Source organism: Roseateles sp. FW305-36, assembly GCF_058787015.1.
In genome coordinates this window covers 71723-179640 of record NZ_JBYSZK010000008.1, presented here as the reverse complement: position 1 = coordinate 179640, position 107918 = coordinate 71723, and the positions used below count along the sequence as shown (strand labels likewise).

At 68.6% G+C, this 107918-nt stretch carries 112 protein-coding genes and 2 tRNA genes (2 of these 114 running past the window's edge); 60 read left to right on the top strand and 54 right to left on the bottom strand.

The features are described from left to right. Nucleotides 1-871, bottom strand: the 5' portion of a protein-coding gene (locus AC3WOE_RS16590) for a CysB family HTH-type transcriptional regulator (RefSeq protein WP_492691933.1). It extends 95 nt beyond the left edge of the window; the window shows 871 of its 966 coding nt (coding positions 1-871); it begins with the start codon at nucleotides 869-871; its stop codon lies off the left edge, out of view. A 91-nt stretch (nucleotides 872-962) separates the two neighbouring features. On the opposite strand from AC3WOE_RS16590, the gene AC3WOE_RS16585 reads away from it, so the two are divergent. The 4 genes from AC3WOE_RS16585 to AC3WOE_RS16570 all read left to right on the top strand — a co-directional run bounded on the left by AC3WOE_RS16585 (nucleotide 963) and on the right by AC3WOE_RS16570 (nucleotide 6366). Beyond that, a complete protein-coding gene (locus AC3WOE_RS16585) occupies nucleotides 963-2321 on the top strand; it encodes an SWIM zinc finger family protein (RefSeq protein WP_492691931.1) in 1359 nt (452 codons plus the stop codon). Next, complete coding sequence (locus AC3WOE_RS16580; protein WP_492691929.1) at nucleotides 2318-4963, top strand: DUF6493 family protein; 2646 nt, start codon at nucleotides 2318-2320, stop codon at nucleotides 4961-4963. Before AC3WOE_RS16585 ends, AC3WOE_RS16580 begins: the two co-directional genes overlap by 4 nt. Before the next feature lie 17 nt (nucleotides 4964-4980). Continuing rightward, nucleotides 4981-5859, top strand: coding sequence for a dienelactone hydrolase family protein (locus AC3WOE_RS16575; protein WP_492691927.1), 879 nt, complete (start codon nucleotides 4981-4983; stop codon nucleotides 5857-5859). Between the two features lie 69 nt (nucleotides 5860-5928). Continuing rightward, nucleotides 5929-6366: a DUF3806 domain-containing protein gene (locus AC3WOE_RS16570; RefSeq protein ID WP_492691925.1), complete on the top strand. Its 438-nt coding sequence runs from the start codon at nucleotides 5929-5931 to the stop codon at nucleotides 6364-6366. On the opposite strand, the gene AC3WOE_RS16565 is transcribed toward AC3WOE_RS16570, so the two are convergent. The 8 genes from AC3WOE_RS16565 to AC3WOE_RS16530 form a co-directional block, all read right to left on the bottom strand. Further along, nucleotides 6363-6950, bottom strand: coding sequence for an RBBP9/YdeN family alpha/beta hydrolase (locus AC3WOE_RS16565; protein ID WP_492691924.1), 588 nt, complete (start codon nucleotides 6948-6950; stop codon nucleotides 6363-6365). The genes AC3WOE_RS16570 and AC3WOE_RS16565 overlap by 4 nt on opposite strands. A 10-nt stretch (nucleotides 6951-6960) precedes the next feature. Further along, the gene (locus AC3WOE_RS16560) at nucleotides 6961-7179 is read right to left on the bottom strand and encodes a TOBE domain-containing protein (protein ID WP_119045826.1); all 219 of its coding nucleotides are present in this window, start codon (nucleotides 7177-7179) and stop codon (nucleotides 6961-6963) included. A gap of 127 nt (nucleotides 7180-7306) precedes the next feature. Next, nucleotides 7307-7633, bottom strand: coding sequence for a hypothetical protein (locus AC3WOE_RS16555; RefSeq protein WP_492691921.1), 327 nt, complete (start codon nucleotides 7631-7633; stop codon nucleotides 7307-7309). A 176-nt stretch (nucleotides 7634-7809) separates the two neighbouring features. Beyond that, entirely contained in the window at nucleotides 7810-8115 is a 306-nt protein-coding gene (locus AC3WOE_RS16550) for a hypothetical protein (RefSeq protein WP_492691920.1), read from the bottom strand. A 117-nt stretch (nucleotides 8116-8232) separates the two neighbouring features. Beyond that, nucleotides 8233-9294: a sulfate/molybdate ABC transporter ATP-binding protein gene (locus AC3WOE_RS16545; protein WP_492692118.1), complete on the bottom strand. Its 1062-nt coding sequence runs from the start codon at nucleotides 9292-9294 to the stop codon at nucleotides 8233-8235. Beyond that, nucleotides 9294-10175: a sulfate ABC transporter permease subunit CysW gene (cysW, locus tag AC3WOE_RS16540; protein WP_492691919.1), complete on the bottom strand. Its 882-nt coding sequence runs from the start codon at nucleotides 10173-10175 to the stop codon at nucleotides 9294-9296. The genes AC3WOE_RS16545 and cysW overlap by 1 nt, the downstream gene beginning before the upstream one ends. Beyond that, entirely contained in the window at nucleotides 10172-11011 is an 840-nt protein-coding gene (gene cysT / locus AC3WOE_RS16535) for a sulfate ABC transporter permease subunit CysT (protein WP_492691918.1), read from the bottom strand. The genes cysW and cysT overlap by 4 nt, the downstream gene beginning before the upstream one ends. Beyond that, entirely contained in the window at nucleotides 11012-12019 is a 1008-nt protein-coding gene (locus tag AC3WOE_RS16530; RefSeq protein ID WP_492691917.1) for a sulfate ABC transporter substrate-binding protein, read from the bottom strand. It lies immediately after the preceding gene. Between the two features lie 162 nt (nucleotides 12020-12181). On the opposite strand from AC3WOE_RS16530, the gene cynS reads away from it, so the two are divergent. Further along, nucleotides 12182-12625 carry a cyanase gene (gene cynS / locus AC3WOE_RS16525; RefSeq protein WP_492691916.1) on the top strand — a complete coding sequence of 148 codons (444 nt, stop codon included), beginning with the start codon at nucleotides 12182-12184 and terminating at the stop codon, nucleotides 12623-12625. A 9-nt stretch (nucleotides 12626-12634) separates the two neighbouring features. On the opposite strand, the gene AC3WOE_RS16520 is transcribed toward cynS, so the two are convergent. Genes AC3WOE_RS16520 through modB form a run of 5 tightly spaced genes read right to left on the bottom strand, consistent with a single transcriptional unit; the run spans nucleotide 12635 to nucleotide 16059 of the window. Continuing rightward, on the bottom strand, nucleotides 12635-13435 hold the full coding sequence (locus AC3WOE_RS16520; protein ID WP_492691914.1) for a TOBE domain-containing protein: 801 nt from the start codon (nucleotides 13433-13435) through the stop codon (nucleotides 12635-12637). Then, entirely contained in the window at nucleotides 13432-13890 is a 459-nt protein-coding gene (locus AC3WOE_RS16515; RefSeq protein WP_492691912.1) for a hypothetical protein, read from the bottom strand. The genes AC3WOE_RS16520 and AC3WOE_RS16515 overlap by 4 nt, the downstream gene beginning before the upstream one ends. After that, on the bottom strand, nucleotides 13887-14648 hold the full coding sequence (locus AC3WOE_RS16510) for an ABC transporter ATP-binding protein (protein ID WP_492691911.1): 762 nt from the start codon (nucleotides 14646-14648) through the stop codon (nucleotides 13887-13889). The genes AC3WOE_RS16515 and AC3WOE_RS16510 overlap by 4 nt, the downstream gene beginning before the upstream one ends. Then, nucleotides 14645-15379: a molybdate ABC transporter substrate-binding protein gene (modA, locus tag AC3WOE_RS16505; protein WP_492691909.1), complete on the bottom strand. Its 735-nt coding sequence runs from the start codon at nucleotides 15377-15379 to the stop codon at nucleotides 14645-14647. The genes AC3WOE_RS16510 and modA overlap by 4 nt, the downstream gene beginning before the upstream one ends. Then, complete coding sequence (modB, locus tag AC3WOE_RS16500) at nucleotides 15376-16059, bottom strand: molybdate ABC transporter permease subunit (protein WP_492691908.1); 684 nt, start codon at nucleotides 16057-16059, stop codon at nucleotides 15376-15378. Before modB ends, modA begins: the two co-directional genes overlap by 4 nt. Before the next feature lie 83 nt (nucleotides 16060-16142). Between modB and AC3WOE_RS16495 the strand changes: the two genes are divergently transcribed. Then, nucleotides 16143-17066, top strand: coding sequence for a VTT domain-containing protein (locus AC3WOE_RS16495; RefSeq protein WP_492691906.1), 924 nt, complete (start codon nucleotides 16143-16145; stop codon nucleotides 17064-17066). Nucleotides 17067-17152: 86 nt separating this feature from the next. After that, nucleotides 17153-17326, top strand: a complete 174-nt coding sequence (locus AC3WOE_RS16490; protein WP_492691905.1) for a DUF3563 family protein — start codon at nucleotides 17153-17155, stop codon at nucleotides 17324-17326. Nucleotides 17327-17394: 68 nt separating this feature from the next. Here the strand turns inward: AC3WOE_RS16490 and AC3WOE_RS16485 are convergent, their stop codons facing one another. Further along, nucleotides 17395-18030 carry a response regulator gene (locus AC3WOE_RS16485; protein ID WP_492691903.1) on the bottom strand — a complete coding sequence of 212 codons (636 nt, stop codon included), beginning with the start codon at nucleotides 18028-18030 and terminating at the stop codon, nucleotides 17395-17397. Nucleotides 18031-18222: 192 nt separating this feature from the next. Here AC3WOE_RS16485 and AC3WOE_RS16480 point away from each other — a divergent pair, with 192 nt between their 5' ends. From AC3WOE_RS16480 to AC3WOE_RS16465, 4 genes are read left to right on the top strand one after another with little or no spacing between them, the layout of a single operon-like run. Then, on the top strand, nucleotides 18223-18480 hold the full coding sequence (locus AC3WOE_RS16480) for a hypothetical protein (RefSeq protein ID WP_492691902.1): 258 nt from the start codon (nucleotides 18223-18225) through the stop codon (nucleotides 18478-18480). Nucleotides 18481-18491: 11 nt separating this feature from the next. After that, the gene (locus tag AC3WOE_RS16475; protein WP_492691901.1) at nucleotides 18492-18941 is read left to right on the top strand and encodes a BON domain-containing protein; all 450 of its coding nucleotides are present in this window, start codon (nucleotides 18492-18494) and stop codon (nucleotides 18939-18941) included. Next, nucleotides 18934-19470 (top strand): ferritin-like domain-containing protein, encoded by a 537-nt coding sequence (locus AC3WOE_RS16470; RefSeq protein WP_492691900.1) that lies wholly within the window; start codon nucleotides 18934-18936, stop codon nucleotides 19468-19470. Before AC3WOE_RS16475 ends, AC3WOE_RS16470 begins: the two co-directional genes overlap by 8 nt. Before the next feature lie 16 nt (nucleotides 19471-19486). After that, nucleotides 19487-19906 (top strand): response regulator transcription factor, encoded by a 420-nt coding sequence (locus AC3WOE_RS16465; protein WP_492691899.1) that lies wholly within the window; start codon nucleotides 19487-19489, stop codon nucleotides 19904-19906. A gap of 25 nt (nucleotides 19907-19931) precedes the next feature. Here AC3WOE_RS16465 and AC3WOE_RS16460 read toward each other — a convergent pair whose 3' ends face one another. Next, entirely contained in the window at nucleotides 19932-20420 is a 489-nt protein-coding gene (locus tag AC3WOE_RS16460) for a hypothetical protein (RefSeq protein ID WP_492691897.1), read from the bottom strand. Between the two features lie 227 nt (nucleotides 20421-20647). Here AC3WOE_RS16460 and AC3WOE_RS16455 point away from each other — a divergent pair, with 227 nt between their 5' ends. Continuing rightward, on the top strand, nucleotides 20648-21277 hold the full coding sequence (locus tag AC3WOE_RS16455) for a BON domain-containing protein (protein WP_492691896.1): 630 nt from the start codon (nucleotides 20648-20650) through the stop codon (nucleotides 21275-21277). Nucleotides 21278-21358: 81 nt separating this feature from the next. Here the strand turns inward: AC3WOE_RS16455 and AC3WOE_RS16450 are convergent, their stop codons facing one another. The 5 genes from AC3WOE_RS16450 to AC3WOE_RS16430 all read right to left on the bottom strand — a co-directional run bounded on the left by AC3WOE_RS16450 (nucleotide 21359) and on the right by AC3WOE_RS16430 (nucleotide 25848). Beyond that, nucleotides 21359-21907 (bottom strand): hypothetical protein, encoded by a 549-nt coding sequence (locus AC3WOE_RS16450; protein WP_492691894.1) that lies wholly within the window; start codon nucleotides 21905-21907, stop codon nucleotides 21359-21361. A 144-nt stretch (nucleotides 21908-22051) separates the two neighbouring features. Further along, nucleotides 22052-22597 (bottom strand): hypothetical protein, encoded by a 546-nt coding sequence (locus AC3WOE_RS16445; protein WP_492691893.1) that lies wholly within the window; start codon nucleotides 22595-22597, stop codon nucleotides 22052-22054. A 136-nt stretch (nucleotides 22598-22733) separates the two neighbouring features. Continuing rightward, entirely contained in the window at nucleotides 22734-23117 is a 384-nt protein-coding gene (locus AC3WOE_RS16440; RefSeq protein ID WP_492691892.1) for a c-type cytochrome, read from the bottom strand. A 223-nt stretch (nucleotides 23118-23340) separates the two neighbouring features. After that, nucleotides 23341-23814, bottom strand: a complete 474-nt coding sequence (locus tag AC3WOE_RS16435; RefSeq protein WP_492691891.1) for a chemotaxis protein CheW — start codon at nucleotides 23812-23814, stop codon at nucleotides 23341-23343. A 15-nt stretch (nucleotides 23815-23829) separates the two neighbouring features. Beyond that, the gene (locus AC3WOE_RS16430; RefSeq protein WP_492691889.1) at nucleotides 23830-25848 is read right to left on the bottom strand and encodes a methyl-accepting chemotaxis protein; all 2019 of its coding nucleotides are present in this window, start codon (nucleotides 25846-25848) and stop codon (nucleotides 23830-23832) included. A 525-nt stretch (nucleotides 25849-26373) separates the two neighbouring features. Between AC3WOE_RS16430 and AC3WOE_RS16425 the strand changes: the two genes are divergently transcribed. Genes AC3WOE_RS16425 through AC3WOE_RS16410 form a run of 4 tightly spaced genes read left to right on the top strand, consistent with a single transcriptional unit; the run spans nucleotide 26374 to nucleotide 30865 of the window. Further along, a complete protein-coding gene (locus tag AC3WOE_RS16425; protein WP_492692116.1) occupies nucleotides 26374-26748 on the top strand; it encodes a response regulator transcription factor in 375 nt (124 codons plus the stop codon). A gap of 10 nt (nucleotides 26749-26758) precedes the next feature. Beyond that, nucleotides 26759-27517 (top strand): HD-GYP domain-containing protein, encoded by a 759-nt coding sequence (locus AC3WOE_RS16420; RefSeq protein WP_492691887.1) that lies wholly within the window; start codon nucleotides 26759-26761, stop codon nucleotides 27515-27517. A 24-nt stretch (nucleotides 27518-27541) separates the two neighbouring features. Then, complete coding sequence (locus AC3WOE_RS16415) at nucleotides 27542-28333, top strand: substrate-binding periplasmic protein (protein ID WP_492691886.1); 792 nt, start codon at nucleotides 27542-27544, stop codon at nucleotides 28331-28333. A gap of 45 nt (nucleotides 28334-28378) precedes the next feature. After that, the gene (locus tag AC3WOE_RS16410) at nucleotides 28379-30865 is read left to right on the top strand and encodes a sensor histidine kinase (RefSeq protein ID WP_492691885.1); all 2487 of its coding nucleotides are present in this window, start codon (nucleotides 28379-28381) and stop codon (nucleotides 30863-30865) included. A gap of 47 nt (nucleotides 30866-30912) precedes the next feature. Here AC3WOE_RS16410 and AC3WOE_RS16405 read toward each other — a convergent pair whose 3' ends face one another. Next, on the bottom strand, nucleotides 30913-31113 hold the full coding sequence (locus tag AC3WOE_RS16405; RefSeq protein ID WP_492691884.1) for a YgaP family membrane protein: 201 nt from the start codon (nucleotides 31111-31113) through the stop codon (nucleotides 30913-30915). A 252-nt stretch (nucleotides 31114-31365) separates the two neighbouring features. Here AC3WOE_RS16405 and AC3WOE_RS16400 point away from each other — a divergent pair, with 252 nt between their 5' ends. Beyond that, entirely contained in the window at nucleotides 31366-31728 is a 363-nt protein-coding gene (locus tag AC3WOE_RS16400; protein WP_492691882.1) for a hypothetical protein, read from the top strand. Nucleotides 31729-31791: 63 nt separating this feature from the next. Here AC3WOE_RS16400 and AC3WOE_RS16395 read toward each other — a convergent pair whose 3' ends face one another. Next, entirely contained in the window at nucleotides 31792-33105 is a 1314-nt protein-coding gene (locus tag AC3WOE_RS16395; protein ID WP_492691881.1) for an MgtC/SapB family protein, read from the bottom strand. A gap of 153 nt (nucleotides 33106-33258) precedes the next feature. On the opposite strand from AC3WOE_RS16395, the gene AC3WOE_RS16390 reads away from it, so the two are divergent. From AC3WOE_RS16390 to AC3WOE_RS16375, 4 genes are read left to right on the top strand one after another with little or no spacing between them, the layout of a single operon-like run. Beyond that, complete coding sequence (locus tag AC3WOE_RS16390) at nucleotides 33259-33705, top strand: universal stress protein (RefSeq protein ID WP_492691879.1); 447 nt, start codon at nucleotides 33259-33261, stop codon at nucleotides 33703-33705. A 3-nt stretch (nucleotides 33706-33708) separates the two neighbouring features. Beyond that, complete coding sequence (locus AC3WOE_RS16385) at nucleotides 33709-34908, top strand: efflux RND transporter periplasmic adaptor subunit (RefSeq protein ID WP_492691878.1); 1200 nt, start codon at nucleotides 33709-33711, stop codon at nucleotides 34906-34908. Next, entirely contained in the window at nucleotides 34905-36134 is a 1230-nt protein-coding gene (locus AC3WOE_RS16380) for an ABC transporter permease (protein ID WP_492691876.1), read from the top strand. The genes AC3WOE_RS16385 and AC3WOE_RS16380 overlap by 4 nt, the downstream gene beginning before the upstream one ends. A gap of 37 nt (nucleotides 36135-36171) precedes the next feature. Beyond that, on the top strand, nucleotides 36172-36843 hold the full coding sequence (locus AC3WOE_RS16375; RefSeq protein WP_492691875.1) for an ABC transporter ATP-binding protein: 672 nt from the start codon (nucleotides 36172-36174) through the stop codon (nucleotides 36841-36843). A 40-nt stretch (nucleotides 36844-36883) separates the two neighbouring features. Here AC3WOE_RS16375 and AC3WOE_RS16370 read toward each other — a convergent pair whose 3' ends face one another. Next, entirely contained in the window at nucleotides 36884-37858 is a 975-nt protein-coding gene (locus AC3WOE_RS16370) for a diguanylate cyclase domain-containing protein (protein ID WP_492691874.1), read from the bottom strand. A 425-nt stretch (nucleotides 37859-38283) separates the two neighbouring features. Between AC3WOE_RS16370 and AC3WOE_RS16365 the strand changes: the two genes are divergently transcribed. Next, nucleotides 38284-38357: transfer RNA gene (locus AC3WOE_RS16365), tRNA-Val, on the top strand. 348 nt (nucleotides 38358-38705) lie between these two features. Here the strand turns inward: AC3WOE_RS16365 and AC3WOE_RS16360 are convergent. Both AC3WOE_RS16360 and AC3WOE_RS16355 read right to left on the bottom strand, forming a co-directional pair. Then, complete coding sequence (locus AC3WOE_RS16360) at nucleotides 38706-41564, bottom strand: TonB-dependent receptor domain-containing protein (protein ID WP_492691872.1); 2859 nt, start codon at nucleotides 41562-41564, stop codon at nucleotides 38706-38708. A 55-nt stretch (nucleotides 41565-41619) separates the two neighbouring features. After that, a complete protein-coding gene (locus tag AC3WOE_RS16355; RefSeq protein ID WP_492691871.1) occupies nucleotides 41620-42375 on the bottom strand; it encodes a FadR/GntR family transcriptional regulator in 756 nt (251 codons plus the stop codon). A 175-nt stretch (nucleotides 42376-42550) separates the two neighbouring features. Here AC3WOE_RS16355 and AC3WOE_RS16350 point away from each other — a divergent pair, with 175 nt between their 5' ends. Genes AC3WOE_RS16350 through AC3WOE_RS16320 form a run of 7 tightly spaced genes read left to right on the top strand, consistent with a single transcriptional unit; the run spans nucleotide 42551 to nucleotide 49056 of the window. After that, entirely contained in the window at nucleotides 42551-43708 is a 1158-nt protein-coding gene (locus AC3WOE_RS16350; RefSeq protein WP_492691869.1) for a mandelate racemase family protein, read from the top strand. A 32-nt stretch (nucleotides 43709-43740) separates the two neighbouring features. Further along, a complete protein-coding gene (locus tag AC3WOE_RS16345) occupies nucleotides 43741-45348 on the top strand; it encodes an ABC transporter substrate-binding protein (protein WP_492691867.1) in 1608 nt (535 codons plus the stop codon). Further along, nucleotides 45345-46352, top strand: coding sequence for an ABC transporter permease (locus tag AC3WOE_RS16340; protein ID WP_492691865.1), 1008 nt, complete (start codon nucleotides 45345-45347; stop codon nucleotides 46350-46352). The genes AC3WOE_RS16345 and AC3WOE_RS16340 overlap by 4 nt, the downstream gene beginning before the upstream one ends. Continuing rightward, nucleotides 46349-47230: an ABC transporter permease gene (locus tag AC3WOE_RS16335; RefSeq protein WP_492691864.1), complete on the top strand. Its 882-nt coding sequence runs from the start codon at nucleotides 46349-46351 to the stop codon at nucleotides 47228-47230. The genes AC3WOE_RS16340 and AC3WOE_RS16335 overlap by 4 nt, the downstream gene beginning before the upstream one ends. After that, entirely contained in the window at nucleotides 47227-48075 is an 849-nt protein-coding gene (locus AC3WOE_RS16330; RefSeq protein WP_492691863.1) for an ABC transporter ATP-binding protein, read from the top strand. The genes AC3WOE_RS16335 and AC3WOE_RS16330 overlap by 4 nt, the downstream gene beginning before the upstream one ends. Before the next feature lie 5 nt (nucleotides 48076-48080). Then, nucleotides 48081-48818, top strand: a complete 738-nt coding sequence (locus AC3WOE_RS16325; protein WP_492692114.1) for an ABC transporter ATP-binding protein — start codon at nucleotides 48081-48083, stop codon at nucleotides 48816-48818. Further along, complete coding sequence (locus AC3WOE_RS16320; RefSeq protein WP_492691861.1) at nucleotides 48778-49056, top strand: LysR substrate-binding domain-containing protein; 279 nt, start codon at nucleotides 48778-48780, stop codon at nucleotides 49054-49056. Before AC3WOE_RS16325 ends, AC3WOE_RS16320 begins: the two co-directional genes overlap by 41 nt. Before the next feature lie 160 nt (nucleotides 49057-49216). Here AC3WOE_RS16320 and AC3WOE_RS16315 read toward each other — a convergent pair whose 3' ends face one another. Together AC3WOE_RS16315 and AC3WOE_RS16310 are read right to left on the bottom strand one after the other, a co-directional pair. Beyond that, nucleotides 49217-50578, bottom strand: a complete 1362-nt coding sequence (locus AC3WOE_RS16315) for a tyrosine-type recombinase/integrase (RefSeq protein ID WP_492691859.1) — start codon at nucleotides 50576-50578, stop codon at nucleotides 49217-49219. 181 nt (nucleotides 50579-50759) lie between these two features. Continuing rightward, a tRNA-Ala gene (locus AC3WOE_RS16310) sits at nucleotides 50760-50835 on the bottom strand. Nucleotides 50836-50886: 51 nt separating this feature from the next. Between AC3WOE_RS16310 and AC3WOE_RS16305 the strand changes: the two genes are divergently transcribed. From AC3WOE_RS16305 to AC3WOE_RS16285, 5 genes are all read left to right on the top strand, one after another. Beyond that, nucleotides 50887-51777: an alpha/beta hydrolase gene (locus tag AC3WOE_RS16305; protein WP_492691857.1), complete on the top strand. Its 891-nt coding sequence runs from the start codon at nucleotides 50887-50889 to the stop codon at nucleotides 51775-51777. Between the two features lie 78 nt (nucleotides 51778-51855). Next, nucleotides 51856-52275 (top strand): rubrerythrin family protein, encoded by a 420-nt coding sequence (locus AC3WOE_RS16300; protein WP_132569926.1) that lies wholly within the window; start codon nucleotides 51856-51858, stop codon nucleotides 52273-52275. Between the two features lie 85 nt (nucleotides 52276-52360). Next, nucleotides 52361-53710, top strand: a complete 1350-nt coding sequence (locus AC3WOE_RS16295; RefSeq protein WP_492691855.1) for a (Fe-S)-binding protein — start codon at nucleotides 52361-52363, stop codon at nucleotides 53708-53710. Continuing rightward, nucleotides 53707-54285: a DUF3501 family protein gene (locus tag AC3WOE_RS16290; RefSeq protein ID WP_492691853.1), complete on the top strand. Its 579-nt coding sequence runs from the start codon at nucleotides 53707-53709 to the stop codon at nucleotides 54283-54285. The genes AC3WOE_RS16295 and AC3WOE_RS16290 overlap by 4 nt, the downstream gene beginning before the upstream one ends. 55 nt (nucleotides 54286-54340) lie before the next feature. Beyond that, complete coding sequence (locus AC3WOE_RS16285) at nucleotides 54341-55174, top strand: prohibitin family protein (RefSeq protein ID WP_492691851.1); 834 nt, start codon at nucleotides 54341-54343, stop codon at nucleotides 55172-55174. Between the two features lie 13 nt (nucleotides 55175-55187). Here AC3WOE_RS16285 and AC3WOE_RS16280 read toward each other — a convergent pair whose 3' ends face one another. Next, the gene (locus AC3WOE_RS16280; protein ID WP_492691850.1) at nucleotides 55188-56231 is read right to left on the bottom strand and encodes a sensor domain-containing diguanylate cyclase; all 1044 of its coding nucleotides are present in this window, start codon (nucleotides 56229-56231) and stop codon (nucleotides 55188-55190) included. Continuing rightward, complete coding sequence (locus tag AC3WOE_RS16275) at nucleotides 56224-57165, bottom strand: sensor histidine kinase (RefSeq protein ID WP_492691848.1); 942 nt, start codon at nucleotides 57163-57165, stop codon at nucleotides 56224-56226. Before AC3WOE_RS16275 ends, AC3WOE_RS16280 begins: the two co-directional genes overlap by 8 nt. 119 nt (nucleotides 57166-57284) lie before the next feature. Between AC3WOE_RS16275 and AC3WOE_RS16270 the strand changes: the two genes are divergently transcribed. Next, entirely contained in the window at nucleotides 57285-58154 is an 870-nt protein-coding gene (locus tag AC3WOE_RS16270; RefSeq protein ID WP_492691846.1) for an AraC family transcriptional regulator, read from the top strand. Between the two features lie 2 nt (nucleotides 58155-58156). Here the strand turns inward: AC3WOE_RS16270 and AC3WOE_RS16265 are convergent, their stop codons facing one another. The 3 genes from AC3WOE_RS16265 to AC3WOE_RS16255 are packed head-to-tail and all read right to left on the bottom strand — an operon-like array spanning nucleotide 58157 to nucleotide 62409. Beyond that, a complete protein-coding gene (locus AC3WOE_RS16265) occupies nucleotides 58157-60745 on the bottom strand; it encodes a [protein-PII] uridylyltransferase (RefSeq protein WP_492691845.1) in 2589 nt (862 codons plus the stop codon). A gap of 3 nt (nucleotides 60746-60748) precedes the next feature. After that, nucleotides 60749-61570, bottom strand: coding sequence for a type I methionyl aminopeptidase (map, locus tag AC3WOE_RS16260; RefSeq protein ID WP_492691843.1), 822 nt, complete (start codon nucleotides 61568-61570; stop codon nucleotides 60749-60751). Between the two features lie 14 nt (nucleotides 61571-61584). After that, nucleotides 61585-62409 carry an undecaprenyl-diphosphate phosphatase gene (locus tag AC3WOE_RS16255; protein ID WP_492691841.1) on the bottom strand — a complete coding sequence of 275 codons (825 nt, stop codon included), beginning with the start codon at nucleotides 62407-62409 and terminating at the stop codon, nucleotides 61585-61587. Nucleotides 62410-62531: 122 nt separating this feature from the next. Between AC3WOE_RS16255 and AC3WOE_RS16250 the strand changes: the two genes are divergently transcribed. The 3 genes from AC3WOE_RS16250 (at nucleotide 62532) to AC3WOE_RS16240 (ending at nucleotide 65351) form a co-directional block, all read left to right on the top strand. Beyond that, a complete protein-coding gene (locus tag AC3WOE_RS16250; RefSeq protein WP_492691840.1) occupies nucleotides 62532-63167 on the top strand; it encodes a TetR/AcrR family transcriptional regulator in 636 nt (211 codons plus the stop codon). Between the two features lie 47 nt (nucleotides 63168-63214). Continuing rightward, the gene (locus AC3WOE_RS16245) at nucleotides 63215-63868 is read left to right on the top strand and encodes a protein-L-isoaspartate O-methyltransferase family protein (protein WP_492691839.1); all 654 of its coding nucleotides are present in this window, start codon (nucleotides 63215-63217) and stop codon (nucleotides 63866-63868) included. 136 nt (nucleotides 63869-64004) lie between these two features. Next, nucleotides 64005-65351: a TolC family outer membrane protein gene (locus AC3WOE_RS16240; protein WP_492691837.1), complete on the top strand. Its 1347-nt coding sequence runs from the start codon at nucleotides 64005-64007 to the stop codon at nucleotides 65349-65351. Nucleotides 65352-65369: 18 nt separating this feature from the next. On the opposite strand, the gene AC3WOE_RS16235 is transcribed toward AC3WOE_RS16240, so the two are convergent. After that, complete coding sequence (locus tag AC3WOE_RS16235) at nucleotides 65370-65876, bottom strand: Lrp/AsnC family transcriptional regulator (protein ID WP_492691835.1); 507 nt, start codon at nucleotides 65874-65876, stop codon at nucleotides 65370-65372. A gap of 109 nt (nucleotides 65877-65985) precedes the next feature. Here AC3WOE_RS16235 and yedA point away from each other — a divergent pair, with 109 nt between their 5' ends. Next, nucleotides 65986-66885, top strand: coding sequence for a drug/metabolite exporter YedA (gene yedA / locus AC3WOE_RS16230; protein ID WP_492691833.1), 900 nt, complete (start codon nucleotides 65986-65988; stop codon nucleotides 66883-66885). On the opposite strand, the gene AC3WOE_RS16225 is transcribed toward yedA, so the two are convergent. Continuing rightward, a complete protein-coding gene (locus AC3WOE_RS16225) occupies nucleotides 66863-67738 on the bottom strand; it encodes an MBL fold metallo-hydrolase (protein ID WP_492691831.1) in 876 nt (291 codons plus the stop codon). The genes yedA and AC3WOE_RS16225 overlap by 23 nt on opposite strands. A gap of 78 nt (nucleotides 67739-67816) precedes the next feature. Here AC3WOE_RS16225 and AC3WOE_RS16220 point away from each other — a divergent pair, with 78 nt between their 5' ends. The 6 genes from AC3WOE_RS16220 to AC3WOE_RS16195 are packed head-to-tail and all read left to right on the top strand — an operon-like array spanning nucleotide 67817 to nucleotide 71303. Continuing rightward, on the top strand, nucleotides 67817-68131 hold the full coding sequence (locus tag AC3WOE_RS16220) for a metalloregulator ArsR/SmtB family transcription factor (protein ID WP_492691829.1): 315 nt from the start codon (nucleotides 67817-67819) through the stop codon (nucleotides 68129-68131). A 3-nt stretch (nucleotides 68132-68134) separates the two neighbouring features. After that, nucleotides 68135-68569: a YeeE/YedE family protein gene (locus AC3WOE_RS16215; protein ID WP_492691828.1), complete on the top strand. Its 435-nt coding sequence runs from the start codon at nucleotides 68135-68137 to the stop codon at nucleotides 68567-68569. A 9-nt stretch (nucleotides 68570-68578) separates the two neighbouring features. Further along, the gene (locus AC3WOE_RS16210; protein WP_492691826.1) at nucleotides 68579-68998 is read left to right on the top strand and encodes a DUF6691 family protein; all 420 of its coding nucleotides are present in this window, start codon (nucleotides 68579-68581) and stop codon (nucleotides 68996-68998) included. 3 nt (nucleotides 68999-69001) lie between these two features. Further along, entirely contained in the window at nucleotides 69002-69643 is a 642-nt protein-coding gene (locus AC3WOE_RS16205) for a DUF599 domain-containing protein (protein WP_492691824.1), read from the top strand. Nucleotides 69644-69684: 41 nt separating this feature from the next. Next, entirely contained in the window at nucleotides 69685-70464 is a 780-nt protein-coding gene (gene yaaA, locus AC3WOE_RS16200) for a peroxide stress protein YaaA (RefSeq protein WP_492691822.1), read from the top strand. Continuing rightward, entirely contained in the window at nucleotides 70461-71303 is an 843-nt protein-coding gene (locus AC3WOE_RS16195) for a 2OG-Fe(II) oxygenase (protein WP_492691820.1), read from the top strand. The genes yaaA and AC3WOE_RS16195 overlap by 4 nt, the downstream gene beginning before the upstream one ends. Here AC3WOE_RS16195 and AC3WOE_RS16190 read toward each other — a convergent pair. Continuing rightward, the gene (locus tag AC3WOE_RS16190; RefSeq protein ID WP_492691818.1) at nucleotides 71296-72213 is read right to left on the bottom strand and encodes a DUF3667 domain-containing protein; all 918 of its coding nucleotides are present in this window, start codon (nucleotides 72211-72213) and stop codon (nucleotides 71296-71298) included. The genes AC3WOE_RS16195 and AC3WOE_RS16190 overlap by 8 nt on opposite strands. Further along, complete coding sequence (locus tag AC3WOE_RS16185; protein WP_492691817.1) at nucleotides 72210-72764, bottom strand: LuxR C-terminal-related transcriptional regulator; 555 nt, start codon at nucleotides 72762-72764, stop codon at nucleotides 72210-72212. The genes AC3WOE_RS16190 and AC3WOE_RS16185 overlap by 4 nt, the downstream gene beginning before the upstream one ends. Nucleotides 72765-72845: 81 nt before the next feature. Between AC3WOE_RS16185 and AC3WOE_RS16180 the strand changes: the two genes are divergently transcribed. From AC3WOE_RS16180 to AC3WOE_RS16160, 5 genes are all read left to right on the top strand, one after another. Continuing rightward, nucleotides 72846-73553, top strand: a complete 708-nt coding sequence (locus AC3WOE_RS16180) for a CoA transferase subunit A (RefSeq protein WP_492691815.1) — start codon at nucleotides 72846-72848, stop codon at nucleotides 73551-73553. 3 nt (nucleotides 73554-73556) lie between these two features. Next, entirely contained in the window at nucleotides 73557-74195 is a 639-nt protein-coding gene (locus AC3WOE_RS16175; protein ID WP_492691813.1) for a 3-oxoacid CoA-transferase subunit B, read from the top strand. 104 nt (nucleotides 74196-74299) lie between these two features. Continuing rightward, entirely contained in the window at nucleotides 74300-76063 is a 1764-nt protein-coding gene (locus AC3WOE_RS16170; protein ID WP_492691811.1) for a DUF1800 domain-containing protein, read from the top strand. A gap of 11 nt (nucleotides 76064-76074) precedes the next feature. Next, nucleotides 76075-77454: a DUF1501 domain-containing protein gene (locus AC3WOE_RS16165; RefSeq protein WP_492691809.1), complete on the top strand. Its 1380-nt coding sequence runs from the start codon at nucleotides 76075-76077 to the stop codon at nucleotides 77452-77454. A 37-nt stretch (nucleotides 77455-77491) separates the two neighbouring features. Further along, a complete protein-coding gene (locus tag AC3WOE_RS16160) occupies nucleotides 77492-79252 on the top strand; it encodes a gamma-glutamyltransferase family protein (protein ID WP_492691807.1) in 1761 nt (586 codons plus the stop codon). A gap of 2 nt (nucleotides 79253-79254) precedes the next feature. On the opposite strand, the gene AC3WOE_RS16155 is transcribed toward AC3WOE_RS16160, so the two are convergent. Both AC3WOE_RS16155 and AC3WOE_RS16150 read right to left on the bottom strand, forming a co-directional pair. Continuing rightward, nucleotides 79255-79749 (bottom strand): disulfide bond formation protein B, encoded by a 495-nt coding sequence (locus AC3WOE_RS16155; RefSeq protein ID WP_492691805.1) that lies wholly within the window; start codon nucleotides 79747-79749, stop codon nucleotides 79255-79257. After that, a complete protein-coding gene (locus tag AC3WOE_RS16150) occupies nucleotides 79749-80213 on the bottom strand; it encodes a RidA family protein (protein WP_492691802.1) in 465 nt (154 codons plus the stop codon). The genes AC3WOE_RS16155 and AC3WOE_RS16150 overlap by 1 nt, the downstream gene beginning before the upstream one ends. Nucleotides 80214-80293: 80 nt before the next feature. On the opposite strand from AC3WOE_RS16150, the gene AC3WOE_RS16145 reads away from it, so the two are divergent. Both AC3WOE_RS16145 and AC3WOE_RS16140 read left to right on the top strand, forming a co-directional pair. Beyond that, entirely contained in the window at nucleotides 80294-82702 is a 2409-nt protein-coding gene (locus AC3WOE_RS16145) for a DNA internalization-related competence protein ComEC/Rec2 (RefSeq protein WP_492691800.1), read from the top strand. Nucleotides 82703-82754: 52 nt separating this feature from the next. Next, on the top strand, nucleotides 82755-83822 hold the full coding sequence (locus AC3WOE_RS16140; RefSeq protein ID WP_492691799.1) for a cyanophycinase: 1068 nt from the start codon (nucleotides 82755-82757) through the stop codon (nucleotides 83820-83822). Between the two features lie 3 nt (nucleotides 83823-83825). Here the strand turns inward: AC3WOE_RS16140 and AC3WOE_RS16135 are convergent, their stop codons facing one another. From AC3WOE_RS16135 to AC3WOE_RS16105, 7 genes are all read right to left on the bottom strand, one after another. Beyond that, nucleotides 83826-84227: a VOC family protein gene (locus AC3WOE_RS16135; RefSeq protein ID WP_492691797.1), complete on the bottom strand. Its 402-nt coding sequence runs from the start codon at nucleotides 84225-84227 to the stop codon at nucleotides 83826-83828. Between the two features lie 107 nt (nucleotides 84228-84334). Further along, nucleotides 84335-84931 (bottom strand): TetR/AcrR family transcriptional regulator, encoded by a 597-nt coding sequence (locus AC3WOE_RS16130; RefSeq protein WP_492691795.1) that lies wholly within the window; start codon nucleotides 84929-84931, stop codon nucleotides 84335-84337. A 181-nt stretch (nucleotides 84932-85112) separates the two neighbouring features. Further along, nucleotides 85113-86204, bottom strand: coding sequence for a lytic murein transglycosylase B (gene mltB, locus AC3WOE_RS16125; protein WP_492691794.1), 1092 nt, complete (start codon nucleotides 86202-86204; stop codon nucleotides 85113-85115). After that, on the bottom strand, nucleotides 86162-88183 hold the full coding sequence (locus tag AC3WOE_RS16120) for a transglutaminase TgpA family protein (protein WP_492691793.1): 2022 nt from the start codon (nucleotides 88181-88183) through the stop codon (nucleotides 86162-86164). The genes mltB and AC3WOE_RS16120 overlap by 43 nt, the downstream gene beginning before the upstream one ends. Next, nucleotides 88180-89157 carry a DUF58 domain-containing protein gene (locus tag AC3WOE_RS16115; protein WP_492691791.1) on the bottom strand — a complete coding sequence of 326 codons (978 nt, stop codon included), beginning with the start codon at nucleotides 89155-89157 and terminating at the stop codon, nucleotides 88180-88182. The genes AC3WOE_RS16120 and AC3WOE_RS16115 overlap by 4 nt, the downstream gene beginning before the upstream one ends. A 4-nt stretch (nucleotides 89158-89161) precedes the next feature. Continuing rightward, entirely contained in the window at nucleotides 89162-90016 is an 855-nt protein-coding gene (locus AC3WOE_RS16110; RefSeq protein WP_492691789.1) for an ureidoglycolate lyase, read from the bottom strand. Nucleotides 90017-90020: 4 nt separating this feature from the next. Next, a complete protein-coding gene (locus AC3WOE_RS16105; protein ID WP_492691788.1) occupies nucleotides 90021-90956 on the bottom strand; it encodes an AAA family ATPase in 936 nt (311 codons plus the stop codon). Between the two features lie 35 nt (nucleotides 90957-90991). Between AC3WOE_RS16105 and AC3WOE_RS16100 the strand changes: the two genes are divergently transcribed. The 3 genes from AC3WOE_RS16100 (at nucleotide 90992) to AC3WOE_RS16090 (ending at nucleotide 94395) form a co-directional block, all read left to right on the top strand. Continuing rightward, on the top strand, nucleotides 90992-91927 hold the full coding sequence (locus tag AC3WOE_RS16100; RefSeq protein WP_492691787.1) for a histone deacetylase family protein: 936 nt from the start codon (nucleotides 90992-90994) through the stop codon (nucleotides 91925-91927). A gap of 62 nt (nucleotides 91928-91989) precedes the next feature. Further along, the gene (locus tag AC3WOE_RS16095; protein WP_492691786.1) at nucleotides 91990-93273 is read left to right on the top strand and encodes a mechanosensitive ion channel family protein; all 1284 of its coding nucleotides are present in this window, start codon (nucleotides 91990-91992) and stop codon (nucleotides 93271-93273) included. An 87-nt stretch (nucleotides 93274-93360) separates the two neighbouring features. Next, the gene (locus AC3WOE_RS16090) at nucleotides 93361-94395 is read left to right on the top strand and encodes a PEP-CTERM sorting domain-containing protein (protein WP_492691784.1); all 1035 of its coding nucleotides are present in this window, start codon (nucleotides 93361-93363) and stop codon (nucleotides 94393-94395) included. Between the two features lie 9 nt (nucleotides 94396-94404). Here AC3WOE_RS16090 and AC3WOE_RS16085 read toward each other — a convergent pair whose 3' ends face one another. Genes AC3WOE_RS16085 through AC3WOE_RS16065 form a run of 5 tightly spaced genes read right to left on the bottom strand, consistent with a single transcriptional unit; the run spans nucleotide 94405 to nucleotide 98361 of the window. Beyond that, nucleotides 94405-95460, bottom strand: coding sequence for a hypothetical protein (locus AC3WOE_RS16085; RefSeq protein WP_492691782.1), 1056 nt, complete (start codon nucleotides 95458-95460; stop codon nucleotides 94405-94407). Continuing rightward, a complete protein-coding gene (locus AC3WOE_RS16080; protein ID WP_492691780.1) occupies nucleotides 95450-95962 on the bottom strand; it encodes a hypothetical protein in 513 nt (170 codons plus the stop codon). The genes AC3WOE_RS16085 and AC3WOE_RS16080 overlap by 11 nt, the downstream gene beginning before the upstream one ends. A gap of 59 nt (nucleotides 95963-96021) precedes the next feature. Next, nucleotides 96022-97035, bottom strand: a complete 1014-nt coding sequence (gene ahr / locus AC3WOE_RS16075; protein ID WP_492691778.1) for an NADPH-dependent aldehyde reductase Ahr — start codon at nucleotides 97033-97035, stop codon at nucleotides 96022-96024. Between the two features lie 8 nt (nucleotides 97036-97043). Beyond that, the gene (locus AC3WOE_RS16070) at nucleotides 97044-97901 is read right to left on the bottom strand and encodes a CE1 family esterase (protein WP_492691777.1); all 858 of its coding nucleotides are present in this window, start codon (nucleotides 97899-97901) and stop codon (nucleotides 97044-97046) included. Nucleotide 97902: 1 nt separating this feature from the next. Next, nucleotides 97903-98361 carry a GNAT family N-acetyltransferase gene (locus AC3WOE_RS16065; protein ID WP_492691775.1) on the bottom strand — a complete coding sequence of 153 codons (459 nt, stop codon included), beginning with the start codon at nucleotides 98359-98361 and terminating at the stop codon, nucleotides 97903-97905. Between the two features lie 90 nt (nucleotides 98362-98451). Between AC3WOE_RS16065 and AC3WOE_RS16060 the strand changes: the two genes are divergently transcribed. Together AC3WOE_RS16060 and AC3WOE_RS16055 are read left to right on the top strand one after the other, a co-directional pair. Then, nucleotides 98452-99180 carry a hypothetical protein gene (locus AC3WOE_RS16060; protein ID WP_492691774.1) on the top strand — a complete coding sequence of 243 codons (729 nt, stop codon included), beginning with the start codon at nucleotides 98452-98454 and terminating at the stop codon, nucleotides 99178-99180. Nucleotides 99181-99244: 64 nt separating this feature from the next. After that, complete coding sequence (locus AC3WOE_RS16055; RefSeq protein ID WP_492691773.1) at nucleotides 99245-99541, top strand: hypothetical protein; 297 nt, start codon at nucleotides 99245-99247, stop codon at nucleotides 99539-99541. On the opposite strand, the gene AC3WOE_RS16050 is transcribed toward AC3WOE_RS16055, so the two are convergent. Next, complete coding sequence (locus AC3WOE_RS16050) at nucleotides 99542-101080, bottom strand: fumarate hydratase (RefSeq protein ID WP_492691771.1); 1539 nt, start codon at nucleotides 101078-101080, stop codon at nucleotides 99542-99544. 82 nt (nucleotides 101081-101162) lie between these two features. Between AC3WOE_RS16050 and fumC the strand changes: the two genes are divergently transcribed. The 3 genes from fumC (at nucleotide 101163) to AC3WOE_RS16035 (ending at nucleotide 105661) form a co-directional block, all read left to right on the top strand. After that, on the top strand, nucleotides 101163-102548 hold the full coding sequence (gene fumC / locus AC3WOE_RS16045) for a class II fumarate hydratase (protein WP_492691770.1): 1386 nt from the start codon (nucleotides 101163-101165) through the stop codon (nucleotides 102546-102548). A 113-nt stretch (nucleotides 102549-102661) separates the two neighbouring features. Further along, nucleotides 102662-104617, top strand: a complete 1956-nt coding sequence (locus tag AC3WOE_RS16040; protein WP_492691768.1) for a GspE/PulE family protein — start codon at nucleotides 102662-102664, stop codon at nucleotides 104615-104617. A 30-nt stretch (nucleotides 104618-104647) separates the two neighbouring features. Then, nucleotides 104648-105661, top strand: a complete 1014-nt coding sequence (locus tag AC3WOE_RS16035) for a hypothetical protein (RefSeq protein WP_492691767.1) — start codon at nucleotides 104648-104650, stop codon at nucleotides 105659-105661. A 22-nt stretch (nucleotides 105662-105683) separates the two neighbouring features. Here the strand turns inward: AC3WOE_RS16035 and AC3WOE_RS16030 are convergent, their stop codons facing one another. Then, nucleotides 105684-106295 (bottom strand): TIGR00645 family protein, encoded by a 612-nt coding sequence (locus AC3WOE_RS16030; RefSeq protein ID WP_492691766.1) that lies wholly within the window; start codon nucleotides 106293-106295, stop codon nucleotides 105684-105686. A 48-nt stretch (nucleotides 106296-106343) separates the two neighbouring features. Beyond that, nucleotides 106344-107918, bottom strand: the 3' portion of a protein-coding gene (locus AC3WOE_RS16025; RefSeq protein WP_492691765.1) for a protein kinase domain-containing protein. The gene runs 1326 nt beyond the window's last position; 1575 of the gene's 2901 nt are visible here — the last part of the coding sequence; the start codon falls outside the window, past its right edge — the gene reads right to left on this strand; it ends in the stop codon at nucleotides 106344-106346.

Genomic DNA, 107918 nt, shown 5'->3' with positions numbered 1-107918 from the left:
CAAAGGTCTGGATGAACTCGTAGACGTAGTCGCGCAGATAGGCGCTGCGCCGTACCGCGAGGCGCGTCATGTTGTCTGCGAAAAGATGGCGGGCATCGATGGCGTGCAGATGACGGTCGCGCTCCTCGTCAAAGGCGATGGAAGCGACGATGCCCACGCCCAGGCCCAGCTCGACATAGGTCTTGATGACGTCGGCGTCCATGGCGCTCAGCACGATGTGGGGCGAGAGCTGGGCGGCGGCAAAGGCCTCGTCGATGTGGGAGCGGCCGGTGTAGCCGGGCTCGTAGGTGACGATGGGGAACTGGGCCAGGCGCGGCAGGGTCAGCGGTCCGTCCAGCAGCGGATGGCCGGGGGGCACGACGACGGAGTGGGTCCAGCGGTAGCAGGGCAGGGCGACCAGCTCGGGGTACTGGGCCAGCGCTTCGGTGGCGATGCCGACATCCGCTTCACCGTCCAGCAGCAGGCGCGCGATCTGCTGGGGCGAGCCTTGCTGCAGATGCAGGCTGACGTCGGGGTGATGGGCGCGGAAGTCGCGCACCGCGGGCGGCAGGGCGTAGCGTGCCTGGCTGTGCGTGGCCGCGATGCGCAGGCGGCCGCTGCCGGCCTGGGCGAAGTCGTCGGCGGCGCGCTTGAGGTTCTCGGCCTCCAGCAGCAGCCGCTCGATGACGGGCAGCACCTGCTCGCCCGGCTCGGTCAGGCCGGTCAGGCGCTTGCCGACGCGCACGAAGAGCTCGATGCCGAGTTCCTCCTCCAGCTCGCGGATCTGGCGGCTGACGCCGGGCTGGGAGGTGTGCAGGGCCTGGGCGACCTCGGTCAGGTTGAAGCCGCGGCGCTGGGCCTCGCGGACGGAGCGGAGCTGCTGGAAGTTCATGCGCCGCGATTCTGCAAATCCGCGCTCATGCTGTCGCCGACGTTTTTTCAATATCGTTATTCACATCTGCGCTGATGCATCATGCGGCGCGATGAATTCGGTGATCCAGGCCTACCGCTATCCGCATGAATCCTTCCTGTCCACCGAGGCCAGGCCGCGGCTGGCGCTGGCCACGGCCCTGGCGGCCGATGGTGGCGCGGCGCCTCACTTCTTCGCGGGTCGGCTGCTGCAGCCGCGCCGCACGGCCGAACTGCTGACTGCCTTGCACCTCGTCGTCGGGGCGCGCTTCTTCACGCCGGCCAACAGCATTGCCCGCGCCATCGCGCTGGCGGATCCGGTCGTCACCTCCGGCGGCGGCCTGCTGCGCTTCGAGGGTTTCTCCTCATGCTGCAGCACCTATGCGCGCGTGGACCTGCTGCCGGCGGCCTATGACGGCGAGTTGGTGGGCAAGGGTACGACCAACGTCGACTTCAACGCCGGCATGCGCGCGGCCCTGGCCCGCATCCGCGATGACGCCGGCCTGGACCTGTCGGTCGGCGCCGACGCGCTGACGCTGCGCTCGGGCGCCACCGAGGTGGTCGAGCGCAAGGTGGAGCTGCCGCTGCGCTGGCTGCGCGGCATGGTGGAGGTGCAGGCCTGCCAGGCAGCCATGAAGCGCCGTTTCGAGGTGTCGGGGCTGGAAGGGCTGCGCTTCCTGCGCACCCTGCCCAAGGCGTCGACCAGTCGCACCCCGCTGTGGGTGGCGCCGGGCCCGCGCGGCCTGTTCACGTCCACGCGAGCGGGGCCGGGCGCGGTGCGGGTGACCGACGTGCGCCGCCTGGCGGTGCTGAACGGGCTGCTGCCCGCGGCGCGCTCGCTGGCGGTCTATTCCGATGACGGCCACCAGGCCAGCGCCTGGGTGGTGGACCTGGGCAGCGCCCGCTTCACGCTGGCGCTGAGCGCCGAGGTCTGGCGCGGCTTCTCCGGCGAGGGACAGGCCCTGCGCGCGCTGTTGAAGGCCGGGCTGCGCGGTGCACCCGTGCTGGCCGGCGTGAGGGCCGCGCTGAACTGGCAGTCCCGCCTGAACGCTGAGCAACTCGCCGCCGAGCTGTCACTCGCTTCGGCCGAGGTCGACGACGCGCTGCGCGTGCTGGGCGCCAGCGGCCTGGTCGGCTACGACGTCAGCGAGGGCCACTACTTCCACCGCGTGCTGCCGCTGGACCTGTCCGGCATCGAGGACATGCATCCCCGCCTGGCCGACGCCCAGCGTCTGCTGGAGGCAGAGGCCGTCACCGTGCTGAAGCAGCAACCCTTCGAGGCCACGGTGCGCAGTGGCGAGCTGGCGCATCGCGTGCGCGAGGTCGACGGCGAACTGCGCTGCACCTGTCCCTGGTTCGCCGCCCATCAAGGCCAGCGCGGCCCCTGCAAGCATGTGCTGGCCGCCGAAACCCAACGAATCCTTCCTTCATGAGCCGAGCTTCCCTCGAATCCGCCCTGCGAGCCGGCGATGCCGGCGCGACCCTCGACCTGCTGCGTGCCATGCCGGCGGCCGAGCGCGAGCAGCAGCGTGAAGCTGTCATGGCCTGGGCGCAGACGCCGCCCGTGCAGCGTCGGGCCCTGGACACGGCCGTCATCCTGTGCGGCACGGCGCAGGACGTGGCGGCTGCGGGCGTCATCGACATGGCCCTGCTGATCGCGCTGTGCCGCGAATTCAAGCCGCGCAGCGCCGATCGCTCCGGTCTCCTCGAGGCCATGCGGAGCCATCAGACCTGGGCCCGGGCGGTGTGGCCCGTGCTCTACACCGGCATGCTGCAACCCACCGATGAGGAAGGGCATGTGCTGCGCCTGATCGGTCTGCCGCATGCAATCCGCAGTCGCGACAAGCTGGACGAGCTGTTCGCGGCCGATCCCGGCCTGCGGCCCTCGCTGCTGCGCGTCTTCGAAATCGAAGGCACGGCGGAGACCTCGCTCGCCTCCAGCGACAAATACTGCAAGGACCCCAAGCTGGCCTGGGGGCCGCTGCTGCTGTCGCTGGTGGACGAAGGCCTTGCCACCCGCATCCAGTTGCTGGATCTCACCCTCGGTGCGCTGGAGAAGGACTGGCCGCAGTACCGCTCCAGCTGGTTCTCGCGCTTTCACGGCGAGCTGTCGCCCACGACGGCCGAGATGCAGCCGCACCTGCCGCGCTACCTGGCCCTGTGCGCCAGCCGCATCCCGCCCACGGTGACGATGGCACTGGAGGCGCTGAAGGCCCTGGACGAGGCCGAGCCCATCGCGGGCGACGGCTTGCTGGCGGCCCTGGCTCCGGTGATGACGGCGACCGTCAAGGCCCAGGTCGATGCGGCGCTGAAGCTGCTCGACCGCGTGGTGAAGCGCGAGCCCGGCCTGGCCGCGCGGGCCGCGGAAACCATCGTGCCGGCACTGCTGCATGAGGCGTCCACCATTCAGGCCGGCGTGCTCAAGCGCCTCGAGGCCTGGGGGCTCACGCCGCAGGCACGCGAACGATTGGCCGGCTTCGCGAGCACGGTGGCGGCCACCCATCAGCCGCGGTTGCAACAACTGCTCGGCGTGGTGGCGGGCCCGGTGGCCGAGATCGCGGCAGCGGTGCCGGCCGCGGCTCCCGCGCAGCAAGCCCAGCCGCTGGACGAGGACCGCCGCCTGCCGCCCGTCGCCGATGCCCAGGAGCTCGTGGAGTGCATCGCCCATGTCTTCGAACATGCCGATGACGTCGATGCCTTCGAGCGCGCCCTGCTGGGGCTGGCGATGGCCGCGCCGCTGTCGGGCGACGACCGCAAGCGCTTTGCGCCGGTGGCCAAACGTGCGCTCAAGGTGCGCAAGCCTTTGGCACGGGAACTGGCGCGGCTGTTGTGCTTTGCGCTCGATGGCAAGCGGATGCCGCGCCAGGTCGACCCGGAGATCGGCAACACGGCCGCGGTGGCCTTGCTGGCGGAGCGCATCGACGCGTTGATGGCGCTCATCGCCGATGGCAAGGGGCTGGCGCCGCTGTCTTCCCCGACCCACCGCGGCGGGTTCATCGCGCCGCAGGCGCTGGCCGAACGAGTCGCGGCCCACGCTGCGGCGGGCGGGAATTCGGCTGAGATCGAGCAGGTGCAAGCCTTGCTGCGTCTCGCGCCCGGCAGTGCGTCGCCGAACATCGCTTTGGGGCTGCCCGATTCGCCGTTCACGCGCGCCTTCCGCTATGCCTTGGGCGATGCCATCGAGCCTGGCCCCGAGGCGGCGCTGTTCGCCGCCGCCGCGCGCATCCGCCACCCGGGCGCTGACGACGCCGCGCTTGCCCGTCGCCATCCCGACCTGGGACCCGACGGCGCCCTGGTGGCCCGTTACACCTGGGACGTCAGCGCCAGCACCTGGGATGTCGATGGCAAGCCCCACACCCAGCACTACTTCCATGTGCGTTCGGCGCCGGCGCCGCGCGACACGCCGATCACCCACATCGCCGTGTTGCGCCGCAAGCCGATCGGATGGCCGGAGGACTCCTTCACCGACTGGTGGTTCAGCGGCCAGGACGAGGGCCTGATCCGCTACGCCGCGGCGCTGCTGCCATCGGACCTCGAAGCCTGGTGCGCCGAAGGGGCGCAGGCCTTCGGCAGCAACCGGGACTGGTGGTCCGCCGACTGGTACAACCGCGCCTTTCTCGACGTGCTGCTGGACCCGGTCGCGCCGATGACGCCGATGGCGCGCCTGCTGCTGGTGCTGGCGCTGTGCGGCAAGGAGCCCGGCCAGACGGCGACGGCGGTGGACCTGCTGCTTCAGGCGCATCAACAGGGCCGCCTGCCGGTCGACGCCGAACTGCTTTCCCTGGTGCAGGCGCTTTTCTCCACGCCCCTGGTCAAGCCCGCCCGTCTGCACAAGAGCCTGCAGGCGGCCCTGCGTGCCGACCCGAACGTGCACGACCTGGCCTTCGCGCTGCTGTGCGCTGTCGTTCAGGGGCGGCCTGCAGAGCCGCCGCGTGACCTGGGTGTCGTGCTGGAACTGCTGCTCGAGCTCAAGACCCGCCACGGGCTGACGCTGCCGTCCGACATCCGCAGCGCTCTGTCCGACATGAAACTGAGCGGCAACACGCGCAAACTCCAAGCCTCCCTGCTTGCCTGACTTCCAAAGGAGCTCGCATGAACCGTCCCGACATCCCGCCCCTGGCCTGGTCGCTTTTCGATCGCTATGTGCATGGTGATCTGAGCCGGCGCGGTTTCCTGGAGCAGGCCGCCACCTTCACTGGCGGCCCGGCCGGCGCGGCGGCGCTGCTGGCAGCGTTGAGCCCCGACTTTGCCGGCGCCCAGCAGGTCAAGGCCGATGACCCGCGCCTCGTCATCCGCCGCCATGCCGTCGATTCGCCCCAGGGCAGCGGCAAGGTGCAGGGCTATCTGGCCCGGCCGGCGAACGCGGCGGGCAAGCTGCCGGCGGTGCTGGTCGTGCACGAGAACCGTGGCCTGAACCCGCATATCGAGGACATCGCCCGCCGCCTCGCCCTGGCCGGCTATGTGGCCTATGCGCCCGATGCCTTGACGCCGCTGGGTGGCTACCCCGGCAACGAGGACGACGCCCGCGCCCTGTTCGCCAAGCTCGACCCGGCCAAGGCCCGCGCCGACATCGTCGCCGCCGGCCGCAGCCTGCTGGCCCTGCCGGACAGCACGGGCAAGGTCGGCGTCGTCGGCTTCTGCTGGGGTGGGTCGCTGTCCAACCATGTCGCCACTCAGATGCCCGAACTGCAGGCGGCCGTGCCCTTCTACGGCGGCGCGCCGGCACTGGAAGACGTGCCCCGCATCAAGGCGCGCTTGCTGCTGCACTACGCGGGCAACGACGAGCGCGTCAACGCCAGCTGGCCGGCCTACGAGGCCGCGCTGAAGGCGGCCGGCGTGCGCTACGAGCAGTTCACCTACGCCGGCACCCAGCACGGCTTCAACAACGACACGACGCCGCGCTTCGATCCGGCGGCGGCGAAGCTGGCGTGGGAGCGCACGCTCGCGGTGTTGAAGCAGACGATTGGGTAGAACGCGCTGGGCCTCACAGCCACAAGTCGGTGCTTGCCAGCTATTTGATCAACACCATTGCCGATCTCGATGAACCAAACGATCACGGAACCGACGGGCGCCGACTTGGCCCGAATCGAAGCGCAGCGTGACTGGGTGCGTGGTCACTACGAACCAGACGCTCAGCACAAATACGAATCGCTGGAGGGAAAGCTCAGGCTTCTGCGAGCCATCATCGAAGCTGGCTGGGTCGAGAAGACGGAAACGGTGAAGCTGCAGTCGCTGGGCATCACCCTTGGCGACGCGATCGCTCAAGAGCTTTCGCTTGAATGGGTCACGGTCGAGGACGAATACGGCAGAGACCCTGCGCTGCGGTTTCCGGGCACAACCGTTTTGTTGTTTCCGCTGACGATGATCTCCAAGCGCATCGAGCGTGACGAGTCTGTTGACGTTGACGAACTGTTCACCGGCGCGTGCGATCTGGCGCGCAGCATGGCCGCTGATCCGAAGTTTCAAGGCGCGAGCTAGACCGCGAACGCCCACTCCCTGAACTCCGCATGCCGCGGCCTTTGCTCCGCCGCATGCCTGGCCCGCGCCGCGTCGACCCAGCTCTTGGCCACCGGCAGCGGCCCGAAGCCGGCCTCGGCGTTGATGTGGCCCACGGCGCCCAGATTGCTGTAGCTAGCACCCCAACGGTGGGCCCAACGGGCGGCGCTGGCGGCGCTCATCCAGGGGTCGTTGCTGCTCGCCATCAGCCTTGAGCGACGCGGCAGGCGATGGTGGGGCAAGGACTCGGCGATGCCGAACTTGTCCGGCTCGGCCGGTGCGACGAACAGGGCTTCGCGGATCGCCGAATCCGGCCGGTCGGCCAGATGCCGCGCCAGTGCCAGGCAGCCGAAGCTGTGGGCGACGGCCAGCCATTCGCCGTCGCCCGCGACTTCCAGCGTGCGCTGGATGCGCTCGGCCCAGCGTTCCAGTTCCGGTTTGCTGGCGTCGCGTTGGGTGACGCGGCGGGTGTCGCGGTACTGGCCCTGCAGCCAGGTTTGCCAATGCGTCGGGCCGCTGTCGTGCAGGCCCGGGATGATGAGGATGCGCGGCGCTCGGTAGCTCATGGCCACGGCCTCACAGCGTCGCGATCGACACTTCGGTGGACTTGACGAGGGCGACGACCTCGCGGCCGACCTCCAGGCCCAGGTCCTTGACCGAGCGCGTCGTGATGACGGAGGTGACGACGTCGCCGCTGCGGGTGACCACATCGACCTCGGAGACCACCGGACCTTCGATGATTTCCTTGATGGTGCCGCGGAACTGGTTGCGGACGTTGATGGCGGTGATGCTCACGGGAGGCTCCGGTTGGATGACGTGGGGCCAGTGTGCGCAGCCCGCTCGCTGCACGGAACGAAGCAATCCTCAGCAGTCCATGCGGTCGCCGAATAAGCCGAGACCCGCGGCCCGGCCGGCTGGGTGTCTAGCGTGGCTTGGCGGGCTTGGCTGCCGTCGCGGGCTTGGGCGGGATGTCGGGCAGCAGCGCCGAGCAGTCCGTGTACAGGCCGTCCAGCGAAGGATGCTCGATGCAGTATTCGTAGTCCGCGCGCGTCGGGCCGCGCGGCCCCGCCGCGGGTGGGTCGAAGCGCAGCGGCGTGTTGTTGGCGTGCTTGGACGCGCTGGCTGCACTGGCGGCCGCGGCAGGACGTGGCGCGTCACCGGCGCTCGCAGGCTGGGCGAACATGCAGACGCAGACGGCGGCGCAGGCGGCGCGGCCGAACTTGCGATGGGCGTAGGCTTGAGCAGGCATGGCAGTCCCCTTGGCAGGGCACGCCGGCAGGTGATGTCGACATCGACCCTTGCCTTGAAAGACTTCAAAGCTACGCCCGGCTGGACAGGCGCAAATCCATAACTTTGTGGATGAGCGGCGTGCTAGGGGGCTGGGGCAATATTCCCTGGATGCCGGAGTCGGCCCGCGGCGGGGCGTCACCGGGGGCGTGGGGGCTTGGCCGCGGCGGGAGGCTTCAGCAAGGCCTGGCAGTCAATGGCCAGGCCGTCGGGCGAGGGAGCGTCGATGCAGGCCTGGTAGGCCGACGGGTGCGCGGGGCCTGCGGCCGGCGGGTCGAAGCGCAGGGGCTCGGCGACACGCCGTTTGGGCGCGCTTTCCTGCGGGCTGCTGGCTGCAGGGCGAGGCAGCCCACCGGCGTGGGCGGGTTGTGTGAGTTGATAGGCGCCGACGATGGCGAGCGCCGTGATGGCGGTCAGACGGCGCTGCGAGGCGGACAAGGGCATGGCGCTCTCCCCGAGCGGGCCCGCCGACGGATATCGAAGGCGTGGACCTGCCTAGGGAAAGACGCAATGGCTGGCGGTGAGCGGACAGCCTGGCGCTGCTGCCCCCTAGTTCGCGACTCAGATGCCGGCGCCGGCCTCGAACAGGCTGAGCCGGTTGGCGCTGAGCTTGACGCGCTGGCCGCCCTGCAGGCGCAGGGACTCGGCTTCGTCACGGGTCAATTCGGCTTCCAGCGGTTGGCCGTCGGGGCCGATCAGCTCGACGCGGGCGCTGGCGCCGAAGGACAGCACACGCTCCACCGTGGCCGACAGTCCGGGCGCGGCCTCGTCGGTGCGGATCTGCAGCTCGTGCGGGCGGGCATAGGCCAGCACTTCGCCCTCGCTGGCGTGAGCGATGGCGCCGGGCAGCTGGTGCTCGCCCATGTGCAGCACGCCGCCCCGGGCCTGGCCCACGAAGCGGTTGACGGCACCGAGGAAGCCGTAGACGAAGGGCGTCGCCGGGCGCTCGTAGACCTCCTGCGGCGTGCCGACCTGCTCGACGCGGCCGTGGTCCATCAGCACGATGCGGTCGGCCACTTCCAGGGCCTCGTCCTGGTCATGGGTCACGAAGATGCTGGTGATGTGCAGCTCGTCGTGCAGGCGGCGCAGCCAGCGGCGCAGCTCCTTGCGCACCTTGGCGTCCAGGGCACCGAAGGGTTCGTCCAGCAGCAGCACGCGCGGCTCGACGGCCAGCGCCCGGGCCAGGGCGATGCGCTGGCGCTGGCCGCCGGACAGCTGCGGCGGGAAGCGGTCGCCGAGCCAGTCCAGCTGCACGAGCTTGAGCAGTTCGGTGACACGCTTCTTGATTTCGGCCTCGGGCAGGCGCTGCTTGCGCGGCTTCACGCGCAGGCCGAAGGCGACGTTGTCGAACACCGTCATGTGGCGGAACAGCGCGTAATGCTGGAAGACGAAGCCGACCTGGCGCTCGCGCACATGGGTGTCGGAGGCGTCGTGGCCGTCGAGCAGCACGCGACCCGCGTCGGCCTGCTCCAGGCCCGCGATGATGCGCAGCAGCGTGGTCTTGCCGCAGCCCGAGGGGCCGAGCAGGGCGACCAGTTCGCCGCGCGGGAAGTCCAGCGACACGTCGCCCAGGGCCGTGAAATTGCCGAAGCTCTTGTGGATGTTTTGGACCTGGATGCCCATCACGCTTCCTTCGACGCGACAGAGGCGCGCCATTCGATGAATTGTTTGACCGCCAGTGTCACCAGCGCCAGCAGCGCCAGCAGCGAGGCCACGGCAAAGGCGGCGGCGAACTGGTATTCGTTGTAGAGGATCTCGACGTGCAGCGGCAGCGTGTTGGTCAGGCCGCGCACATGGCCGGACACGACCGACACCGCGCCGAACTCGCCCATGGCGCGGGCGTTGCACAGGATGACGCCGTAGAGCAGGCCCCACTTGATGTTGGGCAGGGTCACGCGGCGGAAGGTCTGCCAGCCGCTGGCGCCGAGCACGGTGGCGGCCTCTTCCTCGTCCTTGCCCTGGGCCTGCATCAGCGGGATCAACTCGCGGGCGACGAAGGGGAAGGTGACGAAGACGGTCGCCAGCACGATGCCGGGCACGGCGAAGATGATCTTCACGTCATGTTCCTGCAGCCAGGGGCCGAACCAGCCCTGGGCGCCGAAGATCAGCACATACATCAGGCCGGCGACGACGGGCGAGACCGAGAAGGGCAGGTCGATCAGCGTGATCAGCAGCTGCTTGCCGCGGAACTCATGCTTGGCGATCAGCCAGGCCGCGCTGACGCCGAAGACTAGGTTGAGCGGCACGGCGATGAAGGCCGCCGTCAGCGTCAGCTTGATGGCCGACAGCGTCTCCTCGTCGGCCAGCGACGAGAAGTAGAGCTCCCAGCCCTTGCGCAGGGCCTCGGTGAAGACGGCCACCAGCGGCAGCAGCAGGAAGATGCCGAAGAAACCCAGGCCCAGGGCCAGCAGCGTGAAGCGCACGGCGGGCGATTCGCGCGTGGCGGGGTTGTCCTGGTATTTGGCGCGGGCGCGCGGCGGGGCGAGGTGGAGGGCGGTACTCATTTGCGGGTACCCCGCTGCGAACTCCAGGCCTGCAGGCCGTTGATGATCAGCAGCAACACGAAGCTGGCGATGAGCATGACGGCGGCGATGGCCGTCGCGCCGACGTAGTCGTACTGCTCCAGCTTGGCAATGATCATCAGCGGCGTGATCTCGCTCACCATGGGAATGTTGCCGGCGATGAAGATGACCGAGCCGTATTCGCCGACGGCGCGCGCGAAGGCCAGCGCGAAGCCGGTCAGCAGGGCGGGCAGCAGGGTCGGCAGCACCACGTAGCGGAAGGTCGTCCAGCGCTGGGCGCCGAGCGACGCGGCGGCTTCTTCCAGCTCGGTCTCCATGTCCTCCAGCACCGGTTGCACGGTACGCACGATGAAGGGCAGGCCGATGAAGATCAGGGCCAGCAGCACGCCCAGCGGTGTGAAGGCGATCTTGATGTCCCACTTCGCAAAGAGGGAGCCGACCCAGCCGTTGGGCGCGTACAGCGCGGTCAGCGCGATGCCGGCCACGGCGGTGGGCAGGGCGAAGGGCAGGTCGATGAGGGCATCGACCAGCTTCTTGCCCGGGAACTCATAGCGCACGATGCACCAGGCCAGGATGAGGCCGAAGAAGAGGTTGATGAAGGCCGCGATCAGCGAGGCACCGAAGCTCAAGCGGTACGAGGCCATCACGCGCGGCGAGGTGGCCGCCGCCCAGAAGGCGTCGAAGCCATGACCCGAGGACTTCAGGAAGACCGCGGCCAGCGGCACCAGCACGATCAGCGACAGATAGAACAGCGTGAAGCCGAGCGTGGGTGCAAAGCCGGGCAGCACGCGGCGGCGTGCCGAGAGGAGGGCAGCCATTTATCTTTTGATGCTCGCCATCACCTGGTCAAACGTCCCGCCGTCGGCGAAGTGCTGCTTGCTGACCTTGGCCCAGCCGCCCAGGGTCTGGTCGACCGTGAACAGCTTGATGTTGGCGAAGCGCTGGGCGTGCTTCTTGAAGATGGCCGGGTCGCGCGGGCGGAAGTTGTTCCTGGCGATGATTTCCTGGGCCTCGGGCGTCCAGTGGAAGTCGAGATAAGCCTTGGCCAGTGCCGCGTTGCCCTTCTTGGCGGCGACCTTGTCGACCAGGGCCACCGGTGCATCGGTCTCGATGGAGATGCTGGGGTTGACCTGCTCGAACTGGCCCTTGCCGAACTCGTTCTCGATCAGCTCGACCTCGGCCTCGAAGGTGACCAGCACATCGCCGATGCCACGCTGCGTGAAGGTGGTGGTGGCGCCGCGGCCGCCGCCGTCCAGCACCGGCACATTGGTCAGCACCTTGGTGACCAGCTCCCTGGCCTGGGCCTCGCTGCCGCCGTTGGCGATGACGCTGCCCCAGATGGCCAGATAGCTGTAGCGGCCGTTGCCGGTCACCTTGGGGTTGGGGATGATGACCTGCACGCCCGGGCGGGCCAGGTCGCTCCAGTCCTTGATGCCCTTGGGGTTGCCCTTGCGCACCAGGAAGGTCATGGTCGACGAATAGGGCGCCGCGCCATTCGGGAAGCGGCTGCGCCAGTCGGCGGGCGTCAGGCCTGCCGTGGCGAGCTGGTCCACGTCGGTGGCCTGGTTCATCGTGACGACGTCGGCTTCCAGGCCGCCGATGACGGCGCCGATCTGCTTGCTGGAGCCGCCATGGCTCTGGTTGACGACAACGGTCTGGCCCTTGGCTTTCTGCGCGGCGACGAAGGCGGGGTTGATCTGCTTGTAGAGCTCGCGGGCCACGTCGTAGGAGACGTTGAGCAGGGTCGCGTCCGCGGCGAAGGCGGGCAGGGCCGCCAGCGCGAAGGAAGCGACGAGGGCGCGGCGGGTGGACTGGAAGGAGGGCATGGCGGGGCCGTCGAATGAACGAAGCCGAGAGGGTGCCCGAACTCGCTTATTCACCAAACGACAGTTTGCTTATTTCCTTATGCGATATGCACCAAAGCGTGGCACAGGGCTTGCAACCCTCATGAGTGGCAACTGTTTGCCACTCAACCCAGGAGACCCCGCATGAGCCGCCTTGAAGTCACCGAGAAGATCATCGCCACCAAGGTGGCCAAGGGCATCAAATGGGCCGACGTGGCCCGGGAGGTGGGCCTCAGCAAGGAATGGGTGACGGCCGGCTGCCTGGGCCAGATGACCTTCAACGACGCCCAGGCCGCGACCCTGGCCCGGCTCTTCGACCTGAGCGAATGCGAGGCGCAATGGCTCAAGGTGGTGCCCTACAAGGGCAGCCTGCCCACTTCGGTGCCCACCGACCCGCTGATCTACCGCTTCTACGAGCTGATCAGCGTCTACGGAACCACCTTCAAGGAGCTGATCCACGAGGAGTTCGGCGACGGCATCATGAGCGCCATCGACTTCAAGATGGACCTGCAGCGCGAACCCAACCCGGCCGGCGACCGCGTCAGCATCGTCATGAGCGGCAAGTTCCTGCCGTACAAGACTTACTGATCCTGCTGATCACTCGCGCACGGCGAGCATGACCGCATAGGCCTTGAACACCGCCGTCGCCTGCTGGCCGACCGCGAGGTTCAGCGCATCCACCGCGTCGTTGGTGACGCTGGCCGTGACGACGGCGCCGCCCGGCAGCGTCAGGCCGACGAGGCTGGACACGGCGCCGCGCTGCACGCGCGAGACCGTGCCGGCCAATTGGTTGCGGGCCGACAACTTGTAGCCGCCGAAGTCCGTCACCAACACGACCTCGCTGGACTTGACCAGGGCCAGGGCCTCCTTGCCGGTCTTCACCTGCAGCTCCTGGGCCGCCTGCGTCGTCAGCGAAGCGGTGACCTCCTGGCCGCCGTCCAGTGCCAGGCGTACCGTCGTCGTCGTGGGGCCCGGGTTGACGCCGGCGATGCGGCCATGGAACTGGTTGCGGGCGGTGGTCTTCATGGACATCCTCTTCAGCAGCGCGTCGAGCGCGGGTTGGGTTTCCAGCCAGGCGGCCTGCTCGCGCAGGAAGGCACCGTGGCGGGATTGGAGTTCGCGCCAGGCCGCGAGCAAGGCCTGGCCCTCGGGCGTCAGTTGCGAGCCGCCACCGCCGCGGCCGCCGGTGGCGGTCTCGACCAGCGGTGAATGTGTCAGCGCGCTCGCGGCATCGAGCACCAGCCAGGCGCCCTTGTAGCTGTAGCCGGCGGCGCGGGCGGCCTTCTGCAGCGAGCCGGTCAGGGCCAGGGCGGCCAGCAGGTCGAAGAAGCGGCCGTCCAGCCGGCCGGCCAGGCGCAGCTCGCCCTGCAACAGCGGATGGTCGCCCTGCGGAGTCAAGGCGCGACCAGCCGCAGGCTGTCGAGCTGGCGCACCCAGCGTGCCGGCCGGAGGTCCTGTGGCACGACGAGGCGCAACGGGCCTTCATCGGGCTTGAGGCTGTCGGTGACGAGGAAGACGCGCCGGCCGCCCAGGGCCGGGTCCAGCTCGGCCCAGGCGAAGGCGGCGACATAACCGTCCCGTGCGGCGGCCATCAGCACCTGGCGCAGGGCCGGGCCGCGGATCTGCTCCGGCGGCGCGATGCCGGCGGCACGCAGCACTTCGCGCAGGTCGACGCCGCTGACCTCGACCGGTTTGCCATGCGCCTCGGTCCTGACCGCCTCATGAGGCAGGGCGGCGAGGCGGGCGGCATCCAGCGTGACACTGCTGCCGTCCAGGCGCTGCACCTGCAGCTGGGCCTGAGGGGCCGAGCAGAGCAGGGCGATGAAGAGAGCGAACAGGGGCTTGGTCATCATGCGAGTTGAGTCTTGAGCCAGGTGCGGCGGGCGTCGTCTTCGGAACGGGGCGCCTCGGGTTGCAGCAGCGCGCGGCTCTGGCCGGCACCGAGGTCCACCTCGCGCGCGATGCGGCCCCCATCGACGAGATAGGCGCGGTGGGCGAGGGCGGCCACGTCGTCGAGGTCGTGGGTGATCATGACGGCCGGGATGCCCCAGCGCTCGCGCACGGTGCGCAGCTCTTCGCGCAATTGCTGGCGCAGCATGGGGTGCAGGGCGGCGAAGGGCTCGTCCAGCAGCAGCACCTGCGGGTTGCAGGCCAGGGCTCGCGCCAGGGCGACGCGTTGTTGCTGGCCGCCGGACAGTGTGGCGGGCTTGCTGCGCGCCATGGCGGCGAGGCCGAAGGAGTCGATCAGCTCGTCCACCCGCGCCGCGTCATCGGGCTTGAGGCGGCGCCGCCAGCTCGTCAGGCCGAAGGCGATGTTGTCGCGCACGTTGAGATGCGGGAAGAGGGCGTAGTGCTGGAAGAGATAGCCGATGCCGCGCGCTTCGGGCGGCAGGTTGACGCCGGCGGCCGTGTCCAGCAGGGCGCGGCCATCGAGCTTGACGTGGCCGGCCCGCACCGGCAGCAGCCCGGCCATGGCCTGCAGGGTCAGCGACTTGCCGGCGCCCGAGGGGCCATAGAGGGCGACGAAGGGCGCATCGGTGGCGAACGCGATGTCGAGGTCGAAGCGGCGCCGGGCGTCGCTGACGGAGAGTTGCAGGCGGACGTCGATCAAGGCTTGCCGAAGCCGTACCTGGCCAGGATGGCCTGGGCCTCGGCCCCGCTCAGATAGGCCACGAAGTCTCGCGCCAGCGCGGCCTGCCTGCTGTCGGCGACGACGGCGGCCGGGTAGGTGACGGGCGAATGGCCGCCCACGGTCATGGCGATGCGCACCCTGTCCTTGGCGATCTCGGCATCGGTGCGGTAGACGAAGCCGGCCTCGACCTCGCCACGCGATACATAGTCCAGCACCTGGCGCACGTTGTCGGCGTAGACGAGCTTGGGTTGCAGCTCGGTCCACAGCTGGGCGCTTTGCAGTGCCTGCAAGGTGTAGCGGCCGACGGGCACCGAGGCGACCTTGCCGACGGCGATGCGCTTGACCTCGGGCGCGGCGAGGTCGCGCACGGTCTTGACGGGGCTGCTGGTCGGCGCGATCAGCACCAGGGAATTGGCCGCGAAATCGCGGCGCGTGTCGGTGGCGATGAGCTTCTGGTCGGCGCCCCGGTTCATGGTGTCCTGGTCGGCGCTGACGAAGACGTCCACGGGCGCTCCTTGCGCGATCTGCTGCAGCAGCACGCCCGAGGCGGCGAAGTTGAAGCGCAGGGTCGCGCCGGGCTTGGTGGCTTCGAAGCGCGGGCCGATTTCCTTGAAGGCGTCGGTCAGGCTGGCGGCGGCCGAGACTGTCAGCTGCTGGGCCGAGGCGAGCAGGGGCAGGGTGGCGCAGAGGGCGAGCAGGAAGCGTTTCATGTCGAGGCGCGTTGCAGATAGCGGTTGGACAGCACGAGGATGGCGACCGACACGGCCGACACGATGAGGGCGAGCAGCAGGGCCAGGTCGTCGCGGCCGGCCTGCACGGCGTCGTAGATGGCCATGGAGGCGGTCTGGGTCTGGCCGGGGATGGAGCCGGCCACCATCAGCGAGGCGCCGAACTCGCCCATCGCACGGGCGAAGGCCAGCAGGGTGCCGGCCAGGATGCCGGGCCAGGCCAGCGGCAGGGTCACGCGCACGAAGGTGCTCCAGGGCGACTGGCGCAGCGTGCGCGCGGCGGCCTCCAGGCTGCGATCGACCTGGGCGAAGGCGCTGCTGGCGCCCTTCAGCACCAGCGGCAGGGCGACCAGCGTGGACGCGATGACGGCGCCATGCCAGTTGAAGATGACGGTGTAGTCGAAGTGCTCGCGCAGCCAGCCGCCAAGGGCGCTGCGCCGGCCCATCAGCACCAGGATGCCGTAGCCCAGAACCGTGGGCGGGAGCACCAGGGGCAGCATGCAGATGGCTTCCAGCAGGCCGCGACCGGGCAGGCGGGTGCGGGCGAACATCCAGCCCAAGGCAATGCCGAGCACCAGGGCCAACACGGTGGCGACGACGGCCACGCGCAGCGTCAGCGCCAGCGGCGCGGCGTCGAACTGGCTCCAGAGGTCGGTGGGCATGGTGCCGTAATGTAATCAACTACATCACGATGAGCTTGACTTAGCGCAGAGCGGGCGGCGCGACTATGCTGGCGCGCCTCGCCATGGACATGCTGACCGATCTCTTCTCCCACTACGGCCTGCTGGCCGTGGCTTTGGCTGTCTTGCTGGAGCAATTGGGGGCTCCCGTGCCTTCCACGCCGGTGCTGCTGCTGGCGGGGGTGGAGTCGGCCAGCCGGCACGGCTTCGCGCTGAACAGCTTTGTCGTCGCGACGCTGGCGGCTTTGGCGGCCAACGGTCTGTGGTTCTGGGCCGGGCAGCGGCTGGGCCGGCGGGTGCTGGCGACGCTGTGCCGCATCTCGATCTCGCCGGACAGCTGCGTGCGCCAGAACGAGGCCAGCTTCGCCCGTCGCGGGGTGCTGACCCTGGTCATCGCCAAATTCGTGCCCGGGCTGTCCATCCTCGCGCCGCCGCTGGCCGGCGCCCTGGGCATGCCGGTGTCGCGCTTCGTCGGCTGGAACCTGCTCGGTTCGGCGCTGTGGGCCGGCGTGGCCATCGGCGTGGGCCGGCTCTTTCATGAGCAGATCGACGATGTACTGCACGCCCTGAGCCATCTGGGTGGCGTGGCACTGGCCTTGGCCGGCGTGGCGCTGGGGCTTTATCTGGCGTGGCGGCTGTGGCGACGGGCCCGTGTGAGGCGTGAGCTGGACCGTTTCGAGCGCCTCGGCCCGGCCGATCTGATCGCCCTGCTGGCCCAGCGCCAGGACGTCACCATCGTTGACGTGCGCGGCATGCCGCTGGGCGGCCGCATCCCCGGTGCACGCCATCTCGACCTGGGGGCGCTGGGCGATGCCGCGCTCGCGGGTTGGCCCACGGTCGGCGAGTTCATCACCTATTGCGCCTGCCCCAACGATGCTTCCGCCGTGCGCGCCGCCCTCTGGTTGAAGGAGCATGGCCGCCGGGCCCGCGCGCTGCGCGGCGGCATCGACGCCTGGACGGAAGCAGGTCACGCTTTGGAGCCGGGCTGACAGACCGATGGTTGCAAAAACTAGTGATTACCCTATAATCGGGTTTACCCTAGTGAAACAAATGGGGGCCACGAGCCCCGACCATCATGGAACTCATCCAGAACCTGTTCTCCTCCCTGCGCAGCGCCCTGGCGCTGGAAACCCAGTCGGACATCGACGAAAGCTATCTGTCCGGCGCCATCGACCACGCCGACCTTGAGCGTCGCATCGCGAGCCAGTCGCGCGCCTCTTCGGTGGCTCCGTTGAACATCGGCCGCTGAACCGATCCGATCCGGCGCAAAAGCAGACGGCCCCGTGAGGGGCCGTTTTCAATTTCGGCGCGCGCTTCTTACTGGATCAAGCCGTTCTTCAGCGCGTAATAGGTCAGGTCGCTGTTGGTCTCGAGCTTGATCTTCTCCAGCACCCGGGTGCGGTAGGTGCTGACGGTCTTGACGCTGAGGAACATGGCCTTGGCCATGTCGCCCACCGTCTCGCCCTTGGCCAGGCGCAGGAAGACCTGCAGCTCACGCTCCGACAGCGACTCGTGCAGCGGCCGGTCGGTGGCGCCGCCGGCCACGCCGTCGGCCAGCAGCTCCGCCACCGTCGGGCTGATGTAGCGCCGGCCTCGTGCGACGGTGCGGATGGCATTGGCGATCTCCTCGGGATCGCATTCCTTGTTCAGGTAGCCGCTCGCGCCCTGACGCAGCAGGGCGGTGGCGTAATGCGTCTCCGGGAAGCCGCTGAGGATGAGGATGGGCAGCTCGGGGAAGCGGGTCTTGATGGCCGACAGGGCGTCGACACCGCTCTGGCCGGGCATGGAGATGTCCATCAACAGCACGTCCACCTCGCCGCCGCGGGCCAGCTCCAGCGCGTCCCGCCCATTGCCGGCCTCCCCCGTCACACGCAGGTCGACGTTCTCGCTGAGGTACTGGCGCAGGCCGGACCGCACGATGGCGTGGTCGTCAACGATGCCAATGCGAATCATGTTGCGCTCCGAATCAGTTGTGATGATGCGTTAAGGCTAGCGACGGCAAATGGCGTGCGCGATCAGCGCTGTCCTACAAGGGGTATAGGCCGGGTGCTTGTCCTACGGCCCCTCGCGAAAGTGGCCGGCAGCACGGAGGCGCGGGTTTTTGCAAAGTGAGTGCATGGCGATTCAGCCATCACGGAGCGAGCGATGAAGACCCTCACCGACACCCTGGTCCGCCTGACGCCACCGCTGTGGCTGATGCTGGCTCTGGCCGCCGTCCTGGGCGCCGCGATGCTGGCGGCCTTCATCTCCACGCTTCAGGAAAACGTGCGCCGCGGCGAGGAAATGCGCCAGTGGCAACGAGTCGGCCTTGTCCGACAGCCGATAGGCACCGTGACCGCGGCTGCCGCTCAGATCAAGTCGCCACAGTTGGCGACATCGTTTTCCCAACCGCTTCAGCGATGAAGAAAGGACGCATGATGAACCGCACCACTTCCCTCCGCGCGCCCCTGATCGGCGCTATCGCCCTGGCCGCCGCGTTGGCCGCCTGCAGCAAGCATGACGACGAGCGAACCGCCGGCCAGAAGCTGGACGGCGCGATCGCCGATGCCAAGCAGGCCGGGTCCGAGGCCAGGCAGGATGCCCGCCAGGCCATGGACAAGGCCGAGATCAAGCTGAAGGACGCGACCGCGGCCGCTTCCGAGGCCGCCACCGACGCGACCATCGTCACCAAGATCAATGCCGCGCTGATGGCCGACGACCGGCTCAAGGCCACCAAGATCGACGTCCGCGCCGAGGATGGCCGCGTCACGCTGACGGGCACGGCGCCCGACGCCGGCTCGCAGGCCCGCGCGACGACGCTGGCGACGGCTGTCAATGGCGTTCGCTCGGTGGACAACCAACTCGTGGTGGCGCGCAATGGCTGAGAAGCACACCCCTCTGCAACTGGATGAAGCCGGCTTGCGGGCCGCCCGCACCGATCTCGGCGACGGGGCGGTCACGCCGGCCTATGGTCCCTGGCGCGACGATATCGTCGAGCTGCTGAACGGGGCGCTGGCCACCGAGCTCATCTGCGTGCTGCGCTATCGCCGCCATCATTTCATGGCGACGGGTCTGGAGTCACCCAGCATCGCCGAGGAGTTCCTCGTGCATGCGAATGCCGAGCTGGGCCATGCGGACCGGCTGGCCCAGCGCATCGTTCAGCTGGGCGGCGAACCGGACTTCAATCCGGTGGGCCTGCCCGAGCGCAGCCACGCCGACTACGACGGGGTCAACGACCTGAAGGCCATGATCAAGTCCAACCTCATCGCCGAGCGCGTGGCCGTCGAGACCTACCGCCAGATGATCGGCCTCATCGGCGACAAGGATTCAACCACCCGGCGCCTGCTGGAGGACATCCTGGCCGACGAGGAAGAGCATGCCGACGAGCTGAAGGACTGGATGGCTCGGGCCTGACGGAACGAGGTCCGCCATGCCTGCCTTGCGTGCCTTCATCGTCGAGAACAGCCCGGTGATCCGTGAGAACCTGGCGGGCACGCTCGAGGAGCTGGCCAATGTGGAGGTCATCGGCAGCGCGGCGGACGAGGAATCGGCCGTCCACTGGATGAGCCGCGAGTCAGCTCGCCGGGCCGATGTCGTCATCGTCGACATCTTCCTGAACTCGGGCACGGGCCTGGGCGTGCTGCGTGCCGCCCAGCGCCTGGGCGTTTCCGCGCGCCGGGTCGTGCTCACCAACTACGCCACCGACGACATGCGCCAGCGCTGCGCCACGCTGGGTGCGGAACGCGTCTTCGACAAATGCCGCGAGCTCGAGGAGCTCATCAGCTATTGCACGGATCTCGCCGGCGGTGAATCCGTCGATGGCCTGGATCAGCCGGCGGGCGGGCGTTGACCGGTCCCGCCCCTGCATGGCTCTTTCACCAGCTTGCCGAGTAGCTCAGCATGACGCGATGCGCCTGCGGGCGCAGCGTCAGGCGGCTCTGTGAGCTCAGCTGGTAGGAGAAGGCACCCCGCAGGCCGGCGAGGCCCTCGCCCTTGGGGCGTTCGAAGCTCATGCGCGAGGCCCAGCCGCTGTCGCGCTGCCAGACCGGCGTTTCGACGCCGCCGCGCAGCTTGCCGGTGATGTCGTAGCTGACCCCGGCCCACAACGCTTCGCGCACGGATGCCTGCGGGCCCAGTTGGGCGGGCGACCGCAGTTGCTGCTCCAGCCCCATCTGGTAGCGCCAGCGCGACCGTTCGCGTTGGCGGCTCAGCCATTGCGGGTCACGCCAGTTGAGCTCGGGATCGGGGGCATATTGCGGTGTCACCTGGCCCGCCAGGCTGATGCTGCCGGGTGCCGAAGTCTGTGCATGGACACCGTGGGTCAGTGACAGGCCGAGCAGCGAGAAGAGCAGGCGGAGCTTCATGGCAGCAGCACTTCAAGAAGGATGGAGGCCATGATGGGCAACGGCGATGACTCGCCGTGTCGGCGTGAGGCGGCCGCCGATATCGGACAAGGGGAAACCGCCGTGCGCGTTGGGATGCAGTGGGACGCGGTCCTACAGCCTGGAACTCCGCCGGCCGATGGGCCGGTCGTCGCCGGTTGACCAGACTTGCTGCGTGAGGCCCGCCGGGCCCATCAGAGGAGATCGTCATGAGACCCGTCACCAGCCCCCGTGCCGACGAGTGGCGCGACCGCCTGCCGCCCTATGGCCAGAGCCCCGATACGACCGTGACCCCGCCCGCCCGCCGCTGGCAGGCCGATGAACGCCCGCGCCGGCGCTCCAGCGCAGGCGCCTGGGTGCTTGCCCTGGGCCTGGGTACCGCCATCACCGCAATCGCCCTGGCCAGTTGGCAGGACCCGCGCAGCGTGGGCACCCAGCTCGACGACACGGTTGCGAACGTGCGCGGATTGGGTGACCGCATGGGCCAGACCGTCAACGACTCTCAGAACGCGGCCATGCAGGCCTCGCGCGATGCGGTGGGCGGCGTTGGCACGGCCATCGACGACACCGGTATCAGCCTGAAGGTGAAGACCGCCTTGGCGGCCGACCCGGCGCTGAGCGCTTCGCGCATCGACGTGACGACGACAAACGGCGTCGTGCGCCTGGATGGGCCGGCGCCGGATGCCGTCGCCAAGGAGCGGGCCACCGTGCTGGCCGGTGCCCCTCAGGGCGTGCGTGGCGTGGACAACCGCCTGGCGCTGCCCCAGGCCAGCCGCGTCGTCACCGTGGCGGACGGCGCGCCGCAGCAGGGCAATCCGGCGGCCAGCGCCACACGCTGACGCCCGACGTGAAACCGCCGGCTCGAAGCCGGCGGTTTCGTTTGCCATCGCCCGCTGCGTCGACCGCGGCGGGCGCTGTCCTTATTGGAAGTAGCGAGCCTTGGCGCTGGCCTGGCAGCTGTCCTTGGCATCGCCGGACAGGGAGTCGCAGCGTTCGTTGGCGACCTTGTAGTCGGCCTTCAGCTTGGTCTCCATCGCATCGGCTTCCGCCGAGGCGATCTTCTTGTTGGCCTTCAGGTCGGCCTTGGCCTTGTCATGCTCGGACTTGGCCTCGGCGACGCAGACGTCCTTGGCATTGCCGGACTTGTCGTCGCACATTTCCTTGGCGAGCTTGTAGCGGGCTTCGTAGCGCGACTCGAGGTAGTCGTTGTGGTCCTTGACGGTGCCGGTGTACTGGTACTCCAGGTTGGCCAGGGCCACCTTCTCGTGGGCCTTGGCGCGTTCCACGCACACGTCCTTAGTGTTGCCCGCCAGCGAGCTGCACTTGTCGCGCTCGGCCTTGAACATGGCCTTGACCTCGTCCTTGGCCTGCGAATAGACGGGCTTGGTCAGGTTGGCGGAGGCTGTGCCGGCGAGGCCGATCAGCGCGAGCGCGCACAGCAGGCGGGTGGTGCGGATTTGCTTCGTCATGGGATCTCCTTTGGCTTGATGGGTGGTTCCCTTGCCAATGGGCAAGAGAGATGCCACGCCAGTCAGCTTAGGAATCCCGTCACGTCGACCGTGTCGGCATCAGGGCTCCGGCCAAGTCGGACAACGCCGCGTGGGCGCATGCGCTCAGAACAGGCAGCCTTGCAGATCGGCCGGTACGGCTTGCAAGGCCCAGCGATCGACGATCTCGTAGTCATGGTCCTCGTGACTGCCACCGGCGACGAGCAGCACTTCTCGCACCTGCCAGGGGATGGGGTCGATGTAGATCGATTCGAGAGGTTCGGGCGCGTCATCGCTGAGTGTCAGATGAGGCGAGTGGCTGGAGCCTTCGCCACAGCCCTCGCGCAGCAGGGCGGTCAGCACCGAATCGAGCACGTCGTCGAAGCCGGGTGGGCGGCCCTGCACCTGGAATGACCAGGACTCGCGGCCGCCGATGCGGTTCAGGACCATGGTGAAAGCCTGGGCCGCGATGCCGGCGCCGACGCGCCGCAGGGTGCTGCGCATGGAGGGCGTGTCGAGGTAGCGGTCCGACCAGGTCTGATGCCAGTTCGACGCCGGGAACATCGCCGAGCCCAGGCGGATGTCCAGGCCGTGTCTCTCGACGGCGGCCGACATCAGCCTTTCAACTTCGGGCGGCGGCAGGGAGATGAGAAGCAGTCTTGGGAAGGGCATGGTGAACGCTCGAATACTGTATTTGCATACAGTAATGCACGCCATGGCGCTTGTCCAGCCCCGACGAAAGCCTCCCGCTTGCCCTTGCTCTTCGGTGAGGAGGCATGCGCAGACCAAGGCTGCGCATGCGCAAGGGCTACTTCGGGCCGTCCATTCTCAGGATCCACCCGACCAGCAAGCGGGCATCCGCTTCGCTGATGGCCACCTCGTTGGGCGGCATGGCCAGGCCGCTCACCTTGCCCTTCCAATGGCTGCTGTACGGGTTGGAGCCGGCCATCACCGTGCGCGTCAGTTGCTCCTCCGCTCCCGACTTGCCGCGGTATCGAGCCGATACATCGCGCCACGCCGGCCCGATCGGCGTCGGATCATTGGGACCCTTGCTCGTGGGGTCGATGTGGTGGCAGGTCATGCAGCCGCTGCCGACCGCCAGCTTGAGCATGGCGTCGTCGGTGTTGGGGGCGCTCCAGGCCGAAGGGGCCGCAAGCAAAGCCGCAAGCAGCGGATAGAGCCGCGTGTTCATGATTTTTCCTTGAACGAAAGTCAATTCCGCTCAAAGGCTATGACGGCTCTTTGCGCCGGATTTGACGCGCGTCAAGACCTGCCCCCGAATTGCCAACCTGGAGCAGGCGGCCGTCTGAGGGGCGCCACCAACGTTGCTTCCTGGAGCAGCGCCAAACGCCTCCGTGTCGCGATTCGGCACAGCCCGGGCGACGGCCATGCCGGACGCTTGCCGGCGTGCGGGTTCAGAGGTCGCGCAACAGGGAAGCCAGATCCATCAGCTGCAGCAATCGCCCGGAAGCGGCGTCGGGCTGGGCGAACCCGACGACGAGGTCAGCATCCGGCTGGCCACCGACGCCGGGCCGTGGCCGGATCCCGGCCGGGTCCAGCGCCACGACCTCGGACACCGCGTCCACGACCAGGCCTACGGTGCGGCCGTCATGATGGACGATCACGGTCACCGTGCTGTCACCGGTCCCGTCGGGCAGGTCCAGGCGGCGTCGCAGATCCACGATGGGCACGATGACGCCGCGCAGGTCGACCACACCGAGAAGCAATCGCGAGGCGTTCGCGATCCGCGTGGGCGGCTCGTAGCGCCGGATTTCCTGCACGGCGAGGATGTCGATGCCGTACTCCTCGGTCGCCAGGCGGAAAGTCAGGACCTCGCACGGTGCGGCAGAGGCGACGGCGCGGTGTTCGATGATGGACAGGGCGGTCATGGGTTCTCCGTGCGCTCAGGCGGCGCGGCCTTGTTGCAGCGTCTGCGGCAGCTTGAAGCGGGCCACTTCGGTGGCCAGGCTCTGGGCCTGGTCGCGCAGGGAGGAGGCCGCGGCAGCCGTCTCTTCCACCATGGCGGCGTTCTGCTGCGTGGCCTTGTCGAGCTCCTGCACGGCATCGCCGACCTGACCGATGCCCTGGCTCTGCTGGTCCGAGCCGGTGGCGATCTGCCCCAGCAATTCGTTGATGTGGTCGGCGCTCTTGACGATGTCGCTGATCGCCGTGCCGGCCTCGCGCGCGATCTCGGTGCCGTTGTCGACCTTCTCGACGCTGGCCGAGATCAGGCTCTTGATCTCCCGTGCCGCAGCGGCCGAGCGCTGGGCCAGCGCCCGCACCTCGGAGGCCACGACGGCGAAGCCGCGGCCCTGCTCGCCGGCGCGTGCGGCTTCCACGGCCGCATTCAGCGCCAGGATGTTGGTCTGGAAGGCGATGCCGTCGATGACGCCGATGATGTCGCCGATCCGCTTGGACGAAGCCTGGATGTCTTCCATGGTCACGACCATGGACTGGATGACTTCGCCGCCGCGGCCGGCGACGGTGGCGTTGCGCGACGCAATACGCGTGGCCTCCTGGGTGTTGTCGGTCGTCTGGCGCACGGTGGCGCCGATCTGCTCCATGGCCGCCGCCGACTGCTGCAGGTTGGCCGCCGTCTGCTCGGTGCGGGCGGACAGGTCATTGGAGCCATCGGCGATCTCGGTGCTGGCGGTCACGATGCCGTCCGACGCAGCCCGCACCTTGAGCACCATGTGACGCAGACTGTGCTGCATATGGGCCAGCAGCAGCATCAGCTCCGCGGCCTCATCGCGACCCCAGGGCCTGGGCGAGGTCGTCAGGTCGCCGTCGGTCATGGCGGTCAGATGCCGGCTGACCTCCTTCAGCCCGCCGGTCATGACGAGATAGAAGGCGTAGAACAGATAGGCGGCGGCGCCCAGCGAGATCGCCAGGACGGCCAGGACCAGGTTTCGCTTGGCGACCGTGTTGTCGATGCGAGCCTGCACGATCTCGCCGAGCAGCTGGTTGGCTCGCGCTCCGAGGGCGCGCAACTCGTCCACCGCGGCCTGGCCGGGCTTGGACAGGGTTTGCACGTCGGCATTGAACTCCGCGCCGAACCACGCCTGTGCCGAGGCCTCATAGAAGGCCTCGGCGGTCTTGGAGGCTTCGTCGGCGCGCAGGCGGCGGCGTACTTCGGCATTCACCTCTGCGGCCCGCTGGGCGGCCTGGCCGAGGGCCGAGATCCGCTCATGGCCGGCATACCAGACGCCGTAGAGCTGGTGCAGTTGTGCCGGCGCGGTCGCGCCGCGGCGGGCGGCGGTGCCCGCCAGTGCCCTGGAACGCGAGACCGACTCGATGACGTTGTTGACGGCATCGGTGGACAGGCTCATCAGGTAGTAGCTGTCCTGGTCCGGATCCAGCGTGAGGTTGGAGCTGTCAAGGACCGCGGAACGGAATTCCTCCAGTGCGTCGACATAGGCTTGCAGCGGCGCCTCCAGCGCATCGGCGCCGGCGCCTGCAGACAAGGCCTTGAGCGTCTGTTGCTGCTGCTCGACCTTGGCCATGGCCTTGCGCATGTCCAGACCGTGGGGAAGGCCGTCGACGCTGGCGCGCACCTCGTCCTGGCGCTTGGAGATGGCGTCCCAGTCGATGGTGGCTGACACCCCCGACAAGACCAGGCGCCGCTGCTTTTGCGCTTCGATCAGCCAGGGCTCCACCTTGGCATCGATGGCGATGCCTGCGAGCTCGTGGCGGGCGAACTCGATCGTGGCCTGGCCGTCTTGCAGGTACACCGTGGTCAGCATCGCGAGCGGCACCACGAAGGCCAGCGAGATCAACCCCGCCTTCGCGCCGAACTTGAGCTTGCGGAACAGCCGCACGCCGACGGCCCAGGGGCCGTGGTGCATGAAGAAGCCGCTGCGGGTGTGGGGGCGCCCGACGGTGTTGGAGAGCGCCATATCAGCGGTTGCGTCGAATGTTTGCATGGTTGTGTCCTGTAGAGCCGGGAGGAAGCAGCCCGTTCCTTCATCGAAGGTCTGGCTCGCGATGTGTTCACTGCGAAAAACAGGCGGCGAGGCGTTCTCGGGAGTTCTCACGCCCGGCCCGCCTGACTGAGCTGCGTCGTCTTGGTTTGCACCGTGGACGGCACTGCCGCTGTGTGAAAACGATCGTAATTGATACAAATGATAGTTTCACGCGGCAAATTTATTGGCGCGTGAAAAATCTGACAAGCAAGGCCTGGCGTTCGCGCGGCGCGAGCGGCTGCCCCTGGTGGCCTTCGGCCGGGCGATCCTTTGTCGGCCGGATCGCCTGTGTCCATTGATGAAAGTCAGGCCTGTCCCGCGTGTGTGTTGCCGACCGGCGGATGCCTGGCGGGGCCGCGGGCGCGAAGGGGAGGGGATGTTGAGCAGTTTTGCCGGAAGCGCGGCGTGCTTCGTCGATGGCCCTGGACAACAAATTTGATAGATATGAAAATTGCGACATTGCAATCGACAAGCAGGCTCGCAGGCATGAAGAAAATCTTGATCGTCGACGACCACGCGGACATCCGCCGGTTGATCCGTATGACCCTGGAGTTCGAGGACTACGACATCCGCGAGGCCCCCAATGGGGAGGTGGCGCTGGCCATGGCGCGCGAGTCGCTGCCCGACATGGTGCTGCTCGATGTGATGATGCCGGGCGCGATCGATGGCCTGGAGGTTTGCCGCCGTCTGCGTGCCGACGCGCAGCAGCACGGCGGTCCGCGCATCATCATGCTGAGCGCTCGGGGTCAGGCCAGCGATCGCGAGGCTGGCCTGAAGGCCGGGGCCGACACCTATCTGGTCAAGCCCTTCAGCCCGCTCCAGTTGATCGACTGCATTGCGGGCCTGTGGGCCCCGGCTTGAGGAGGTCAGCATGTTGAGCATGACCGACACCGCCTGCGCCGACCGCAGCTTCGACGCCGCCGCCGCGGCGCAAATGGAACGCATCGTGGTGGATCTGCGCCGCATGTACCAGGAGCGCAACGAGGCGCTGCGTGAAGTCACCCGTGCCCATCACGAGGCGCTGTTGCGCCTGGCGCTGGCGGCGGACTTCCGCGATGACGACACCGGTGTGCACATGGTGCGCATCGGCTACCTGGCCGAAGCCCTGGCGCTCGCGCTGGGCCAGCCCACCGAGTTCGCCCGCATGCTGCGCCGGGCAGCACCCATGCACGACGTCGGCAAGATCGGCATCCCCGACATCATCCTGAAGAAGCCGGGCAGCTTCACGCCCGAGGAGCGGCAGTCCATGAACCTGCACGCGGAAATCGGCGCCGGCATTCTGGGCCGCTCGCGGGTACCGCTGTTCCAGCTGGCGTCCGAGGTCGCGTTGACGCACCACGAACGCTGGGACGGCTGCGGCTATCCCCATGGCCTGGCCGGCGAGGCCATCCCGCTGTCGGGCCGCATCGTGGCCGTCGTCGACTTCTTCGACGCCCTGACCATGGACCGCTGCTATCGCAAGGCGTTCACGGACGACGTGGCGATGGAAATGCTCATCAAGCAGCGCGGCGCGGCTTTCGATCCCGTCGTCGTCGACGCCTTCCTGGACGAAGCCGCCGTCCTCATCGAACTGCGCGAATGCATCAATCGCCAGCCGCCGAGCTTCGAAGAGCTGGCTGAGCAGGACTGACCGCATCACCAAGGGAGAACTGTCATGAACATGCTTCGCAAACTGATGCTGGCGCTTGCCGCACTGGCGCTGACGTCGGCGTCAGCCCGGGCCCAGACGCTGGAGCGGGTGCGCGCCAGCGGCACGCTGCAGGTGTGCATCTGGCCGGACTACTACGGGGTGAGCTATCGCAATCCGCGCACCCAGCAGCTGAGCGGCATCGACATCGATCTTTCCGCCCAGCTGGCCGGTGAGTTGGGGGTGGGCATCCACTATGTCGAAACCACCTTCCCGCAGCTGGTGGCCGATCTCAATGGCGGCCGCTGCGACGTGGCGATGTTTGCGGTGGGCATGCTGCCCAGCCGCAAGGAGCAGCTGGCCTTCACGGAACCCTATCTGCAAAGCGACATCTACGGGGTGACCACCAGGTCCAGCCGCACGGTGCGGACCTGGGCCGACATCGACCAGCCAGGCGTCATCGTCGCCGTGCAGGCCGGCACCTTCATGGAGCCGGTGATGCGCGATGCCCTCCTGCAGGCCCGCATGACCGTCATCAAGCCGCCGGCCACCCGGGAACAGGAGCTCGAGGCCGGCCGTGTCGACGTCTTCATGACCGACTATCCCTACAGCCGCCGACTGCTGGACAACGCTGACTGGGCACGGCTTGTGGCGCCACCCAAGCCCTTCCATGTGGTGCCCTACGGTTACGCGGTCAAACGCGGCGACGCGCGCTGGCTGGCACGCCTGGACGAGTTCGTGGCAGCCATCAAGCGCGACGGCCGGCTGCTCGCCGCAGCCAGGCGCCATGGGTTGTCGGACATCGTCGTCGCGCACTAGCGCGTGCGTCGGCGTCACCGAGACATTCAGCCCTCTATTCATCACATGCTGGGTCGGGCACGGATCCTCGCCAAACTGCTTGCTGCCGTGCTGGCGCTGGCCGTGCTGGCCGCCCTTTCGGCATTGGCGGTCTTCGAAAGGCGTGAAGCGCTCGGCAATGCCCAGGATCGCGTCGAGCTGATCACGCGCACGCTGGAGAACCACGTCACGCGCACCGTCGAGTCCGCGTCTCTGATTCTGCAGACGCTGGGGGAGGGCATTGCCCAGCAGGCCGCGGCCGACCCGGGGCGGCTGCAGCCACTGCTGGGCCAGACCCTGCTCAACAGCCTGGCCTTTCTGCGCAGTGCCGCCGTCATCGACGAGGACGGCAGGGTGCTGGCCAGCTCCAACGCGACGGAGCTGGGGCTTCGAATCGACCTGGTCAGGCTCGGCCCCCTGCCACGCGATGGCCAGGACGCCCTGCAAGCCTTCCTTCCCGGCAGAAGCCTGGCGGACTTGACCACGACTGCCACGCCGGCGCGTGCCTCCGGCGTGGGCATGCTGCCGCTGGTGCGCGCGCTGCGCGGACCCGGCGGGCGTCGGCTGCTGCTGGTGGCCCTCATCAACCCGGGTGCCTTGGCCAACTTCCAGCAAGTGGCCCTGTCGGACGAAGGTGGCGCTGCGTTGCTGGCCAGCTGGGACGGGCACCTGGTGGCCGCCAACGACGCCGTGCCCCTGGAGCCCGGCGGCCAGATCGAGGAGCACCCCGTGTTTGCGAGCTGGCTTCCAGCGCGGGAGCACGGCGAATACATCGGCACCGGTCTGCAGCCCGGGCGCCAGGTGGTTGCGTTTCGGGCTTCACGCTCCCGTCCGCTGGTGATCGTCGTCGAGATGGCCCAGCAGGTCGTGCTGCAGGCCTGGGGCGAGCGGCTGCGCTGGCTGGGCGCCGTGGGCCTGCTGGCCCTGGTCGCGATCGCAGGCGGCCTGTCCGCGCTGCTGCACGAGATGAATGCCCGCGAAGGGGCGCGCGCCGCGCTGGATGGCGCGCATGAGCAGGTGGCGTTGCGAGAGCGTGAACTCAGCGTGCTGCTCAAGAGCGTTCAGGAACTCATCTTCCGTACCGACGCGCAAGGCGCCATCACCTTCGTCAATGCACGGTGGGGAGCGATCAGCGATGAAGCGCGTGAGCAGGCCAGGGGCCGGCATCTGTGGGAGCTCGCCGCTGCCGCAGATCGCGAGCGCGCCGCTGACCTGTTCCGCCTCGACGACCGCGCCGGTGTGCGACAGGCGCAGGTCTGCATCCCGGCGGCCGACGGCAGCGCGCGCCACTTCCAGGTTGCCGTGGTGCCACTGCACTCGGAGGGGCGAATTTCCGGCTTCGCGGGCAGCGCCATGGACGTCAGCGAGCGAGTCGCGTCGGACCAGCGCTTGCAGCATCAGTTGGCCTTCACGGGCCTGCTGCTGGAGATCAGCCCGCTGCCGGTGTCCATGTTCGATACGACGGGCCGCTATGTCCTGGTCAACCAGGCTTGGGAGGAATTCGTCGGTCGCTCCCGCTCGGAGGTCATCGGCAGCGACGTGGGCCAATTCCTGTCTGCGCAGGACGCCGAGCTGCACGCCCAGCAGGACGCGCGCCTCATCGCCTACGGTGGCAAGCTGAGGTATGAGACCCAGGTGCAGCACCGCGACGGTTCGTGCCGCGACATGGTCGTCACCAAGGTGCTGGTGCCGGGCGACGAGGGGGGGGCTGCCGGCATCTTGTGCACCCTGATGGACGTCAGCGAGTTCCGGGACGCCGAGCGTGCCACCCGCGAGGCGCGCGACGCCGCCGAGGAGGCATCGCGCTCCAAGTCGGAGTTCGTCGCCAACATCAGCCACGAGCTGCGCACCCCGCTGCAGGCCATCCTCGGCTTCTCGGAACTCGGGCTCACCCGTGGCTGCGACAGCCCCAAGCTCGCCGGCATGTTTTCCGACATCCACAGCTCGGGCCAGCGCATGCTGAGCCTGGTCAACGACCTGCTGGACGTCTCCAAGATCGAAAGCGCCGTCGGCACCTTCCACCTCGAACGCATCGATCTGCGTGGCCTGGTGCAGGCGGTGCTGCGGGAACTGGATCCGCTCGTGAACAAGCGCGGGCTGCGCCTGTCGCTGCGCCTGGGCAGCGAGCCTCTGGTGGGCAAGGTCGATCCGTCGCGCATGCACCAGGCGGTCCGCAACGTCATTGCCAACGCGATCAAGTTCTCGCCCGAGAGAGCCGAGTTGCAAGTCGAATGCGTCGGCACGCCACAAGACGAGGTGATGATCGTCGTTGCCGACCGCGGGCCGGGCATACCGGCGGCCGAACTCGAGTCCATCTTCGAGGCCTTCGTGCAATCAAGCCAGACCAAGGACGGGTCCGGCGGGACCGGCCTGGGCCTGGCGATCTGCCGCAAGATCGTCGAGATCCATGGCGGCCACATCACTGCCGAGAATCGCAGCGACGGCGGCGCGCTGTTCCGCATCCTGCTGCCCCAGCGCATGCCCGGCGACTCGCAGCTGCATACGACCTATTGAGGCCACCAAGCAGGCTTGGATGCGGGTTTGCGATTCGCGGACTTGTGTCAGGTGCTCTTGCGGCCTTTGACCGAGCAGGTGCTGAAGCCGAAGGGCAGATAGGCCGGGCAGGACCCGATGAGCCCCGTGAACAGGGGCAGCAGGCCGATCCAACCCCAGGCACCGATGCTGCCGAGCCAGACAGCGGCGATGAGGGCCAGGCCGGCGACGACCCGCAAGAGACGGTCGATGGTGCCAACGTTGAACATGGAATCCCCTCGCAGTTGAGTCGAATCCATCTTCGGCACTCCGGATCGAGCGGCCTTGACGCGCATCAATATCCGTTGCCGGGGCTTTGCGTCGCCGCCGCCAGGCGCGGGAGGGGGTGGATGCCGCATCTGCGAGTTCCGGTGCCGCCGACGTTGATGCCGATCAAAGCGGCGGAGCGCTGTCGAGGCCATCCTTCTGCGAGCACCTGGCCATGGGTGCTCCACAGGCACCTACACACTGGAAAACAAGGCATGACCCACCCTGTCAAAACCGCGAAACACGCGGTTCTCTGGATCGATCACCACCAAGCCAAGCTGCTGCAACTGGATGCCGCGCCCGCCCAACCGAGCCGCATCAGGGAGCGCCTGCACCCGACGGGCCAGCACGGTTCGGAAGTCAGGTCGCAGCACGAGTTCTTCGGCAAGGTCTGCGACGAAATCGGCGAGCACCAGACGGTCCTCGTCATGGCATCGAAAACCGCGCTGGCGGACTTCCGGCACTATGTCGACAAGCATCGGCCGCAGACGGGCAAGTGCATCGCCGGCCATGAGGTCGTGGACCATCCGACGGACAATCAGCTCGGCGCCGCGGGCCGCAAGTTCTTCGAGCTCTAGGCATTGCACGGCGGGCCGCGATGCGAGCGGCATCGCCGCCTGAGTACCGAACTGAGCATCGGCTCAGAGCCAGGCCAGCGCCGCGACGCCGCCCACCATGCAGATGGTGATGCTCGCAACGATGATCTCCCGCCTGACCTTTCCGCGCGCGATCAGCGTCACCGTCGCGACTTTCAACAGGGTGTTGGAAAGCAAGGCAGCCAGCAGCGCCCAGGCCACCGAGCTGAGCGACGCAGCGCCCGCCGCCTGACCGCTGAGAGAAAGCGCGATGGCGTCGACGTCCGCCGCGCCGGCGAGCGCCGAGACGGCCGGCAAGGCGCCGCTCGGCAATCTTTCCTGGGCCAGCTTCACCATGACCAGCACGACGGCAAACAGGGCGCCGAAGCGCGCTGCGGCGCTCAGGCTGAATGGATTCTTCAAGTGAGGTGCGGGAGCGGCGCTGCCCGCAGCACCGACCGCACCGAGCAGGTAGTGACGCATGGCAAAGGCAGCGGTCGCCAGGCCCATCGCCAACAGGGGCAGCCACAGGGCGCCCAGCAAGGGGCGGCTGAGAAAGGCGACTATCGCGGTCACGCGCAGGAACATCACGAACCAGGCGCACAGGATGCCGGCAATGATGTTGCTTGCGTCGCCTGCCCTTTCAACCGAGCGACTTTCGCGGGCGAAGTTCAGCGTGCTGGCGGTCGATGACACCAAGCCTCCCGCCAGGCCCGCAACGGCGGCTCCGCGCGCCGGGCCCAGCCAGCGCATGCCGACGTAGCCGGCCAGGGACAGCGCCGAGATCAGGATCACCAGCAGCCAGAGCTGGTAGGGGTTGAGGGCATGCCAGGGGTCCACCGTCTCGTTGGGCACCAGGGGAAGCACGATGACGGTGGCGATGAGAAGCTTGATGCAGGCCAGGATGTCGTCGACACCGACCTTCTCCACCAGGGCGTGCAGAGGCTGCTTGAACGCCAACACCGCCGAAAGCGTGACGGCCAACGCCACCGCCAGCGCCTGGTTGCCCGCGGCCGCCATCCCGCCCAGCAGCACGACGAGCACGGCTGCGATCTCGCCGGTGATCGTGACGGGCGCGCTCTTGCCGCGGCGCCGGCCGAGAAGTCGACTGGCCAGCACCATGGCGCTCGAGCAGGCCAGCACGGCAACGAAAAGCCACTGAAGCTGCAGCGTTTGTCCGAGCCAGGCCGAGGCAGCTCCCGCCAGGGCCAGCAGCGCATGCGTCCTGATGCCGCCGATGGTCTGGCGCCCGCCGGACGGATGCTGCTTCTCTCTCTCAACGCCGACCAGGATGCCGATCAGGAGTGCAACGAAAAACCGGCTGGCGAGATCAAGTGTCATGTTCTTGCAGCGTGTCCCGCGGGGCGGCAGGACCCGCAATTTGTCAGCCCGCAATCTACGCAGCGCCGTCTGCGCGGCCGTTGATCTGGATCAGGCGGTTGGCGAGCCGGCTTGACGCCAGTCAACTGCCGAACGGGAGATCCGTCCTAAGGTGCAGCGAAAGCCGCTCGCGGCGCTTTGTAGAGGCACACCATGTACCAACGCATCCTCGTTCCCACCGATGGCAGCAGCACCGCCGACAAGGGGCTGACCGAAGCCATTGCCCTGGCCAAGCTGAGCGGCGGCTGCATCCGGCTGCTGCATGTCGTTGACGCCCTGACCGTGGCCATCGGTGCCGACGGCTTTGCCGGCTACTCGGCGGAAATCCTTCCACTGATGCGGGAAGCGGGCGAGCTGATCCTCAAGAAGGCACGCGAGCGCGTGGAAGCCGCGGGAGTCGGCGTGGACGTCACGCTGCGCGAAGTGATTTCCGGCCGCGTGAGCGACATCGTCCAGGAGGAGGTCGAGGCCTGGAAGGCCGATCTCATCGTCATCGGCACGCACGGCCGGCGCGGCATGAAGCGCGTGCTGCTGGGGAGCGACGCCGAGCATGTCCTGCGCTCGGCCGCCGTGCCCGTCCTGCTCGTTCGCGGAGCGTGATGCATGCGGTGGGCCTACGTCAGCGCAGGCCTGGCGGTTCTCGTGGTGGCAGGGATGCTGGGGGCGCCTCGATTGTTGGGATCGAGCGTGCAGACCGTGGCCGTCGTTCCGCGCGACCTGGTGCGCTCGGTCGTGGCAACGGGCCGGGTGGAAGCACCCCATCGAGTGAATCTCGGAGCTCAGATCGTGGGGACGGCGGTGCGGGTTCCGGTCGACGAGGGCCAGGCCGTCAAAGCGGGCCAGCGGCTCGTGGAACTCGACGCCACGGAACTCAGAGCCGCCGCGCGCGAAGCCGACGTGGCCGTCTCGCAGGCGCAGGCGCGGGCCAGGCAGTTGCATGAAGTCCAGCGTCCGGTGGCGCAGGAGCTTCTCAGGCAGGCCCAGGCGACGCTGGACAACGCGCAAGCCCAGTTGCGTCGGCAGGAGGACTTGTTCCGCCAGGGCTATGTTGGCCAGGCGGTGCTGGACGAAGCGCGCAAAAGCGTGCAACTGGCCGACGCCCAGTGGGGCGCTGCGCGACGGCAGCTTGACACCACCTTGGCGGGCGGAAGCGATGACGCGATTGCCGCGGCCGCGCTCGCCCAGGCGCAAGCAGGCGCGGACATGGCACATGCCCGCCTGCTCTACGCGACGATCACCGCCCCGGTGGACGGCGTGCTGATCAACCGCGCGGTCGAACGCGGCGACGTGGTGCAGCCGGGCAAGACGCTGATGGTGCTGTCCCCCAGCGGTGAAACCCAGCTGGTGGTGCAGTTCGACGAGAAGAACCTTGCGCTGCTGGCACTGGGTCAGAAGGCGCTGGTGTCGGCGGACGCCTTTGCCGACCAGAAGTTTGCTGCCGAGGTGGTCTACATCAATCCGGCCGTCGACGTGCAGCGCGGCTCCGTGGAGGTCAAGCTGCGGGTGCCGTCGCCACCGGCCTATCTGCGCCAGGACATGACGGTGTCGGTCGACGTGGAGGTGGCCCGCCGCGACCATGCGCTGGCGGTGCCGCTCGAGATGCTGCACGACGCCGAGACGGCCAAGCCCTGGGTCCTGAAAGCCAAGGACGGGCGCGCCAGGCGCCAGGCGGTGCGACTGGGCCTGCGCGGCGGTGGCTTCGTGGAGGTGCTGGACGGCGTTCAGGCGGGTGACCAGCTCATTCGCAACACTGCCCATGTGCAGGACGGCGCCCGGCTGCGAGTCGCCGGCATGCGCCCATGAGGACGTGGCAGCCCTTCGAGTGGATCGTCGCCTGGCGTTTCCTGCGCGAGGGACGCTGGCAGACCGTCTTCATCGTGGGAGGTGTCGCCATTGGCGTCGCCGTGATCGTCTTCATGTCGGCATTGCTCACGGGCTTGCAGGCCAACTTCATCCGCCGTGTGCTGACCGCGCAGGCGCACATCCAGCTGTTGCCGCCGCGGGAATTGGTGCGCCCCCTGCGTGGCGGGCAATCCGGCGTGATCGCTGACGCCACGGTGCAGGCACCCCTGCAGCGTCTGAAGTCCATCGACCAGTGGCAGGCCGTCGCGGAGCAGATCCGTGCCATGCCGGAGGTGATCACGGTGTCGCCGGCGGCGACGGGGTCGGCCCTGGTCGTGCGGGGGGAAGCCAGCCGGGCGATATCGGTGGTGGGCATGGAGCCGGCGCTGTACTTCCGCATCGTCGCGCTGCCCGACAAGATCGTGCAGGGCGGGACGAGGTTGAACGCCAGCGACATCCTCATCGGCACCGAGCTGGCAAGTGATCTGGGCCTGGCGGTGGGCGACAAATTGCGCGTCACGGCAGCGTCGGGAGCGGACATCGTCTTCACCATCAGCGGCATCTTCGATCTGGGCAGCAAGGGGGCCAACCAGCGCACGACCTTCATGGCCCTGCACAGCGCGCAGAGCCTGCTGGGACTGCCAGGAGGTGTCTCGAGCCTGGACGTGACGGTGACCGACATCTACGCCGCGGAGGACGTTGCGCAACGCATCACCGCGCGTACCGGCGTGGAGGCAGACAGCTGGATCAAGACCAACGCCCAATTCTTCAGCGCCGTTCAGGCGCAGGTGACTGCCAACACGGCCATCCGCTTCTTCGTGGGGCTGTCCGTGGCATTCGGCATCGCCAGCGTGCTGTTCGTGTCGGTTGTGCAGCGGTCGCGGGAGATCGGCATCCTGCGCGCCATGGGCATCACGCGTGAACGCATCCTGCGCCTGTTCCTGCTGCAGGGTGGGCTGCTGGGCCTGGCAGGCTCGGCCTTCGGCTCGGCCATCGGCGCCGTGGCGCTGCTGCTTTGGCGGGACCTGGCGCGCGGGCCGGACGGCCTGCCGCTCGTGCCCGTGACGCTGGAAGCTTTCCTGTTCGCTGCGGCGCTGGTGCTGGCCACGGCGACGGGCATCCTGGCGGCCATGGCGCCGGCGTTGCGCGCCGCGAGGCTGGATCCGGTGGTGGCGATCCGTGGCTGAGAGCCAAGCCGACGGCGTCGTCGTGCGGCTGCAGGGCGTGCGCAAGGCGTTCAACGCCGGCCAGCCTGCCGAAGTGGAGGTGCTGCATGGCATCGACCTGTCGCTTTGTCGCGGTGAGTTCTGCGCCGTGGTCGGGCCGTCGGGTTCCGGCAAGAGCACCTTGCTGAACCTCATCGGACTGCTCGACCGGCCCACGTCCGGGCAACTCGCCGTGTGCGGTCAGGAGACGACCCTGCTGGACGATGCTGCCTTGACCCACCTGCGCGGGCGCAGCATCGGCTTTGTCTTCCAGTACCACCATCTGATCGGCGCGTTCACGGCGCTCGAGAACGTCATGATGCCCATGCTGGGCGATGCGGGCTTCCCGAGCCGGGCCATGTCGGAACGCGCGGCCGCCCTGTTGCAGAGCGTGGGGCTGGCGCATCGCCGCGACAACCTTGCCGTGCACCTCAGCGGTGGCGAGCAGCAGCGCGTGGCTGTCGCGCGAGCCCTCGCCATGCAGCCGGCGGTCCTGCTCGCCGACGAGCCAACCGGCAACCTGGACACCAAGTCCGCCGGCGTCGTGTTCGAGTTGCTTCGCGATGTCAACCGTCGGCAAGGAACGGCGGTGCTGTTCGTGACCCACAACCCCGCGTTGGCCCAGCGTTGCGATCGCACGATCGAAGTCGTCGACGGCGCCATCGTCGCCGCGTCGGGAAGGACGCCGTAGACCTGACTGGGCTCTCGAACCCTGCGGCAACCGGCGTGGATCACGCGGCTGGAACGGGTCGGAAAGCGAAGTTCTGTCCGCCGTGGCGCTTGGCCTCGTACATGGCCTCGTCGGCGCATGACAGCAGTTCGGTCGACGTTCTGCCGTCGCGCGGATAGAGCGCGATGCCGATGCTGGCAGCTGGCGTCACGCAGCGTTTCCCGAGCTGCATCGGCTCCGCCAGGTCCGCGAGCAGCTTGCGCGCGACGCGGGCGGCTTCCTCGCGTTCACTCAGGTTCTCCAGCATGACGACGAATTCGTCGCCGCCCAGGCGGGCGACGAGGTCCTCCGAACGCACCGAACGCCGCAGGCGCTGCGACACCTCGATCAGCAACTGGTCGCCGGCGGCGTGGCCCAGGGTGTCGTTGATGGCCTTGAAGCGGTCGAGATCGACGAACAGCAGGGCGACGTTCTTCTGGTCACGGTCGGCATGGGCCAGGACTCGGTCCAGCGACGCCATGAAATGCAGCCTGTTGGGCAAGGCCGTCAGGGCGTCGTGGTGGGCCAGGTGATCCAGCCGCTCCTGGACCGCCTTGACGGGCGTGATGTCGGACATGACGGCAAGGAATTGCTTGACGCGGCCTTGCGCATCCCGGACGGCGGAGATGTTCTGCCAGACGGGGTAGGCCTCGCCGTTCTTGCGGCGGTTCCAGATTTCGCCCTGCCATTGGCCACCGGCCTGCAGCGTCCGCCACATGTCGCGATAGAACGCCTTGTCATGCCGGCCGCTTTGCTGGATGCGCGGGTTGTGCCCCAGCAGCTCGACGGCCTCGTAGCCGGACATCCGGCAATAGGCCGGGTTGACCGACACGATATTGGCGTGGGTGTCCGTGACGATGATGCCCAGGTCGGTGTGGTCGAACACCAGTGCCGTCATTCGGATGCGGCTCATTTGGCGTCGCGTCCAGGCGCAGCAGATCGCCGCAGCCATGGCCAGCAAGGCGAGCACCGGCGCCAGAGCAAGCCAGGCGCTCATGCCGGACGCGCTATCGGTTCATTGCCGGCGCGCTGTTCGACAAGCTGCCCAGCCGTGGAATCCCATGCGCTCGGTGCGCGGGTCAGTAACAAGGCAAGCAGCCGGGCCTTCTTCATGGCCTTGACCGTAGCGCCTCGCCGCCGGGTGCCTCTTGATGGGCGTCAACCCTTGTACGGTTTGCCAGCCGTGTGGGACGAAGCCGTCAGAAAACGAAAAAGCCCTGGAGCTTTGATGCTCGAGGGCTTTCAGGCTTCCAGGAAAGGCGCGGGCCTGCCCAGGATGAACGGTGGTGGAGAGGAGGAGGATCGAAATCCATCCAGACTGCTGCATATTGCCTGGCTTGCTGCTGGCAGCACTGATCTGGTTACTGCGAAAGTTACTGCATCTGGATCGTTGCGGAGAAGTCCCCGGAGTGCGGTCCTCCTGGCGCTGGGCGCTCACTACCTTCCGGCGCCGCCTTGACATGGTGGGGGTCGTTGGTTCGAATCCAATCGCGCCTACCAAATTCGGTAGGTAGAACAAGCACTTAGCGCAAACGCTAGGTGCTTTTTCTTTGCCTGTACGAAAAAGGTACGAAAAAGCGGGAGCGCCGTTTTGTGCTGTTGCAGCCCACTGCTCGGTTCGAAAAGCCGGCTGCTAACCTTGGTTGGAAGGACGTTCGGCCGAGGGTCATGACAACGTCCTCACGCAGCTTCTTGCTAAGTGTTCAACTAGGTGTTGCGCTAGCGTCAGCCACGGTCAGGGCCGGCTGAGCGGGATTTCGGCCTGAGCGCAAAAAAGAGCTCCTGGCCGGAGCCAGGAGCTTGAAGGGCTTCGGCAATCAGCTCGAAGGCACCGGGAGACTCGATCAGAAGCGGTAGTCGGCGGTCATCACATAGGCCCGGCCCAGCACGTCGGCCACGCTTGTGAGATAGCCGCGGTAGGCGTTGTGGTTGGTCAGCGGTGGCTGGTCATTGAACAGGTTGCTGACGCCCAGCGACAGCTTGAGGTTCTTGAAGCCGGAATAGCGCACCAGGAAGTTGTACTGCTCGTAGGGGCTGACGTTGCGGGGCCCCGAAGTGCCGGCGCCGATGGCGGCGGGCAGGTTCTGGTCATAGACCTTGCTCTGGTAGCGCTGCGAGAGCTGCACCAGCCAGTCGTTGTCCTGCCAGGCGATCTGGGCGGTGTGGCGCCAGCGGTTGTTCAGGCCGCGCGTGGCGTTGGACAGGCCGGCATTGGGGTTGACCGGCACCACGTCGTTGAAGAAGCCCAGGGCCGAGACCCAGTCGCCGTTGTTGACGCCTTCGGAGCGGGCGTCCCAGCGCGTCAGGTAGGCGATGTCGATGCCCGCGACGATGCGGCCCCAGGCGGCGCGCGGCGAGGCGTATTTCAGGCTGGCGTCCAGGCCGGCGCCGCGCAGCGAGCCGACGTTGGACGGCGTGTTGATGACTGCGTCCTTGAAGCCCGAACTGCTGGTCACGCCCAGCGTGCCGTCCGCGTTGCGCAGGAACAGGCCCGGGTAGGTGGCGGGGTTGGCCAGGATGTAGTCGATGGCGCGGTTGCCGATGACGCTGTCGATCTGCGTGCGCCAGTAGTCCAGCGTCATCGTCAGGTCCTTGACCGGCTCGAAGGCCGCGCCGAAGGTCAGGCTGCGCGAGGTCTCGGGCTTGACGCCGGCGTTGTTGGGCACCTTGGTGATCTGCGTGTAGCCGGTCAGGCCGCAAACGAGTTCGGGCGCGTAGCCGGCCTTGGGCGTGGCGACGCCGTTCACCGTGGGGCAGAGCAGCGGGTCGTTGAACACGGACAGCGAGGTGCGCTCGGTTTCCTTGGTGTAGATCTCGGGCAGGCTGGGCGCGCGGTAGCCGGTATTGGCCGAGGCCCGCAGCACCAGGTTGGACACCGGGGTCCAGCGCACGCTGAGCTTGGGGTTGACCGTGGTTTCGCCGAGGTCGCTGTATTTGTCGCCGCGCACCGAGGCATTCAGCGTCAGGTCGCGGCGGACGGGCACGTCCAGCTCGGCGAACAGCGAGGTGACGTCGCGGCTGATCTTGGTGCTGGTGCTGGTGTTGGCGCCGCTGGCGATGTTGTCGCCGCCCAGCAGGTCGATCTGGCCATTCAGGGCCGCCGACAGGTCGTTGCTGGCCAGGCCGATGGCCTTCCATGTGTCGCGGCGCAGCTCGGCGCCCAGGGCCAGCATCATGTCGCCGCCGCCCAGCTTCATCAGGCTGCGCGAGAAGGTCGCGTCGATGCTGGCGTTCTCGGCGCGGTGCAGGCGCAGGGTCTGGCCGTCCATGGACGCGCCGTCCAGCAGGGCCATGCCGGCACCGTCCTGCAGGCCGAAGGGATTGAGCTTGGGGTCGAGGAAGAGGGTGCGCGCGGTCGTGCCCTGCACGCTGGCAATGCCGGTCACACGCAGCCAACCGGCGCCGGCCTGGGTCTCGCGCTGCGAGCGCCCGTAGTTGATGCCGGTGCGGTAGTCCCAGGCGCCGAGCGAGCCTTCGGTGGTCGCCACGACGCGGTCGTTGCTGTGGATGTCGTTGCGGATGCGCGGTCCGGCGTCGGCCACCGACCACAGCACGTCGATGGGTCGGCCCGCCAGGTTCAGCCCAGGCACGGCCGGCACCTTGCCGTTGCCGGGGTAGTAGGGGTGGGTGCTGGTCAGGCGCACCGTGGGCGCGGCCGGGTTGTTGTACTGGTCGACCTCGAACTCGCTGTGGTTGAACTCGACGGTCAGCAGGTGGTCGCCCGGCAGCTGCAGCTTGCCCTGGGCGTAAAAGTTCAGGATGTCGTTCTTGTTGTTGAAGGTCGTGTACTGCGTGTTGGCGTCCAGGAAGCAGGTCTGGCGGCCGCCCGAGGTGCTGGGCACGGAGTAGGGCGGCAGGCAGCCGCTGGCATACATCGGGTTGTAGCGCACGGTCCGCAGCGAGGCGGTCGGGTTGGTCGGGTCGGTGAAGTTGCCGGGCGCAGCATTGGCGCCCAGGCCGGGGGCGGTGCTGATGCCCAGCTGGGTCAGGGCCGAGCCGTCGGTCAGCTCGGGGCGGGCCGAGCGCGGCAGCACGTCGCGGTGCTGGATGTCGAAGGCCGCGTAGACATTCCAGCCGTTCTTGCCCAGGTCGCCGAAGCCGCCGATCAGGCCCAGCGCCTTGCTGGCACCGCCGCCGGAGCGCGTCGGCTGGACGGTCTCAAGCTTGATGCCCACACCCTGGTAGCTGCTCAATGTGTAGAAGGCCTGCACGCCACCCATGGCGTCGGAGCCATAGCTCGACGAGGCGCCATCGCGCAGGATGTCGACATGGCTCATGGCCATGCGCGGGATGACGTTGACGCTGACGTACTGGTTGGTCAGCGGCTCCTTGGCCAGGCGGCGGCCGTTGAGCAGCGTCAGCGTGCGCATCGGGCCGAAGCCGCGCAGGCTGGTCATGGGCCCGGCCGTGCCGGCATAGCTGCCCACGGAGTTGGCCTGGGGCAGCTCCAGCATCATGTCCTTGAGCTCGGTGTTCAGGCGCTGGTCGAGTTCGACGGCCTTCATCTTCGAGACCGGCAACGCGCTTTCATCCTTGACCGAGCGCCGGATGATGGAGCCGGTGATCTCGACGCGGTCGATGACCTGGGTCTCCTGGGTTTCCTGGGCCAGGACCGCCGCTGGGGTCGAGGCCAGGCCGAGCAGGGCCAGGGTGAGGGGCGTGGGGCGGAAAGCCCGGGAAGGGCGATGGGAATTGGGGCGCACGTCTTGTCTCCGTAAGGATGTGGTGTCTTGAGGAGCGTCAGCGCCGAGCACAGGCTCAGCGGCTGGCGTTCTTCATGCGCTCACGGCTGTTGTTCAGGTGCATGAACATGGCCGCGCGAGCCGCTGCGGCATCGCCGCGATGGATGGCCTCGAGCACGGCGTGGTGCTCCTGGGCCGTGATGTCTTTGCCTTGACGCAATTCGGGTGAGGGCTCGCCGAAGCGGGCCGGCGTGGCCGCGCGGCTGCGGCGCGGTGCGGCCGCCGACTGGCGCGGGATGGTGCCGCTGCCCAGGGAGCGCAGCACATGGGCGAAGTACTCGTTGCCGGTGGCCTGGGCCAGCAGCTCGTGAAAGCGGAAATCGGCCTCGGCCGTGGCCTCGCCGGTGCTGCGCTGGATGTCGAAGTCCTTCAGCGCGCGCTCCATCGCGGCCAGTTGCTCAGGCGTGCGGCGCTGGGCGGCCAGCGCGGCAGCCTCGGGCTCCAGGCTCAGACGCAGCTCCAGCATGGCGAGCTTCTGCTGCAGCTTGAGCTCGGACGGCGCCACGGCCTGCAGCAGCGGGCTGTCGATCTTGGGTGCCAGCACGAAGCTGCCTATGCCTTGCTGGGTGCGCAGCAGGCCGCCCGCCTGCAGCCGCGAGATGGCCTCGCGCACGACGCTGCGGCTGACGCCGAACTCCTGCATCAGCAGCGGCTCGGTCGGGATGCGGTCCCCCGGCTTGAGCGTGCCGCCGTTGATGCGCTCCGAGAGCGCTTCAACGACGCGTTGCGACAGGCTGGCGGGGCGTCCGGTGGGGGAGTTGGCGGTGCTCACGATATGTTGATGTTTTGCTTCAAGTCATCAGACGACTGATGTCAGTATAGGACTGGAGGAGCGGAAATGACTATCGAAAACCCTGAGAATGACTCGATTGTCGCCCTGGCTGCTGCAATTTGAGCCGACTCGTATACACTACTAATCATCAGACGACTGATGAGAAAGACGGGAAATGATCAAGATCGAAAGCGTCCGGGCTGTTGAGTTCACCCACCCGACGCGCCGCTCGGTGGACGCCGCCGGCCACTCCCACCCCGGGCCTCTGGGCACGGCCAATCTGGCGCTGCTGAGCATCCGCAGCACCGATGGCGTCGAGGGCCATTGCTTTGCGCCGCCGCAGGTCGTGCGGCCCCATGTGCTGAACCAGTTCGTGCGCCGCGTGCTGGTCGGTGGCGACGCGATGCACCGCGAGAAGCTGTGGTGCGAGCTGGAGCATTGGCAGCGCGGCAGCGCCGGCCAGTTGACTGACCGGGCCCTCGGCGCGGTGGACAGCGCGCTGTGGGACCTGATCGGCCGCACGCTGGGCAAGCCGGTCTACCAGCTGCTCGGCGGCTACCGCGACAAGGTGCCGGCCTATGGCAGCACCATGTGCGGCGACGAACTGGCCGGTGGGTTGTCGACGCCCGAGGAATACGGTGACTTCGCGCTGAAGCTGGTGGCGCGCGGCTACAAGGCCATCAAGCTGCACACCTGGATGCCGCCCGTGTCCTTTGCGCCCAACCCGGGCATGGACATCAAGGCCTGCACCGCCGTGCGCGAGGCCGTCGGCCCCGACATCGAGCTGATGCTCGACGGCTATCACGAGTACAGCCGCACCGACGCACTGCGCATCGGCCGCGCGCTGGAGGAGCTCAACTTCGCCTGGTTCGAGGAGATGATGAACGAGCAGAGCACGGCGTCCTACGCCTGGCTGGCCGGTCAGCTCGACGTGCCCATCCTCGGCCCCGAGAGCCTGTCGGGCAAGCATTACGCCCGCGCCGAATGGGTCACTGCCGGCGCCAGCGACATCCTGCGTGCCGGTGTCACCGGTTGCGGCGGCATCGGCCCGACGATGAAGGTGGCCCACCTGGCCGAGTCCTTCGGCATGAACTGCGAGGTGCATGGCAACGGCGCGCCCAACCTGGCCGTCTGCGGGGCCATCCGCAACTGCCGCTGGTACGAGCGCGGCCTGCTGCACCCCTTCCTCGACTACGAGGAGGTGCCGGCTTATATGAACGCCCTCGTCGACCCGATGGATGCTGAGGGGTTCGTGTCGCTGCCGCAGGCGCCGGGCCTCGGCGAGGACATCAACTTCGACTACATCTCGAAGCACACCGTCGCCACCTACTGAACGCAGCCATGTTCCCGGCATCCTCGTGGCCATTGCGCCGCCGTCAACTGCTCGCGCTTCCCGCGCTGTACGCCGGGGCCTGCGGCGTGACGCGCGCCGATTCACCCGACGACCAGTTGCTGGTCGGCATGAGCATGAACAACCTGCTCTCGCTCGACCCCGCCGCCGCCACCGGCCTGGACGCGGCCACCGTGGCCTGCAACCTCTACGACAGCCTGCTCGAGGTCGACGCCGCCGACCCCACCCGGCTGCGCGCCAGCCTGGCCGAGTCCTGGCAGGTGGGCGAGGGCGGCCGGCGCATCACGCTGAAGCTGCGCGCCGGCCTGCGCTTTGCCAGCGGCCGGCCGCTGACGGCTGTGCATGCGGCCTGGTCGCTGCAGCGCGTGCTGACGCTCAACCTGGCCCTGGCCTCGGTCTGGAAGAGCTATGGCTACACGGCCGCCAACGCCGCCACCCACATCCGCGCCGAAGACGCGCAGACGCTGGTGCTGGACCTGCCGCAGGCCACCGACCCGACGCTGGTGCTGATGACGCTGGCCACCTCCATGAGCGGCTATGTGATCGACCGCGACACCGCGCTCGCCCACGAGCAGCGCGGCGACCTCGGCCATGCCTGGCTGACCACGCATGCCGCCGGCTCCGGCGCCTTCGAGCTGGAGGAGTGGCGCCCCAAGGAGCTGCTGACGATGCGCCGCTCGGCCAACTACTGGCAGCCTGCCGCCAGGCTGCGCCGAGTTGTGTTCCGCCACATGACGGAGTCGCAGACGCTGCGCCTGATGCTGATGCGCGGCGACCTCGACGTCGCCGGCGGCATGTCGGCGCCCGATGTGCGCGCGCTGGCGAAACGGCCCGACCTCGTCGTCGAGGAGGTGCGCCGCTCGACGATGTATTACGTGGCCGTCAACGCCCGCCACCCGCGCTATGCCGACGAGCGCGTGCGCCGCGCGGTGCTGCGCCACCTGATCGACTTCCAGGGCGTCGCCAGCGGCGTGCTGCCCTTCTATGGCGAGCTGCAGATGCGGCCCGTGCCGCCCGGCCTACCGGCCTCGCTGCCCCAGCCCGGCTATGCCTTCGACCCCGCGGCCGGGCGCCGCCTGCTGGCCCAGGCCGGCCTGGCCGATGGCTTCGACACGACCATCCGCGTCGTTGCCGAGGCGCCTTTCACGGGCATCGCCACCAGCCTGCAGGCCACGCTGGCCCAGGCGGGCATTCGCGCCAGCATCCTGCCGGGCACCGGCAACCAGGTCTATGGCTCGATGCGCGAGCGCAGCTTCGAGATCGTCGTCGGCCGCGGCGGCGGCGGTGCCGAGGCCCACCCCCACTCCAGCCTGCGCGCCCTGGTCTACAACCCCGACAACCGCGACAGCGCCAAGCTCAGCAACTTCCAGGGCTGGCGCACCGGCTATGCCGACGCCGAGCTCAACCGCCTCATCGAACAGGCCCTGCTGACGCCCGACGCCACCGAGCAGACTGCCCTCTACCGCCAGGCCCAGCAGCGCTTCGACGCGCAAGTCGGTGCCATCCAGCCCATTGCCCAGATGCTCGACACCCAGGTGCTGCGCCGTACCGTTCACGGCTATCACGGCCACCCCAGCGGCGCGACGCGGCTGCGCGAGGTCTACAAGGAGAGCCGGCCATGACCAAGCGCTGGATACGCGGCGGCACGAGCGCGGTTCTGGCTCTGCTCGGCCTGCTGCTGCTGACCTTCATGATCGGCCGCGTGATGCCGCTGGACCCGGTGCTGGCCATCGTCGGCCCCGATGCCGACCGCGCCACCTACGAGCAGGTCTATCGCCAGCTCGGCCTGGACCGGCCGCTGTGGACGCAGTTCGGCCGCTATCTGGGCGACCTGGTGCAGGGCGACCTCGGCCGCGCGCTGCTGACCGGCCGCCCCGTCACCGAAGACCTGGCGCGCGTGCTGCCCGCCACCGTCGAGCTGGCCACGCTGGCCATCCTGCTCGGCGCGCTGCTGGGCGTGCCGCTGGGCGTCTGGGCGGCCAGCAACCACAAGCGCTGGCCCGACCACCTCGCCCGCGTGCTGGGCCTGCTCGGCCACTCCACGCCGGTGTTCTGGTTCGGCATGATGGGCCTGCTGGTCTTCTACGCCTGGCTCGGCTGGGCCGGTGGCATCGGCCGCATCGGCCTGTCGTTCGAGGGCGCCATCCCGCGCGTCACCGGCCTGATGCTGGTCGACACGCTGCTGGCCGGTGACACGCCGGCCTTCCGCAGCGCACTGAGCCATCTGCTGCTGCCCGCCTGCGTGCTGGGCCTGCACTCCATGGCCTATCTCAGCCGCATGACGCGCAGCTTCATGCTGGCCCAGCTCAGCCAGGAATACATCACCACGGCGCGCGTCAAGGGCCTGAGCCGCCGCCAGGTCGTCTGGGGCCATGCCTTCCTGAACATCCGCGTGCAGCTGCTGACCATCCTGGCGCTGGCCTACGGCGGCCTGCTGGAGGGTGCCGTTCTCGTCGAGACCGTGTTCGGCTGGCCGGGCTTTGGCAGCTACCTGACCGGCAGCCTGCTGCTGGGCGACATGAACGCGGTGATGGGCTCGGTGCTCGTCATCGGCCTGCTCTTCGTCGCACTGAACCTGACCGCCGACGCCCTCTACCGCGTGTTTGACCCGAGAGCCCGCTCATGAGCACATCCGCCACTCCCCTGGGTGCCTGGCAGGCCTGGCGCCGCGAGACCGGCGCCAGCGCGCGCAAGCTGCTGGCCAACCCACTGACCGCCGCCGGCGTGGCCGTCATCGCGGTGCTGGTGGCCGTGGCCCTGTTCGCGCCCTGGATCGCCAGCCACGACCCGCTGCGCCAGGACCTTGCCGCCGCGCTGCTGCCGCCCAGCCCGGCGCATTGGTTCGGCACCGACGAGTTCGGCCGCGACGTCTTCAGCCGCCTCGTGCACGGCACCCGCATCACGCTCTTCATCGTCGCGCTGGTCACCGTCGTCGTCGGCCCGCTGGGCATGGGCATAGGCGTGGTGTCGGGCTACTTCGGCGGGCGGGTCGACATGGTCTGCATGCGCGTGGCCGACGTCTTCCTGTCCTTCCCCAGTCTGGTGCTGGCGCTGGCCTTCGTCGCGGCGCTGGGTCCGGGGCTTGACCATGCGGTGCTGGCCATCGCGCTGACCGCCTGGCCGCCCATTGCCCGCCTGGCCCGCGCCGAGGCCATGACGCTGCGCAACGCCGACTTCATCGTTGCCGCGCAACTGCAGGGCGCCTCGCATCTGCGCGTGCTGTGCCGGCATCTGGCGCCGCTGTGCATGCCCTCGGTGCTGGTGCGGCTGACGATGAACATGGCCTCGGTCGTGCTGACGGCCGCCGGCCTGGGCTTCCTCGGCCTGGGTGCCCAGCCGCCGCTGCCGGAATGGGGTTCGATGATCTCGGAAGGCCGCCGCTACATGCTGGACAGCTGGTGGACCGTGGCCGCGCCGGGCGCCGCCATCCTGGCCGTCAGCATGGCCTTCAACCTGCTGGGCGACGGCCTCAACGACGCCCTCGACCCGCGCCAAGCCTCATGACGACCCAACCCCAACCCTTGCTGCAGGTGCAGGGCCTGCAAGTGGCCTATGGCACGCCCGCCGCGCCGGTGCCGGTGGTGCACGGCGTGTCCTTCAGCCTCGGCCGCGAGAAGCTCGCGGTCGTCGGCGAGTCGGGCTCAGGCAAGACCACCGTCGGCCGCGCGCTGCTCAAACTGCTGCCGCGCCAGGCCCGCATCAGCGCCGAGCGCCTGCAGTTCGACGGCATCGACCTGCTGCAGGCCGGCGAGCGCGACATGGCAGCCCTGCGCGGCCGCCGCCTGTCGATGATCATGCAGGACCCCAAGTACTCGCTGAACCCGGTCATGAGCATTGGCCGGCAGATCGGCGAGGCGGTGCAGCGTGGCGCCAAGCTGTCGCGTGCCGAGTGCGACGAGCAGGTCGAGGCGCTGCTGGCGCGGGTGCGCATCCGCGAGCCGCGGCGCGTGGCGGCCCAGTACCCGCACGAGGTCTCGGGCGGCATGGGCCAGCGCATCATGATCGCGATGATGCTGGCGCAGCGCCCGCAGCTGCTGATCGCCGACGAGCCGACCTCGGCGCTAGACGTGTCCGTGCGCCAGGAGGTGCTGAGCCTGCTGGATGAACTGGTGGCCGAGCAGGGCCTGGCGCTGCTGTTCATCAGCCACGACCTCAACCTGGTGCGGCGCTTCTGCGACCGCGTGCTGGTCTTGTATGCCGGCCGCGTCGTCGAGACGCTGGCGGCGGCCGACCTGGCCCACGCGGCCCATCCCTACACGCAGGGCCTGATGGCGGCCCTGCCCAGCCTGCAGCGGCGCCGCGCCGTGCTGCCGGTGCTGCAACGCGACGCGGCCTGGAGCGCGGCATGACGGCGATGTTGTCGGTCCGGGACCTGCAGCTGTCCTTCGGCGAGGGCAAGGAGGCGCGTCAGGTGCTGCACGGCGTGAGCTTCGACGTGGCGCGTGGCCAGGCTTTCGGCCTGGTCGGCGAATCGGGCTCGGGCAAGACCACCGTGCTGCGCTGCCTGGCCGGGCAATACCACCACTGGCGCGGCGAGGTGGCAATAGCCGGCCAGGCCTACCGCGGTGAGCGCAGCCTGGCTCACGCCAGCCGCGCGCAGATGGTCTTCCAGGATCCCTACGGTTCCCTGCACCCGCGCCACACGGTGCGCACGGCCCTAGCCGAGCCGCTGCGTGTGCACGGGCTGGATCGCATCGACGAGCGCATCGACGAGCTGCTGCAGCAGGTTGGCCTGCCGCTGGCCTTTCGTTTTCGCTACCCCCACCAGATCTCGGGCGGCCAGCGTCAGCGCGTCGCGATTGCCCGCGCCCTCATCCTCCAGCCGCCGCTGCTGCTGCTGGACGAGCCGACCTCGGCCCTCGATGTCTCGGTTCAGGCCGAAGTCCTGAACCTGCTGGCCGAGCTGCGGGTGCAGCATGGCCTGACCTACTTGCTGGTCAGCCACGACCTGGGCGTCGTCGCCCACCTGTGCGACCGCCTGGCCGTCATGCAGCAGGGCCGCATCGTCGAGACGCTGAGCCGCGAAACCCTCTGCGAGGGCGGGGCCGAGCATGCCTACACGCGGTCCCTGGTCATGGCCGCCGAGGCTTGAGCGCTACTCGGCGGTGCGTGCGCAGGAGCTGAATGCAGACCCCTTCATCACATATCCCAAGGATCCGCAAAGCCGCTTCGCCGAACAGTCTCTGGCCGCGCTGAGACGCGCGGGCGGGCAGTCAGACGTGGCGCACGAAGCCAACGACATCCACACCGCGTTGGGCATGGTGGCGTCCGGTGAGCGAGGGCACGCGCCGGCTCCATGCGGCGCTGGAGGGGCGTCCCGGCCTTATTAGCCACTCGATCCGGCGTGAGGTGTTCGGCACGCAAGCCTGGACCCTGACCAGCTGGGCAAGCCCTGAAGCCCGGGAGCTGTTTGCTGCCGATCCCCTGCACCTGGAGGCAATGCAAGCGAGCCGCCACCTGCTGACCGAACTGCAAGTCCGCCGGCTCACCTTACGCCGGGACGAGCTTCCCCTCAGCTGGGCCAAGGCACTCTTGGCGCTGGAAGCGGATAGCGGCATGTCCACCGCTCTGTCGGGCCACCCTTGAACCGCGCGTCCTGGACTTTGCGTGCGTGTTGGCTACCGTTGCTGCCGCTGGTAGGGAGTCGGCCCACTCTTGCATCATTTCCTTTCGCTTTGGGAGATGCTCTGCGTGGTTGTACGCGGCCTTGACCGCATTGCGCTCTGCGTGGGACAGCTGGCGCTCGATGACATCCGAAGGCCAGCCACGCTCATGGAGCATCGTCGAAGCCATGCCGCGAAAGCCGTGTGCGGTCAGCATCGTGCGGTCATAACCAAGGCGCCGGAGCGCGGCATTGACGGTGTTCTCGCTCATCGGCTCGCCATTGGTTCTGTTGCCAGGAAATACCCACTTTCCGCTTCCGGTGAGGGGCTGGAGTTCCTTCAAGACGGCAAGGGCCTGGGTCGCGAGGGGAACGATGTGCAGGGTCCGTCCCTTCATCTTCGCCGCCGGTATGCGCCATTCGGCGTTGTCCAAGTTGAACTCGGACCATTCGGCACGTCGAAGCTCGCCTGGGCGGACGAACAGGAGCGGCGTCAACTTCAGGGCGCACCTGGTGATCAGCCCACCGCCATGACTGTCGAGGTCCAGCAACAACTGTCCAACCTCCCGCGGGTCCGTGATGGTCGGGTAGTGCTCCGGACGCCATGCCGGCAGTGCGCCGCGAAGGTCGCGGCTGGGGTCGCTCTCCGCCTGGCCCGTTGCGACGGCGTAGCGGAACACTTGGCCGCAGTTCTGTTGAACTCGATGTGTCGTCTCGATGGCGCCGCGCTCTTCCACGCGCTTCAAGATGGTCAGCAGCTCGGTTGGTGTGATCGACCCGATGGCGCGCGTCCCGATCCAGGGGAAGACGTCGCGTTCCAAACGGCGGAGGATCTTGTCGGAGTGCGAGTCGGCCCAGGTCGGCTCGTTCTTGGCGAACCATTCGCGGGCGACGGCTTCAAAGCTCCCCGGGGGGGCAATGCCGGCCTCGGCCAGTTCTGCAAGCTTGCGTTGCTTGATGACCTCAGCCTTTTTGGATTGCCTGCGATCGCTCGGGTCGACACCTTGGCGAACAAGGTTTCTGGCTTCATCGGCTTGCTTGCGAGCAAGCGCGAGGCCCGTGGCAGGGTAGGTGCCCAGGCTGAGCGTCTTGCGCTTGCCTTCAAGCGAGTAGTCGAATCGCCAGCCGTGCGAGCCGCCTTTGACAAACAGGAGGAGGTAGAGGCCTGCGCCGTCTCCGAGCCGTTGTCGTGGATCGCCAGGCTTGATGGCCTTGATAGTGGCGTTGGAGGGGATGAGGTGCTGCGCCATGCAGTAACTTTTCAGCGGGAACGTCGAAATTTTCGAGTTACTGCGCCAGTTACTGCAATGTGATCTCGGATCGCCTGGGTCGTTCTGGGACCGTAAGAAAAAGAAAAAAGCCCCAGAGCGTTGATTCTCAAGGGCTTTTTGGATTTCTTGGAGCGGCGTGGGACCGTCCGGAACGATCGGTTGGTGGAGAGGAGGAGGATCGAACTCCCGACCTCCGCATTGCGAACGCGGCGCTCTCCCAGCTGAGCTACCCCCCCACGCGGTGCGCAAAGTATAGCCACGGGAAGTGGCTGCTATCGTCGTTGCCCATGACGCCCCGCAAGCCCACGGCCTGGTTCGAGGCCCAGTACAACAACCGCCAACGCGTGCCCGACAGCGCCGACATCCTGGGACGCTGGGCCCAGGCCTCGGCGCTGGTGCGCGAGCGCGCCAGATGCCGGCTCGACCTGCGCTACGGACCCGACCCCAAGCAGACGCTGGACGTCTTCATGCCCGACCACGCCTCGGGGGGCGGCTTCGCGCCGGTCCTCATCGTCATCCACGGCGGCTACTGGCGCTCGCTGGACAAGTCGGACTACGCCTTCCTGGCCGCCAGCTTCACCGACGAAGGCGCCATCGTCGTCGTGCCCAACTACGATCTCTGCCCTGAGGTCGGCATCGAGCGCATTGCCATGCAGCTGACCGAAGCCGTGGCCTGGGCCTGGCGACACGCGGCCGAGCATGGCGGCGACCCCAGCCGCATCGTGCTGCTCGGGCATTCGGCCGGTGGTCATCTGGCGGCCATGCTGAGCTGCTGTGACTGGAAACGCGTGGGTCGCGACCTGCCGCGGCGCCTGGTGCAGGGCGCGATGTCGGTGTCCGGTCTGCACGACCTGGCGCCGCTGTGCCAGGTGCCCTTTCTGCAGGCCGACCTGAAGCTGGACGCCGCCAGCGTGCGGCGGCTCAGCCCCGTTCACTTTCCGGCGCCGACCGCGCCTCAAACCCTCTTCGCCCTGGTGGGAGAGCAGGAGAGCGAGGAATACCATCGCCAGAACCAGCTGATCCGCTCGGCCTGGGGCGCCCGAGCCGTACCGGTCTGCGAGGCCTTGCCGGGCTGCAACCACTTCACCATCCTGCACGATCTGGCCGATCCCCAGGGGCGCTCCCACCAGTTCGCCCGGCAGTTGCTCGGCCTGCGCTGGTATAGCGGCCTGCTATGAGGTGGATTGAAGCTATCGATTGGCGATTCAGGCCGGGCCAGGAGTAGCGTCCATGTTTTGCCCCCAATGGAGACTGCGATGAGCTTGAAAGGATCCAAGACCGAGCAGAACCTGAAGGACGCCTTCGCCGGCGAATCCCAGGCCAACCGCCGCTACCTGTATTTCGCGAACAAGGCCGACATCGAAGGACAGAACGATGTGGCGGCGCTGTTCCGCTCCACGGCCGAAGGTGAAACCGGCCACGCGCACGGCCACCTCGAATTCCTGGAAGCCGTCGGCGACCCGGCCACCGGCCTGCCCATCGGCCCGACGCGCGACAACCTGAAGGCCGCCGTGGCCGGCGAGACCCACGAGTACACCGACATGTACCCCGGCATGGCCAAGACGGCGCGCGACGAGGGCTTCGACGAGATCGCGGACTGGTTCGAGACCCTGGCCAAGGCCGAGCGCTCGCATGCCAACCGCTATCAGAAGGCGCTGGACGCACTGGTGGATTGACGATTGACCGTTTCAGCGGCTGCCCAGGGGCGGCCGCAATCGTCTGCGCGTGCCCCTGCGCCCAGACGATTGCGCAGGAGACGCGATGAGCACCCAAGAAGGCAACCTCGAAGCGCCGACCCGACACGCGCTGGACTGGAAAAGCCCGGAGTTCAACGACGAGGCCGCATGCCTCCACGAGATGGAGCGCATCTTCGACATCTGCCATGGCTGCCGCCGCTGCGTGTCGCTGTGCCAGAGTTTCCCGACGCTGTTCGACCTCGTCGACGAGGGCAGGACGGGTGAGCTGGACGGCGTGGACAAGCAGGATTTCTGGAAGGTCGTCGACCAGTGCTATCTGTGCGACCTCTGCTACATGACCAAGTGTCCCTACGTGCCGCCGCACCCTTGGAACCTGGACTTCCCCCACACCATGCTGCGCGCCAAGGCGATCAAGTTCCGCAAGGGCGAGGTCAAGGGCGGCGAGAAGTTCCTGGCGTCCACCGACGTGCACGGCCAGTTCGCCGGCATCCCCATCGTCGTGCAGGCCGTCAACGCGGTGAACCGCACCAAGTTCGCGCGCAAGCTGATGGATGAGCAACTCGGTGTGCACCCCGAGGCCTGGCTGCCGGAACTCGCGTCCAAGCGCTTCCGCTGGAGCGCGCCCAAGGCGGCGGCCCAGGTCGTCACGAACGGCGAGCGCACACCGGGCAAGGTGGCCATCTTCTCGACCTGCTACGTCAACTACAACGAGCCCGGCATCGGCTTCGACCTGCTGAAGGTGCTGGACCACAACGCCATTCCCTACGTCATCGTCGAGAAGGAAAAGTGCTGCGGCATGCCCAAGCTGGAGCTGGGCGACCTCGAGACGGTGGAGAAGCACAAGACCGCCAACATTGCCGTGCTGGCACCCTATGCCAAGGATGGCTTCGCCATCCTGTCGGCCATCCCGAGCTGCACGCTGATGTTCAAGCAGGAGCTGCCGCTGATGTTCCCCGACGAGGCAGACGTCAAGCTCGTGCAGGACGCGATGTGGGACCCCTTCGAATACCTCGTCGCGCGGCACAAGGATGGCCTCTTGAAGACCGACTTCAAGCAGGCCCTGGGCAGAGTGTCATATCACGTGCCCTGCCATGGCCGCGTGCAGAAGATAGGCCGCAAGACCGAGGAGATGTTCAAGCTCATCGGCCAGAGCGTGGAGGTCAAGCTCAACACCGTCGAGCGCTGTTCCGGCCACGCCGGCACCTATGGCGTGAAGACTCCGTATCACCCGGTGGCCATGAAGATCGGCAAGCCCGTCTTCAAGGCCATGGCCAAGGACGAGCCCGACGTCATCGCCAGCGACTGCGCCCTGGCCAGCCACCACATCGCCCAGGGCATGGCCCAGGCGGGCACGCCGGCCAAGGCCGTGGCGCACCCGCTCACTTTGATGCGCACCGCTTACGGACTGCCATGACCATCACGATTGACAGCCTGATGACCCTCGAGGCCTATGCGAAGTTCCGCAAAGTCGAGAAGGCGGCCATCGTCGCCCACCGTCGCCTGCGCAGCGTGCAGTTGGGCGAGCACCTGAACCTGCAGTTCGAGGACGAGCGCACCATCCGCTATCAGATCCAGGAGATGCTGCGCATCGAGAAGATCTTCGAGGAAGAGGGCATCCAGGGCGAGATCGACGCGTATGCGCCCCTGGTGCCGGACGGCTCGAACTGGAAGGCGACGATGCTGATCGAATACCCCGACCCCAACGAGCGCAAGCGCGAGCTGGCGCGCCTCATCGGCGTCGAGGACCGCATGTTCATCGAGGTGGAAGGCCAGGTTCGGGTCTATGCAATTGCCGATGAAGACCTGGACCGCGAGAACGAGGAGAAGACCTCGGCCGTGCACTTCGTGCGCTTCGAGCTGAGCGCAGCCATGCGCGAGGCCGTGAAGGCCGGCGCCGCCGTCAAGCTCGGCTGCGACCACACCCATTACCCAGCGCATCTACAGATCGCGCCGGAGACGCTGGCGAGCCTGGCGGGCGACCTGAGCTGACCGGTTCTCTTCCTTTTTGCTGGCACAGTCGGGGCCACAACAGCAGGGAGATTGCATGAGCTTTGAATCGAGCCGCTTCCCGAGCGGCCTCGCGCGCCTGATTCAGGTGGTCGCCGTCCTGGCCGTGCTGTGGGCACTGGCGCCCTATGGCATCGTGCCGGCCGGTTCGCGCGGCGTCATGACCACCTTCGGCCGCCCCGGCGACGATGTGCTGGACGAGGGCATCCATCTGCGCTTCCCGCTGGCACAGAAGATTCATCTGCTCGAGACCCGGGTGCAGAAGAGCGAAGGCGAGGGCGATGCCGCGTCCAAGGACCTGCAGGCCGTGCACACCCGCGTCGCCATCAATTACCACCTCGAGCCCCACCAGGTTGCCCAGGCCTTCAAGGCCATCGGCCCCAGCACCGATGTCATCGCCGACCGCATCATCCTGCCGGCGGCCCAGGAGTCGATGAAGGCCGTCACGGCGCGCTTCACGGCCGAGGAGCTGATCACGCGCCGCACCGATGTGCGCGAGGCCATCTCTTCGCTGCTGCGCGAGAAGATGCAGCGCCATGGCCTGGTGCTGGACGAGTTCGCCATCATCAACTTCAAGTTCTCGGACAGCTTCTCCAAGGCCATCGAGGCCAAGGTCGGTGCCGAGCAGGACAAGCTGCGCGCCGAGCGCGACCTGCTGCGCATCCGCGTCGAGGCCGAGCAGAAGATCACCCAGGCCAAGGCCGAGGCGGAATCGCTGGCCCTGCAGCGCGCCCAGGTGACGCCCGAGTTGTTGAAGCTGCGCGAGATCGAGAACCAGCGCGCCGCCATCGGCAAGTGGAACGGCGTGCTGCCGACCACCACCTATGGCCAGGTGCCGCTGATCGGCATCGCTGCTGCCGCGGCCAAGTAGCCGGTCGCGGCGCTCAGGCGACCAGTGCCTGCCGGTCCCGGGCCGCCATGACCCGGTTGCGGCCCGATCGCTTGGCCTCGTAGAGCGCCTGGTCGGCCGCGGCGGTCAGCGCGGCGGCGTCATCGAGCGAGTCGTCCAGGCTGGCGACGCCGCAGCTGATGGTGAGCCGCCGGTCCAGGCCCGGTATCTGCAGTGCCGCCACGCAGCGGCGTGCGGCTTCGGCCAGCACGAGGGCACCGTCCAGCGTCGTCTGCGGCATCACGACGATGAACTCCTCGCCGCCCCAGCGCCCGAGCACGTCGATGCTGCGGGCGCGCCGGCCCAGCGCCGCGGCCAGGCGGCGCAGCACCTCGTCGCCCATGGCATGCCCGTGACCGTCGTTGATGCCCTTGAAATGATCGACGTCGACCAGCATCAGCGACAGCGGGTTGCCGAAGCGTCGGGCCCGTGCCAGCTCCTGGTCGAGGGTCTGTGCCAGCGCGCGGCGGTTGTACAGCCCGGTCAGCTCGTCATGGCGCGACAGGCGATCCAGCGCGGCGACCTTCTGCTGCAGGTCGCGCCGCGCGGCACGCAGCTCGATGAGGGCCATCACCTGCCGGCCCAGGCGCTGCAGCAGGTCGCGCTGGGTGTCGCTGAGGTCCCGCGGCTGGCTGTCCAGCACGCACAGCGTGCCGATGTGCAGCCCGTCGCCGACATGCAGATTGATGCCGCTGTACATGCGATAGCCCATGTCCAGCGTCGGCGCCAGCACCGCCGTGCGCGGGTCGGCGCGCACGTCGCGCAGATGCAGGCCGCCGGGCTCCAGGATGGTCCAGGCGCAGTAGTCCTGGTCGCGCGGACGCTGGCTGCCGGCGCGCAGGCCTACGGCGGATTTCAGCCACACACGCTCGGCGTCCACCATGACGACGAAGGCATACGGTGCGTCGCAGACGTGGGCGGCCAGCTCGGTCAGGAAATCGAAATCCGGATCGTTGGGCGTGTCCAGGATGCCGTAGCGCTGCAGGGCCGACAGGCGTTCGGCTTCGTTGCCGGGGCGGGGAATGGCGGTGTCAGGCATCGTGGCTCTCCTGAATGTCGCTGCGCACCGGTGCCTGGGTGGGCGCCGGCTGCTGCGGCAGGCTGAAATGGAAGCTGGCGCCCCCCTCGGGATTGGCCTGGGCCCAGGCAGAGCCGCCGTGGCGCTCGGCGATCTGCTTGACGATGGACAGGCCCAGCCCGTTGCCCTCAAAGCGCCCGCCGTCCAGGCGCTTGAAGGGCTTGAACAGTTGCTCGGCCTCGCTTGGCGAAAAGCCGATGCCGTTGTCCCGCACGCGGAAGACGACGCGGCCGGCGTCGTTCCAGGCCTGCACCTCAATGCGTGGCATGGCGCAGCCCTGGGTGAACTTCAGCGCGTTGCCGATCAGGTTGACGAAGACCTGACGCAGCAGCGTGGCATCGGCTTGCACCGGGGGCAGGGGGCCGAGCTGCAGGGCCCGCCGCCCCTGCGACGACGTCAGGGCCAACTGCTGGGCCACCTCTTCGGCCAGGCGCTGGCTGTCGACGCTCTCGAGCTTCAGGGCCACGTCGGCGGCGTGCGCCAGGCACATCAGTGCGTCCACCAGCTGCAGCGTCGTCGCGGCCTGGTGGGCGATGGTCTGCAGCATGCGCTCGGCCTGGGCGTCGCTCCGGAGCAGGGCCTCGCGGGCCAGCCGCGCCAGGCCCTCGATGCCGTAGAGCGGGCCGCGCAGGTCATGGGCGACGGCGCGATTGAAGCTCTCGAGCGCAGCCACCTTGGCGCGCAGGCCGGCGGTCTGGTCGTCCAGGCGCCGCGCCAGGTCGGCGTGCATCAGCTCGAGTTGGCTGCCCAGTTGCATCAGACGGGCACGGTTGGAGCGGCTGCGGCGGCGTTCGCGCCGCAGCGCGAGGCCGAGCATGGCGCTGACCAGACCCGTCGAAGCGAGCAGCAGCAGCCAGCTCAGCGGCAGGTTGGATGCGGGGACGAAGGCACTCAAGGGAACTCCGGGAACTTCAGGCCACGGGGGGCATGCCCGACTGTGGCGTGGGGCAGCGCGGCCTGGGTGTCCTACAGTCCACAAGAGTTGACTCAACGTCCACGAGGGCCGCTGCTGCCATGAGTTCCGATGGGCTGGGCCAGGTGCTGGATCGCTTGCGCGTGCAGGCCATGACCTTCCAGGCCGGGCCGGTGTGCGGCGTCACGCGCTATGACGAGTCGCGTGGCGTGGGCTTCGTGCACATACTGCGCGAAGGCCGCATGGTGATGACCTATGCCGACGCCGATGGCGTCGCGCAGCGCCACGCGCTGGACGAACCGACGCTGTTGTTCTTCCCGCGACCCCTGACCCATGGCTTCATCCAGGCTTCGGAGCGCGGCTCCGAGCTGTTCTGCGCCAAGCTTCGCTTCGAAGGCGGAGCGGCCCATCCGCTGGCCCGGGCCCTGCCGCCGGTGCTGGCGGTGCCGCTGGCCCGCCTGCCCATGCTCAGCCACACGCTGGCTCTGCTGTTCGACGAGGGTTCGCGCATCATGCAGGGGCAGCGCGTGCTGGCCGACCGGCTCTTCGAGGTGCTGCTGATCCAGCTGCTGCGCTGGATGCAGGAGGATGCCCGGGCGCCGGAGCTGCCCGCGGGCCTGCTTGCCGGCCTGGCGCATCCCAAGCTGGCGCAGGCCCTGAGCGCCATGCATGAACAACCTTCCGAGCCCTGGACGCTGGACGGCCTGGCCGGGCGGGCCGGCATGTCGCGCAGCAGCTTCGCGGCGAGCTTCCATGAGGTGCTGGGCGAAACGCCGGCTGACTATCTCGCGCAGTGGCGCATCGAGCTGGCCAAGCAGGCCCTGCTGCGCGGCGAGGCGCTGAAGCGGATTGCGCTGGACACCGGCTACGGCAGTTCATCGGCCCTGTCGCGCGCCTTTGCGAGCCGGGTGGGCCAGGCGCCGCGGGCCTGGCTGGCCGTCCAGCGGCTGGCGCTGCGACCTGCCGGCTGAGCTCATGCGGGCAGCGAGACCGCGTCCAGCAATTCGCTCTCGATCTGCAGCTGGGCCTTGTTGTGCTGCAGCGCGGCGCCGTCGACGAGGAAGGTGTCTTCGACGCGCTCGCCCAGCGTCGAGATCTTGGCCAGCTGCAGATTGATGCCATGCCGCGCCAGCACGCGGGCGATGGCGTAGAGCAGGCCGGCGCGGTCGCTGGTGGAGATGGTCAGCAGCCAGGCCGTGGCGCGCTCGTCCGGGCGCAGCGAGATGCGCGGCGTGTAGGGGAAGCTCTTGACGCGGCGCGAGAGGCGCCCGCGGCGCGGTTCCGGCAGCGGGCCGCCGGCCTGCAGCACACTGGCCAGCTTCTGCTCCACCATGGGCACGAGGTCGCGGTGGTGCACGTCGGCCTCGGGGCGGATGACCTGGAAGGTGTCCAGCGCATAGCCGTTGCGCGTGGTGTGCACCTTGGCGTCGAGGATGCTGAAGCCGGCGCTGTCGAAATAGCCGCAGATGCGGGCGAACAGATCGGGCTGGTCGGGCGAATAGACCAGCACCTGCAGGCCTTCGCCGATGGGCGAGGGCCGGGCGCGCACGACGGGCACCTGCGTGTCCACATGCCGCCACAGCGAGCGCGCATGCCAGGCCAGCTCGGCGCCGTCGTGGCGGGCGAAATAGCTGACGGCCAGGCGCTTCCACAGCGGCTCCTCGGTGCCGGGCAACTGGGAGTGCAGGGCCAGGTCCTGGCGGGCCTCGGCCTTGCGCGCCTCGATCTCGGCATCGAGATTGATCTTGGCGCCACCCAGGGCCCGCAGCGTGATGCGGAACAGGTCCTCCAGCAGCTTGCCCTTCCAGGCATTCCAGACCTTGGGACTGGTGCCGCGGATGTCGGCGACGGTCAGCAGATAGAGGGCCGTCAAGCGGCGCACGTCGCCGACCTTGGCGGCGAAGGCGGCGATGACCTCGGGGTCGGCCAGGTCCTCCTTCTGGGCCACGCGCGACATCGTCAGGTGGTGCTCGACGAGGAAGACGCACATGGCGGTGTCCTCGGCGCCCAGGCCGTGCTGGCGGCAGAAGCGCCTGACCTCGACGGCGCCCAGCTCCGAGTGGTCGCCGCCGCGGCCCTTGGCCACGTCGTGGAAGAGGGCGGCGATGTAGAGCACCTCGGGCTCGCTGAACTGCGCGGCGAGCTGGGAGCAGAACGGGTATTCGTGGGCGTGCTCGGGGATGAAGAAGCGCCTCACATTGCGCAGCACCATCAGGATGTGCTGGTCCACGGTGTAGACGTGGAAGAGATCGTGCTGCATCTGCCCGACGATGGCGCGGAAGACCCACAGATAGCGGCCCAGCACCGAGGTCTGGTTCATCAGCCGGAAGGCGTGGGTCTGGCCTTCATGCTGGCGCAGCATGGTCATGAAGGTCGCGCGGTTGACCGGGTCGCGGCGCCAGGCCGCATCCATCAGGCCGCGGGCGTTGTACAGGGCCCGCAGCGTGCGCGCCGACAGGCCCTTGATGCCGGGCGTCTGCTGGTAGATCAGGAAGGTGCGCAGGATGGCATGCGGGTCGCGCTGGTAGAGGTCGTCGCTGGCGACCTCCAGCATGCGGCCGCGGTCCAGGAAGTCCGGCTGGCCCTCGATGGGGCGCAGCAGGCCCTGCTGGGAGCCGTTGATCTGCTCCTCCAGGTTCAGCAGCAGGATCTGGTGCAGCTGCGTGACCGCCTTGGCGGCCCAGTAGTAGCGCCGCATCAGCACTTCGGAAGCGCGCTGGGCACCGGTGCCTTCGAAGCCGAAGCTCTGGGCCACGGCGGTCTGCAGGTCGAAGACGAGGCGGTCTTCGCGGCGGCCGGCGACGGCGTGCAGGCGGGCGCGGATCAGCCTCAGTTGACCCTCGTTGCGCTGCAGCTGCTTGCTCTCGAAGGGTGTGATGAGGCCGCGCTGGGCCAGGGCCTTCCAGGTCTTGCCCAGGCCCGCCGAGCGGGCCAGCCAGATCAGCATCTGCAGGTCGCGCAGGCCGCCGGGGCTTTCCTTGCAGTTGGGTTCCAGCGCGTAGGGCGTGTCGTCGAACTTGGTGTGGCGCTGCACGCTCTCCAGCGTCTTGGCGCGGAAGAAGGCCTTGGGGTCCATGGCCTGCATGAAGCGCTTGTGCATCTGCCGGAACAGCTTGACGTCGCCGGCCAGCGGGCGGGCTTCGAGCAGGGCGGTCTGGATGGTCACGTCGCCCTGCGACTCGGTCAGGCATTCGCCCAGGGTGCGCACCGAGGAGCCGATCTCCAGCCCCACGTCCCAGCAGGAGGTGATGAAGCCTTCGATGGCCGACTTGGCCGGACCGGGCTGGTAGGCCTCGACGCCGTCGGGCAGCAGCACCAGCACGTCCACATCTGAATGTGGGAACAGCTCGCCGCGGCCATAGCCGCCGACGGCCGCCAGGCAGGCGCCGGCGGGCATGCCGGCGGCATCCCACAGCGAGCGCAGGGTGTCGTCGACATGGCGGGCCAGCTTGCGCAGCAGGCTTTGCGTGCCGGCCTGGGTGGGCCGCGCGGCGAGGAAGCCGTCGATCAGGGTCTGCTTGCCCGCCTTGAACTGCTGGCGGAGCTCGGCAAGCGTGGCCACGGCTTAGACGGTCGCCGCAGCTGCCTGCGTGATGAAGGCCGGCGGCGGCGGGCTGCCGGCCGACAGCGTCATGACCTCGTAGCCCGTGTCGGTCACCAGGATGGTGTGCTCCCACTGGGCCGAGAGCGAGCGGTCCTTGGTCGCGATGGTCCAGCCGTCGCCCATCTCCTTGATCTCGCGCCGGCCGGCGTTGATCATGGGTTCGATGGTGAACATCATGCCGGGCACCAGCTCTTCCAGCGTGCCGGGGCGGCCGTAGTGAAGCACCTGGGGCTCCTCGTGGAAGACCTGGCCGATGCCGTGGCCGCAGAACTCGCGCACGATGGAGAAGCCGGCGTTTTCGGCAAAGGTCTGGATGGCGTGGCCGATGTCGCCCAGGCGCGCGCCCGGCCTGACCTTGGCGATGCCCTTCCACATGGCCTCGTAGGTGAAGGCGCACAGGCGCTTGGCCGCGATGCTGCCGTCACCGACGACGAACATGCGGCTGGTGTCGCCATGCCAGCCGTCCTTGATGACGGTGACGTCGATGTTGACGATGTCGCCGTTCTTCAGCGCCTTGTCGTTGGGGATGCCATGGCAGACCACCTGGTTGACCGAGGTGCAGATGGACTTGGGGTAGGGGATGTAGCCGGGCGGGCAGTAGTTCAGCGGGGCGGGGATGCCCTGCTGCACATGGACGATGAAGTCGTGAGCCAGCTTGTCCAGCTCATTGGTCGTGATGCCCGGCTTGACGTGGGGCGTCAGCATGTCGAGCACTTCGGACGCCAGGCGCCCGGCGATGCGCATGCCTTCGACATCGGCAGCGGTCTTGATCGTGATGGCCATAGGGCCGAATTATCTCAGTCCGCCCAGATGACCGTACCCGTGACCCAGGTTGCCAGCACGACGATGCCGAAGGCGATGCGATACCAGGCAAACGGCACGAAGGTGTGGCTGGACACATAGCGCAGCAGCCAGCGCACGCAGGCCCAGGCGGCCAGGAAGCTGACGACGAAGCCGACCGCGAACATGGGGAAGTCGGCCATGGACAGCGCATGGCGCTCTTTCCACAGGCTGTAGCCGCCGGCCGAGATCAGCGTCGGGATGGCCAGGAAGAAGGAGAAATCGGTGGCCGCCTTGCGCGACAGGCCCAGCAGCATGCCGCCGATGATGGTGGCGCCGGACCGGCTGGTGCCGGGGATCATGCCCAGGCATTGAACGAAGCCAACCTTGAGGGCATCCAGCGGCGTCATGTCGTCCACCGTCTGCACGCGGGCGACCGGTTGGGCGCGCTTTTCCACCCACAGGATGATCAGCGCGCCGACGATGAAGGCGCCGGCCACGACCGGCGCGTTGAAGAGGTGGGCCTTGATGGCCTTGTAGACGGTCAGGCCGACGACGCCGGCCGGGATGAAGCCGATGATGATGTTGCCCACGAAGCGCTGCTGCTTGGCGCTGCTGGTGATGCCGCCCAGGGCTTCGCGGATGCGCGCCCAGTAGACGATGAACACCGCCAGGATGGCACCGCTCTGGATGGCGATGTCGAAGACCTTGGACTTGGCGTCCGTCATGCCCAGCAGGCTGCCGGTCAGGATCAGGTGGCCCGTGGACGACACCGGCAGGAACTCGGTCAGCCCCTCGACGATGCCCATGATGGCGGCTTTGATCAGCAGGATGACATCCACGTAAACGGCTCCGAAGGACTGCAAAAAGGCGGCGCAGTGTAGCCAGCGGCCAAGGCGCGTCCTTGCGGGCGGCTGGCCGCCGCGGCTACATTACTGACTCTCCGGTCATTAACAGCCTCGTCTTGGCCACAGCCACGCCCCGTCAACGCCGCAAGGATGCCCGCCCGCAGGAGCTGCTGGATGCCGCTCTGCAGCTTTTCGTCGAGAAGGGTTTCGCCGCCACCCGCAGCGAGGAGATCGCCGCCCGCGCCGGCGTCGCCAAGGGCACGCTCTACCGCTACTACCCGAGCAAGGACGAGCTCTTCATGGCCATGGTGCGCGACAACCTGTCGGTGCACATCGCCGAATCGGCCGCCCAGGCCGCTCAATACGAAGGCTCCATCGCCGAGCTGCTGAGCCAGATGATGCAGGCCTGGTGGGCCAAGGTCGGCCACGGCAATGCCGGCGTCGTCTGCAAGATCATGATGGTCGAGGCGCGCAACTTCCCCGAGCTGGCGCGCTTCTATGTTGAGGAGGTCATCCGGCCCTCCCAGGCCCTGATCGGCGGCCTCATCGAGCGTGGCATCCACACCGGGGAATTCCGCGCCGTGCCCGTCGAGGCGACGGTGCACATGCTGATCGCGCCCATGCTGCACATGCTGCTGCACGAGCACTCCTTCGGCGAGCACGACATCTGCCACCAGACCATGGCCGCCGAGGAGCTGCTGGACGCCCAGATGGCGCTGTTGCTGCACGGACTGCTCGCCGACCCGGCCTGACCTCTAGAATTTTGCTTTTTGCCGTCGACCGCGCCCCGGAGAACAAGATGAATCTCGAACAAGTCCGCTTCAACATGATCGAGCAGCAGATCCGTCCCTGGGACGTGCTCGATCCCAGCGTGCTGGAGCTGCTGCGCGTGGTCCACCGCGAGGACTTCGTGCCCGAGGCCCACCGGGCCCAGGCCTTCGTCGACACCGAGCTGCCGCTGACGGCCACCCGCCGCATGCTGGCGCCCAAGGTCGAGGCTCGCCTGCTGCAGGAACTCAAGGTGCAGCGCCATGAGAAGGTGCTGGAGATCGGCGCCGCGACGGGTCACCTGGCCGCGCTGCTCGGCCACAAGGCCCAGCGCGTCATCGCCCTGGAAGCCGATGCCGGCCTGGCCGCCGCCGCCACCGCCAACCTCAAGCGCGCCGGCGTGCTCAACGCCACGGTGCTGAACCAGGACGGCGCCGCCGGCCTGGCCGCCGAGGAACCCTTCGACGTCATCCTGCTGTCCGGCTCGGTCGCCGCCGTGCCGCAAGTCCTGCTGAACCAGCTCAAGGTCGGCGGTCGCCTGGCGGCCATCGTCGGCGGCGAGCCGGTCATGCGCGCCTTGCTGGTCACGCGCACTGGCGCCAGCGATTTCCGGACCGTGGAAATGTTCGACACGGTGGCCGGCCGCCTGCCCGGTTTTGCCGAAGCGCCGGCCTTCTCGTTCTGATCTCGATGCAGTTTGTCGCCATAAAACGCCGCTTGCCCCCGTTTGGGCGCAGGTCGTCACATGGCTTCAGTCATCGGCGGGCTTTGCCTCTATAAACCCGGCCGCGCTCACACCATTGCTCCAGTCAAGGAATCTCATGCCCTTCGTCACAGCCTCCCGCCTGACCCTGCAACCGCTGGCCCTTGCCGCCGGCCTCCTGCTCGCCGGCGTGGCCCAGGCCCAGAGCCTGCAGGAGCTCTACGACGCGGCACGGGGCTATGACGCGACCTATCTGGCGACCCGCGCCAGTGCCGATGCCGCCGCTGCGCGCGCAGCCCAGGCCGAGGCGCTGGTGCGCCCGTCGCTGGGCCTGCAGGCGACCGGCACCCAGGCCCGCATCGATCCGCCCGTGGGTGGCGGCGTCAACAGCACCACGGTGACGGCAGGCCTGCAGGGCAAGTATTCGGTCTACAACGCGGCCAATGTGCCCACCATCGACAAGGCCCGCCGCGGTTACGCCGCCGCACAGGCTGACTTCGAGGCCGCGGAGCAGGACCTCATCGTGCGCCTGGCCACGGCGTATTTCGACGTGCTGGCGGCCAAGGACGCGCTGACCACGTCGCGAGCCAACAAGACCGCCATCGCCGAACAGCTGGCTTCGGCCAAGCGCAATTTCGAGGTTGGCACCGCCACCATCACCGATACCCGTGAAGCCCAGGCCCGCTACGACCTCGCCGTGGCTCAGGAGCTGGCTGCCGACAACGACCTGCGCGTCAAGCGCGTGACGCTGGACCAGTTCGTCGGCCGCGTCGGCGTCGAGCCCAAGGGCCTGGCCGTGCCGGTGGCCCTGCCGGCCCTGCCCAGCGACAACGTCGACACCTGGGTCGCCACCGGCGACGACCAGCACCCGGCCATCCGCAAGGCCCGCCTGGGCCTGGAAGTGGCCCAGCTCGACACCCAGATCGCCCGTGCCGGCGAGAAGCCCACGCTGGACGCCAGCGCCAGCGTCGGCGGCCAGAACCTGCACAACAGCCTCAGCGGTGCCCAGGCGGTGGCCTCGGGTGTCGGCACCACCAAGAACGCCAGCATCGGCCTGACCTTCACCTACCCGCTGTACACCGGTGGTGCCACGCAGAACCGCATCAAGGAAACCCTGGTGCTGGAGGACAAGGCCCGCAACGACCTCGACTTCGCCCGCCGCAGCGTTTCCGAGGCCACGCGCCGCGCCTTCTTCGGTGTGCAGTCGCTGAAGGCTCAGGTCGCCGCCTACGAGGCTGCCGAGTCGTCCACCAAGCTGGCCCTGGAAGCCACCCAGCTGGGTTACAAGGTTGGCGTGCGCGTCAACCTGGACGTGCTGAACGCCCAGACCCAGCTCTTCACCACCCAGCGCGATCTGGCCAAGGCCCGCTACGACGTCGTCGTCAACGGCCTCAAGCTGCGCCAGGCCTCGGGCCAGTTGCGCGCCGAGGACATCAACGCGGTCAACACGCTGCTGGCCAAGTAAGCCGCGCCGCGGCTTGGCTCAAGCCCCGCCGCGGCGGGGCTTTTTCATTTCCGGCACTGCTGCCACCGGTTCGTGCTCACCGGTCGGCAGCGGCTTGATCGGCGCATGCTCGCGCACGGCATTCAGGATGATGGCGGTCGACGTCGGCACCTGCTGGCAGAAGCGCGACAGCGTCGCGCGCAGATGGGCCACATCGCGCACGGCGATCTCGAGGATCCAGCTGTCCTCGCCCGTCACGCCATAGGCCGTCACGACCTCGGGGCTGGATTCGAGCGCCCGCATCAGCACGCCCTCGTCGAGATTGCCGATGCGGATGATGGAGCGGATGCCATAGCCCAGCTTGCTCGCGTCGACGACGGCCCGATAGCCGCGGATGACGCCGCCGTCCTCCAGCTTGCGCACCCGCTCGGTCACGGCGGGCTGGCTGAGATGCACCCGCCGGCCCAGCTCGGCCATGGTCAGTCGGGCATCGGCCTGCAGTTCGGCCAGGATGCGGTGGTCATGCTGATCGAGTTCGATGGCCATGAAAGTCTCTGCGATTGGATCGAATGTCTTTTGATCTTAAGGCGAGTGATTCGATCAACCTTCAATGACCCATGTTCGGCTGGGGCGAGAATTTCTACGATCCTGGCCCATGAACGCCACCGTCCTGCCGCTGAAGACCGCCCCGGGCCTGAGTCCCAAGCTGATGCTCTGCCTGGCCGCCACCTGGCTGGTCTGGGGCTCGACCTACCTGGCCATCAAGGTCGCGCTGATCAGCCTGCCGCCTTTTTTCCAGATGGGCAGCCGCTTCCTGGTCGCCGGTGCCTTGCTGGCGGTGTGGATGCGCTGGCGCGGCGCGCCATGGCCGAGCCGGCGCCAGTGGCTGCATGCCCTGGTCATCGGGGGCCTGATGCTGGGCGGCGGCATGGGCGGCACGGCGACGGCCGAGCAGACCGTGGGTTCGGGCCTGGTGGTCGCCTTCATCGCCGTGATGCCGCTGATGATCGCCGGCCTCAACCTGCTGTGGGGCGAGAAGCCGACGCGGCTGGAGTCGCTGGGCATCGCCTTCGGCCTGGTCGGCGTGCTGCTGCTGACGCAGGGCCAGGGCTTCGGTGCCTCGCCCATGGGTCTCGTGGCCATCAGCGTCGCCTGCGCGAGCTGGGCCGTGGGCAGCGTGCTGTCGCAGCGCGTCTGGCCGCTGGCGCCCGGCGCCATGGGCTTTGCGAGCGAGATGCTGGCCGGGGGCCTCGTGCTGATGGGCCTGAGCCTGGTCAGCGGCGAGACCCTGCCCAACCACATCGAGCCACAGGCGCTGTGGGCCTGGGTCTATCTTGTCGTGTTCGGCTCGCTGATCGCCTTCAACGCCTATATGGTGCTGCTGGCCGAGGCCTCGGCTGGCCTGGCGTCGAGCTATTCCTTCGTCAACCCGGTCATCGCCATGCTGCTCGGCGTGACGCTGGCGGGCGAGCAGATCAGCGGCCACGAATGGCTGGCCGCCGGCGTCGTGCTGCTGGGTGTGGTGCTGCTGCTCAGCGCGCGGGCAGGGCGTTGATGGGGATGCGCAGATAGGCGACGCCGTTGTCGTCGGCCGGCGGCATTTGGCCGGCACGGATGTTGACCTGGATGGACGGCAGGATCAGGGTAGGCACGTCCAGCTTGGCGTCGCGCGCCTGGCGCATCTGCACGAACTGGGCTGCCTCGATGCCGTCGCGGACATGGATATTGCTCGCGCGCTGCTCGGCCACGGTGGTCTCCCAGGCCGGCTCGCGGCCGTCGGGCGGGTAGTCGTGGCAGACGAATATTCGTGTCTCGGGCGCAAGCGCCAGGATGCGTCGCATGGACGCGTACAGCGCGTGCGCGTCGCCGCCGGGGAAGTCGGCGCGGGCCGAGCCGACGTCAGGCATGAATAGCGTGTCGCCGACGAAGACCGCGCCGTCAACGACATAGGCCATGTCGGCGGGCGTGTGGCCCGGCACCAGCAGCGCGCGCGCTTCGGTCTCGCCGATGTGGAACAGCTCGTCGTCCTTGAAGAGGTGGTCGAACTGGGCGCCGTCGGGCAGGAAGCCGCGCTCGAGGTTGAAGAGCTGCTTGAACGTTGCCTGCACCTGCGTGATGTGCTCGCCGATGGCGATGCGACCGCCGACCTGCTGCTGCAGGTAGCGGGCGCTGGACAGGTGGTCGGCATGGGCGTGGGTTTCCAGGATCCACTGCACCGTGAGGCCGTGCTCCCGGACGTAGGCGATCAGCCGGTCGGCCTGCAGCGTGCTGGTGCGGCCCGACTTGAAGTCGAAATCCAGCACGGGGTCGACGAGGGCGGCGCACCGGCTGGCGTTGTCGACGATGACATAGGAGACGGTGCAGGTCTTGTCGTCGAAGAAGGCCTGGACGGTGGTGCTGGCGGCCATGCGGGCTCCCGTTTCGTTCAATATATTGATTGACATTATATTTGTTGGCATAATGAAGTCAACTTCACGGAGCGACTCATGCCCACTTCCGTCATCGACCCCGCCATGTTGCGCCAGGCCGCCGGCCAGGCCGTCAGCGCCCTGAAGGTGCTGGCCAACGAAGACCGCCTGCTGCTGCTGTGCCAACTGTCGCAGGGGGAGATGGCGGTTGGTGACCTGGAGGAAGTGCTGGGCATCCGCCAACCCACGCTGTCGCAGCAACTGGCCGTGATGCGCGCCGAGGGCGTGGTGGATACGCGCCGGGACGGCAAACGCATCTTCTACAGCATTGCCGACGCGCGCTTGCTGCAGGTGCTGGGCCTGCTGTACAGCCTCTATTGCCCCAAGGAGTGAGCCGTGCACATCGACTGGATTGCGTTCACGCCCCTGGCCTCCCTGGCCGGCGGTGCGCTCATCGGCGTCGCGGCGGCGCTGTTCGTCCTGCTCAACGGCCGCATCGCGGGCATCAGCGGTGTACTGGGCGGGCTGTTGCGACCGGCCCGGGGCGATGTGGGATGGCGCGTCGCCTTCTTGCTGGGCTTGGTCGGCGCGCCGGCAGCGTACGCGCTGTTCACGGCCGTGCCGCTGCCGCGCATCGATGCCGGCTGGCCGGTGTTGGTGCTGGCGGGGTTGCTGGTGGGCGTGGGCACGCGCTATGGCGCTGGTTGCACCAGCGGGCATGGCGTCTGCGGGCTGTCCCGCCTGTCGTCGCGTTCCCTGGCCGCGACGCTGGCCTTCATGGGGGCCGGCTTCGTCACGGTGTTCGTGCTGCGGCACGTCGTCGCCTTTTGAGGAGGGCTCATGGCGATCTTCACTTCCCTGCTGGCCGGCCTGGTGTTCGGTCTCGGCCTCATTCTGTCGGGCATGGCCAACCCGGCCAAGGTGCTGGGTTTCCTCGACCTGGCCGGCGCCTGGGACCCGTCGCTGGCGCTGGTCATGGTGGGGGCCATCGCCGTGGGCCTGGTGGCGTTCGCGGTCGCCCGGCGGCGCGGGACCACCTTGCTGGACATGCCTTTGCGGTTGCCGACCGCGAGCGCCATCGACCGCCGGCTGCTCAGCGGCAGCCTGCTGTTTGGTGCCGGCTGGGGGCTCGCCGGCTTCTGCCCGGGGCCGGCGCTGGTGGCGCTGGGCATGGGCGAGCTCAAGGCCGTGGTCTTCGTCGCCGCGATGCTGGCCGGTATGGGCTTGTTCGAGCTGCTTGAGCGGCGAGGGAAGGCCTGAGCCATGAGCGTCGATGCAGACTGGGCCTGCGTGGCCATGACGCTGGTGGTGACGGGCCTGTACGAGGGCTTGCTGCTGCTGCGTCGGCCGCAGCGGCTGGCCCCGGCCCGGCATGCCGGACTGCGCGAGGAATGGTTCCGTGTCGTCTCCGAGCAGCCGGGCTCCGAGGTGCTGGCGGTGCAGACGCTGCGCAACTCGTTGATGTCGGCCACCATGCTGGCCTCCACGACCGCGCTGGCCCTGATGGGCACGGCCACGCTGGTGGCGCCTTCGCTGCACGAGAGCCTGGCCGGCACGGGGGGCATTGCCGGTCCCGGCCCGCGCATGGTGCTGGAACTGGTGCTGCTGGCGCTGCTGTCCGCATCGCTGGTGTCGACGCTGATGGCAGTTCGCTTCTACAACCACGCCGGCTTCATCGGCGGCATGCCGGTCGCCTCCGAGGCGCGGGCGCGCTGGACAGTTGCCGGCGTGCGCTACGTCCGCAGGGCCGGCCTGCTCTACGGGGTTGGCCTGCGCCAGCTGGTGCTTGTGGTGCCGGTCGTTGCCACGCTGCTGGTGCCGGCCGCTGGCCCGGTGGCCGCGGTGCTGGTGGCGACGATGCTGTACTCCCTGGACCGCTTCGGCGACGGCGGCGCCCCGGCCTGAGTGCGCGGCGCCGATGCGAACAGGGGCCAAAATCCGCGCCCATGCTGTTCCTGCTCTCGCCCGCCAAGTCCCTCGACTACGACACGCCGACGCCTGCCGACCTGGCGCCGGCCCTGACCCGCCCGCAGTTCCTGGACGACACCGCCGCGCTGATCGATGTGCTGCGCACCAAGAGCGTGGACGATGTCCGCGAGCTGATGGACCTGTCCGAGCCCCTGGCCCAGCTCAATGTCGACCGCTATGCCGCCTGGCGGCCGCGCTTCACCGACAAGAACAGCAAGCCGGCCGTGCTGGCCTTCAACGGCGACGTCTACGACGGCCTGGACGCCAAGACGCTGAGCGGCGAGGACATCGCCTGGGCCCAGGCGCATGTGCGCATGCTGTCGGGCCTGTACGGCATCCTGCGGCCGCTGGACCGCATGCAGCCCTATCGCCTGGAGATGGGCACCCGCCTCGCCGGCGAGCATGGCGCCAGCCTCTACGACTACTGGGGCGACCGCCTGGCCCTGCACCTGAACAAGCTGGCTCGAGGCGAGAAGGTGCCCGTCATCGTCAACCTGGCCTCGCAGGAGTATTTCCGTGCGGCCGACCGCAAGGCGTTGAAGCCTCGCGTCATCGACTGCCAGTTCGAGGACTGGAAGAACGGCGAGTACAAGATCATCAGCTTCTTCGCCAAGCGTGCTCGCGGGCTGATGGCTCGCTTCGCGATCCGGCAACGCCTTGAAACGCCTGAAGGGCTCAAGGCCTTCGATCTGGACGGTTATCGTCTGGCCTCTGACGTCTCTTCTCCCGACCGACTCGTCTTCCGCCGCAAGTCATGAGCCAACAAGTCATCACCCCCGAGCTGTGTGAGTGGATCACCGAGCAGAGCCGTGCCGGCCATGCTTCAGAAAGCATCCTGGCGGCCATGCTGGGCAGCGGTTGGGATGAGGGCATCGCCCGCCAGGCCCTGGCCCGCACGCTGGGCCAGTCGGCCACGCTGACGGCCCCGCCCGGGGCCACGCCCGGCCTGCCCGAGCCCGACCTGAGCCGCTTCGCCCCCGTCATCGACGCCGGCGACCGCCAGGTCAAGGTCATGATGGCCCTGCGCCAGCCGCGCGTCGTCGTCTTCGGCAGCCTGCTGTCCGACGAGGAGTGCGACGGCATCATCGACCTGGCAGCCAAGCGCCTGGCGCGCTCCGAGACGGTGGCCACGGGCACCGACGGCAGCGAGGTGAATGCCGCGCGCACCAGCGACGGCATGTTCTTCGAGCGCTGCGAGACCGACCTGATCCGCACCCTCGAGGCGCGCCTGGCCACGCTGCTGCGCTGGCCCCTGGACCATGGCGAGGGCCTGCAGGTGCTGCGCTATCGCCCGGGTGCCGAATACCAGCCCCATTACGACTATTTCGACCCCGGTCACGTCAGCACGCCCAACATCCTCAAGCGCGGCGGCCAGCGCGTGGCGACCCTGGTCATCTACCTGAACACGCCCACCGCGGGCGGCTCGACCATCTTCCCGGACATCGGCCTGGACGTCGCCCCGGTCAAGGGCAATGCCGTCTTCTTCAGCTACGACCGGCCCCACCCCTCGACACAGACCCTGCATGGCGGCTCGCCGGTGCTCGAAGGCGAGAAATGGGTCGCCACCAAGTGGCTGCGCCAGGGCGTGTTCACTTGACCGGTGAGGTGACCGCGATGAAAACCACCATCGCCATCAGGCCGAACAGCAGCAGCAGCGAATAGCCGACGCTCAGCAGCGCGCCGCGCCAGGCGGCGCCCCAACGGCTCAGGCCGTAGACCTGTTGCATCGCGACCAGGCCATGCGCGAACACGGCCAGCGTCAGCAACCCCGCCGAATGCGTCGCGAACCCGGCCAGCAGTGCCAGGAACCACAGGCTGTGGCTGTGCAGCGAGAACACGAAATGTTCCGCATAGCGCCGGCCGCTGCGCAAGAACATCAGCAACAGCAAGGCCGCGAACACCGGCTGCATCGCCAGCAGGCCGTAGGGCGCCAGCGCCAGCAGTTTGGCCGACCATTGTTCGCGCGTCAGATGCGTCGCATGCTCGACCGATTTCACGAGCCAGCGCTGAACGGCGCTGCAGGTGTCGGCCTCTGCCAGCTTGCAGCCAAGCACGCTCAGATTCATCTGTTCCGAGGGCTTGCCCGCTGCCGAGGCGGCTTCTGCAGCGAGCTGCGCGGGCGTCATGCCGGGCCTCATGTGCACGCCCAGGGATTGACCCGGTGCCGCCACCGGATCGGGCAGGGCGGGCAGCAGGGCCCAGCCGACGAAGAACACGAAGCTCGCGCTCAGATAGACCCGCAGCGGCAGCAGGTAGCGGCGACGCTGGCCATGGAAATAGGCATTGGTCAGATGGCCGGGCAGGCAGATCAGCGCCCACAGCGTGCGCCACAGCGGCCCGTCGAAGGCGATGTAGTGGCCCAGGTACTCGGTGAACATCTCGCGCACCGAGGGCGGATGCAGATCGGTCTCCTGCCCGCAATGGCCACAGTAGACGGGGCGCGGCGTGGCCAGCGTGAAGTGGCAGTTGCGGCAATAGGGCAGTGCGGGTGCGTGGTCTGAACTCATGCGCTCAACAACCTGTTGATCAGCTCCGGCGTGCTGGACGCCGCATATTTCTTCATCAGCCGGCCGCGGTAGATGTCCACCGTGCGCGGGCTCACGCCCAGGCGTCGGCCTACGGCCTTGCTGGTCAGGCCCTCGACGAGCAGGGCGGCAATCTCGCGCTCGCGCGGCGTCAGCTCGGCCGTGATCTGGCGCCGGGCCGACAGGTCCTCGAAGCTCCAGATGCCGCGGGCATGCGGGTTGGCCGGATCGAGTGCGCGACCGGTCACGTGGCACCAGAACAGTTCGCCGCTGCCGAGGCGACGCATGACGCGGTCGTCGGCATAGTGGCCCTGGGCGTCCAGGCTCGCGACGATGCGGGCGCCGGTGCGCTCGAACTCGACGGCGCTGGGGTACATGACGGCAAAGCTCTGGCCGATGAGCTGCTCGCGCGCCGCGCCGAACATCTGCAGCACGCGTTCGTTGCAGTCGACGATCTGGCGCTGGGCCGACAGCACCAAGCCTATCGGTGCCAGCTGGAAGGCGCTGCGGTAGTCGAGGGCGGCGGGTTCCACTTAGGCGATCTTGCGTAATCGACGGCGAGAGGGGCGCGATAGTACCCTTGCGGGCGTTGCCAACCGCAGGAGACTTTTCGCATGAACAAGGTGTACCCGAGCGCCGATGAGGCGTTGCGCGGCGTCGTGAAGGACGGGCAGATGCTGGCCGTCGGCGGCTTCGGCCTTTGCGGCATTCCCGAGGCGCTGATCGCTGCCCTGCGCGACAGCGGCGTCAAGGACCTGACGGTCATCTCGAACAATGCCGGCGTGGACGGCTTCGGCCTCGGTCAGCTGCTCACCACGCGGCAGATCAAGAAGATGATCTCCAGCTATGTGGGCGAGAACAAGGAGTTCGAGCGCCAATACCTGGCCGGCGAGCTGGAGCTGGAATTCACGCCCCAGGGGACGCTGGCCGAGAAGATGCGCGCCGGTGGCGCTGGCATCCCGGCCTTCTTCGTGCGCACCGGCGTCGGCACCCTGATCGCCGAGGGCAAGGAGACGCGCGAGTTCAACGGCGAGACCTATATCCTCGAGAAGGCCCTGGTGCCCGACGTGTCCCTGGTCAAGGCCTACAAGGCCGACAAGAGCGGCAACCTGGTGTTCCGCCGCACCGCGCGCAACTTCAACCCGGCCGCGGCCATGGCCGGCAAGCTGACCGTCGTCGAGGTCGAGCACCTCGTCGAGACGGGCGACATCGATCCGGACGACGTCCACCTGCCGGGCATCTATGTGCACCGCATCGTCGTCAACGCCAACCCCGAGAAGCGCATCGAGAAGATGACGCTCTCTCCCAAGAAGGAGGCCTGAGCCATGGCCTGGACCCAAGACCAGATGGCCGCGCGTGCGGCCCAGGAGCTGGAAGACGGCTTCTACGTCAACCTCGGCATCGGCATCCCGACGCTGGTGGCCAACCATGTGCCGGCCAGCAAGGAAGTCTGGCTGCAGAGCGAGAACGGCATGCTGGGCATCGGCCCCTTCCCGACCGAAGACGAAGTCGACGCCGACCTCATCAACGCCGGCAAGCAGACCGTCACCACGCTGCCCGGCTCCAGCATCTTCGGCAGCCATGACAGCTTCGCCATGATCCGCGCCGGCAAGATCAACCTCAGCATCCTGGGCGCCATGCAGGTCAGCGGCAAGGGCGACCTGGCCAACTGGATGATCCCGGGCAAGATGGTCAAGGGCATGGGCGGCGCCATGGACCTCGTCGCCGGCGTCAAGCGCGTCATCGTGCTGATGGAGCACGTGGCCAAGAAGAAGGACGGCAGCGAGGACCTCAAGATCATCCCCAGCTGCACCCTGCCGCTGACGGGCGTGGGCGTGGTCGACCGCATCATCACGGACCTGGGCGTCTTCGACGTCGTGCCCGAGGGCATCAAGCTCGTCGAGCTGGCCGAGGGCGTCACGCGTGAACAAGCGCAAAGCAAGACCGGGGTTCCGTTGCTCTGAGGTAAATCAGGCGTCATACCCCCAGTTCGTGGGCCTCGACGGGTCGGCGCAAGCCGGCCCTTTTTCGTTGCGCGACGATCATCCACACAACGAGCGAGGACCCCATGCGCGCACCGCCGTCGCCTGAAGTCGAGACCATCGCCACCCCCGCAGCCGAGACATCTGCGGACCCCGGCCTGACCGTGGCCGTTGCCGCGGCAGCGCTGCTGGCCGCTTGCGGCGGTGGGGGAGGGGATGGCGGCACACCGACGCCTTCACCGCCTCCGCCGCCGCCCCCACCACCGCCGCCGCCTCCTCCTCCCCCGCCTCCTCCTCCCCCGCCTCCTCCTCCCCCGCCTCCACCCCCTCCCGGCATCACCGATGCCGACGCCGCGCGCTTCCTGGCCCAGGCCGGCTTCTCGGCCAGCAGTGCCGACATCGCCACCGTCAAGGCCAATGGCTATGCCGCCTGGCTGGACGCGCAGTTCGCGCTGCCCGTCACCGACAGCCACTTCGACTGGATGGTGGCCAACGGCTACGCCATCGTCGACCACCGCAACGACTTCGGCGGCGCCGACAACACCCTGTGGCGCAAGCTGCTGTCAGCCCCCGACTCGCTGCGCCAGCGCGTCGTGCTGGCCCTGAGCGAGATCTTCGTCATCTCCATGAGCGGCCTGCCCATGCCCTGGCGCGGCTTCGCCATTGCCTGCTATGTGGACATGCTGGAGCAGCGTGCCTTCGGCAGCTACCGCGAGCTGCTGAACGCGGTCTCCTTGTCCAACGGCATGGGCGTGTATCTGGCCATGCGCGGCAACCTCAAGGCCGACCCCAACACCGGTCGCGTGCCGGACGAGAACTACGCCCGCGAGGTCATGCAGCTGTTCAGCATCGGCCTCTACCAGCTCAATGCCGACGGCAGCTTGAAGCTGGACGGCAGCGGCAAGCCTCTCGAGACCTACACCCAGACCAACATCACCGACCTGGCCGCCGTGCTCACCGGCTGGGACTTCGACAGCTACAGCGGCACCGACCCCAGCTTCATGAAGAAGCCCATGGTCAACATCGCCTCGCGCTTCTCGACCGGGCCCAAGAAGGTGCTGGATGTCGACATCCCCGCGTCGGCCGACGGCCCGGCGGCGCTGAAGATCGCGCTCGACACGCTGGCTGCCCATGCCAACGTCGGTCCCTTCATCGGCCGCCAGCTCATTCAGCGCCTTGTCGCGTCCAACCCGAGTGCAGCCTATGTCGGCCGTGTCGCTGCCGTCTGGGCCGACAACGGCTCCGGCGTGCGCGGTGACCTCAAGGCCGTCATCCGGGCCATCCTGCTCGACACCGAAGCCCGCACCGTGTCCGGTGATCCGGGTGCCGGCAAGCTGCGCGAACCGCTGCAGCGCTTCATCCAGTGGGGGCGCAGCTTCGGCGTCACCTCGCCCAACGGCCTGTGGAACATCGGCAACACCAGCGACTCCGGCACCCGCCTGGGCCAGAGCCCCATGCGCAGCCCCTCGGTCTTCAACTTCTTCCGCCCTGGCTATGTGCCGCCCAACTCGCAGCTGGGCATCAACGCGGTCACGGCGCCGGAGTTCCAGCTCTGCAACGAGAGCACGGTGGCGGGTTACCTCAACTATCTGCAGAAGGCCATCTCCGACGGCGTCGGGGACGTGAAGCCGAGCTACACGGCCGAGCTTGCGCTGGCGGGCGATGCGCCCGGCCTGGTCGCCAGCCTCGCGCTGCGCCTGGGTGGGGCCGCCATCTCGACCACCACGCAAACGACCGTCGCGACGGCCGTCGCCACCATCTCAGCCAGCAGCGATGCCGGCAAGCTCAACCGTGTGCAGGCTGCCATCCTGATGCTGATGGCCTGCCCCGAATATCAAATCCAGAAGTGAAGGGGACGACGATGAAGCTCAACCGACTCCCCGAACTGCAGCGCCGCGAGTTCCTGCGCCGCGCCGGCGCCCTTGGCATTGCCGGCGCCGCCGCGCCCTGGGCGCTCAACCTCGCCGCCCTCGGCGAGGCCGCCGCGGCCACCGGCCCCAGCGACTACAAGGCCCTGGTCTGCGTCTTCCTCTATGGCGGCAATGACTACGGCAACACCCTGGTGCCCTACGACCCCGCCAGCTACAACGCCTACGCCAACATCCGCCAGACCCTGGCCACGCCGCGCGACCAGCTCGCTGCGACGGCCCTGGGCCTCAACGTCGGCGGCCGCCAGATGGCCCTGGCCCCCCAGCTCGGCAAGCTCAAGAGCCTGTGGGACAGCGGCAGGCTGGGCATCCAGCTCAACGTCGGCACGCTGATCCAGCCCACCACGCTGGCCCAGTACAACGCCAGGAACGTGCCGCTGCCGCCCAAGCTGTTCTCGCACAACGACCAGCAGTCGGTCTGGCAGAGCAGCTCGCCGGAGGGCGCCACCTCGGGCTGGGGCGGCCGCATGGGCGATCTGTTTTTGGGCGGCAACGGCACGGCCACCTTCACCTGCATCAACGCGTCGGGCAATGCCGTCTTCATGGCCGGCAAGCAGGCCGTGCAGTACCAGGTGTCGACCAGCGGTGCCGTGCCCATCAACGGCATCCTGAAGCCCCTCTACGGCTCCCAGGCCTGCGCCGACACGCTGCGCAGCCTCATCACGGCCGACCGCACGAACTGGATGGAGGCTGAGCTGAACAAGGTCGTCGCGCGCTCGGTGGGGGCCCAGAGCATCGTCTCGGCAGGTCTGGCCGGCGTGCCGGCCCTGCAGACTTCCTTCGACACGACCAACAACCTCGCTGCCCAGCTGCTGATGGTGGCCAAGCTCATCGGCGCCCGCCAGGCTCTGGGTGCGACGCGCCAGGTCTTCTTCGTCTCCCTGGGCGGTTTCGACCTGCACGACTTCCTCGTCGACGAGCATCCGGGCCTGCTGACGGCGGTCAACGATGCGCTCGGCAGCTTCTACGCGGCCACCGTCGAGCTGGGCGTGGCCAACCAGGTCACCACCTTCACGGCCAGCGACTTCGGCCGCTCGCTGACGAGCAACGGCGACGGCTCCGACCACGGCTGGGGCAGCCACCACTTCGTCCTCGGCGGCGCAGTGCAGGGCGGCAAGTTCTGGGGCACGCTGCCCTCGGTCAGCGTCAACGGCCCCGACGACGTGGGCCAGGGCCGGCTGCTGCCGACCGTGGCGGTCGACCAACTGGGCGCGACGCTCGCAACCTGGATGGGCATCAGCGCCACCGACCTGCCGAGGGTGCTGCCGCAGATCGTCAACTACAGCCAGAAGGACATGGCTTACTTTGCTTGACGTGGGGAGCAGGGTGGCCATGCCTAAGATGGCCGCCATGCTCCGTCTCCTGACGCCCCTCCTGCTGGTCGGCCTGCTGGCCCCGGCTCACGCCCTCGACCAACCCGAGGCCGCCACCACCCGCACGGCCAAGCAGGGCAGCCTGACGACACCGGCCAAGCGCTTCGCGGTGACGGCGGCCAATCCGCTGGCGGCGGCCGCCGGCCTCGAGATCCTGAAGGCCGGTGGCTCGGCGGTCGACGCCACCATCGCCGTGCAGATGGTGCTGGGCCTGGTGGAGCCGCAGTCCAGCGGCATCGCCGGCGGTGCCTTCCTGATGCACTGGGACGGCCGCCAGGTGCAGTCCTTTGATGGCCGCGAGTCGGCGCCGGCCGCGGCCGCGCCGGAACTCTTCCTGAAGGCCGACGGCAAACCCCTGCCGATGCGCGAGGCCATCATGAGCGGCCTGTCCACCGGCGTGCCCGGCGTGCTCGCCATGCTGGCCGAGGCGCACCGCCAGCACGGCAAGCTGCCCTGGGCGCGGCTGTTCGAGCCCGCCATCCGCCTGGCCGACCAGGGCTTTGCGATCAGCCCTCGTTTGTTCGAGCTCGCCTCCGGCGAGAACGCGCTGCGTGGCGACGCCCAGGCCGGTCCGTACTTCTACGACGCCACCGGCAACCCCAAGCCCGTCGGCACCGTGCTGAAGAACCCGGCCTATGCCGCCGTGCTGCGCGGCATCGCCAAACAAGGTCCCAAGGCCTTCTACGAGGGGGCCGTGGCCGAGGACATCGTGCGCCGCGTGAAAGGCCATGCGCGCCCGGGCACCTTGGTGGCGGCCGACCTCGCTGGCTACAAGGCGCTGGCTCGCCCGCCGCTGTGCACCGACTGGCGCAGCTACCGCGTCTGCGGCTTCCCCCCGCCGACCTCGGGCCATCTGACCCTGATGCAGATTCTCGGCATCCTCGACACCCAGCCCGCCGCCGTCGTGGCCAAGGGCATCACGGCGGACTGGATGCATGCCTATGCCGAGTCCGCCAAGCTGGCCTTTGCCGACCGCGCCCAGTACATAGCCGACCCGGCCTATGTGACCGCACCGGGCGGCGATTGGCAGAACCTGATCGCGCCGGCCTATCTGAAGCAGCGCGGCGCGTTGATCGGCCCGAAGGCCATGGGCGTGGCGACGGCCGGCCAGCCGGCGGCTGTCAAGCAGGCACTCGCGCCCCAGGCCGACCAGCTCGAGTCCGGCACCAGCCAGGTCAGCGTCGTCGACGCCGAGGGCCATGCCGTGGCCATGACGACCAGCGTCGAGTCCGCCTTCGGCAGCCGCGTCATGAGCGACGGTGGCACGGGTCTGGCCGGCGGCTTCATGCTGAACAACACGCTGACCGATTTTTCGCTGAACCCGGTCGGCGCCGACGGCAAACCGGTGGCCAACCGCGTTGAGGCGGGAAAAAGGCCGCGCTCCAGCATGGCGCCGACCCTGGTCTTCGACAAGGACGGTCAGCTCGTCATGGTGGCCGGTTCGCCGGGCGGGCCGGTCATCATCCATTACGTCGCCAAGGTCATCACCGGTGCCCTGGCCTGGGGCCTGCCGGCTCAGCAGGCGGTGGACCTGCCCAACTTCGGTCATTTCAATTCGGGTCAACTCATCGTCGAGCGCGGCGCGCTGACGGCCGGGCAGCTGGCCGACCTGCGCGGTCGCGGCCAGCAGGTCAACGAGACCGATCTGACCAGCGGCCTGCAGGTGCTGATGAAGACCCAGGCCGGCTGGACGGGCGGCGCCGACCCGCGCCGCGAGGGCATCGTTCGCGGGGAGTAGTCCTAGCGGCGCTGGTTGAGCACCCACAGCCCGATGGCGGCGAAGGCGGCAAACAGCAGGCCGCTCCAGACCTCGTAAGGCAGGCCGATGAGGCGGTAGGCCGCCGCTTCGGCGCAGTTGGCCGTGATCATGAAGACCGAGGGCCACAGCTCTTCGAGGCCGAGGGCCGTGACGATGTTGTCGGCCAAGCCCATCGCGCAGGTGGCGCTCTGCGAGGCCACCTCATGCTGGAACACCGCAGCCGTCAGGCCCGCGGCGCACAGCATCAGCACCAGGACCAGCGCTGACTGGCGCAGCACGCGCTTGGCGCTCACCAACCAGCCCAGCAGCGATACGGCGCCGATCACCAGGAAGATGAAGCGCTGCAGCACGCACCAGGGGCAGGGCTTGACGCCGAACTGATGCTGGGCGATCAGGGCGATGCCGACGGCGCCGAAGCTGGCCAGCGCCATACCGGCCAGCGCGCGGGCCGGCAGCTTGGAAGGGGTGGCGAACATCAGCCTTGGATTTCCGCGATGAGTTCGATCTCGACGCAGGCGCCGAGGGGGATCTGGGCCACGCCGAAGGCGCTGCGGGCATGCTTGCCGGCGTCGCCCAGCACCGTGGCGAACAGCTCCGAGGCGCCGTTGGTGACCAGATGCTGCTCGATGAAGTCGGGCGTGCTGTTGACCAGGCTCATGACCTTGACGATGCGGACCTTGCCGAGGTCGCCCGTGGCGGCCTGCAGGGTGCCGAGCAGGTCGATGGCGACCGAGCGTGCGGCAGCCTGGCCGGTGGCCGTGTCGACGTCCTTGCCGAGCTGGCCGACCCAGGGCTTGCCGTCCTTCTTGGCGATATGGCCGGACAGGAAGAGCAGGTTGCCGGTGCGCGCGAAGGGCAGATAGGCCGCGGCGGGCACGGCCACGGGCGGCAGGGTGATGCCGAGTTCGGCGAGCTTGGCTTGGATGGCAGAGGAGCTCATACGGGGAAGCGCGGTGGCGCAAGCAAAAAACGCCGGCATGCTACACCTCGGGTCCCAAGTTCACGGGACACGGAGGGGCATTGGCACAGCGGCCGTGGGGTGTGCGCGAGCTGGTGGCGACGGGCCTGGCCTGGCTGTCGGGCCTGGCCCTGCTGCAATGCTGCGAACGACTGCCGACGCCGGCGGAGTACGGCGTGCTGGCCATCGCATTCGCGGCGTTGCTGCTGCTGCGCCGGCGGCACTGGCTGGCGCTGGCGGGCTGTGTCGCCGTGTTCGCATTCGCCCAAGCCGCGCTGCGCGCCGAGTGGCGGCTCAAGCCCGAGTTGCATCCAGCCTGGGAGGGCCGTGATCTGGTGCTGACGGGCCAGGTCGACAGCCTGCCCCTCGCCGTCACCGGCCAAGGCGGGGTGCCGGGCTGGCGTTTCGAGTTCGCCGTCGAGGCCGTCGGGCCGGCGGGCACGGCGCTGCCTCCCGAAGTGCCGCGCCGGTTGATGCTGCTCGCCTATGACACGCCTCCCGTCACGGCGGGCGAGCGCTGGCGTTTCACCGCCCGGCTCAAACGCGCCCACGGTCTGGCCAATCCGGGCGGCTTCGATGCCGAACTGTGGCTGTTCGCGCAGGGGCTGCGGGCCAGCGGCGTGGTGCGGGCGGCCGAACGGCTGACGCCGGCGCCCTGGTGGTCGCTGGACGCCGCCCGCCAGCACCTGCGCACCTCCATCCGCGAACACGTGACCGACCCCGGCATGGCCGGGGTGCTGGCGGCGTTGAGCCTGGGCGACCAGAACGCCATTGGGCATGCCGACTGGAACCTGTTCCGCGACACCGGCGTCGCGCACCTGCTGTCGGTCTCCGGGAGTCATGTGGTGCTGCTCGGCTGGCTGGCCTCCGCCCTGGTCGCACCGCTGTGGCGCCGCAGCCGTTGGCTCTGCATGCGGCTTCCAGCGCCCACGGCGGCGCGCTGGGTCGGCGTGCTCGTGGCCTGTGCCTACGCGCTGTTCTCGGGTTGGGGCGTGCCGGCCCAGCGCACCGTCGTCATGCTGGCGGCCGTGGCCGGCTTGCGAAGCCTGGGCTTGCGCTGGCCCTGGCCCCTGGTGCTGCTGGCCGCCGCCGTCATCGTCACGGCGGTCGACCCCTGGGCGCTGATGCAGCCGGGCTTCTGGCTGTCCTTCGGCGCCGTGGGCCTGCTGATGGCCGCCGGGGGCGAGCATGCCGAGGGCTGGCGGGCTCGGCTCAAGGCCGCGCTGCGCACCCAGCTCATCGCCACGGTCGGCCTGGCGCCCTTGAGCCTGGTCTGCTTTTCCCAGCTGTCCCTGGTCGGCCTGCTGGCCAATCTGGTCGCCATTCCGCTGATCAGTTTTGTCGTCACGCCGCTGGCCCTGGCGGGTGGCCTGTTCGCGCCGCTTTGGGTCCTGGCCGCCTTGCTGATGCAGGCATTGATGGCTTGGCTCAAGCTGCTGATGGCGTTGCCGGCGGCGGTCTGGTGGCTGCCCGCTGCGCCGCTGTGGGCGCAGGGGCTGGCCTTGGCCGGCGCGACGCTTGTCGTGCTCCGGCTGCCCTGGCGGCTGCGGGCCGCGGGCCTGGCGATGATGCTGCCGCTGCTGTGGCCCGCCGTGCCGGGGCCGCCCCAAGGCGAGTTCGAGCTGCTGGCGCCCGACATCGGCCAGGGCAACGCGATCGTGATCCGCACCGAAGGGCATGTGCTCGTCTTCGACGCCGGCCCGGTCTATGCGCCGGGCGCCGACGCCGGCGAACGCGTGCTGCTGCCGCTGCTGCGCTCGCTGGGTGTGCAGAGGCTGGACCTGCTGGTGCTCAGCCATCGCGACGGCGACCATGTCGGCGGTGCCGCGACGCTGATGCAGGCCCTGCCGGTCGCCGAGTTGCGCAGTTCACTGGAGCCCGGCCACGCGCTGCTGCGCGCCGGGCCGCCCGTGCGGCGCTGCGAGGCCGGACAAGGCTGGACCTGGGATGGCGTGCGCTTCGACGTGCTGCACCCGACGCCGGCCCATTACGAAGCGGGCCTGCGCTCCAACGATCTGTCCTGCGTGCTGCGCGTCACGGCGGCCTCGGGGCGGCGCGCGCTGCTGGCGGGTGACCTGGAGGCGGGGCAGGAGAGGGCCCTTGTGGCGCGCGAAGCCGATCTGCATGCCGAGGTCTTGCTCGTGCCCCATCACGGCAGCAAGACCTCGTCCAGCGCCGAACTGCTGGCGGCCGTCCAGCCCCGTCTGGGCCTGGTGCAGGCCGGCTATCGCAGCCGCTTTGGCCATCCGGCGCCGCCGGTGCTGGCGCGCTACCAGGCGGCCGGCATCGCCGTCGTGGTCAGCCCGGCCTGCGGCGCCTGGCGCTGGACGAGCAGCGGGCCGCCTGCGGCCGATGCCTGCCAGCGTGGCCGCCGGCCGCGCTACTGGCAGGACCGCAACCCGGTCAGCACGGGGCTGGATGGTCCGCCCGTCGGCGAGCTGGCGCCGGCCGATCCCGAACTGGTCTTCTGAACTCGGCCCTGCCACACTTGGCCACAACAATCATCACCGACGGAGGAACGGCATGAAGCCATTGCAACTCTGGAGTCGACGCGCCGCCTCGCTGGCGCTGCTCTGTGTCAGCCTGGCCGCCGCCGCGGGTGGCGGCAGTGGCGGCAGCGGCGTCAAGCCGACCGTCAGCAGCAAGGACTACGACGTCTACCGCAGCGGCAGCGCGGCTGACGTCCTGCCGCCGCAGCCGGCCAGCAACATGCTGGTGCTGATGGGCGGCGGCATCGACGTCGACGACGCCTTCCGCGCCATGATCGCCAAGGCGCGCGGTGGCACGGCGGCCAAGGTCGACGTCGTCGTGCTGCGCACCTCGGGCGCCGACGGCTACAACGCCTATCTGATGGCCATGGACGGTGTCGACTCGGTCGAGTCCATCGTGCTGAAGACCAAGGCCGGCGCCAGCGCCCCGGAGGTGCTGGACCTCGTCAACCGCGCCGATGTGCTCTTCATCGCCGGTGGCGACCAGTCCACCTATATCGCCCAATGGGCCGGCACGCCGCTGGAGGCCGCGATGAAGGCGGCCGTGGCGCGCAAGGTGCCGTTTGGCGGCACCAGCGCCGGCCTGTCGGTGCTGGGCCAGTTCGACTATTCGGGGGCCAACCAGTCGGTATCGTCGGCCACGGCCATGGCCAACCCCTATGACCGCAATGTCACGCTGGACCGCAGCTTCCTGAACTCGCTGCCGCTGATGACCGGTGTCATCACTGACGCCCACCTCGTCACGCGCGACCGCATGGGCCGCCTGGTGACTTTCCTGGCCCGCCTGTCGGCCGACGGCTGGGCCGGCTGGCAGACGCTGCGCGGCATCGGCGTGGACGAAGAGACGGCCGTCGTCGTCGACGGCGACATCGCCACGGTCATGGGCAATGACGACGGCCTGGGGGGACGCACCGGCCAGGCCTACTTTCTGAGACCGACGCTGGCGCCGACGACGGTGCAGGCCAAGAAGCCGCTGACCTTCCGCAGCCTGCAGGTTGAAAAGCGCACCGCTGGCGGCCAGTACAACCTGGCCACATGGCCCACCGTATCGCCGTACTTCATCTCGGTCGAGGCGGGCGTGCTGATGCCCAACCCCTACTGAGCTTCAGTCGAAGCTGGCGCGGTATTCGGGCGTCGCATCGGCGCGGGTGTTCAGCTCGAACGTGATGCCGCCCGGTGCGCGGCAGAAAAAGCGCGAGCCGCGTACGTGGTTGATGACTTCGGTTTCCATCGGCACGCCGTCGGCGAGCATGGCGGCATGGAGCGCCTCGACGTCGTCCCGCGTCGGCAATTCGAAGCCGACGTGGAAGGTCTGCGGCCAGGCCGGCGCCACACCGCTGCCGTTCTCGATGACGACATCGAAGCCGGGCCGCTTCAGGATCCAGAAGCCGCCGACCGGCGAGCGCGTGAAACCGAGGTATTTCTCGAAGAAGGCCGAGGTCTGTGTGGGGTCCAGGGAAGGAAAGCTCAGGTGGTTGAGCTTCATGGGGGAAGGTGTTGTGCTCATGGAAGGCTCCGAGGGATTTGCAGAGCCTTCATCGTCGGTTTTGCGGCCTCTTCGGGCTACTCGCATGGACGCCCTCAGGGGCATGCCGGCCCCGCGCGAGGGATTGCTCACATTGGCGCGGCGCCGAGGTAGCCGAAGACGCTCGCGGCGATGCGTTTTTCCAGCGCCGCCGCGTCGTGATCGCCGCGCAGGCCGGCCGCATCGGTCAGCGCACGGATGAGCTGGCCGAGGTCATCGGCAGCGCGCGTGGCGTCGGCCTGTGGCGCCAGGCCGGGCATGTCCAGGATGCGTCGGATCAGCTCGGCGAAGCCGCTCCTACCCTCCAGGGCCTGACGCGTCTCGGGCTTCTCTTCCTCGAGGTCCAGCAGCCGCGCGAGTTCGGCGCGGTCGAGCTGCTGGCGCACGGCAGCCTTGATCAGGTGCTGCAGCGCGGCGCGGCCGTCGGGTTCGGCCAGCGCGGCGCTGGCGTCATCGCGAAAGCGCTGCTTCTCGCGCTGCATCAGCGCAATCAACAGCGCGTCCTTGCCCGGAAAGTACTGGTAGAGCGAGCCGATGCTGACGCCGGCCCGCTCGGCCACGGCATTGGTGTTGAAGGCCTCGAAACCCTGGACTTCCAGGATCTGCGCCGCGGCCTCGAGGATGCAGGCCACCGTCTCGACGGCGCGTGGCTGCGTCGGCTGCTTGCGCGGCCGCAGGGTGCTCATCTCAATGCTCCATTTTGCGTTTGCGGTGCCAGCGGGTTATTGCGGGCCGAGCGCCGGGCCGCTCCCTAGCCGGCCCGCGTGAGGCGATGTGCTCGTGGCTCGATGCCGCGAGCATCGCCGTCCCCTTGGGGGACCGACCAGACGCGCTCGCGTTCAGCGATGAGGGGTTGGGCGAGGGGCTTCACTTCGCTCGCCGCGCCTTGACCGCCTGGCCCAGCTCGATGACGGCCAGGGCGTAATAGGCCGACCAGTTGTAGCGCGTGACGACCCAGAAATTCTGCGTGCCCAGCAGCACGGTCGTGGGCTTCTTCGGTCCGTTCTGCAGTTCGATGACGGCCATCGGGCCGTCGTGGTCGCGGGCGGCTTCCGAGGGCAGGGCGCCGGCGGCGCTGAGATCGGCGGCGCTGAAGCTGGGCTTGATGTCGGGCGCCAGCAGCCGTGCGCGTTCGCGACGGTCGGCCGGCAGCTTGACGCTGTAGTGCGTGGCGTCGCCGGGCTTCCAGCCGTACTCGGACAGGTAATGGGCCACGCTGCCGATGGCGTCCACCGGGCTGGCGATCAGGTCGATGCGGCCGTCGCCGTCGAAGTCCACCGCATGCTGGCGCCAGCTGCCGGGCATGAACTGCGGTAGCCCCAAGGCGCCGGCATAGCTGCCGCGCACTTCGGCGGCGTCCAGGCCGTTCTCGTGGCAGAGCTTGAGGAACTCCGCCAGCTCGTTGCGGAAGAAGGCCTGGCGCTCGGCGGCGCGCGGGTGCCCGGCGGGGAAGTCGAAGGCCAGCGTCGCCAGCGCGTCCAGCACCTTGAAGCCGCCGGTGATGCGGCCGTAGAAGGTCTCGACGCCAATGATGCCGACGACGACCTCGGCCGGCACGCCGTACTGGCTCTCGGCGCGGGTCAGGGCGGCCTCGTGCTCGTTCCAGAAGGCCACGCCGGCGTCCAGGCGTTTGGGCTCGATGAAGCGGTCGCGGTAGGCCGTCCAGTTCTTGGACGTCCCGACGCTGGCCGGCAGGATGAGCTGTTTGACGCGCGGCAGGTCCAGGGCCTGGCTCAGCTGCTCGCGCAGGGCCGCGGAGTCCCAACCCTGGGCGGTGGCCAGTTCGTCGGCAAAGGCGACGACGGCAGGGCGGGCGCCGAGGGGTTGGGGCGGCGGAGCCGGCTTGGCGTGGTGGGGTTTGGCTTGAACGGTGGCGGCCAGCAGCAGGCCAGCCAGCAGGGGCAGGGTTCGCAACTTCACGCCCGCAGCATACGTGCCGCCGCACGGAACTCGCGCCATTCGGGCGCGGCGGCACCCGGGGCATAGCGCGAGCGCTCCAACTGCTCCAGCCACCGCGCGGCCGGTTCGGCCTTCTGGCCATGCTGGCGGCGCAGGGCGCGGGCCCAGGCGGCGGGGCCTTCGTGGGCGGGTAGGGCGACGCCGGCACTTGCCAGCAGCGCGGTGATGCGGGCGCGCTGGCGGCTCCAGGCGTCGTGGGGGCGGCTGCTCCAGCGTATCCAGCCGGCGCCGGCGACGGCCAGCACCAGGATGACGCCGGCCAGGGCCTGGCCCAGGCCGGTCCAGTCGGTGCGCTCGAAGCCCATCTTCTTGAGCATGTCGAACTGGTTGTCGCGCGAATAGTTCAGCACCAGCTGCTGCCAGCGGTTGTTGATGGTTTCCCAGCCGCTGCGCAGAGCCCGCCACAGCGTCGGGTTGAACTGGCCGATGACGCCGGGCTCGGGGCGCAGGGCCAGGCCCTGGATGACGCGGTTGGGTGCCACGGCGGCCGTCGGATCGCTGCGCACCCAGCCGCGGCCCTCGACCCAGTATTCGGCCCAGGCATGGGCGTTGGCATTGCGCACCACGTAATAGCCGTCCTGGGGCTCGGCGTCCCAGCCCTGGAAGCCGGTCACGATGCGAGCCGGCACATTCATGGCGCGCATGACGACGACGAAGGCCGATGCGAAGTGCTCGCAGAAGCCCAGGCGCCGGTCGAGCCAGAACTCGTCGATGACGTCGGACGAGGACTCGCCGTAGCGGCCGGGCGTCAGCGTGTAGGTGAAGTCCTGGGTGCGGATGTGCTCCAGCAGGGCTGCGGCCAGGGCCTCGGCCCGCGGGCCGGGTGCCAGGTTGGCGAAGCGCGATTCGCCGGCCAGCAGCTCGGCCCAGGTGCGGGTGCGCGGGTTCAGGCCGGTGGGCAGGTCGGTGTCGGTCGACTGATGGATGCGGTTGCGGCGCTGGCCGGCCTGCCAGTCCAGGTAGGCGCTGCTGGTCAGCCTCAGCCTTTCGGTGATGGGCCGTGGTGACACCCATTGCAGCTCGGGCCCGCGCGCAACGACGAGGTCGGTCAGCGACAGTTCGCTGCCGGCCGCCCCCGGGCTCATCTCCAGCAGTGGCAGCACCGAGATGCGCAGCGGCTCCAGCGTCATCTCGTAGCGCAGGGCCGGGCCATTCGTGGTCAGGTCGTCGCGGCCGCGCAGCCAGGTCTGGCCGGGACGGGTGTCGGGCGTGCGCCAGGTCTTGCCGTCGAAGCGGGTCAGCACCGGGCCGCGGAAGTAGCGCTGGTCGGGCGGCGGCAGCGGGCCGTCGAACTTCAACCGCATCGCGATGCTGTCGTCGTTGGCGATCTCGTTCATCGCGCCGAACTCGAGCTGGTTGGACAGGCCGGTTTTGCCGATGGCCTCGGTCGGCACGCCCCACAGCGGCGCGATGCGCGGGAACAGCACGAAGAGCAGCACCATGACGGGCAGGCCCAGGGCCGTCGTGCTGGCCGCGCGCCGGGCGGCGATGGCGATGCTGGGTACACCGGTGGGCATCTGGGCCAGCACGACGGCCGCCAGCAGGCCCCACAGCGACAACAGCGACCAGACCGCCATCAGCAGGGACTGCGAGTACAGGAACTGCGTCAGCACCAGGAAGAAGCCGAGGAAGAAGACGACGAAGGCGTCGCGCCGCGCGCGCAGCTCCAGCGTCTTCAGCGCCATCAGCATGACGAGCAGGGTGATGCCGGCCTCGCGCCCGATCAGCGTGCGGAAGGTCAGCCAGGTCAGGCCGGTGTAGATGACGATGATGGCCAGCAGCCACCAGCGGCTGGGCAGGGGGCGCTGGCGCCAGGCCAACTGGGCACGCCAGCCGAGTACGACGCTTGTCAACGCGCTGCTCCACCAGGGCAGGTGGTCGGCATGCGGCGCGATGACGGCGGTGATGACGCCGAGCAGGAAGAAGCTGTCGCGGGCGTCGCGCGGCAGGCGGCTCCACCACACCGTGAATGCATTCATGCGCCGAACCCCGCCAGCGCTTCCAGGCAGGTCTGCCTGTGGGCAGCGCCGAGGGAGGGCGCGATCTCGCGGCCGGCCAGGCGCAGGCCATAGGGCTGGCCCAGGCGCTCGGCGGCCAGCACCCAGGCGGCCAGGCGCGACAGCCGGGCCTCGACGTCGCGGCCCTGGGTGTCGCGCCAGTCCAGCCACAGGTCCTGGGCCAGCGGTGCCTCGGTCTCGCGCACCCACAGCGGCAGGCCCTGGTCCAGGGCCAGGGCCGATTTGCGCCACAGGATCTGCTTCATGGAGTCGCCGCGGCGGTAGCTGCGCACCCCGGAGAAATCGGTGCCGCTGGCGGCCTGGCGCGTGGACGCGGCCTCGGCCGCACCGGCCTCGGCCTGGGCGGGGAAGGGCGCCAGCACGTCTTCGGGTCGCGGGTAGACCCAGACCTTGCTCGCCGGCCGCCAATAGCTCCAGGCGCGGAAGAAGCCGAGAGGGAAGCGCGTCGTCACGATGAGGCGGGGCAACTCGCGCAGGCCGCGGCTGTCGGCCGGCAGGCGCAGCCCGAGCACGGCATGGCCCAGGGCCGGCACGTCGACCCAGGCGGGCTCGGTGGCGCCGCTGTCGAGCTGGGCACTGACGGCGATGCCGAAGCGCGCGCTGCCCGGGTTGTGCAGGCGCAGCTCCAGCGCGTACTCGTCGCCGGCGTGTACGCCGTCGGGCGCCTTCAGGTCCATCTGCAGGCCGCGCAGATTGGCGTGGGTGGTGTGCATGGACGCCAGGCCCGCACCGGTCAGTGCGAAGGTCAGTGCATAGCCCAGGCTGAGCTGTTCGTTGATGCTGGCCAGCAGCAGCACGCCCAGCGTGCCGCAGAAGGCCACGCCGGCCCAGGTCGGCACGATGTAGACATTGCGCTGGGTGGTCTGGTGGGTGTCGGCCACGGGCTGGCGGCCCTGCCACCAGGCCTGCCAGCGTCGGCGCAGGGCCAGGATCATGGCGTCAGCTCTCGACGGTGTGCTGGGTCTGCACGCCCAACCCCTCGACACCCAGGCGCACGGTCTGGCCGGCGCGCAGATAGACCGGTGGTTTCTGGCCCATGCCGACGCCCGGCGGCGTGCCTGTGGAGATGACGTCGCCGGGCTGCAGGCTCATGAAGCGGCTCAGATAGCTGACGATCTGCGCGACGCCGAAGACCATGGTGCGCGTGCTGCCCTGCTGGAAGCGCCGGCCGTCGACCTCCAGCCACAGGTCCAGGGCCTGCGGGTCGGCAATCTCGTCCGCCGTGACCAGCCAGGGGCCGATGGGGCCGAAGCTGTCGCAGCCCTTGCCCTTGTCCCATTGCGTGCCGCGCTCGAGCTGGTATTCGCGCTCGGACACGTCGTTGACGACGCAGTAGCCGGCCACATGCCTGAGCGCATCGGCCTCGGCGATATAGCGGCCGCCCTGGCCGATGACGACGCCGAGTTCGACTTCCCAATCCGTCTTCAGCGAGCCGCGCGGGATCTGGATGGGATCGTCCGGCCCGCTGATGGCGCTGGTCCATTTGCCGAAGACGACCGGTTCAGCCGGCACGGCCAAGCCGGCCTCGGCGGCATGGTCGGCGTAGTTCAGGCCGATGCAGATGAATTTGCCGACCCGGCCGACGCAGGGGCCCAGGCGCACGTCCTGCTGGGGCGTGCCGGGTACCCGAGGCAGAGTGGTCGGATCGAGGCCGCGCAGGCGGGCAATGCCATCGGGCGTCAGCCATTCGCCGGCGATGTCGTCGACCTGGGCCGACAGGTCGCGCAAGCGGCCGTCGGCATCCAGCAGGCCCGGGCGTTCCTGGCCGGGCGGGCCGTAGCGGAGCAGCTTCATGGAATCAGGGGAGAGGGATGGCTTCGATCATGGCCCGCACCTGCTCGCGCGCGCCGCGGCCGGCGCCGGCGCGGGGCTGCAGGCGGTGGGCGATGGTCTGGGGCAGGATGGCCTGCACGTCGTCGGGCGAGACATAGTCGCGGCCCTGCAGCAGGGCCCGGGCGCGCGAGGCGCGCAGCACGGCCAGGCCGGCGCGCGGCGACAGCCCTTCGACGAACCACTGGCCGGAGCGCGTCGCGGCGATCAGGGCCTGCAGATAGTCCAGCAGCGGCGGCGCGGCATGGATGGCCTTGACGGCGGCCTGCACCTCGATGAGTTCGGCTGGCGTCATGACGGGTTTCAGCGTCTTCAGCTGCTCGCGACTGTCCTCACCCATCAGCAGTTCGCGTTCGGCAGCGGCGTCCGGGTAGCCCAGCGAAATGCACATCAGGAAGCGGTCCAGCTGCGACTCGGGCAGGGGGAAGGTGCCGAGCTGCTCGCTGGGGTTCTGCGTCGCGATGACGAAGAAGGGCTCGGGCAGCGGGTGGCTGACGCCCTCGATGCTGACCTGGTGCTCCTCCATGGCTTCCAGCAGCGCGCTCTGGGTCTTGGGGCCGGCGCGGTTGATCTCGTCGGCCAGCAGCACCTGGGCGAACACCGGGCCCGGGTGGAAGGCGAAGCCCTGGCGCTCGCGCTCGTAGACCGACACGCCCAGCAGGTCGCTGGGCAGCAGGTCGGCCGTGAACTGCAGGCGCGAGAACTTCAGGCCCAGGGAGATGGCCAGGGCATGGGCCAGCGTCGTCTTGCCGACGCCGGGCAGGTCCTCGATCAGCAGGTGGCCGCCGGCCATCAGGCAGGCCAGGGAATCGGCGATCTGGGCCGGTTTGCCCTTGATGACCGTGCTAATCTGGTTTTGCAGTGCCAGCAGTTGCGCTGCCAGCGTTCGTGATGGATGCGTCATGAGCCTGGACCATAGCAAGAGACAGCGCTTCCTTCATGCCTACCGCCTATTTCAACCCGCCCGAGTGCCGCCGCCACGACATGGGCGAGGGCCACCCCGAATGCCCGGAGCGGCTGGCGGCCATCGATGACTGGCTGATCGCCTCGGGCCTGGGGCAGGCGCTGGAGTATGTCGATGCCCGCCCGGTGGACATGAAGGACGTGGAGCTGGCCCATACCCACCGCTATGTGGCGGAGATCGGCGCCATGCTGCGAGACTGCGCCGAGAAGGGCGAGCGCTGCGCGGTGGACCCCGACACGTCGGCCAATGCCCACACCTGGGCCGCCGCCCTGCATGCCGCCGGGGCCGCCGTGCAGGCCACCGACCTCGTCATCGAAGGCCGTGCCGACAACGCCTTCTGCTCGGTGCGCCCGCCCGGCCACCATGCCACGCGCGACCAGAGCATGGGCTTCTGCTTCTTCAACAACGTGGCCATCGCGGCCCGGCATGCGCTGGACGTCAAAGGTCTCAAGCGCGTGGCCATCGTCGACTTCGACGTCCACCACGGCAACGGCACCGAGGACATCATTGCCGGCGACGAGCGCGTGCTGATGGTCAGCCTCTTCCAGCACCCTCTCTATCCCTACAGCGGCGCCGTGCCCAAGGGGACCAATATGGTCAACGTGCCGCTGCCGGCCTACACGCGCGGCGGCGAGGTGAGGGAGATCGTCGAGGCCATGTGGCTGCCGGCTCTGGAGCGCTTCAAGCCGCAGATGATCTTCATCTCGGCCGGCTTCGACGCGCATCGCGACGATGATCTGGGCCAGCTGGGCCTGGTCGAGGCCGACTACGAATGGATGACCCTGAAAATCAAGGCCGTGGCCGAGCGCCATGCCCACGGCCGCATCGTGTCGGTCCTCGAGGGCGGTTACAACCTTCATGCCTTGTCGCGTAGCGTGGGCGTCCACTTGCGCGCGTTGGCCGATCTATAGACCTTGCGGGACAGACCGCACTCGCGAAGCGAGCAGCTCTGTCCCCAACTGACTAGAACAACATGCACCAACCTTTGAGCCTGGCCGAACTCCAGGCCCTGTTGTCCCGCGTCTTCAGTGCGGATGCCCTGGCCGAATGGGCCCTGCTGCTCGGCTGCCTCGTGCTGGCCGCGCTGCTCAGTTGGGCGCTGTCGCGCGCGGCGACCAAGCGCGAGAACAGCGTACTGTTCGGCGAGCGCGTCATCGACGGCGCGCTCTTCCCCCTGCTCGCCCTCGGCCTGGCCTTTGGCGCGCGGCGCCTGCTGCCGCTGTACGGCCTGACGCCGGCCCTCTTCAAGCTGGCCCTGCCGGTGCTGGTGTCGCTGGCCGCCATCCGCCTCGTCGCCCGGGTGCTGCGGGCCGCCTGGCCCAATTCGACGGCCTTCAAGGCGCTGGAGAAGCTGGGTTCCTGGCTGGTGTGGATGGGCGCCGTGCTGTGGATCACCGGGCTGTGGCCGGTGCTGATGGACGAACTGGACGACATCGGCTGGAAGTTCGGCACCGTCAAGCTGACGCTGCGCAACCTCATCGAGGGCGGCCTGACGGCGACGCTGGTGCTGGTCGTCGCGCTGTGGATCTCGTCGGCCATCGAGGCCCAGCTGCTGCGCCGCGAGTCGCTGGACCTGTCCATGCGCAAGATCGCCTCCAACGCGATCCGCTCCCTGCTGCTCTTCATCGGCCTGCTGTTCGCCCTGTCGGCCGCGGGCATCGACCTGACGGCCCTGGGCGTGCTGGGCGGGGCCCTCGGCGTGGGCCTGGGCTTCGGCCTGCAGAAGCTGGCGGCCAACTACGTGAGCGGCTTCGTCATCCTGGCCGAGCGCAGCCTGCGCATCGGCGACATGGTCAAGGTCGACGGCTTCGAAGGCCGCGTCACCGACATCAAGACGCGCTACACGGTGATCCGGTCGCTGGGCGGCAAGGAAGCCATCGTGCCCAACGAGATCCTGATCACGCAGCGGGTCGAGAACTCTTCGCTGGCCGACCCGCGCGTGCTGCTGTCCACCCTCGTGCAGGTCGACTACGACTGCGATATCGACGCCGTCATGAAGGCCCTGACCGAGGCCGTGGTGAAGGTGCCGCGCGTGCTTGCCGACCCGGGGCCGTCGGTGCAGCTGAGCCGCTTCGCCGACAGCGGCCTGGAGCTCAGCGTGTTCTTCTGGATCATGGACCCGGAGAACGGCAGCGGCGGCGTGCGCTCGGAGGTCAACCTCGCGGTGCTGCGCACCCTGCATGGCCTGGGCGTGGATATTCCCTATCCACAGCAGGTGCAGCGCCAGCCCAAGGAAGCGCCAGGTACGCAGGCCTGACGGCCAGGGTTTCCCCGTCGCATGAATTGGGGGTGACCGGCGGCGCCAGCTCAGCACAATCGTCGCAGTTCCAGCCAGGAGGACTGCATGCGCTTCGCCCCGACCGTTTTCAGCCTCGCCCTCGCAGCCGCCGCGACCGGCGCGAGCGCGGTGCCGACGGCCATCTCCAATGCCGCCTTCGCTGCGACCTATGTGCGTGACTGCCGCAGCCCCGCCGCGCAGGCCGCCGCCAGCACGACGCCCGACCGCTGCGAGGCCGCCCTGGATGCGTCCGGCCAACCCATCTTCCGGCCCATCATCGAGCAGAACTCGCAGCTGACCATCGGCGGCACCTCCGCTGCGACGCATGCCAGCAACCCCATCGGCTCGCAGGGCGGCCAGACGACGCGTTCATCCATCGACGCTTCCGGCGCTGCCGGCGTGCTCATCCTCAAGCAGGGTGCCTTCGCGGGCGACTATGCGCGCGTGTCGGGTCACTCGGTGGGTCTGCAGAGCTTCCAGTACACCGGCAGCACGCCCGAAGTGCGCAGCCTGCACAACGTGCTGGACTTCAGCGCCAACGTGACGCCCACCCACATCCTCGACGCCCCGGGCGATGCCGACCTCGGCACCACCAACGCCTCGGTCTATGCCAAGACGCGGGTGACGGTGTTCTCGCTGCTGAGCGCCAGTTTCGACTTCGACAATGACCCCGCGCTGGGCTTCGAGCCCCAGTCCAGCGGCTTCTGGAGCCAGGCCTCCGGCCGTGCAGACTTCCGCCTCGAAGGTCAGGTGGACAACGACGGCATCACCGCCTCGGGCACGTCGACTGACATCGACTTCACCGTGGAAGCCGGCCGCTACTACTTCGTCGAAAGCTATCTGGGCCTGTGGGCCCGCTTCGGCGGCGAGCTGGATGCCACCCACACCTTCACCAGCACGCTGGGCGAGAAGGATGCGGCTGGCGCCTTCGTGGCCGACGCCAGCGACTTCACGGCGGCGGCCGCGCTGGATGCGCCCATCGTCATCAATGCCGGCAATGTGCCCGAGCCGGCCACGCTGGCGTTGACCGGCCTGGCGCTCGCAGGCGCAGCCGGCCTGCGTCGTCGTGCCGCGCCCTGCCGCGCCCTGGCTGCCGTCTGACCCTCGGCCTCAGTGCCGCCAGACCGCCGCTTTCCAGTTGTCCAGCCCCTGCTCGAAGTGGGGCGCGCTGGCGGCGCTCGCCGCGGGCAGTGGTGAGCGCAGCTCCACGTTGTAGGCCAGGCCCAGGTGGATGGGCGCGCCCTGACTGGAGAAGTCAGGGCAGGTTTCGGCGGCGCCACACGCGGGCCCGTCCACCAGTCTGAAGGCCGTGGCGCCAAGGCCCAGCCAGCGCCGGCTGTACCAGCCGCCGGCAAAACAGGTGATGCCCGCGCTGTCGTACGGCAGGAAGCGGCGTGCGCCCTGTTCCAGCGTCGGCAGCCAGTAGTTCCTGAAGTTCGCGGAATTGGGGTCGAGGCTCACGGCGATGTTGTTGCAGTCCAGGCTGAACTCGATCAGGTAGATCGCGCCCTGCAATGAGGGGTCGTAGGGGACGGCCCGGGTGTTGAACAGGTTGACGGCGCGCAACTCCAGCGGCAGGTCGACGCCCAGCAAGCGAAAGGCGCCCGGGTTGCCGCCGCTGCTGGTGCGGGAAGCGCTGAACTTGAAGCCGGGCAGGGCCGGGTTGGCCAGGGCGGCCAGGCGCCAGTCGCCGTCGGCGAATTCGGTGTCGGTGAAGGTGACAGGCGGCATGGAAGACACCGCAATCACGCCGCCCGCGACGGCGTCGCCGTTGCTGCCGTGGATGCTGACCTGAAAGCCGGCGCCGTCGTCGCCCAGGTTGGCGGCGGCCAGGGTGTAGCTCGCGCCGGTGGCACCGACGATGTCGGCGCAGTTCGTCGCCCCCTTGGGTTGCCGGCACCAGCGGTAGGTGGGCGACGTGGCGTCGGTGCTGGCCGTGAAGGTCACTGCGGTGCCAACCTGCACGATCCCTGGCTCGGCCGTCACGGTGGCCGTCGGCTGCGGCGGCGTGACGGGCGTGCCGCCGCAGCCTTGTGGTGTGTTGAGGCAGGAGGTGTCCGGCAAGCCGAGCGCACCGCCACCGCCGCTGCCGACGATGGCAATCAACCCGAGCGCGATGACGCACAACTGCGCCAGCACTCGCCAGGCCTGCAATTCAGTCTTCATGCCTGTTCTCCCGTCGATGCAGCCACCTCAGCAGGCCGGCTGCGGCCAGCGCGCCCGCGCTCAGGGCCAGCACATCGGCCACATCGAAGCGGCCATTCACGAGGTAGCGCGAGATCGCCTGCGCCGGCGCCAGTGACCCGAAGGCGGACTGCAGCGCCTGCGACAGGGTTGTGCTGAGCTGAGGAAGTTGGCCCAGCTCGAAGGCCAGGTCCACCGCCCACCAGGCCGCGACGACGCCGTAGGCCGGCGTGGCCCGTCGCCGCGAGGCAGCGGCACTCAGCAGGCCGAAGGCGAAGGGGTGGATGAAGCTGGGCAGCCAGGCCCCCATGGCGCCGAACAGCGGCGCATGGCCCAGTGTCGCGGCGTGCGGCAACAGCATTGCGCTGCCGGCGGGCCTGTCCGTCAGATAGACCAGCAGGCCCAGAGCGAGCGCGGCAGCCGCCGCCAGCAGCATCAACCCGCGTGCGGGCAGCGGTACGGCCTCAACGTCGCTCGGCGGCATCGGTCCCTCCTGGGATGGAGCGATGCTAGTCCTCAGCGGCCTGGGGCCGCCGGGCTGTCCTAGAAATCCGCGTCAAGCACGACCCGGTAGCGTGCCTTGCCACTGCGCAGATGGTCCAGCGCGTCGTTGACGCGGCTCATGGCGAAGCGCTCGACCTGCGGCAGGATGTGGTGACGGGCCGAGAACTCCAGCATGGTCCTCAGCACCGAGGGCGGCGGCGTCGGTGAGGCCGACAGGCTCTTCTGCCAGCTCAGCAGGCCGCCACTCTTCAGCGCCATCGCGTCGGTGACGACGCCCACCAGATGCATGCGGCCCTTGGGTGCCAGCGTCGCCAGCAGGGCGTCCCAGTTCAGCGCGGCGCCGACGGTGATCAGCAGGAAGTCCAGGCTGCCCGCGGCGGCCTTCAGCTCGGCCTTGTCGACGCTGGAGAGTGTCTTGTGGGCGCCCAGGGCCAGGGCCTCGTCGCGCTTGGAGGCCGAGGACGTGAAGGCCGTGACCTCGCAACCCCAGGCACGCGCGAACTTGACGGCCAGATGACCCAGGCCGCCGATGCCGACCACGCCGACGCGGTCGGTGGGCTTGATCGAGTGCAGCACGAAAGGCAGGAAGACGGTGCCGCCGCCGCACATCAGCGGACCGGCGGCCGCCGGGTCCAATGCGTCGGGCAGGGGAATGGCCCAGCTCCAGTGGGCGCGCAGCCGGTCGGCAAAGCCGCCATGGCGGCCGATCAGCGTCGGCTGGCGCTTGCCGCACAGATGCTGCTCGCCGCCGAGGCAGAAATTGCAATGCGTGCAGCTGCTGCTGTGCCAGCCCACGCCGACGCGCTGGCCGATCTGGCGGCCCTTGGCATGGGCGCCCAGAGCGGTGATGCGGCCGACGACTTCATGGCCGGGCACGACGGGGTAGGCGGCCGGGAACCACTCGCTGTCGATCATGGCGAGGTCGGAATGGCAGATGCCGCAATGCTCGACCGTGATCTCGACGTCCTCGTCGCCCAGCGGGCCGGGGTCGTAATCAAAGGGCTGCAGGGCGCCACCGGGGGCGAGAGCGGCGTAGGCGCGGATGGTGGACATGCGACCTCCTAGGGAAGCGGGTGGGCCTTGAAGAACTGCCAGATCATCGCGGTTGCATCCACTTCCGTGTGCGGCCAGATGTGGCCCATGCCGTCGATGCGCAGCAGTTTCACCTCGGCGTCACCGCTGCAGCCGGCGTAGCGAATCGTCTGCAGCGGCCCGGCCTGCCTGTCCTGCACCAGCTTCTGCTGGCAGTGGTTGTACGAAGCCCAGCCGGCCAGGGCCTCGGGCACGCTCTCCACCCACTCGGCCCCGCGGTCGGCGTGGCCTTCGTAAGGGTTGGTGAAGTCGGCCAGGCCATGGATGGTCAGCACGGGCACGGTTCGGCCCGCGCAGGGGCCGAACCAGCGCAGCCCGCCGACCGGCGCGATGGCGGCGATGCGGTTGTTCAAGCGGCAGCCCAGCAGCGAAGACATGCGCCCGCCGCCCGAGAAGCCGGTGGCGTAGACCCGGGCCGGGTCGATGCAGTTGCGCGCAGAGATGTCGTCGATGACGTCGGACACGTATTGCACGTCGTCGGCGCGCGGCGTGTAGACGGGCACGTTCCAGCGCGAGTCCTCGGCCTGCAGCGTGGCGACGGCAAAGCCCTCGTGGGTCGCCAGGGCCTCGAAGCCGGTCTCGCGGGCGCGGCCCGTGGTGTTGCCGCCGGTGCCGTGCAGGTCGAACACCAGCGGCAGCCGCGCCTGGCCGGCGGCGTTGGCGGGCACGAAGAGGCGGTAGACGCGCTTGCGGCCGCCCGACGTCAGCTCGCGCAGCTCGCCGTTGACGGGCGTCAGCGAGCAGGTCGCGGGCGCAGTCTGGGCCTGGGCCAGCGGAGACAGGGCGCACAGCGCCAGCAGCAGGGTGGCGGCGTGAAGCAGTCGCATATCAGCTCACGTCGCGGGCGTAGACGATGAAGCCCATGTGGTGGGCAACCTTGTCGTAGAGCGCGCGGCCGGTCGTGTTGGTGGTGTGGGTCTGCCAGTAGACGCGCTTGATGCCGGCCTCGCGGGCCGCCGCATACACGCCTTCGATCAGCGCCCGGCCCACGCCGCGGCCGCGGGCCTCGGGAGAGGTGAAGAGGTCCTGCAGATAGCAGGTCAGCTCGATGCGCGTCGTGCTGCGGTGGTAGAGATAGTGCACGAGGCCGAGCAGGCGGCCTTGTTCATCCTCGGCGACCAGGGCGTAGACGGGCTCGCTGGCGTCGAAGAAGCGCGCCCAGGTGGTCTCGGTGATTTCGGCCGGCAGGGCCGTTTCGCCGGCGCGGTCGTAGAAGGCGTTGTAGCCGTCCCAGAGGGGCTGCCAGGCGGCGCGGTCGCAGGCCTGGATGGCACGGATGTGGATCATGGTCGGGGGGCGTTGTCAGGGGAGTCCGGGCACATTGTTTCCGAAGCGGACGGCGGGCATAGTCATGTCACAACAACAGCGGGAGACGACATGCCAGGACTGCGCAAGCTGGCCCTTGCCGGGTGGCTCGCCCTGCATGCCGTCGCCGCGGTCGCGGTCCCCGCGACGCTCAGGCTGTGCGTGTCGGACCAGCCCTTCGGCCCCTATACCCAGCCGGATGGCAATGGCCTGTTCCAGCAGCGCGTGCTGGCGGCGGCCAAGGGGCTGGAAGTGGCCATCATCCAATACGCGGCCCCGCGGGCGCGCTGCCTGCAGGACAGTCGCCAGGGTCGCGCCGACGCGCTGATCGGCGTGTTCTCGCCCGAGCGCCTGGCCTGGTTGGCCTACCCGATGCGTGACGGTCAGCCGCTGGCCGAGCAGGGCGTGGGCCGCATCCAGGTCGTCGTGTTCAGGCGTGTCGGCACACACGTCGAGTGGGACGGCCAGAAGCTCGTCGGCCTGGGCGATCAGCCGCTGGGCCTGAGATTCGGCTTTGCCTACGGCGACCGGCTGGAAGGCTTGGGTGTGAAGCTGGACGACCACGCGATGTCCAGCGAACAGTTGATCGCCAAGCTGGTCAAGGGCCGGGTCGGCGCCATCCTGCTGACAGAAGAGGCCTTGCCGCAGATCGCCAAGTTGCCGCCGAACCAGGTCGAGGTCTTGCCACGCCTCTACGACACCATGACGCTCTACCTCATCGTCACCCGCGCTTTCGAGCAGCGCCACGCCGAACTGGTGCAGAAGCTGTGGGCCAACCTGGCCGCGGCGGGCACCCATTGACGTCTCCACAGTTCGCGCACGATCGGGCGGCAAGATGCCGCCGTCATTGCCTCTGGAGCCCCGAATGAACAAGCCTTCGCTGATCTGCAGCCTGCTGCTCGCCGTTGCCGGCGCGAGTGCTCAACCCCAGGGCGGCCCCCCAAGTGGTCCACCTCCCGGCGGCGAGCACCGCGGTCCGCCGCCCGAAGCCTTGGCCGCCTGCAAGACGAGCAAGGCCGGCGCGGACTGCAGCTTCACGCACGAGAGCCGCACGGTGAAGGGCAGCTGCTGGGCGCCCGAAGGCCGTCCGCTGGCCTGCCGGCCCAAGGACATGCCGCCGCCCCCGCCGCCGGGGGCTTCGGCACCTCCGCCGAAGCGCTGATCAGGCCGTGGCGACCGGAATGCTGACGGCCTTGCCGGAAGCGATGCGCTGCTTCCACTCGGCCGGGCCGGTGATGTGGGCGCTGGTGCCGTTGGCGTCCACCGCCACCGTCACCGGCATGTCCACCACGTCGAACTCGTAGATGGCTTCCATGCCGAGATCCTCGAAGCCGACGACCTTGGCGCCCTTGATGGCCTTGCTGACCAGATAGGCCGAACCGCCGACCGCCATCAGGTAGGCGCTCTTGTGGTTCTTGATGGACTCGATGGCGACCGGGCCGCGCTCGGCCTTGCCCACCATGGCGATCAGGCCGGTTTGGCTGAGCATCATGTCGGTGAACTTGTCCATGCGCGTGGCCGTCGTCGGGCCGGCCGGGCCGACCACTTCATCGCGCACCGGGTCGACCGGGCCGACGTAGTAGATGACGCGGTTGGTGAAGTCCACCGGCAGTTGCTCACCCTTGGCCAGCATGTCCTGGATACGCTTGTGGGCGGCGTCGCGGCCGGTCAGCATCTTGCCGTTCAGCAGCAGGGTGTCGCCCGGCTTCCAGCTGGCCACTTCGGCCGGCGTCAGCGCATTCAGGTCGACGCGCTTGCTCTTGTTGTAGTCGGGCGCCCAGTGCACGTCGGGCCACAGGTCCAGGCTCGGCGCCTCCAGATAGCTCGGGCCGCTGCCGTCCAGCACGAAGTGGGCGTGGCGGGTGGCCGCGCAGTTCGGGATCATGGCGATGGGCTTGCTGGCGGCGTGGGTCGGGAAGGTCTTGATCTTCACGTCCAGCACCGTCGTCAGGCCGCCCAGGCCCTGGGCGCCGATGCCCAGTGCGTTGACCTTCTCGTAGAGCTCGATGCGCAGCTCTTCGAGCTTGTTCTGCGGGCCGCGCTGCAGCAGCTCGTACATGTCGATGTCTTCCATCAGCGACTGCTTGGCCAGCAGGGCAGCCTTCTCGGCCGTGCCGCCGACGCCGATGCCCAGCATGCCCGGCGGGCACCAGCCGGCGCCCATGGTCGGCACCGTCTTCAGCACCCAGTCGACGATGTCGTCGCTGGGATTGAGCATGTAGACCTTGCTCTTGTTCTCCGAGCCGCCGCCCTTGGCCGCCACGATGACGTCAACCGTGTTGCCCGGCACCAGGTCCATCTGCACGACGGCCGGCGTGTTGTCCTTGGTGTTCTTGCGGGCAAAGATGGGGTCGTCCAGCACCGAGGCGCGCAGCTTGTTGTCCGGGTTGAGGTAACCCTGGCGCACGCCTTCGTTGACGGCATCCTCGATGCTGCCGCTGAAGCCTTCCCAGCGCACGTCCATGCCGATCTTCAGGAAGACGTTGACGATGCCGGTGTCCTGGCAGATGGGTCGCTTGCCTTCCGCGCACATGCGGCTGTTGGTCAGGATCTGGGCGATCGCGTCCTTGGCGGCCGGGCTCTGCTCGCTTTCGTAGGCGCGGGCCAGGTGGGCGATGTAGTCGGCCGGGTGGTAGTAGCTGATGTACTGCAGGGCGGCGGCGACGCTGTCGATGAGGTCTTGCTGGCGGATGGTGGTCATGGCGGAGCGGGGCGGAGAAATTAGGGGTAATTATCGGCGCGAGGCTGACTATGCTGGCTGACCAGCCCGACGAGACCCTGACATGAGCACCCGTATCGAGCGCGACACCTTCGGCCCCATCGAGGTGCCGGCCGACAAGCTGTGGGGGGCGCAGACGCAGCGCTCGCTGCAGAACTTCGACATCTCCGGCGAGCGCCAGGCGCCCGAACTGATCCGGGCGTTGGCCCGCGTGAAGCGGGCTTCGGCCGTCGTCAACCAGGCGCTGGGCCTGCAGGACGCCAAGAAGACCGATGCCATCGTCGCCGCGGCCGACGAGGTGATAGCCGGCCAGCATGTCGACGAGTTCCCTCTGGTGGTCTGGCAGACCGGCTCGGGCACGCAGACCAACATGAACGTCAACGAGGTGCTGGCCAACCGCGCCAGCGAGCTGCTGGGCGGCGAGCGCGGGGAAGGGCGGCTGGTGCATCCCAACGACGACGTCAACCGCAGCCAGAGCAGCAACGACGTCTTCCCGACCGCCATGCACGTTGCTGCCGTGCAGGCCCTGCAGGAACGCCTGCTGCCGCCGCTGCAGGCCTTGCGCGAGACGCTGAGGCAGAAGGCCGAGGCGTTTGATGGCATCGTCAAGATCGGCCGCACTCATCTGCAGGATGCGACGCCGCTGACGCTGGGTCAGGAGATCTCGGGCTGGGTGGCGCAACTGGCCCAGGGCGAGAGACATGTGCTGGCGGCCCTGCCGCATCTCCACGAACTGGCCCTGGGCGGCACGGCGGTCGGTACGGGCTTGAATGCCCCGAAGGGCTATGCGCAAGCCGTGGCGGCCGAGCTGGCGCGGTTGACCGGTCATCCCTTCGTGACGGCGCCCAACAAGTTCGAGGCCATGGCCTCCTGCGATGCCCTGGTCCATGCCCATGGTGCGCTGAAGACGCTGGCGGCCAGCATGAACAAGATCGCCAACGATGTGCGCTGGCTGGCCAGCGGCCCGCGCAGTGGCATCGGTGAGATCAGCATCCCCGAGAACGAGCCGGGCTCGTCCATCATGCCCGGCAAGGTCAACCCGACCCAGAGCGAGGCGGTGACCATGCTGGCGGCCCAGGTCATGGGCAATGACGTGGCCATCAACATCGGCGGCGCGTCGGGCAATTTCGAGCTCAACGTCTTCCGGCCCATGGTCATTCACAACTTCCTGCAGAGCGTGCGCCTGCTGGCGGACGGCATGGCCAGCTTCAACAGGCACTGCGCCGTCGGCATCATCCCCAACGAAGGCCGCATCGCCGAGCTGGTGGAGCGCTCACTGATGCTGGTGACGGCGCTGAACACCCATATCGGCTACGACAAGGCCGCACAGATCGCCAAGAAGGCGCACAAGGAAGGGACCAGCCTGCGCGAGGCCGCGCTGGCCCTGGGCCACGTGACGGCCGAGCAGTTCGACGCCTGGGTGGTGCCGGGCCACATGGTCGGGCGCTGAGAACCTGAGCGGACTTTGACCTTCGTCAATCCGCGGCGATCTGGTGGGCCTGCGGGCGCTGCCGCGGCACTTTGTCATTGGTGAGGGAGGCGGGCGAGCTTCAAACTGCCTGCATGACTCCAAGCGTCAAGTACGAACATGACACCGTGCCCGCCGTGCTGGATGGCCTGTCCCGTCCGGCCCGCAGCGGCGAGGGCGCGCCGGTATTGACCGATCTGGACGAACTGTGGCGCCAGATGCAGACCCGGCCGGCCGTTCGTGCGGCAAGGCTGGGGGACGCGCTGATCCAGGCCGGATTGCTGAGTCCCGCTCAATTGCAGCATGCGTTGCAGCGTCAAGTGGACGGCCAGTTCCACCTCCCGGTGGGCGAGCAGCTCGTCAAGGATGGCGTGCTGACTTCCGCTCAATTGCGCCAGATGCTGGCCGCCTGGCAAGGCGTTCCCACCGTGGACCTGGCGCGCGTGCGGCCGCAGCCTGAGGCCCTGGCCCAGGTGCCGCGCGTGGTCGCCTTGCGCGAATCAGTCTGCCCGTTGATGGTGAGGGACGATGCGTTGGTGGTGGCCGTCGCCGATCCATGGGATCACCATCTTCTGGATGTGCTGCGCTTTGTGTCGGAGCTGCGCGTCCAGCCGGTTCTGGCCTTGCCGGGAACGCTGATGCCCGCCATCGCGGGTGCCTACCAGGCGACGCAGGGCAGCGCGGAGCCGGCGGCCGATGGTGCAACCCAGGCCGTGACGCCGGGATTGCAGGCCACCACGGTGCGTGAGCTGGCCCTGCAACTGGCGGCCGGTGAGGGCGTTTCCAGTGACGTCGAGGCCGGCGTGGTGGCCGAGTCGGACAACACCCTGGTGCGCCTGGTCAACCGGCTGATCGCCGACGCCATTGAGCTGCGCGCTTCGGACATCCATGTCGAGACGTCCGACGCGCCGCGACCGGTGCGCGTGCGGCTGCGCATCGACGGCGATCTGGTGCGCTACCTGGAACTGCCCGCCCGCGTGCGCTTCGCGCTGGTGGCGCGGCTCAAGATCATGGCCAACCTCGACATCTCCGAGCATCGCCGCCCGCAGGACGGCAAGATCGACTTCAGCCGCTTCGGCGGCGCGCCCGTTGAGCTGCGCCTGGTCACGGTGCCGACCAACACGGGGATGGAAGACGTGGTGCTGCGCCTGCTGGGCGGCATGAAGCCGCTGCCGCTGGACGATATCGGCCTTTCCGCCGCCAACCTCGAGCGCCTGAAAAAGGTGATGGGCAAGGCCTACGGCCTGCTGCTGATCTGCGGCCCCACGGGCTGCGGCAAGACCACGACGCTGCACTCGGTCATGCGCGAGCTCAACGAAGACAAGCGCAAGATCTGGACGGCCGAGGATCCCATCGAGATTTCGCAGGAGGGGTTGCGCCAGGTGCAGGTCAACGCGCGCATCGGCTGGACTTTCGCGGCGGCCATGCGCACCTTCCTGCGTGCCGACCCGGACGTGATCATGATCGGCGAGATGCGCGACGAAGAGACGGCCCGCATCGCTGTCGAGGCGTCGCTGACCGGGCATCTGGTGATGTCAACCCTGCACACCAACTCCGCGCCCGAGAGCGTCACGCGCCTGCTCGAGATCGGACTGGACCCCTTCATGTTCTCGGACTCGCTGCTGGCCGTGCTGGCGCAGCGCCTGGTACGGCGGCTGTGCCCGGACTGTCGCCAGGTCGAAATCCTGGACGACCGGGCGGCCCGATCGCTGTGCCAGCTTTACCTGCAGACGCCCGTGCCCGGCCTGGACGCCGAGGGGCTGCTGGCGAGCTGGCGCGGACGCTTCGCCTCGGACGGGCAGCTTCGCCAGTACCGGCACCGTGGCTGCGATGCCTGTGGCGGCACCGGCTATCGCGGCCGCCTGGGCATCCATGAATTGCTGGTCGCCGATGACGCGATGCGGGCGCTCGTTCGCCGGCGCGCCCCGGCCAGCGAGATGTTCGAACTCGCGATGCAGTCGGGCATGCGCACCTTGCGCCAGGACGGCGTCGAAAAGGTGCTGGCAGGCCTGACCGACCTGCCCGAGGTGCTGGCTGCCAGCAATCAGTGAGCCGTCTGCTTTCTCAAGGGAGTCGCAACGATGGATGCCGTTTCAGACACGTGGACGCCGGGGCCTTTGTCGCTGGAGGCGCCGGCCCTGCAGCTTGGCTGCCTGGGTGAATGGTTGGCCGGTTGGGCGTTGAGCCTCCAGGCGGCCGCGCAGGACCCGACCGTCGTTGTCCGCATGGGCGCCGAGATGGAACAACTCGGGCTCGAGATGCAGGCCCTGGTGCATGCCTTGCGGGGCGTGCGGCCGGTGGAGGTCGAGGCACTGGATCTCCAATCCGCCGCTGCGCAGGTCGTCGAGCAATGGCAGCCGGCGCTGTCGCGGGCCGGTGTGCGGGCAACCCTGCGGCCCGGACCCGCCTTGGAGCAGGAGCTGGAGGCCGGCCTTGTGCAGCACGCGCTCGACTTGCTGCTGGCGCATGGCCTCAGTGGGGGCAAGGATCTGGAACTTGCGGTGTCGCCGTCGTTGGACGGCGCGGCGGTGCTGCGGATGGGGTGCGCCGGTTCGGATACCGGCCAGGAAGAGCTCCACTGGCTGCTGTTGCGCCTCTTGGCCCGTGCACGTGGCTGGCAGCTGCGGCGCCGTCAGGCTGCGGAGGGCGGGGACGTCGATATCGTGTTGCGCCTGGCTCCCGCATCATTGGGCGAGGAGGCGGACCCGGCGGACGAGGGGCTGCCGCGGCGCCAGTTGGACCGCAGCATGCGCGTCCTGGTCGTGGACCCCCACGAGGCCAGCCGGGTCGAGTCCGCCCGGTTGCTGACCCAGGCCGGCATGCGCTGCGACTGCGTGGCCACTCCGGCGCAGGCCCAGGAGCTCCTGCTGAAGACAGACCCCGGCTGGACTGCCCTTGTGGCCGGGCTTGGCGCCGAGGAGCCCGGCATGGAGGCGCTGGTGCAGACGCTGCGCGAGCGTTACGGCCTGAGCCGGTGGATCGAATTGGTCGATGAGCGATATCGGTTCGACATCGCCGCCGCGAACGGCTCGCACCCGGCGCGGCTGGGCCGGCTGGATCTTGCCAAGACCCTGGTCACCGCCCTGGCCGGTTGATCCTGCTGAGTCCTGCCGGCGCTCAGTGCTTGTCCGGCGGCGCCAGCAGCCGGTCGGTGAAGGCGATCGCCATCGCCGACAGCAGGAAGGCTAGGTGGATGAGGGTCTGCCACATCAGCGTCTGCTGCTCGTAGTTGGCGGCGCTGATGAAGGTCTTCAGCAGGTGGATGGAGCTGATGCCGATGATGGCGGTCGCGAGCTTGACCTTCAGCACCGATGCGTTGACGTGGCTGAGCCACTCCGGCTGGTCGGGATGGCCGTCCAGGTCCATGCGCGAGACGAAGGTCTCGTAGCCGCCGACGATGACCATGATCAGCAGGTTGGAGATCATCACCACGTCCACCAGCCCCAGCACGACCAGCATCAGGATGGTTTCGTTCAGGCGGGCGATGGGCTCGTAGCCTGTGATGGTGCCTGCCGCGTCCTTGATGGCCGAGGCCTTGTAGCCCACGCTCTTCACCAGCGTCTCTAGCGCGTGCATGTCGCCGAAGGCGGCCTCGACGAGGTGCATCAGCTCCGTCAGGAACTGGAAGACATACACCGCCTGGGCCAGGATGAGGCCGATATACAGCGGCAGCTGCAGCCAGCGGCTGGCGAAGATGAGGCGGGGCAGGGGGCGCAGCGGGGTGGTCATGGGATCCTGGGGCGTCGAAGAACGCGCGGATTTTAGGGAGGGCCTGTGTCAGTGACGCAGCGCGGCTTCCAGCTCCAGCAGCGGCCGTTTGAAGTAGGGCGCGACCTCGGGCTGGGTCTTGAAGGCCTGGCGGGACTGGGCCGCCAGAGCGAGAGCGCCGGGGCGGTCACCCGCGGCAAGGGCGCAAAGGCCGGCGTGGGCGCGCAGCCAGGCGGGGCGCGGAGCCGCAGGGTTGCGGTCGCGTAGCAGGGCCTCGGCCTGGGCGATGAGCTTGTCACGACCGGCGGTGGGGTAGCCTTGGGTGCAATCGAGCTGGGCGGCGACGGCCTCGCTGGTGAAGCGCTCTGGTGGAAGGTCGGGTGTCGTCCCGGGATTGAGCCCCCGCACGGTAGACGCCGCGTCGGCAGGTCGGTCGAGGTCGAGCAGGAGCTGAGCCTTGACCCAGGCCAGCATGGCGCGCGCATTCGGCGTCAATGCGGCACCGTCCAACTGCTGCAGACCCTCCTCGGCGTGGCCGGCCTGGGCCCTCGCCAGTCCTTTGCGGGCCAGATCGCCGGCCTGGTCGGGCGGACGCATCTGTCCATCCCGGACGAGCTTGGACCAGTAGTCCCCGATCTCGTGCCCATGGCTGACGGACGAGCCTATGGCCGACGCGTAGACGTCGGCTGCCGTCCACTGCAGGCGTTGCCAATACCTTTGCGGTGATCGCGGCCCGCGCCAGGGCGACGGGAAGCTGTCGTGCAGGAAGTCCCAAGCCGCCTGGATGTCGCCGTGGGCCAGGGCGAGTCGGCTGCGCATCTGGTTGAGACGATATTCCTGCAGTTGCGGTCTTTCGGGCTGGGCATCGATCAAGGCAGCAGCCGAGCCTGCGGCCTGCTGGGCTTCGGTGTGGCTGGCCAGGCCCCGTTGATAGCGTGACAGCGCATATTCGGCCTGGATGATGCGAGCCTCGATGACGGCTGGGCCGCCACGGGCATTCAGGTTGCGCACGACGGCTTCGATCAGCGGCGCAGCGGCGTTGGCCTGGCCGTGGTCGATCAGGCTCTGGGCGGCGAGCTCGCGCAACCGATGCACGAGTGGTGATGTTTCGCCCTGGGCCGCGAGCGCCATCGTGATGCCGCGACCGAGATGGGTGTCGGCCTCGGCATAGTGGTCCGCGCGCTCCGACATCTCGGCCCGCAAGGCCTCGATGCGGGCCGCCGCGATCGAGCTGGCGGGCTGGGCCGGCAACAGGACCTGCGCTTGGCGGAGCGAGGCCTGCGCCGCGTCGGCATGGCCAACGGCCCAGGCGGCTTGGGCGATCAGGGCCAGCGCCTCGGCGCGCAACGGGCTGTCCCTGGCGGCCAGCTTCAGCACTTCCTGCGCGGCTGCGTCGGCCTCGGTCCAGCGGTAAGCCGCCAGCCAGGCCTCGGCGGCCAGCAGCCGGGCCTCGGCCAGGGCTTCGCGACCGGCGCCGGCGCGCTGCAGGATCTCGTGCTGGCGCTGGGCATGCTCGGCAGCCAGTTCGGGCTTGTCCATCTCCAGGAAGAGGCGCGCCACGGCGCCCAGCAGGTCGGCCTGCAGCTCCGGCTCGCCGGAAAAGCGCTGCTGGATCAGCGCCGCGCTGTCGGCCAGGGTCAGCTC

Coding starts and splice junctions, on each gene's coding strand:
- AC3WOE_RS16140 (WP_492691799.1), top strand. CDS start 82,755: ATGAAGCCATTGCAACTCTGGAGTCGACGCGCCGCCTCGCTGGCGCTG.
- ahr (WP_492691778.1), bottom strand. CDS start 97,035: ATGTCCACCATCCGCGCCTACGCCGCTCTCGCCCCCGGTGGCGCCCTG.
- AC3WOE_RS16245 (WP_492691839.1), top strand. CDS start 63,215: ATGAATCTCGAACAAGTCCGCTTCAACATGATCGAGCAGCAGATCCGT.
- cynS (WP_492691916.1), top strand. CDS start 12,182: ATGAGCCGCCTTGAAGTCACCGAGAAGATCATCGCCACCAAGGTGGCC.
- modB (WP_492691908.1), bottom strand. CDS start 16,059: ATGCCCACCGACCTCTGGAGCCAGTTCGACGCCGCGCCGCTGGCGCTG.
- AC3WOE_RS16425 (WP_492692116.1), top strand. CDS start 26,374: ATGAAGAAAATCTTGATCGTCGACGACCACGCGGACATCCGCCGGTTG.
- AC3WOE_RS16240 (WP_492691837.1), top strand. CDS start 64,005: ATGCCCTTCGTCACAGCCTCCCGCCTGACCCTGCAACCGCTGGCCCTT.
- AC3WOE_RS16190 (WP_492691818.1), bottom strand. CDS start 72,213: ATGAGTTCAGACCACGCACCCGCACTGCCCTATTGCCGCAACTGCCAC.
- AC3WOE_RS16410 (WP_492691885.1), top strand. CDS start 28,379: ATGCTGGGTCGGGCACGGATCCTCGCCAAACTGCTTGCTGCCGTGCTG.
- AC3WOE_RS16320 (WP_492691861.1), top strand. CDS start 48,778: ATGCCTACACGCGGTCCCTGGTCATGGCCGCCGAGGCTTGAGCGCTAC.
- AC3WOE_RS16340 (WP_492691865.1), top strand. CDS start 45,345: ATGACCAAGCGCTGGATACGCGGCGGCACGAGCGCGGTTCTGGCTCTG.
- AC3WOE_RS16545 (WP_492692118.1), bottom strand. CDS start 9,294: ATGGGCATCCAGGTCCAAAACATCCACAAGAGCTTCGGCAATTTCACG.
- AC3WOE_RS16480 (WP_492691902.1), top strand. CDS start 18,223: ATGAAGACCCTCACCGACACCCTGGTCCGCCTGACGCCACCGCTGTGG.
- AC3WOE_RS16475 (WP_492691901.1), top strand. CDS start 18,492: ATGATGAACCGCACCACTTCCCTCCGCGCGCCCCTGATCGGCGCTATC.
- AC3WOE_RS16160 (WP_492691807.1), top strand. CDS start 77,492: ATGCTCCGTCTCCTGACGCCCCTCCTGCTGGTCGGCCTGCTGGCCCCG.
- AC3WOE_RS16035 (WP_492691767.1), top strand. CDS start 104,648: ATGGATGCCGTTTCAGACACGTGGACGCCGGGGCCTTTGTCGCTGGAG.
- AC3WOE_RS16270 (WP_492691846.1), top strand. CDS start 57,285: ATGAGTTCCGATGGGCTGGGCCAGGTGCTGGATCGCTTGCGCGTGCAG.
- AC3WOE_RS16225 (WP_492691831.1), bottom strand. CDS start 67,738: ATGGCCGCCAGCACCACCGTCCAGGCCTTCTTCGACGACAAGACCTGC.
- AC3WOE_RS16570 (WP_492691925.1), top strand. CDS start 5,929: ATGAACCAAACGATCACGGAACCGACGGGCGCCGACTTGGCCCGAATC.
- AC3WOE_RS16120 (WP_492691793.1), bottom strand. CDS start 88,183: ATGAATGCATTCACGGTGTGGTGGAGCCGCCTGCCGCGCGACGCCCGC.
- AC3WOE_RS16495 (WP_492691906.1), top strand. CDS start 16,143: ATGGACATGCTGACCGATCTCTTCTCCCACTACGGCCTGCTGGCCGTG.
- AC3WOE_RS16235 (WP_492691835.1), bottom strand. CDS start 65,876: ATGGCCATCGAACTCGATCAGCATGACCACCGCATCCTGGCCGAACTG.
- AC3WOE_RS16370 (WP_492691874.1), bottom strand. CDS start 37,858: ATGAGCGCCTGGCTTGCTCTGGCGCCGGTGCTCGCCTTGCTGGCCATG.
- AC3WOE_RS16380 (WP_492691876.1), top strand. CDS start 34,905: ATGAGGACGTGGCAGCCCTTCGAGTGGATCGTCGCCTGGCGTTTCCTG.
- AC3WOE_RS16455 (WP_492691896.1), top strand. CDS start 20,648: ATGAGACCCGTCACCAGCCCCCGTGCCGACGAGTGGCGCGACCGCCTG.
- AC3WOE_RS16105 (WP_492691788.1), bottom strand. CDS start 90,956: ATGACGCATCCATCACGAACGCTGGCAGCGCAACTGCTGGCACTGCAA.
- AC3WOE_RS16170 (WP_492691811.1), top strand. CDS start 74,300: ATGCGCGCACCGCCGTCGCCTGAAGTCGAGACCATCGCCACCCCCGCA.
- AC3WOE_RS16290 (WP_492691853.1), top strand. CDS start 53,707: ATGACCATCACGATTGACAGCCTGATGACCCTCGAGGCCTATGCGAAG.
- AC3WOE_RS16460 (WP_492691897.1), bottom strand. CDS start 20,420: ATGAAGCTCCGCCTGCTCTTCTCGCTGCTCGGCCTGTCACTGACCCAC.
- AC3WOE_RS16180 (WP_492691815.1), top strand. CDS start 72,846: ATGAACAAGGTGTACCCGAGCGCCGATGAGGCGTTGCGCGGCGTCGTG.
- AC3WOE_RS16085 (WP_492691782.1), bottom strand. CDS start 95,460: ATGAAGACTGAATTGCAGGCCTGGCGAGTGCTGGCGCAGTTGTGCGTC.
- AC3WOE_RS16565 (WP_492691924.1), bottom strand. CDS start 6,950: ATGAGCTACCGAGCGCCGCGCATCCTCATCATCCCGGGCCTGCACGAC.
- AC3WOE_RS16060 (WP_492691774.1), top strand. CDS start 98,452: ATGCCAGGACTGCGCAAGCTGGCCCTTGCCGGGTGGCTCGCCCTGCAT.
- AC3WOE_RS16050 (WP_492691771.1), bottom strand. CDS start 101,080: ATGACCACCATCCGCCAGCAAGACCTCATCGACAGCGTCGCCGCCGCC.
- AC3WOE_RS16115 (WP_492691791.1), bottom strand. CDS start 89,157: ATGATCCTGGCCCTGCGCCGACGCTGGCAGGCCTGGTGGCAGGGCCGC.
- AC3WOE_RS16335 (WP_492691864.1), top strand. CDS start 46,349: ATGAGCACATCCGCCACTCCCCTGGGTGCCTGGCAGGCCTGGCGCCGC.
- AC3WOE_RS16555 (WP_492691921.1), bottom strand. CDS start 7,633: ATGCCTGCTCAAGCCTACGCCCATCGCAAGTTCGGCCGCGCCGCCTGC.
- AC3WOE_RS16300 (WP_132569926.1), top strand. CDS start 51,856: ATGAGCTTGAAAGGATCCAAGACCGAGCAGAACCTGAAGGACGCCTTC.
- AC3WOE_RS16070 (WP_492691777.1), bottom strand. CDS start 97,901: ATGCGACTGCTTCACGCCGCCACCCTGCTGCTGGCGCTGTGCGCCCTG.
- yaaA (WP_492691822.1), top strand. CDS start 69,685: ATGCTGTTCCTGCTCTCGCCCGCCAAGTCCCTCGACTACGACACGCCG.
- AC3WOE_RS16440 (WP_492691892.1), bottom strand. CDS start 23,117: ATGAACACGCGGCTCTATCCGCTGCTTGCGGCTTTGCTTGCGGCCCCT.
- yedA (WP_492691833.1), top strand. CDS start 65,986: ATGAACGCCACCGTCCTGCCGCTGAAGACCGCCCCGGGCCTGAGTCCC.
- AC3WOE_RS16490 (WP_492691905.1), top strand. CDS start 17,153: ATGGAACTCATCCAGAACCTGTTCTCCTCCCTGCGCAGCGCCCTGGCG.
- mltB (WP_492691794.1), bottom strand. CDS start 86,204: ATGGCGCGAGTTCCGTGCGGCGGCACGTATGCTGCGGGCGTGAAGTTG.
- AC3WOE_RS16405 (WP_492691884.1), bottom strand. CDS start 31,113: ATGTTCAACGTTGGCACCATCGACCGTCTCTTGCGGGTCGTCGCCGGC.
- AC3WOE_RS16205 (WP_492691824.1), top strand. CDS start 69,002: ATGAGCGTCGATGCAGACTGGGCCTGCGTGGCCATGACGCTGGTGGTG.
- AC3WOE_RS16350 (WP_492691869.1), top strand. CDS start 42,551: ATGATCAAGATCGAAAGCGTCCGGGCTGTTGAGTTCACCCACCCGACG.
- cysW (WP_492691919.1), bottom strand. CDS start 10,175: ATGAGTACCGCCCTCCACCTCGCCCCGCCGCGCGCCCGCGCCAAATAC.
- AC3WOE_RS16065 (WP_492691775.1), bottom strand. CDS start 98,361: ATGATCCACATCCGTGCCATCCAGGCCTGCGACCGCGCCGCCTGGCAG.
- AC3WOE_RS16055 (WP_492691773.1), top strand. CDS start 99,245: ATGAACAAGCCTTCGCTGATCTGCAGCCTGCTGCTCGCCGTTGCCGGC.
- AC3WOE_RS16330 (WP_492691863.1), top strand. CDS start 47,227: ATGACGACCCAACCCCAACCCTTGCTGCAGGTGCAGGGCCTGCAAGTG.
- AC3WOE_RS16430 (WP_492691889.1), bottom strand. CDS start 25,848: ATGCAAACATTCGACGCAACCGCTGATATGGCGCTCTCCAACACCGTC.
- AC3WOE_RS16295 (WP_492691855.1), top strand. CDS start 52,361: ATGAGCACCCAAGAAGGCAACCTCGAAGCGCCGACCCGACACGCGCTG.
- AC3WOE_RS16135 (WP_492691797.1), bottom strand. CDS start 84,227: ATGAGCACAACACCTTCCCCCATGAAGCTCAACCACCTGAGCTTTCCT.
- AC3WOE_RS16165 (WP_492691809.1), top strand. CDS start 76,075: ATGAAGCTCAACCGACTCCCCGAACTGCAGCGCCGCGAGTTCCTGCGC.
- AC3WOE_RS16390 (WP_492691879.1), top strand. CDS start 33,259: ATGTACCAACGCATCCTCGTTCCCACCGATGGCAGCAGCACCGCCGAC.
- AC3WOE_RS16470 (WP_492691900.1), top strand. CDS start 18,934: ATGGCTGAGAAGCACACCCCTCTGCAACTGGATGAAGCCGGCTTGCGG.
- AC3WOE_RS16585 (WP_492691931.1), top strand. CDS start 963: ATGAATTCGGTGATCCAGGCCTACCGCTATCCGCATGAATCCTTCCTG.
- AC3WOE_RS16530 (WP_492691917.1), bottom strand. CDS start 12,019: ATGCCCTCCTTCCAGTCCACCCGCCGCGCCCTCGTCGCTTCCTTCGCG.
- modA (WP_492691909.1), bottom strand. CDS start 15,379: ATGAAACGCTTCCTGCTCGCCCTCTGCGCCACCCTGCCCCTGCTCGCC.
- AC3WOE_RS16155 (WP_492691805.1), bottom strand. CDS start 79,749: ATGTTCGCCACCCCTTCCAAGCTGCCGGCCCGCGCGCTGGCCGGTATG.
- AC3WOE_RS16550 (WP_492691920.1), bottom strand. CDS start 8,115: ATGCCCTTGTCCGCCTCGCAGCGCCGTCTGACCGCCATCACGGCGCTC.
- AC3WOE_RS16280 (WP_492691850.1), bottom strand. CDS start 56,231: ATGCCTGACACCGCCATTCCCCGCCCCGGCAACGAAGCCGAACGCCTG.
- AC3WOE_RS16090 (WP_492691784.1), top strand. CDS start 93,361: ATGCGCTTCGCCCCGACCGTTTTCAGCCTCGCCCTCGCAGCCGCCGCG.
- AC3WOE_RS16445 (WP_492691893.1), bottom strand. CDS start 22,597: ATGCCCTTCCCAAGACTGCTTCTCATCTCCCTGCCGCCGCCCGAAGTT.
- fumC (WP_492691770.1), top strand. CDS start 101,163: ATGAGCACCCGTATCGAGCGCGACACCTTCGGCCCCATCGAGGTGCCG.
- cysT (WP_492691918.1), bottom strand. CDS start 11,011: ATGGCTGCCCTCCTCTCGGCACGCCGCCGCGTGCTGCCCGGCTTTGCA.
- AC3WOE_RS16435 (WP_492691891.1), bottom strand. CDS start 23,814: ATGACCGCCCTGTCCATCATCGAACACCGCGCCGTCGCCTCTGCCGCA.
- AC3WOE_RS16385 (WP_492691878.1), top strand. CDS start 33,709: ATGCGGTGGGCCTACGTCAGCGCAGGCCTGGCGGTTCTCGTGGTGGCA.
- AC3WOE_RS16150 (WP_492691802.1), bottom strand. CDS start 80,213: ATGAGCTCCTCTGCCATCCAAGCCAAGCTCGCCGAACTCGGCATCACC.
- AC3WOE_RS16465 (WP_492691899.1), top strand. CDS start 19,487: ATGCCTGCCTTGCGTGCCTTCATCGTCGAGAACAGCCCGGTGATCCGT.
- AC3WOE_RS16195 (WP_492691820.1), top strand. CDS start 70,461: ATGAGCCAACAAGTCATCACCCCCGAGCTGTGTGAGTGGATCACCGAG.
- AC3WOE_RS16415 (WP_492691886.1), top strand. CDS start 27,542: ATGAACATGCTTCGCAAACTGATGCTGGCGCTTGCCGCACTGGCGCTG.
- AC3WOE_RS16285 (WP_492691851.1), top strand. CDS start 54,341: ATGAGCTTTGAATCGAGCCGCTTCCCGAGCGGCCTCGCGCGCCTGATT.
- AC3WOE_RS16040 (WP_492691768.1), top strand. CDS start 102,662: ATGACTCCAAGCGTCAAGTACGAACATGACACCGTGCCCGCCGTGCTG.
- AC3WOE_RS16315 (WP_492691859.1), bottom strand. CDS start 50,578: ATGGCGCAGCACCTCATCCCCTCCAACGCCACTATCAAGGCCATCAAG.
- AC3WOE_RS16130 (WP_492691795.1), bottom strand. CDS start 84,931: ATGAGCACCCTGCGGCCGCGCAAGCAGCCGACGCAGCCACGCGCCGTC.
- AC3WOE_RS16575 (WP_492691927.1), top strand. CDS start 4,981: ATGAACCGTCCCGACATCCCGCCCCTGGCCTGGTCGCTTTTCGATCGC.
- AC3WOE_RS16100 (WP_492691787.1), top strand. CDS start 90,992: ATGCCTACCGCCTATTTCAACCCGCCCGAGTGCCGCCGCCACGACATG.
- AC3WOE_RS16485 (WP_492691903.1), bottom strand. CDS start 18,030: ATGATTCGCATTGGCATCGTTGACGACCACGCCATCGTGCGGTCCGGC.
- AC3WOE_RS16110 (WP_492691789.1), bottom strand. CDS start 90,016: ATGAAGCTGCTCCGCTACGGCCCGCCCGGCCAGGAACGCCCGGGCCTG.
- AC3WOE_RS16095 (WP_492691786.1), top strand. CDS start 91,990: ATGCACCAACCTTTGAGCCTGGCCGAACTCCAGGCCCTGTTGTCCCGC.
- AC3WOE_RS16030 (WP_492691766.1), bottom strand. CDS start 106,295: ATGACCACCCCGCTGCGCCCCCTGCCCCGCCTCATCTTCGCCAGCCGC.
- AC3WOE_RS16210 (WP_492691826.1), top strand. CDS start 68,579: ATGGCGATCTTCACTTCCCTGCTGGCCGGCCTGGTGTTCGGTCTCGGC.
- AC3WOE_RS16515 (WP_492691912.1), bottom strand. CDS start 13,890: ATGATGACCAAGCCCCTGTTCGCTCTCTTCATCGCCCTGCTCTGCTCG.
- AC3WOE_RS16400 (WP_492691882.1), top strand. CDS start 31,366: ATGACCCACCCTGTCAAAACCGCGAAACACGCGGTTCTCTGGATCGAT.
- AC3WOE_RS16220 (WP_492691829.1), top strand. CDS start 67,817: ATGCCCACTTCCGTCATCGACCCCGCCATGTTGCGCCAGGCCGCCGGC.
- AC3WOE_RS16420 (WP_492691887.1), top strand. CDS start 26,759: ATGTTGAGCATGACCGACACCGCCTGCGCCGACCGCAGCTTCGACGCC.
- AC3WOE_RS16580 (WP_492691929.1), top strand. CDS start 2,318: ATGAGCCGAGCTTCCCTCGAATCCGCCCTGCGAGCCGGCGATGCCGGC.
- AC3WOE_RS16175 (WP_492691813.1), top strand. CDS start 73,557: ATGGCCTGGACCCAAGACCAGATGGCCGCGCGTGCGGCCCAGGAGCTG.
- AC3WOE_RS16305 (WP_492691857.1), top strand. CDS start 50,887: ATGACGCCCCGCAAGCCCACGGCCTGGTTCGAGGCCCAGTACAACAAC.
- AC3WOE_RS16325 (WP_492692114.1), top strand. CDS start 48,081: ATGTTGTCGGTCCGGGACCTGCAGCTGTCCTTCGGCGAGGGCAAGGAG.
- map (WP_492691843.1), bottom strand. CDS start 61,570: ATGGCCATCACGATCAAGACCGCTGCCGATGTCGAAGGCATGCGCATC.
- AC3WOE_RS16080 (WP_492691780.1), bottom strand. CDS start 95,962: ATGCCGCCGAGCGACGTTGAGGCCGTACCGCTGCCCGCACGCGGGTTG.
- AC3WOE_RS16450 (WP_492691894.1), bottom strand. CDS start 21,907: ATGACGAAGCAAATCCGCACCACCCGCCTGCTGTGCGCGCTCGCGCTG.